Annotated in this window: 100 protein-coding genes, 1 tRNA gene, 2 pseudogenes and 1 riboswitch (1 of these 104 running past the window's edge); of the genes and pseudogenes, 69 read left to right on the top strand and 34 right to left on the bottom strand. The window is 41.9% G+C overall.

Annotated features, from left to right (window positions below):
* Positions 1 to 107 precede the first annotated feature (107 nt).
* Positions 108 to 1,439, bottom strand: a complete 1,332-nt coding sequence (locus ACG9ZB_RS03615; RefSeq protein WP_419324191.1) for a hypothetical protein — start codon at positions 1,437 to 1,439, stop codon at positions 108 to 110.
* Between the two features lie 240 nt (positions 1,440 to 1,679).
* Here ACG9ZB_RS03615 and ACG9ZB_RS03620 point away from each other — a divergent pair, with 240 nt between their 5' ends.
* From ACG9ZB_RS03620 to urtE, 7 genes are all read left to right on the top strand, one after another.
* Complete coding sequence (locus tag ACG9ZB_RS03620; RefSeq protein ID WP_078388343.1) at positions 1,680 to 2,255, top strand: YqiA/YcfP family alpha/beta fold hydrolase; 576 nt, start codon at positions 1,680 to 1,682, stop codon at positions 2,253 to 2,255.
* Positions 2,256 to 2,269: 14 nt separating this feature from the next.
* A complete protein-coding gene (parE, locus tag ACG9ZB_RS03625; protein WP_419324193.1) occupies positions 2,270 to 4,150 on the top strand; it encodes a DNA topoisomerase IV subunit B in 1,881 nt (626 codons plus the stop codon).
* A gap of 376 nt (positions 4,151 to 4,526) precedes the next feature.
* On the top strand, positions 4,527 to 5,810 hold the full coding sequence (gene urtA, locus ACG9ZB_RS03630) for an urea ABC transporter substrate-binding protein (RefSeq protein WP_419324195.1): 1,284 nt from the start codon (positions 4,527 to 4,529) through the stop codon (positions 5,808 to 5,810).
* A gap of 96 nt (positions 5,811 to 5,906) precedes the next feature.
* Positions 5,907 to 7,538: an urea ABC transporter permease subunit UrtB gene (gene urtB, locus ACG9ZB_RS03635; RefSeq protein ID WP_419324197.1), complete on the top strand. Its 1,632-nt coding sequence runs from the start codon at positions 5,907 to 5,909 to the stop codon at positions 7,536 to 7,538.
* Between the two features lie 4 nt (positions 7,539 to 7,542).
* On the top strand, positions 7,543 to 8,616 hold the full coding sequence (urtC, locus tag ACG9ZB_RS03640; RefSeq protein ID WP_419324199.1) for an urea ABC transporter permease subunit UrtC: 1,074 nt from the start codon (positions 7,543 to 7,545) through the stop codon (positions 8,614 to 8,616).
* Positions 8,613 to 9,431, top strand: coding sequence for an urea ABC transporter ATP-binding protein UrtD (urtD, locus tag ACG9ZB_RS03645; protein ID WP_419324201.1), 819 nt, complete (start codon positions 8,613 to 8,615; stop codon positions 9,429 to 9,431). The genes urtC and urtD overlap by 4 nt, the downstream gene beginning before the upstream one ends.
* A 10-nt stretch (positions 9,432 to 9,441) precedes the next feature.
* Entirely contained in the window at positions 9,442 to 10,140 is a 699-nt protein-coding gene (urtE, locus tag ACG9ZB_RS03650; protein WP_419324203.1) for an urea ABC transporter ATP-binding subunit UrtE, read from the top strand.
* A gap of 73 nt (positions 10,141 to 10,213) precedes the next feature.
* On the opposite strand, the gene ACG9ZB_RS03655 is transcribed toward urtE, so the two are convergent.
* Positions 10,214 to 10,936, bottom strand: a complete 723-nt coding sequence (locus tag ACG9ZB_RS03655) for a hypothetical protein (protein WP_419324205.1) — start codon at positions 10,934 to 10,936, stop codon at positions 10,214 to 10,216.
* Positions 10,937 to 11,132: 196 nt separating this feature from the next.
* On the opposite strand from ACG9ZB_RS03655, the gene ACG9ZB_RS03660 reads away from it, so the two are divergent.
* Positions 11,133 to 11,639, top strand: coding sequence for a DUF1877 family protein (locus ACG9ZB_RS03660; protein WP_419324207.1), 507 nt, complete (start codon positions 11,133 to 11,135; stop codon positions 11,637 to 11,639).
* Here the strand turns inward: ACG9ZB_RS03660 and ACG9ZB_RS03665 are convergent.
* Together ACG9ZB_RS03665 and ACG9ZB_RS03670 are read right to left on the bottom strand one after the other, a co-directional pair.
* The gene (locus ACG9ZB_RS03665; RefSeq protein ID WP_419324209.1) at positions 11,628 to 12,134 is read right to left on the bottom strand and encodes an N-acetyltransferase family protein; all 507 of its coding nucleotides are present in this window, start codon (positions 12,132 to 12,134) and stop codon (positions 11,628 to 11,630) included. The two genes, ACG9ZB_RS03660 and ACG9ZB_RS03665, sit on opposite strands and share 12 nt — an antisense overlap.
* Before the next feature lie 97 nt (positions 12,135 to 12,231).
* A complete protein-coding gene (locus tag ACG9ZB_RS03670; RefSeq protein ID WP_178904722.1) occupies positions 12,232 to 12,963 on the bottom strand; it encodes an outer membrane protein OmpK in 732 nt (243 codons plus the stop codon).
* 687 nt (positions 12,964 to 13,650) lie between these two features.
* Between ACG9ZB_RS03670 and ACG9ZB_RS03675 the strand changes: the two genes are divergently transcribed.
* The 5 genes from ACG9ZB_RS03675 (at position 13,651) to ACG9ZB_RS03695 (ending at position 17,713) form a co-directional block, all read left to right on the top strand.
* Entirely contained in the window at positions 13,651 to 14,025 is a 375-nt protein-coding gene (locus tag ACG9ZB_RS03675; protein ID WP_004691760.1) for an HPF/RaiA family ribosome-associated protein, read from the top strand.
* Positions 14,026 to 14,164: 139 nt separating this feature from the next.
* Positions 14,165 to 14,707: a hypothetical protein gene (locus ACG9ZB_RS03680; RefSeq protein ID WP_004978318.1), complete on the top strand. Its 543-nt coding sequence runs from the start codon at positions 14,165 to 14,167 to the stop codon at positions 14,705 to 14,707.
* Positions 14,708 to 14,721: 14 nt separating this feature from the next.
* Positions 14,722 to 15,492 (top strand): transporter, encoded by a 771-nt coding sequence (locus ACG9ZB_RS03685; protein WP_419324211.1) that lies wholly within the window; start codon positions 14,722 to 14,724, stop codon positions 15,490 to 15,492.
* A gap of 19 nt (positions 15,493 to 15,511) precedes the next feature.
* Positions 15,512 to 17,338: a protein-disulfide reductase DsbD gene (dsbD, locus tag ACG9ZB_RS03690; protein WP_419324212.1), complete on the top strand. Its 1,827-nt coding sequence runs from the start codon at positions 15,512 to 15,514 to the stop codon at positions 17,336 to 17,338.
* Positions 17,339 to 17,371: 33 nt separating this feature from the next.
* Positions 17,372 to 17,713: a glutathione S-transferase gene (locus tag ACG9ZB_RS03695; RefSeq protein WP_419324514.1), complete on the top strand. Its 342-nt coding sequence runs from the start codon at positions 17,372 to 17,374 to the stop codon at positions 17,711 to 17,713.
* Positions 17,714 to 17,940: 227 nt separating this feature from the next.
* On the opposite strand, the gene ACG9ZB_RS03700 is transcribed toward ACG9ZB_RS03695, so the two are convergent.
* Positions 17,941 to 19,173 (bottom strand): GGDEF domain-containing protein, encoded by a 1,233-nt coding sequence (locus ACG9ZB_RS03700; protein ID WP_419324214.1) that lies wholly within the window; start codon positions 19,171 to 19,173, stop codon positions 17,941 to 17,943.
* Positions 19,174 to 19,398: 225 nt separating this feature from the next.
* Between ACG9ZB_RS03700 and ACG9ZB_RS03705 the strand changes: the two genes are divergently transcribed.
* Positions 19,399 to 19,965 (top strand): FMN-dependent NADH-azoreductase, encoded by a 567-nt coding sequence (locus tag ACG9ZB_RS03705; RefSeq protein WP_419324216.1) that lies wholly within the window; start codon positions 19,399 to 19,401, stop codon positions 19,963 to 19,965.
* Between the two features lie 72 nt (positions 19,966 to 20,037).
* Here the strand turns inward: ACG9ZB_RS03705 and ACG9ZB_RS03710 are convergent, their stop codons facing one another.
* Complete coding sequence (locus ACG9ZB_RS03710; protein ID WP_419324218.1) at positions 20,038 to 20,949, bottom strand: alpha/beta hydrolase; 912 nt, start codon at positions 20,947 to 20,949, stop codon at positions 20,038 to 20,040.
* A gap of 155 nt (positions 20,950 to 21,104) precedes the next feature.
* On the opposite strand from ACG9ZB_RS03710, the gene ACG9ZB_RS03715 reads away from it, so the two are divergent.
* A complete protein-coding gene (locus ACG9ZB_RS03715) occupies positions 21,105 to 21,542 on the top strand; it encodes a DUF2147 domain-containing protein (RefSeq protein ID WP_058951520.1) in 438 nt (145 codons plus the stop codon).
* 50 nt (positions 21,543 to 21,592) lie between these two features.
* On the opposite strand, the gene ACG9ZB_RS03720 is transcribed toward ACG9ZB_RS03715, so the two are convergent.
* Positions 21,593 to 21,943: a Spx/MgsR family RNA polymerase-binding regulatory protein gene (locus ACG9ZB_RS03720; protein WP_419324220.1), complete on the bottom strand. Its 351-nt coding sequence runs from the start codon at positions 21,941 to 21,943 to the stop codon at positions 21,593 to 21,595.
* Between the two features lie 452 nt (positions 21,944 to 22,395).
* Positions 22,396 to 23,214 carry an exodeoxyribonuclease III gene (locus tag ACG9ZB_RS03725; protein ID WP_062031929.1) on the bottom strand — a complete coding sequence of 273 codons (819 nt, stop codon included), beginning with the start codon at positions 23,212 to 23,214 and terminating at the stop codon, positions 22,396 to 22,398.
* A 39-nt stretch (positions 23,215 to 23,253) separates the two neighbouring features.
* Between ACG9ZB_RS03725 and pyrE the strand changes: the two genes are divergently transcribed.
* Complete coding sequence (gene pyrE, locus ACG9ZB_RS03730; protein WP_004691742.1) at positions 23,254 to 23,904, top strand: orotate phosphoribosyltransferase; 651 nt, start codon at positions 23,254 to 23,256, stop codon at positions 23,902 to 23,904.
* A 37-nt stretch (positions 23,905 to 23,941) separates the two neighbouring features.
* On the opposite strand, the gene ACG9ZB_RS03735 is transcribed toward pyrE, so the two are convergent.
* From ACG9ZB_RS03735 to ACG9ZB_RS03750, 4 genes are all read right to left on the bottom strand, one after another.
* Positions 23,942 to 24,802: a bifunctional transcriptional activator/DNA repair enzyme AdaA gene (locus ACG9ZB_RS03735; RefSeq protein ID WP_419324223.1), complete on the bottom strand. Its 861-nt coding sequence runs from the start codon at positions 24,800 to 24,802 to the stop codon at positions 23,942 to 23,944.
* Positions 24,803 to 24,990: 188 nt separating this feature from the next.
* Complete coding sequence (locus ACG9ZB_RS03740) at positions 24,991 to 27,276, bottom strand: TonB-dependent receptor (RefSeq protein ID WP_419324225.1); 2,286 nt, start codon at positions 27,274 to 27,276, stop codon at positions 24,991 to 24,993.
* 199 nt (positions 27,277 to 27,475) lie between these two features.
* Positions 27,476 to 27,673 carry a DUF3565 domain-containing protein gene (locus ACG9ZB_RS03745; protein WP_130235468.1) on the bottom strand — a complete coding sequence of 66 codons (198 nt, stop codon included), beginning with the start codon at positions 27,671 to 27,673 and terminating at the stop codon, positions 27,476 to 27,478.
* A complete protein-coding gene (locus tag ACG9ZB_RS03750; RefSeq protein WP_419324227.1) occupies positions 27,674 to 28,126 on the bottom strand; it encodes a MarR family winged helix-turn-helix transcriptional regulator in 453 nt (150 codons plus the stop codon). It abuts the gene before it with no gap.
* A 178-nt stretch (positions 28,127 to 28,304) separates the two neighbouring features.
* On the opposite strand from ACG9ZB_RS03750, the gene ACG9ZB_RS03755 reads away from it, so the two are divergent.
* The 9 genes from ACG9ZB_RS03755 (at position 28,305) to lpxC (ending at position 38,542) form a co-directional block, all read left to right on the top strand.
* A complete protein-coding gene (locus tag ACG9ZB_RS03755; RefSeq protein ID WP_348922537.1) occupies positions 28,305 to 28,787 on the top strand; it encodes a glutathione peroxidase in 483 nt (160 codons plus the stop codon).
* 215 nt (positions 28,788 to 29,002) lie between these two features.
* Complete coding sequence (gene gshB / locus ACG9ZB_RS03760) at positions 29,003 to 29,947, top strand: glutathione synthase (protein ID WP_419324516.1); 945 nt, start codon at positions 29,003 to 29,005, stop codon at positions 29,945 to 29,947.
* Positions 29,948 to 30,427: 480 nt separating this feature from the next.
* Positions 30,428 to 31,525, top strand: coding sequence for an undecaprenyldiphospho-muramoylpentapeptide beta-N-acetylglucosaminyltransferase (gene murG, locus ACG9ZB_RS03765; RefSeq protein WP_419324230.1), 1,098 nt, complete (start codon positions 30,428 to 30,430; stop codon positions 31,523 to 31,525).
* 12 nt (positions 31,526 to 31,537) lie between these two features.
* A complete protein-coding gene (gene murC, locus ACG9ZB_RS03770) occupies positions 31,538 to 32,986 on the top strand; it encodes a UDP-N-acetylmuramate--L-alanine ligase (RefSeq protein WP_130235463.1) in 1,449 nt (482 codons plus the stop codon).
* Between the two features lie 56 nt (positions 32,987 to 33,042).
* Positions 33,043 to 33,972, top strand: coding sequence for a D-alanine--D-alanine ligase (locus tag ACG9ZB_RS03775; RefSeq protein WP_419324232.1), 930 nt, complete (start codon positions 33,043 to 33,045; stop codon positions 33,970 to 33,972).
* Positions 33,973 to 34,827 carry a cell division protein FtsQ/DivIB gene (locus tag ACG9ZB_RS03780; RefSeq protein WP_058870508.1) on the top strand — a complete coding sequence of 285 codons (855 nt, stop codon included), beginning with the start codon at positions 33,973 to 33,975 and terminating at the stop codon, positions 34,825 to 34,827.
* A gap of 66 nt (positions 34,828 to 34,893) precedes the next feature.
* Positions 34,894 to 36,156 carry a cell division protein FtsA gene (ftsA, locus tag ACG9ZB_RS03785; RefSeq protein ID WP_419324234.1) on the top strand — a complete coding sequence of 421 codons (1,263 nt, stop codon included), beginning with the start codon at positions 34,894 to 34,896 and terminating at the stop codon, positions 36,154 to 36,156.
* Positions 36,157 to 36,319: 163 nt separating this feature from the next.
* A complete protein-coding gene (gene ftsZ / locus ACG9ZB_RS03790) occupies positions 36,320 to 37,516 on the top strand; it encodes a cell division protein FtsZ (RefSeq protein ID WP_419324236.1) in 1,197 nt (398 codons plus the stop codon).
* A 123-nt stretch (positions 37,517 to 37,639) separates the two neighbouring features.
* Positions 37,640 to 38,542, top strand: coding sequence for a UDP-3-O-acyl-N-acetylglucosamine deacetylase (gene lpxC / locus ACG9ZB_RS03795; RefSeq protein ID WP_419324238.1), 903 nt, complete (start codon positions 37,640 to 37,642; stop codon positions 38,540 to 38,542).
* Between the two features lie 97 nt (positions 38,543 to 38,639).
* On the opposite strand, the gene ACG9ZB_RS03800 is transcribed toward lpxC, so the two are convergent.
* Positions 38,640 to 39,080 carry a hypothetical protein gene (locus tag ACG9ZB_RS03800; RefSeq protein WP_058951534.1) on the bottom strand — a complete coding sequence of 147 codons (441 nt, stop codon included), beginning with the start codon at positions 39,078 to 39,080 and terminating at the stop codon, positions 38,640 to 38,642.
* A 108-nt stretch (positions 39,081 to 39,188) separates the two neighbouring features.
* Here ACG9ZB_RS03800 and ACG9ZB_RS03805 point away from each other — a divergent pair, with 108 nt between their 5' ends.
* From ACG9ZB_RS03805 to recJ, 10 genes are all read left to right on the top strand, one after another.
* The gene (locus tag ACG9ZB_RS03805; protein ID WP_004691723.1) at positions 39,189 to 39,872 is read left to right on the top strand and encodes a M23 family metallopeptidase; all 684 of its coding nucleotides are present in this window, start codon (positions 39,189 to 39,191) and stop codon (positions 39,870 to 39,872) included.
* A 277-nt stretch (positions 39,873 to 40,149) separates the two neighbouring features.
* Positions 40,150 to 42,852 (top strand): pyruvate dehydrogenase (acetyl-transferring), homodimeric type, encoded by a 2,703-nt coding sequence (aceE, locus tag ACG9ZB_RS03810; RefSeq protein WP_419324240.1) that lies wholly within the window; start codon positions 40,150 to 40,152, stop codon positions 42,850 to 42,852.
* A gap of 2 nt (positions 42,853 to 42,854) precedes the next feature.
* A complete protein-coding gene (locus ACG9ZB_RS03815; protein WP_419324242.1) occupies positions 42,855 to 44,825 on the top strand; it encodes a 2-oxo acid dehydrogenase subunit E2 in 1,971 nt (656 codons plus the stop codon).
* Between the two features lie 149 nt (positions 44,826 to 44,974).
* Positions 44,975 to 45,113, top strand: a riboswitch (yybP-ykoY riboswitch).
* A 75-nt stretch (positions 45,114 to 45,188) separates the two neighbouring features.
* Positions 45,189 to 45,764 (top strand): TMEM165/GDT1 family protein, encoded by a 576-nt coding sequence (locus ACG9ZB_RS03820; protein ID WP_004691720.1) that lies wholly within the window; start codon positions 45,189 to 45,191, stop codon positions 45,762 to 45,764.
* A gap of 182 nt (positions 45,765 to 45,946) precedes the next feature.
* Entirely contained in the window at positions 45,947 to 46,744 is a 798-nt protein-coding gene (locus tag ACG9ZB_RS03825; protein WP_419324244.1) for an MBL fold metallo-hydrolase, read from the top strand.
* Positions 46,745 to 46,838: 94 nt separating this feature from the next.
* Positions 46,839 to 47,204, top strand: a complete 366-nt coding sequence (locus ACG9ZB_RS03830; RefSeq protein ID WP_004978263.1) for a YkgJ family cysteine cluster protein — start codon at positions 46,839 to 46,841, stop codon at positions 47,202 to 47,204.
* A 222-nt stretch (positions 47,205 to 47,426) separates the two neighbouring features.
* Positions 47,427 to 48,893, top strand: a complete 1,467-nt coding sequence (gene guaB, locus ACG9ZB_RS03835) for an IMP dehydrogenase (RefSeq protein WP_419324246.1) — start codon at positions 47,427 to 47,429, stop codon at positions 48,891 to 48,893.
* Positions 48,894 to 49,014: 121 nt separating this feature from the next.
* Complete coding sequence (gene glmM / locus ACG9ZB_RS03840) at positions 49,015 to 50,346, top strand: phosphoglucosamine mutase (RefSeq protein WP_201706901.1); 1,332 nt, start codon at positions 49,015 to 49,017, stop codon at positions 50,344 to 50,346.
* 14 nt (positions 50,347 to 50,360) lie between these two features.
* Positions 50,361 to 51,017 carry a pyridoxamine 5'-phosphate oxidase gene (gene pdxH / locus ACG9ZB_RS03845; protein ID WP_419324249.1) on the top strand — a complete coding sequence of 219 codons (657 nt, stop codon included), beginning with the start codon at positions 50,361 to 50,363 and terminating at the stop codon, positions 51,015 to 51,017.
* Positions 51,018 to 52,724, top strand: a complete 1,707-nt coding sequence (gene recJ / locus ACG9ZB_RS03850) for a single-stranded-DNA-specific exonuclease RecJ (RefSeq protein WP_419324251.1) — start codon at positions 51,018 to 51,020, stop codon at positions 52,722 to 52,724.
* A 45-nt stretch (positions 52,725 to 52,769) separates the two neighbouring features.
* Here recJ and ACG9ZB_RS03855 read toward each other — a convergent pair whose 3' ends face one another.
* Both ACG9ZB_RS03855 and ACG9ZB_RS03860 read right to left on the bottom strand, forming a co-directional pair.
* Positions 52,770 to 53,525, bottom strand: a complete 756-nt coding sequence (locus tag ACG9ZB_RS03855) for a putative porin (protein ID WP_419324253.1) — start codon at positions 53,523 to 53,525, stop codon at positions 52,770 to 52,772.
* Between the two features lie 169 nt (positions 53,526 to 53,694).
* A complete protein-coding gene (locus ACG9ZB_RS03860; RefSeq protein WP_419324255.1) occupies positions 53,695 to 54,477 on the bottom strand; it encodes a putative porin in 783 nt (260 codons plus the stop codon).
* Positions 54,478 to 54,960: 483 nt separating this feature from the next.
* Here ACG9ZB_RS03860 and prfB point away from each other — a divergent pair.
* From prfB to ACG9ZB_RS03885, 5 genes are all read left to right on the top strand, one after another.
* Positions 54,961 to 56,056 (top strand): peptide chain release factor 2 gene (prfB, locus tag ACG9ZB_RS03865; RefSeq protein ID WP_419324257.1). Its coding sequence is split into 2 segments (ribosomal slippage): positions 54,961 to 55,032 and positions 55,034 to 56,056, totalling 1,095 coding nucleotides; the frame shifts between segments, so codons are not numbered across the junction.
* A gap of 140 nt (positions 56,057 to 56,196) precedes the next feature.
* Positions 56,197 to 56,496, top strand: coding sequence for an ArsR/SmtB family transcription factor (locus tag ACG9ZB_RS03870; protein ID WP_004978252.1), 300 nt, complete (start codon positions 56,197 to 56,199; stop codon positions 56,494 to 56,496).
* A gap of 15 nt (positions 56,497 to 56,511) precedes the next feature.
* Positions 56,512 to 57,591 (top strand): alkene reductase, encoded by a 1,080-nt coding sequence (locus ACG9ZB_RS03875; RefSeq protein WP_184117924.1) that lies wholly within the window; start codon positions 56,512 to 56,514, stop codon positions 57,589 to 57,591.
* 99 nt (positions 57,592 to 57,690) lie between these two features.
* Positions 57,691 to 58,971 (top strand): 3-deoxy-D-manno-octulosonic acid transferase, encoded by a 1,281-nt coding sequence (locus tag ACG9ZB_RS03880; protein ID WP_419324259.1) that lies wholly within the window; start codon positions 57,691 to 57,693, stop codon positions 58,969 to 58,971.
* 214 nt (positions 58,972 to 59,185) lie between these two features.
* On the top strand, positions 59,186 to 59,896 hold the full coding sequence (locus ACG9ZB_RS03885; protein WP_419324261.1) for a 16S rRNA (uracil(1498)-N(3))-methyltransferase: 711 nt from the start codon (positions 59,186 to 59,188) through the stop codon (positions 59,894 to 59,896).
* On the opposite strand, the gene ACG9ZB_RS03890 is transcribed toward ACG9ZB_RS03885, so the two are convergent.
* On the bottom strand, positions 59,882 to 60,853 hold the full coding sequence (locus ACG9ZB_RS03890; RefSeq protein ID WP_419324262.1) for a mechanosensitive ion channel family protein: 972 nt from the start codon (positions 60,851 to 60,853) through the stop codon (positions 59,882 to 59,884). The genes ACG9ZB_RS03885 and ACG9ZB_RS03890 overlap by 15 nt on opposite strands.
* Positions 60,854 to 61,305: 452 nt before the next feature.
* On the opposite strand from ACG9ZB_RS03890, the gene acs reads away from it, so the two are divergent.
* Entirely contained in the window at positions 61,306 to 63,249 is a 1,944-nt protein-coding gene (gene acs / locus ACG9ZB_RS03895; protein WP_279733462.1) for an acetate--CoA ligase, read from the top strand.
* Between the two features lie 119 nt (positions 63,250 to 63,368).
* Here the strand turns inward: acs and ACG9ZB_RS03900 are convergent, their stop codons facing one another.
* From ACG9ZB_RS03900 to msuE, 5 genes are all read right to left on the bottom strand, one after another.
* Positions 63,369 to 63,983, bottom strand: a complete 615-nt coding sequence (locus tag ACG9ZB_RS03900) for a riboflavin synthase subunit alpha (RefSeq protein ID WP_419324518.1) — start codon at positions 63,981 to 63,983, stop codon at positions 63,369 to 63,371.
* Positions 63,984 to 64,044: 61 nt separating this feature from the next.
* Positions 64,045 to 64,878 (bottom strand): SDR family NAD(P)-dependent oxidoreductase, encoded by an 834-nt coding sequence (locus ACG9ZB_RS03905; protein ID WP_419324264.1) that lies wholly within the window; start codon positions 64,876 to 64,878, stop codon positions 64,045 to 64,047.
* Entirely contained in the window at positions 64,875 to 65,285 is a 411-nt protein-coding gene (locus tag ACG9ZB_RS03910) for a DoxX-like family protein (RefSeq protein WP_419324266.1), read from the bottom strand. The genes ACG9ZB_RS03905 and ACG9ZB_RS03910 overlap by 4 nt, the downstream gene beginning before the upstream one ends.
* A 127-nt stretch (positions 65,286 to 65,412) precedes the next feature.
* Positions 65,413 to 66,519 carry a dimethylsulfone monooxygenase SfnG gene (gene sfnG / locus ACG9ZB_RS03915; RefSeq protein WP_419324268.1) on the bottom strand — a complete coding sequence of 369 codons (1,107 nt, stop codon included), beginning with the start codon at positions 66,517 to 66,519 and terminating at the stop codon, positions 65,413 to 65,415.
* Between the two features lie 27 nt (positions 66,520 to 66,546).
* On the bottom strand, positions 66,547 to 67,275 hold the full coding sequence (msuE, locus tag ACG9ZB_RS03920; RefSeq protein WP_419324270.1) for an FMN reductase: 729 nt from the start codon (positions 67,273 to 67,275) through the stop codon (positions 66,547 to 66,549).
* Between the two features lie 377 nt (positions 67,276 to 67,652).
* Between msuE and ACG9ZB_RS03925 the strand changes: the two genes are divergently transcribed.
* Positions 67,653 to 68,303: a response regulator gene (locus ACG9ZB_RS03925; RefSeq protein ID WP_004691689.1), complete on the top strand. Its 651-nt coding sequence runs from the start codon at positions 67,653 to 67,655 to the stop codon at positions 68,301 to 68,303.
* Positions 68,304 to 68,363: 60 nt separating this feature from the next.
* Here the strand turns inward: ACG9ZB_RS03925 and ACG9ZB_RS03930 are convergent, their stop codons facing one another.
* Together ACG9ZB_RS03930 and ACG9ZB_RS03935 are read right to left on the bottom strand one after the other, a co-directional pair.
* Complete coding sequence (locus ACG9ZB_RS03930; protein WP_419324520.1) at positions 68,364 to 69,131, bottom strand: hypothetical protein; 768 nt, start codon at positions 69,129 to 69,131, stop codon at positions 68,364 to 68,366.
* 402 nt (positions 69,132 to 69,533) lie between these two features.
* Positions 69,534 to 73,031, bottom strand: a complete 3,498-nt coding sequence (locus ACG9ZB_RS03935) for a PAS-domain containing protein (RefSeq protein ID WP_419324522.1) — start codon at positions 73,029 to 73,031, stop codon at positions 69,534 to 69,536.
* Between the two features lie 186 nt (positions 73,032 to 73,217).
* Here ACG9ZB_RS03935 and ACG9ZB_RS03940 point away from each other — a divergent pair, with 186 nt between their 5' ends.
* The 4 genes from ACG9ZB_RS03940 (at position 73,218) to ACG9ZB_RS03955 (ending at position 78,330) form a co-directional block, all read left to right on the top strand.
* Positions 73,218 to 73,550, top strand: a complete 333-nt coding sequence (locus ACG9ZB_RS03940) for a DUF485 domain-containing protein (protein WP_333654201.1) — start codon at positions 73,218 to 73,220, stop codon at positions 73,548 to 73,550.
* Positions 73,550 to 75,265: a cation acetate symporter gene (locus ACG9ZB_RS03945; protein WP_419324272.1), complete on the top strand. Its 1,716-nt coding sequence runs from the start codon at positions 73,550 to 73,552 to the stop codon at positions 75,263 to 75,265. Before ACG9ZB_RS03940 ends, ACG9ZB_RS03945 begins: the two co-directional genes overlap by 1 nt.
* A gap of 250 nt (positions 75,266 to 75,515) precedes the next feature.
* Entirely contained in the window at positions 75,516 to 76,205 is a 690-nt protein-coding gene (locus ACG9ZB_RS03950; protein ID WP_419324274.1) for an ion channel, read from the top strand.
* Between the two features lie 157 nt (positions 76,206 to 76,362).
* Positions 76,363 to 78,330, top strand: a complete 1,968-nt coding sequence (locus ACG9ZB_RS03955; protein WP_419324276.1) for a BCCT family transporter — start codon at positions 76,363 to 76,365, stop codon at positions 78,328 to 78,330.
* A gap of 49 nt (positions 78,331 to 78,379) precedes the next feature.
* Here the strand turns inward: ACG9ZB_RS03955 and omp33-36 are convergent, their stop codons facing one another.
* Together omp33-36 and ACG9ZB_RS03965 are read right to left on the bottom strand one after the other, a co-directional pair.
* Positions 78,380 to 79,264 carry a porin Omp33-36 gene (omp33-36, locus tag ACG9ZB_RS03960; protein ID WP_094148465.1) on the bottom strand — a complete coding sequence of 295 codons (885 nt, stop codon included), beginning with the start codon at positions 79,262 to 79,264 and terminating at the stop codon, positions 78,380 to 78,382.
* Positions 79,265 to 79,794: 530 nt separating this feature from the next.
* Positions 79,795 to 79,947 carry a hypothetical protein gene (locus tag ACG9ZB_RS03965; RefSeq protein ID WP_419324278.1) on the bottom strand — a complete coding sequence of 51 codons (153 nt, stop codon included), beginning with the start codon at positions 79,945 to 79,947 and terminating at the stop codon, positions 79,795 to 79,797.
* A 400-nt stretch (positions 79,948 to 80,347) separates the two neighbouring features.
* Between ACG9ZB_RS03965 and ACG9ZB_RS03970 the strand changes: the two genes are divergently transcribed.
* Both ACG9ZB_RS03970 and ACG9ZB_RS03975 read left to right on the top strand, forming a co-directional pair.
* On the top strand, positions 80,348 to 82,057 hold the full coding sequence (locus ACG9ZB_RS03970) for a GGDEF domain-containing protein (protein WP_419324280.1): 1,710 nt from the start codon (positions 80,348 to 80,350) through the stop codon (positions 82,055 to 82,057).
* 110 nt (positions 82,058 to 82,167) lie between these two features.
* Complete coding sequence (locus ACG9ZB_RS03975) at positions 82,168 to 82,635, top strand: HIT family protein (RefSeq protein WP_419324282.1); 468 nt, start codon at positions 82,168 to 82,170, stop codon at positions 82,633 to 82,635.
* Positions 82,636 to 82,754: 119 nt separating this feature from the next.
* Here ACG9ZB_RS03975 and uvrA read toward each other — a convergent pair whose 3' ends face one another.
* The 3 genes from uvrA to tenA form a co-directional block, all read right to left on the bottom strand.
* Positions 82,755 to 85,586 carry an excinuclease ABC subunit UvrA gene (uvrA, locus tag ACG9ZB_RS03980; protein ID WP_419324284.1) on the bottom strand — a complete coding sequence of 944 codons (2,832 nt, stop codon included), beginning with the start codon at positions 85,584 to 85,586 and terminating at the stop codon, positions 82,755 to 82,757.
* A gap of 319 nt (positions 85,587 to 85,905) precedes the next feature.
* Positions 85,906 to 86,280 (bottom strand): hypothetical protein, encoded by a 375-nt coding sequence (locus ACG9ZB_RS03985; protein ID WP_058870673.1) that lies wholly within the window; start codon positions 86,278 to 86,280, stop codon positions 85,906 to 85,908.
* Between the two features lie 160 nt (positions 86,281 to 86,440).
* Positions 86,441 to 87,115 (bottom strand): thiaminase II, encoded by a 675-nt coding sequence (tenA, locus tag ACG9ZB_RS03990; protein ID WP_201701835.1) that lies wholly within the window; start codon positions 87,113 to 87,115, stop codon positions 86,441 to 86,443.
* A gap of 212 nt (positions 87,116 to 87,327) precedes the next feature.
* Here tenA and ACG9ZB_RS03995 point away from each other — a divergent pair, with 212 nt between their 5' ends.
* From ACG9ZB_RS03995 to ssb, 3 genes are all read left to right on the top strand, one after another.
* A complete protein-coding gene (locus ACG9ZB_RS03995; protein ID WP_058952492.1) occupies positions 87,328 to 88,407 on the top strand; it encodes a DUF475 domain-containing protein in 1,080 nt (359 codons plus the stop codon).
* A 159-nt stretch (positions 88,408 to 88,566) separates the two neighbouring features.
* Positions 88,567 to 89,931 (top strand): MFS transporter, encoded by a 1,365-nt coding sequence (locus ACG9ZB_RS04000; RefSeq protein ID WP_419324286.1) that lies wholly within the window; start codon positions 88,567 to 88,569, stop codon positions 89,929 to 89,931.
* Between the two features lie 51 nt (positions 89,932 to 89,982).
* Positions 89,983 to 90,561 (top strand): single-stranded DNA-binding protein, encoded by a 579-nt coding sequence (ssb, locus tag ACG9ZB_RS04005; protein ID WP_419324288.1) that lies wholly within the window; start codon positions 89,983 to 89,985, stop codon positions 90,559 to 90,561.
* 209 nt (positions 90,562 to 90,770) lie between these two features.
* Here the strand turns inward: ssb and ACG9ZB_RS04010 are convergent, their stop codons facing one another.
* Positions 90,771 to 92,189, bottom strand: coding sequence for an aspartate ammonia-lyase (locus ACG9ZB_RS04010; protein WP_419324290.1), 1,419 nt, complete (start codon positions 92,187 to 92,189; stop codon positions 90,771 to 90,773).
* Between the two features lie 134 nt (positions 92,190 to 92,323).
* Between ACG9ZB_RS04010 and ACG9ZB_RS04015 the strand changes: the two genes are divergently transcribed.
* Complete coding sequence (locus tag ACG9ZB_RS04015; RefSeq protein WP_419324291.1) at positions 92,324 to 93,214, top strand: LysR substrate-binding domain-containing protein; 891 nt, start codon at positions 92,324 to 92,326, stop codon at positions 93,212 to 93,214.
* A 134-nt stretch (positions 93,215 to 93,348) separates the two neighbouring features.
* Here the strand turns inward: ACG9ZB_RS04015 and ACG9ZB_RS04020 are convergent, their stop codons facing one another.
* Positions 93,349 to 94,647: a dicarboxylate/amino acid:cation symporter gene (locus ACG9ZB_RS04020; RefSeq protein WP_419324293.1), complete on the bottom strand. Its 1,299-nt coding sequence runs from the start codon at positions 94,645 to 94,647 to the stop codon at positions 93,349 to 93,351.
* 896 nt (positions 94,648 to 95,543) lie between these two features.
* Here ACG9ZB_RS04020 and ACG9ZB_RS04025 point away from each other — a divergent pair.
* The 4 genes from ACG9ZB_RS04025 (at position 95,544) to ahpC (ending at position 99,029) form a co-directional block, all read left to right on the top strand.
* Entirely contained in the window at positions 95,544 to 96,536 is a 993-nt protein-coding gene (locus ACG9ZB_RS04025) for a DUF1852 domain-containing protein (RefSeq protein WP_419324295.1), read from the top strand.
* Between the two features lie 30 nt (positions 96,537 to 96,566).
* Positions 96,567 to 97,613 (top strand): methionine synthase, encoded by a 1,047-nt coding sequence (locus ACG9ZB_RS04030; protein ID WP_419324297.1) that lies wholly within the window; start codon positions 96,567 to 96,569, stop codon positions 97,611 to 97,613.
* An 82-nt stretch (positions 97,614 to 97,695) separates the two neighbouring features.
* Positions 97,696 to 98,187 carry a flavin reductase gene (locus ACG9ZB_RS04035; RefSeq protein WP_419324299.1) on the top strand — a complete coding sequence of 164 codons (492 nt, stop codon included), beginning with the start codon at positions 97,696 to 97,698 and terminating at the stop codon, positions 98,185 to 98,187.
* Between the two features lie 278 nt (positions 98,188 to 98,465).
* The gene (ahpC, locus tag ACG9ZB_RS04040; protein WP_005401564.1) at positions 98,466 to 99,029 is read left to right on the top strand and encodes an alkyl hydroperoxide reductase subunit C; all 564 of its coding nucleotides are present in this window, start codon (positions 98,466 to 98,468) and stop codon (positions 99,027 to 99,029) included.
* A 98-nt stretch (positions 99,030 to 99,127) separates the two neighbouring features.
* Here ahpC and ACG9ZB_RS04045 read toward each other — a convergent pair whose 3' ends face one another.
* Complete coding sequence (locus ACG9ZB_RS04045) at positions 99,128 to 99,445, bottom strand: LysR substrate-binding domain-containing protein (protein ID WP_419324524.1); 318 nt, start codon at positions 99,443 to 99,445, stop codon at positions 99,128 to 99,130.
* A 67-nt stretch (positions 99,446 to 99,512) separates the two neighbouring features.
* Positions 99,513 to 99,716: pseudogene (locus ACG9ZB_RS04050) on the bottom strand (hydrolase); the annotation flags it as partial.
* Positions 99,717 to 99,817: 101 nt separating this feature from the next.
* On the opposite strand from ACG9ZB_RS04050, the gene ACG9ZB_RS04055 reads away from it, so the two are divergent.
* The 3 genes from ACG9ZB_RS04055 (at position 99,818) to ACG9ZB_RS04065 (ending at position 103,246) form a co-directional block, all read left to right on the top strand.
* The gene (locus ACG9ZB_RS04055; RefSeq protein WP_419324301.1) at positions 99,818 to 100,699 is read left to right on the top strand and encodes a pirin family protein; all 882 of its coding nucleotides are present in this window, start codon (positions 99,818 to 99,820) and stop codon (positions 100,697 to 100,699) included.
* Between the two features lie 414 nt (positions 100,700 to 101,113).
* The gene (locus ACG9ZB_RS04060) at positions 101,114 to 102,412 is read left to right on the top strand and encodes an FAD-dependent oxidoreductase (protein WP_419324302.1); all 1,299 of its coding nucleotides are present in this window, start codon (positions 101,114 to 101,116) and stop codon (positions 102,410 to 102,412) included.
* 3 nt (positions 102,413 to 102,415) lie between these two features.
* A complete protein-coding gene (locus ACG9ZB_RS04065) occupies positions 102,416 to 103,246 on the top strand; it encodes an SAM-dependent methyltransferase (protein WP_419324304.1) in 831 nt (276 codons plus the stop codon).
* Positions 103,247 to 103,313: 67 nt separating this feature from the next.
* On the opposite strand, the gene ACG9ZB_RS04070 is transcribed toward ACG9ZB_RS04065, so the two are convergent.
* Positions 103,314 to 103,389, bottom strand: a tRNA-Thr gene (locus ACG9ZB_RS04070).
* Positions 103,390 to 103,566: 177 nt separating this feature from the next.
* Positions 103,567 to 103,794: a hypothetical protein gene (locus ACG9ZB_RS04075; RefSeq protein ID WP_004691623.1), complete on the bottom strand. Its 228-nt coding sequence runs from the start codon at positions 103,792 to 103,794 to the stop codon at positions 103,567 to 103,569.
* A 558-nt stretch (positions 103,795 to 104,352) separates the two neighbouring features.
* Between ACG9ZB_RS04075 and ACG9ZB_RS04080 the strand changes: the two are divergent.
* The 10 genes and pseudogenes from ACG9ZB_RS04080 to ACG9ZB_RS04125 form a co-directional block, all read left to right on the top strand.
* Positions 104,353 to 104,802 (top strand): annotated as a pseudogene (locus tag ACG9ZB_RS04080) (tyrosine-type recombinase/integrase); the annotation flags it as partial.
* Between the two features lie 252 nt (positions 104,803 to 105,054).
* On the top strand, positions 105,055 to 107,511 hold the full coding sequence (locus tag ACG9ZB_RS04085) for a hypothetical protein (protein ID WP_419324305.1): 2,457 nt from the start codon (positions 105,055 to 105,057) through the stop codon (positions 107,509 to 107,511).
* Positions 107,512 to 107,954: 443 nt separating this feature from the next.
* On the top strand, positions 107,955 to 108,824 hold the full coding sequence (locus tag ACG9ZB_RS04090) for a YagK/YfjJ domain-containing protein (RefSeq protein ID WP_419324307.1): 870 nt from the start codon (positions 107,955 to 107,957) through the stop codon (positions 108,822 to 108,824).
* Between the two features lie 104 nt (positions 108,825 to 108,928).
* Positions 108,929 to 109,207: a hypothetical protein gene (locus ACG9ZB_RS04095; RefSeq protein ID WP_183173933.1), complete on the top strand. Its 279-nt coding sequence runs from the start codon at positions 108,929 to 108,931 to the stop codon at positions 109,205 to 109,207.
* Positions 109,208 to 109,227: 20 nt separating this feature from the next.
* Positions 109,228 to 110,259, top strand: a complete 1,032-nt coding sequence (locus ACG9ZB_RS04100; RefSeq protein ID WP_419324309.1) for a DUF932 domain-containing protein — start codon at positions 109,228 to 109,230, stop codon at positions 110,257 to 110,259.
* A gap of 172 nt (positions 110,260 to 110,431) precedes the next feature.
* The gene (locus tag ACG9ZB_RS04105) at positions 110,432 to 111,490 is read left to right on the top strand and encodes a YqaJ viral recombinase family protein (protein WP_419324311.1); all 1,059 of its coding nucleotides are present in this window, start codon (positions 110,432 to 110,434) and stop codon (positions 111,488 to 111,490) included.
* Positions 111,491 to 111,685: 195 nt separating this feature from the next.
* Entirely contained in the window at positions 111,686 to 112,570 is an 885-nt protein-coding gene (locus ACG9ZB_RS04110) for a hydrolase or metal-binding protein (RefSeq protein ID WP_419324312.1), read from the top strand.
* Positions 112,571 to 112,649: 79 nt separating this feature from the next.
* On the top strand, positions 112,650 to 112,880 hold the full coding sequence (locus tag ACG9ZB_RS04115; RefSeq protein ID WP_325776669.1) for a helix-turn-helix transcriptional regulator: 231 nt from the start codon (positions 112,650 to 112,652) through the stop codon (positions 112,878 to 112,880).
* A gap of 371 nt (positions 112,881 to 113,251) precedes the next feature.
* A complete protein-coding gene (locus tag ACG9ZB_RS04120) occupies positions 113,252 to 114,760 on the top strand; it encodes a hypothetical protein (protein ID WP_419324314.1) in 1,509 nt (502 codons plus the stop codon).
* A protein-coding gene (locus ACG9ZB_RS04125) for a hypothetical protein (RefSeq protein ID WP_419324316.1) crosses the window boundary here: on the top strand, positions 114,751 to 115,343 show its beginning. The gene runs 1,468 nt beyond the window's last position; only the first 593 of its 2,061 coding nucleotides appear in the window; the start codon lies at positions 114,751 to 114,753; the stop codon falls past the right edge of the window. The genes ACG9ZB_RS04120 and ACG9ZB_RS04125 overlap by 10 nt, the downstream gene beginning before the upstream one ends.

The following is a 115,343-nucleotide window of genomic DNA, read 5'->3' on the forward strand; positions in this document are numbered from 1 at the left end:
GAACACCCCGAATCAGATGTATGAGCAAACTAAAACCGAGCTAATTGCTTAACTCGGTTTGAAGTGGAATACTGTCAATCTATTTCAGGACAAGACATATCAATGGTTTAGGTGAGTGCAATGCCCTCCAAATCATCAAACCCGATCATGTATTCATGCACTTGACCATATTCCGTTTCGGTTGGATTTGGATAGAACCAATTGACGATTTGTTCGGCAACACTGGCATGGGTGTGTAGCTCAAAATGGTTTAAGCCGTAGAAAATGGCTTTATGTGAATCAGGGACTTTGAGTTGAAAGCGCGGATTCATATGCTCGCCTAAGGCACTTTTCACACTGACCAAGTAATCCCCAATCACATTGAGCGCACGATATTTGCGATGTTCAAACTCAATCGTACCTGCCACTAAGAAGGTATTGATATGGGAGGGTAAGGGGGCAGGTTTGCGGTTGTCATCAACATGACCAATACGCGCTTCATTATGCTCCCAGTCATCATCCCGTACACTGCCATGACGTAAGTCTAAAATACCGTTGCTGCGAATGTTGACGATATGTCCAATAATTTTGACAAAAGGGAAACGTCCCAATTTGTCCTGCAAATGAAAGCCAAAACGTTCTAAAGCCGCACCATGATGCGGAGAACCAATACAGACCATGTTTTCCACCACATGAATCCAACTTTGCATATTTTGTTTGCCGTAGAACAGCGCACTGCGCGAAACCAGTCCGCCCATACTGTGCCCAATCAGATCAATCGAGCTAATCCGTGGGTTACGGTTGAGTAAGTCTTGTAGTGAGTTAGCAAAGCTACGCCCATTGGCTGAAATACGACGACCCGTGTTGTAGTTGAGATATAGCATGGTATTTTGTGCACGTTGCGCCAGCAGTTTTTCCCCTATACCGCCATAACGCGCCGTACTCCAGTACAAATGGTTCATGCATAGACCATGAACCATAATCACCACGCGGCCAGATAACTCACCTTGTTGGACAGCGCCATAATGATCATATAGCACCATCGGTAGTGCCACAGGATTATGGTATTTGAGTAAATAGTCACCCAAAACACCATTCAGTGCCCCAACTAAATAATGCATGTTTGGGGTTAAGGGTTTGCGATGCAAATTTGGAAATTTTTCAATGATATGACGCAAACTTGGCGCCAATAAATAGCTACCGTAGTTTTGCAGGGTATTGAAGGAAAATTGGTAAATTTTTTCAATTGACCGTGTCGACAGAAACTTCTTGGAACTGGTTTCATTCATTCCAAATAAACTGATTAAAATTTCACGTTGAATGGCCTGAATTAAATCATGGACGACATCGCCTAAGCGGTTTGTCACCAACTGAGCAATCCCTTCAAGCAGGTCGGCTTGGCTGGGAGGAGTACGGTCCCATTTACAATAGGTCTCGTGCAGAGGCGTTAAACTTGGCATTTTTTCTACCCTTGAGTTTCTGTGTCGGCAGGGACTTTATTTTTTTCAACGATCACGGTATAAATTCTTAGCACTCTAGCTTATCTAATTCATCTCGAACAACTTTTACAATAGCGATGAATACACAGATGACCTTATTTTTTTGTCTGACAATTTTTATATCCATACAAAATAATACAGTCAGCAGATGCCATCTCTTTTGAGTTCAATAAAAATGATGTAGAAGAGTAAATGTACAGGATGAATATTATTTATTTACATGGCTTTCAAAGCAGTTCTTTATCGATTAAAGGTCAATTGCTGAAACGCTATTGCGAATCTCGTCCACAGTGGCACGTGCATTTGCCAGATTTGAACATGCCGCCACATTTGGCCTTAGAAAAATTGGCCGCCTTGATTCAGGAGTTGGATCAGGTGGTGTTGGTAGGCAGTAGCTTAGGTGGGTTTTATGCGACACAACTGGTCGCGAAGCTGGCAGTACCGGCTGTGCTGATCAATCCAGCTATGCAACCATGGCATTTGTTCCGAGATCTATTTGGTGCGACTCAACTGCCCTATAGAGTCAATGAACATTGGACGCTCGATGATGCACAATTAGACTATTTAGAGCAGATTGAACTGCCATTTGTGCAAGATGCAGACAAAATTTTAGTGTTATTGCAACAAGGCGATGAAGTTTTGGATTATCGTGAAGCACAGCGCTATTATAATGGCGCGGCGCTCGTGATCTCGGAAACGCAAGGCAATCATGCGATGGAAGATTTCGCAGACAAAATACCGATGGCATTACAGTTTTTATCGGACTGCTTAAAATAAGGAAACAGTACAACGTGTCTCAATATACGGCTCAATCGCTTGAAGTATTATCTGGTTTAGATCCGGTACGTCGTCGTCCCGGCATGTATACCGATACCACACGCCCAAACCATTTGGCGCAAGAGGTTATTGATAATGCAGTCGATGAGGCACTGGCTGGTCATGCCAACAAAATTACCGTCACCGTTTATAAAGATGGTTCGCTGTCGGTGGAAGACAATGGTCGTGGCATGCCTGTCGATATTCACCCTGAATACGGTCAAAGCGGGATCGAGATCATCCTGACCAAACTGCATGCAGGGGGTAAATTCAGTACCGACAACTACCAGTTCTCAGGTGGTTTGCATGGCGTAGGCATTTCCGTGGTAAATGCCTTATCTAGCCGAGTCGAAGTAGAGGTTCAACGTCAAGGTAACCTCTATCAAATGGCCTTTGAGCAGGGCGAACCGACTGCGCCCTTGACGGTGTTAGAAGGCAAAGCTCCGAAACGTGCGACAGGAACCACCGTTCACTTTTGGCCTGAAGCCAAATATTTTGATTCACCGAAATTCGCTCTGAAAGCGCTGAAGCACAACTTAAAAGCCAAAGCCGTTTTGGCGGCAGGTTTGCAAATCAATTACGTTGACCAAATCAATGATGAAAAAATCGTTTGGCAGTTTGAAAATGGCCTCGTCGATTATTTGATGGATGAAATTGAGAATCGTGAGATTCTGCCTCATCCAGCCTTTGTGGCAACAGGAGATGCCGAGCGTGCCAGTGCGGAATTTGCTATTTGTTGGAATGTCGATGGCGGCGAATTGGTCCAAGAAAGTTATGTGAACTTGATTCCAACGGCGCAGGGCGGAACCCATGTGAATGGTTTACGCGCAGGTGTGACTGATGCGATGCGCGAGTTTTGTGAACTGCGTAATTTGCTGCCACGCAATATGAAGCTGTCGGCTGAAGACGTTTGGGATGGTGTGAACTATATTTTGTCGTTGAAGTTCCAAGAGCCACAGTTTTCAGGCCAAACCAAAGAGCGTTTATCTAGCCGTGAAGCGTCAGGCATTGTTCAAAACATTGCTAAAGATGCTTTTGCACTTTGGTTGAACCAAAACTCCGATATTGCCATGCAGTTGGCGGAAATGGCGATCTCAAAAGCAGGTCGTCGTCTGAAAGCTGCGAAGAAGGTCGAACGTAAGAAAATTGTGGCAGGGCCAACGTTACCCGGAAAACTGTCAGACTGTGTTGGACATACCCTAGAAGAGTCTGAACTGTTCATTGTGGAAGGTGATTCTGCGGGTGGTTCAGCCAAGCAGGCGCGTGATAAAAACTTCCAAGCGATCATGCCTATTCGTGGAAAAATCTTAAATACGTGGGAAGTCTCTTCTGATGAAGTCTTGGCTTCGCAAGAAGTGCATAATATTGCCATTGCGATCGGGGTCGATCCGGGGTCGGATGATTTATCCGAATTACGTTATGGCAAGATCTGTATTTTGGCCGATGCTGACTCGGATGGTCTACACATTGCGACGCTGCTGTGTGCTTTGTTTGTGAAACATTTTCCGATCTTGGTTGAAGAGGGACATCTGTATGTGGCGATGCCACCGCTGTATCGAATTGATGATGCAAAAGATGTGCACTATGCCTTGGACGATGACGAGCTCGAAAGCATGCTGAAAAAATGCAAAACCAAGAACCCGCAAATTACTCGATTTAAAGGTTTGGGTGAAATGAACGCAAGCCAACTGCGTGAAACCACGTTGGATCCAAATACACGCCGTTTGGTGCAGTTAGATTTGGATGACAGTCATTTTACCGCAGGTTTATTGGACAAATTACTGGCAAAAAAACGCTCCAGTGACCGTAAAGAATGGTTAGAGCAGAAAGGTAACTTGGCCGAGTTAGTGGTTTAAGCACTGCTAAGGACAAAAGCAAAAAGCCCGCACATTGCGGGCTTTTTGCTGCGCAGATGGGCAATAAGATTGCGCTTAATCTGTGCAAAATTTTTCATTCAATCGATTGAATTAGGAGAAATGAATTGATTTGGAACACATGATGTATACAAGTTTGTATGCAGAAAAGTAGTCCTCTGAGCGAAAATCTACCTAAAATACAGTGCATTTTAAAATTAATAAATTATTGATAAATATTAAAATAATTAAAAATTTGATAATGATTTGTATATCCTAAAATCCTGCTTGGCATAGAAATTGAATTGGCACTCATAGCGCGAATAACAATCATGCATTGCAAAATGCACCCTAAGTTTCAAGTTTGGAGAAAATCAAGATGTTCCAACAAAAATTACTCACGAAAACATTCCTTGCAACTGCAATAATGGGGACTATTGCTTTGACAGGTTGTTCAAAACCTGCGGAGAAAGCGGAAACAGCAACGTCTGAGCCAGCAGCGGCAGTGAGCAGTGGTGACACTATCAAAGTCGGAATTTTGCACTCTCTGTCAGGCACCATGGCAATTTCTGAAACCTCACTCAAAGATACAGCCTTGATGACCATCAATGAAATTAATGCCAATGGTGGGGTGCTGGGTAAAAAATTAGAACCTGTAGTGGTGGATCCAGCATCTGATTGGCCTTTATTTGCTGAAAAAGCACGACAACTCATTACCCAAGATAAAGTGGCAGTAATTTTTGGCGCATGGACATCGGTATCGCGTAAGTCAGTGTTACCTGTGGTAGAAGAGTTGAATGGTTTATTGTTCTATCCCGTGCAGTATGAAGGGCAGGAACAGTCGAAAAATATTTTCTATACAGGCGCTGCACCGAACCAACAGGCGATTCCTGCGGTGGAATATTTGATGAGCGAAGAGGGCGGTAAAGCAGAGCGCTTTGTTCTACTCGGTACGGATTATGTCTACCCACGTACCACCAATAAAATCTTACGTGCGTTTTTGAAGTCCAAAGGTGTGGCCGATGCGGACATCATGGAAGAGTACACGCCCTTTGGTCATAGTAACTATCAAACCATTGTTGGTAATGTGAAGAAATTTGCTGCAGGTAAGAAAACCGCGGTCATTTCAACCATCAATGGTGATTCTAACGTGCCGTTCTATCGTGAGTTAGGTAACCAAGGCATTAAAGCTTCGGATATTCCAGTCATGGCTTTCTCTGTGGGTGAAGAAGAACTCCGTGGTATTGATACCAAACCATTGGTTGGACATTTGGCTGCTTGGAACTATTTCATGTCGGTGAAAAACCCGACCAATACTGAATTTGTCAATAAAATGAAGCAGTATGCGGTGCAGTATAAGCTGCCTAATGCTGACAAAATCGTGACCAATGATCCGATGGAAGCCACCTATGTGGGCATTAATATGTGGAAGCAAGCGGTTGAAAAGGCAGGTAGTACCGATGTTGATAAAGTTCGCGTTGCGATGGCTGGTCAAGAGTTCAAAGCACCTTCAGGCTATACCTTAAAAATGGATGCTGAAAATCATCATCTACAAAAACCAGTGATGATTGGTGAAATTCGAGGTGATGGTCAGTTTGACGTGGTCTATAAAACACCAAATGTGATTAAGGCGGAACCTTGGAGTCCGTACATTCCTAAATAATTTTCTTAAGCATTGAGCCTGCTGCGATCGCTGTGGGCTTTTCAGTAAGCACATCTCGATGTGGGGTGTTTTAAACAAGCTTAAGGACGTCATATTATGAATCTTAAATTTTTTTGTGCTGCACTGCTGTGCGCAATGGCACAGCTTGTGAGCAGCAGTGTTTGGGCTGAAGAGGTACAACTTTCTGCTCAGACCCAAAACGTATCAGTATCGAATGATACGATTCAACGTTTTGTCAAAGCTGAGTTTGCTGAGCGCCGTGCCATGCTTAACCAATGGCCGGGGACGATTGAAGAATTTGATCGATTGGTGGCACTGATCGACAATGATGAGCTGTATCGGGACAGTGTAGGCACGACGTATATTCTAAAAAATAATGAAAAATTATTACGTTATCCCGATGAGCAAGTGATTGAAACTTGGCCGGGGGATTTGTCTCAGGTCACTTTAGTCAACACCTTACGTAAAGCCTTAAACTTTGGACAGGCACAGGCCAAATTAAAATCTGAAGAATCTGCCCAACGTTTAGCAGCCATTGATATTTTAGAAAATAATCTGTCTGAACTGAATGTTGTGCAGATTAATCAGCTCTATTTGCATGAACAAAATAATAAAGTTAAACAGCGCTTGGCACAGCTTAAAGCGCGCCTCGACTTTGAAAGTCCAGATGTTTTAGTCCAAATTCAGGCTGCTAAAGTCCTTACCGATTCCAACCGTCCCGAGGTGCTGGCACTGGTTGAGCAGGCTTTAACTCAATCAAATTTGAACCCAGAACTCAAAGCTGTTTTGCTAGATGCTAAAAGTCAGATTAAAACCCGCATTCAAGCCAGTGAATGGACTGGACATGTATTTTCCGGTTTCAGTACAGCTAGTATTTTACTGCTAGCAGCACTCGGTTTAGCCATCACTTATGGCCTGCTGGGTGTGATTAATATGGCGCATGGTGAGTTGATTATGATTGGGGCCTATACTACTTATGTGGTGCAAAGCCTGTTTAAGACCTACTTGGGTAGCTATGTCGATTGGTATTTGATTGCTGGCATTCCTGCTGCCTTTTTGGTGAGCGCCTTAATTGGCATGTTGATTGAACGGACGGTAATTCGACCACTATATGGTCGTCAGCTTGAAACCTTGTTGGCCACTTTTGGGGTCAGTCTGATTTTGATGCAATTGGTGCGGATGATTTTTGGCGCGCAAAATGTCGAAGTCTCGAATATTTCATGGTTATCGGGTGGGATTGCCTTAAGCCCAAGTTTGATGCTGCCGTATAACCGGATTGCCATCATTGTGTTTACGGTTGCGGTGCTACTGCTGTTGGTTTACCTACTCAATAAAACTCGCTTTGGTCTGTTTGTTCGTGCCGTAACACAAAACCGTCAAATGGCACGTGCTGTCGGTATTCGCTCTAGCCGTATCGATATGTTTGCCTTTGGTCTGGGTTCTGGGCTGGCTGGTCTAGCAGGCTGTGCCTTAGCACAAGTGAGCAATGTTGGGCCTGATTTGGGTCAAAACTATATTATCGATGCTTTCTTGGTTGTTGTGGTAGGTGGTGTAGGACAAGTTTGGGGAGCTGTGCTGGCGGCGCTTGGTTTAGGGATCAGCGGTACGGTCCTTGAAATTGGGATGGGGGCTGTTCTTGCGAAAATTATTCTACTGGTTCTTGTGATTTTGTTTATTCAAAAACGTCCACAAGGTTTGTTTGCCATCAAAGGCCGTTTTGTGGAGTAAGCGCATGAAAATCACTTCTTTATTTTCCGATAAACCTTATAGTGCGTTCGCTATTGCGGTCTGCTTTGCGGTGATGCTGATCCTGCCTTGGTTACATTTGTTACCAGTAGATTCAGCCTTTCATCTCTCTGCGTATTGGGTCACCTTGATTGGCAAAATCATGTGCTTGGCTCTGGTGGCTTTGGCACTAGACTTGGTTTGGGGGTATGCAGGCATTTTAAGCCTAGGCCATGGCTTGTACTTTGCACTCGGTGGCTACGCGTTTGGTATGTATCTGATGCGCCAGACAGCGGGTGATAGTCTGCCTGACTTTATGCGTTTTTTAAGCTGGACTGAACTGCCGTGGTATTGGGTGGGCAGCAATCATTTCTTATGGGCTTTGGCTTTGGTGGTGTTGGTGCCTGGTGTGGTGGCCTTCATCTTTGGTTTCTTTGCCTTTCGTTCCAAAATTAAAGGCGTGTATTTCTCGATTATTACGCAGGCCATGACATTTGCTGCGGCACTGTTGTTCTTCCGCAATGAAACAGGTTTTGGCGGAAACAATGGATTTACAGGCTTTAAGACTATTTTAGGCATGGATATCACTTCTGCTCCCATGCGTGCCACCTTATGTTCCTTAACGGCTTTGGTGTTGATGTTGTGCTTTTTGGGGTTGCGTCATCTCATGAATAAACCCTACGGTCGTGTGCTGGGAGCGATTCGGGACAGTGAAAACCGCTTGCAGTATTTGGGCTACCGCACGCTGTGGTACAAGCTTTCTGCATGGGTGCTGTCCGCAGTGATTGCAGGTATTGCAGGAGCTTTGTATGTGCCTCAGGCTGGCATTATTAACCCGAGTGAAATGAACCCTGTCAATTCGATTGAAATGGCGGTATGGGTGGCTGCGGGTGGGCGTGGCACCTTGATTGGCCCAATTTTGGGTGCAGGGTTAATTAATGGCGTGAAAACCTATTTCACCGTGGCTTATCCAGAAGCATGGTTATTGATCTTGGGTGCTTTATTTATTGTGGTCACCATTTTTTTACCCAAAGGTGTCATTGGTCTGTTTGACCGTTTTAAAAAGGAGCGTAGCGAATGAGTGAGCTAATACAACCTCATGGTGGCCATGCTTCAGACGGCTATGGACGTCCCAAAGAACAAGGCGCCGACTTCAGTCATGGGATTGCACTGTACTTGGAAAAAGTTAGTGTTTGGTTTGATGCTTTTCGTGCCTTAAATGATTTATCACTATACATCCAAGAAGGGGAGCTACGCTGCATCATTGGGCCCAATGGGGCAGGTAAAACCACACTAATGGATGTGATTACGGGCAAAACCCGACCGACGGAAGGCTCCGCTTTTTTTGGGCAAAACTATAATTTGGCCAAGATGAGTACCGAGCAAATTGCGGAAGCAGGCATTGGGCGTAAATTTCAAAAACCAACGGTATTTGAAAACTTTAGCGTGATGGAAAACTTGCTACTCGCTGCACCCAAAGATAAGCGGGTGAAGAAAAGCTTCTTCAGCAAACTAGATCCAGACGCACAGCTGGCTTTAGATGAGTCATTGGCGCAAATTCGCCTAGAAGAGTGGGTACATAAACCTGCGGGACTGTTGTCACATGGACAAAAACAATGGTTGGAAATCGGCATGCTGCTTATGCAACGTCCTAAGCTGATCCTACTCGATGAACCCGTGGCCGGTATGACCGATGCCGAAACGGAACGAACAGCTGAGCTATGTTTAGAGTTAAAGAAAAATCACACTTTGGTGGTGGTTGAGCATGATATGAGCTTTATCGACACCATCAGTGAAAAAGTGACGGTACTGGCTCAAGGAGCGATATTAGCCGAAGGTACATTGGCTGAGGTACAGGCCAATGAAGATGTGATTGAGAAATATTTAGGACGTTAAGGAGCCGACCATGTTAGAAGTCAAAGACGTCAATCAGTTTTACGGTGGCAGCCATATTTTAAGAGATGTCTCCTTTCAAGCACTTGTAGGAGAGTGCTCCGTGGTGCTGGGGCGTAATGGCGTTGGAAAAACGACTTTACTGAAATGTTTAATGGGGATTTTACCGATTAAGTCTGGACAGATTTTACTTGATGGTCAGGACATCTCAAAAATGAGTCCCGAGCAACGCGTGCGTGCAGGTTTGGCTTATGTGCCGCAAGGGCGTGATATTTTTTCAACCTTAACAGTTGAAGAAAATATCCTGATTGGCATGGCCAAGTTTAAGGGAGCGAAAACTCGAAAAGTGCCTGAGCATTTGTATGAAATTTTCCCCATATTAAATGAAATGAAGCACCGCCGAGGCGGGGATTTATCAGGCGGGCAGCAGCAGCAGCTGGCGATTGCGCGTGCTTTAGCATCAGAGCCTAGAGTGTTAATTTTGGATGAGCCTACAGAAGGCATTCAACCTTCTATTATCAAAGACATTGGCCGAGTGATTCGTAAACTGGCGGATGGCGGCGACATGGCGGTGGTTTTGGTCGAGCAGTTTTATGATTTTGCCGAGGAGCTGGCCGATGCATATACCGTCATGGCCCGTGGGCAAGTGATTGCGCAAGGGGTAGGCTGTGAAATGCCTGCAAAAGGTATTCGAGAATTGGTAGCGATTTAAGCTTTTTTATTCTCCCCCTCTTCCAAAGGGAGAGGGGGAGAATGATGAAAATATTGAATATTGTATCGCGATCTTAGTCTACTTTTAGAAATATACCGTCTGCCGAAACATTGTGCCCAAAACCACAGCTCATGGTATTGGTTTCACTGACACGGATGGTGTGTCCCATTTTGGGATCGAAGGCGAACTTTAAATTAATTTTACAGTCGTCGACCTGATATTGCGCTTGAGTTCGATTGAGCGGCATTGTGGTTTCAAATTCGCCAATATTGGGGCCATAGATGAGACTGCGTAGTCCCATATAAAGACCATTAAATTCAATTTGATATACATTCTTAAGCGGTTTTATCTTAATCTGATTCCACTGCCCAAAACCTGCATACTGTACATATTTGCCTGCCAGTGTTGTTGATTGTTTAGGGGGTGGCAGTTGCTTTAAATTAAATTGACTGGATTTAGACTCAGCATCACGCAAAAACCATGCTCTGGCCCAAAGCGGTTTCCCCAACTTGCTATAACTTAAACCGACATTGTTGTTGGCAATTTCGACATCACGTTCACTGAGGGATACACCACTTTCAGGTTGATTCATTAAACAAAAAGAAGACCAGGTCGCCTGATACTGAAATTGCTCTAACGCTTTTTGATATTGTTTTTGATCATAAAATTTCTTACCAGTGCTGGCAGAGCTTTTGACTTTGGCACAACCTTGGCGAAGTTCTTGTTCAAAGGTATCGTCTGCTGAAGCGAGTGTGCTTACAGTCAAAAGTCCAATCAAGAATGGATACTTAAGCATGATTTGATTCCATTTTCGTTATGCTTTGAATAAAACATAGGGAGCTATTCGAAGTAAAGGGACAATCTTTAGAGGCTCGCAATTATTCAAAATAGTGGGATAATGGAAACTGAAAAATTACTCATACAAATTGTTTGAGCAGTGTGCTTTTAGACGCGCTAAGCTAATGCAAAGCAACAAAAATAAGAGCAGCCATATGGACACATTATTATTAAGTATTCCACCGAATGCTTTGGAAACGTTGATTTTAGAATCTATTTCTGTCGACGATGTGCTGAATTCGGAGCACATCGAATCACATCTGCTTTTAGGTAAAAACTGGAAAATCTTACAGACCCTATTGCAAGGCAGTTTTAAGTCTGGCATTTCTTTACTGGCTTTGAGTGTGCAAGCCGAGCATCACTTGGCAGAGCGCCAAAAACAACTTACAGAGGTACGTTATAACACCGCGGTGCGTGTGGTTGAAGTCCAAGAGGTTTTAGAAAAACTGGATATCGAAGACTTTAAAAAGCATATGCAAACCAATTGTTTGAAACGCTTAGAACAGGAACATGGCATCCAGAGCGAATCGATTGAATTGCAATTTGCTGAGTTGAGTTTAATCTTTGCTCAGCTCAGAAACTTTTATGAACATGCGGCCAAGCATACATATGCCGTGATCAGCGTCACCAGTGACAATCTAACGCCAATCTCACTGATTTAACAGCAGTTGCATCAACACCAGATCACGCCATTGCCCAAACTTCTGTCCGACTTGGGGCATATAGCCAGTTTGTACAAAGCCAAACTTTTCATGTAAAGCAATTGAAGCCAGATTGGCGTGGTCAATTCCTGCAACCATGACATGCATGTGCTGCAATTTTGCCTGTTCAATCAAATACGCTAAAAGCTGTTGACCTAAGCCCTTACGTGCATAGTTGGGTGAAATATAAATCGAGTGCTCAACGGTATAACGATAGCCTGAAAAATTGCGAAAAGTGGCATAGTCTGCAAAACCTGCAATGGCCTGCGTTTCTTGGTCTTCCACCACGCAAAATGGAAATTGGTTTTGTTGAAAGTGTAGTAGTTGTTTTTGGAAATGCGCTAAATCATAGGCATGTTCATTCCAAGTGGCCACGCCATGTAAGACTTCTGCATTATAAATATTTTGGATCTCGGGCAGATCGTGTTCAGTAGCCGGACGAATGAGAAAAGACATGAAGGCAAGGTTGTATGCGTTGGGAGGGTTATCATGCTGCTTTTACATAAAAAAAAGCAAGACAGAAGTCTTGCTTTTGGATATTCACAAAAGTGAATTAGAAGTGGTATTTAATTAACGCACTTACGTCATTTTGGTCAACGCCTTTATAGCCGTATTTGTTATTCCAAACTGAGTGCTCGATACCCACGTATAGGCGTGTATCTGGAGAAATGTGTTTACCTACATTCCATTTGTACTGACTAGTCCAGTTTAACTCGCTTGCATGGTCATCTTCAGCAGTTGACCAGTCAAGGAAGGCATCAACTAAAAAGTCTTCAGAACCAAGTTTGAACGGTACTGCATAGTTGATGGTCATTTGATAATCATCATCAGTCAGGTCGTTATCTGCTTTGTAGAAGTTGATGTTTGCATACTGTGTATATGGCACGTTTAAGGCAAAACCAATACCATAGAGGTAGTTATTGAAACCTTCACCGCCTTCCCATGTCGTTGCAACTAACACATCTTTAACTGGGCCAAGCTCAAGTTTAGTTCCTGTCATCGCACCTAAGCTGAAACGTGGTGCAACTTCAAAGTAAGTTTCATTGCCATCAGCATCGTTGTTGGTACGGTCAGCGAAAGCGAAGAAATCGCCATATTTGAAGCCAGCTGCATATTCTGCAGTAATGGTTGTTTGCTCAAGTTTCTCGTCTTGAGTCACAAATGGTGATTTGTAGTTTTCACCATATAAACCAGTGAAGCTAAAGTCTTGCCAAATCGGTGCAGCTTGAGAAATTGCCGCAGCAGAAGATAATGCTACGAAAGCAGCAATTTGAGTCAGTTTCATGAATATTTCCCCAAAAAAATCTGATACAGGATACCGATTATTAAGCAAAAATAAAGCCAAATTTGACGAACATCATGGAAGATAGATATCAAAATGAGCCATTTTTCATACTTTTTTTACCAAATGGTTTAATGTTGCCTTTCAGGCATGACACTTAATTTGATATGGACCTTCTTGGAAAAAATGTTAGGTGATTGAATAATAAATTTAGCAATATCGACATGATATAGCTCGGGAAAATCCTAGAATGGAACAGAGTTTGCACTTATTTGGGGATGTTTGCAAAGAATGATCGATGTTTGCAGTCATTCCTGCCGTAATTGAAGTTATCGTAATCATTAGATTTTTTTGTTCATTCTAGCCAATGAAGTCATGTAAATAGTTAGAAGATGGAATCAAATCCAGCTGTTTTTAGCCATGCAAGTAAGGGCTTGTCACAATAAGTATCCTTTTCATATTTTTTTAAAAATATCACTTGCATAATTTTCAGTTAGGCCCGATATTCAAAGGAGAAGGACACAGATCTGCAGACTCAAAAGTGTTCATCATTCAATCGATGGAGGTTACATTCCAAAGCAATTGAAGATGGTCGAATACTGTTAAAACAGTAAGTTACAAGTGTGCCAAGAGATACAAATCTTCGTACAAAAAAAGAGTCGAATAAAGAAAGAGAGAGGATGTTATTTTATGAACATAGAAATCCGTACAGATAAAAACATTCAAAATAGTGACCGCTTAATTAGTTATATACGCGAAGAGCTGAATCAAGAATTTCAACGTCACAGTGAGCGCATTACCCACTTTTCAGTGCATCTAAGTGATGCCAATAGCCATAAAGGCGGAGATGACGACATTCAATGTATGATTGAAGCGCGTCCAGCAGGTTTAAAACCCGTGGTTGTAAATCATAAAGGTCATAATGTCGATACTGCGATTCATGGCGCGATCGATCGCCTTAAACGTAGTTTAGAACATACCTTTGAAAAAAATGATAAACCACGTGCTGGCCAACCTGTATATGCAGATCAGGATGATGGCCTGGTTGATGATGAGGAAGATTAAACCTCACCGAATTTAAAAAAAGCCCCTCAATCAGGGGCTTTTTTAATGCTGAGTACTCACTTTTATCCAACATTACGGATAACAAATGTCCCGTTTATTCGGCATAATAGAATAAACTGAATTGAAGAGCATCATCTACATGTTAACCGCGCAACAACAAGCTTTCGTGCAAGCACTTGAAGAATTAGATCTTCAACAAGTTCAACGTCTATTGACCGATGGGTTAAGTCTCAATTTTATCGATCCTGAAAAAGGACCTGTGATTTCTGTCTGGTCAGACGGCTTATTCAAATGGTGGGAAGCGATTTGCGAAGCGTATGAAGCAGGTGCACCACTGTCAGAACAAGAAAAACAACAGACTCTAGCGGTACATTTAGATATTTTAGAACAACTGATTCATGGCAAAGCAAACTTGCATTTGTGGGATACAGAAGAAATTTATGGCCCACTTTGGGATGCGGCAAGTGCTGCATGTGCGCCAGCGGTCAAACGTTTATTGGACGAAAAAGTCGATCCAAACACCAAAGATGAAGATGGCTTAACTATTTTATCCTCCATTAGCGATTTATTCTTTGATTGTGAGTTTGACGAAATTAATTGGGCCGAAGCATTGGCTGAAGAAAAGCAAACCTTAGAGTTGCTTCGTCAGCATGGTGCAAAAATGACAAAAGAATTAGCTTAAACAGCGAGATCATCATGATGCAATTAAAACATTTAGGTTTATGTGTAGCCGCTGGGTTCAGTATGAATGCGATGGCTGCAGATTTTTCCTTTGACCGCCCAGGTTCGGGCATAGGGACAGGGATTACGCCTGTGGGGCAGTTGGCTTGGGAGCAGGGCTTGGCCAATGCGCACTATGCTGAATCGACCACGGCTGATGGTGAAAAAGTCAAAACCACCAGCTTAAATGCAGATATGTTATTGCGCACAGGTTTAGCTGAAAACATCGAATTGCAATTGGGTTGGGCTGGGCCCTCTTGGCAACAAATGAAAGTGGCAGGCAATAAGTCTGAAACAGATGGTTTGGGTGATGTCAGTGTGGGTGTGAAAGCGGCGATTCCTTTGGATGATGAACGCTTGACTATGGCGGTACTGGCTGAAGCGATTATTGCCACAGGTAATGATGGTTTCACCAATGAAGATGATATTTATAGTCTGTCATCTGTGGTGGCATACGATTATAGCGACCTCGTGTCGACATCCATCACCATGCGTTATGAAGTGCAAAATAGTGATTGGGCCATTTCTGCAATTCCGACTTTAGAATATCAATTTACCGATAAACTCAGCGGTTTTTCTGAATTGGTTTATCGTAAAGCAGAAAGTCAAGACAATGAATATGCGCTCGGTACAGGTGTCATGTATGCGGTGAATAATCGGATGCAGTTGGACGCAAGTGTTGGTATTGACTTAAATGGTCCAAATAAAAGTTATTATTCAGGACTTGGCGTTTCATACTTATTTTAATTAGAAAAAAGAACATATTATGAAAAAGCATCTTCATCTGAAACAGGGGATGAGCGGCAAAACGTGGTATCTGGGACTGTCAGTATTGATCATCAATCTGTGTATCTGGACCAGCATCCTAAACGTTCATGCAGAAACTCCACTCCTATCAGCTGAAGATGCTTTTCCATTTACAGTGGAATCCACGACTGAGCATACCGCTCAACTGCACTGGAATATCCCTGAACAGTATTATCTGTATCAGCACAAATTTGAAGTGCAGCAGGCGGGTCAGCCCCTTAAGCTTGAGCTACCGCCTGCGCATGATTTGTATGATGAAAACTATGGCCATACCCAAGTTTATTATCAACAAGTGCAATTTGACTTAGACACACAGGCTTCGCAAACTTATAAGGTGACTTGGCAAGGTTGTGCCAAAGATCGCATTTGCTATCCACCGCAAAGCATTGAGTTTAAAACGGATGTCAATGGTTTAGTCCGCCTACAAGACCAAGCAGGTGGATCAAAACGACTGTTAGATTTAGCCGCGCAATCGAATCCGCAATTTGAGCCGATCAACCCCACAGTCACTGCTGAACCCGTTGTAACAGCTTCTGATGCGATTGCTGCGCAAGATCAAATTTGGTCTGAAGAGTTAGCCAAAAGCTCATTGGCTTATGGTTTATTATTGTTCTTTGGCCTCGGGATATTACTCGCGTTTACGCCGTGTTCTTTACCGATGTTGCCGATTTTAACCTCTTTAATTATTCGCGATAGCAAAGGCCTGAAAGCATGGATGATTGCCTTGGTCTTTGTGTGCAGTATGGCCATGGTCTATGCCATTTTGGGTTTGGTGGCCTCATCTGCGGGTTTGAACTTCCAGCGTTGGTTACAACAGCCATCCACCCTGATTGCTTTTAGCATTCTTTTTGTTTTATTCGCGCTCAATCTATTTGGTTTGTTTGAACTTAAACTGCCGCAAGCCGTGGTGAATAAACTCGATCATATCCAGTCTATGCAAAAGGGTGGAAGTCTGATCAGTGCTGCGATTATGGGCATGATCTCTGCGCTGTTAGTTGGACCGTGTATGACGGCACCTTTGGCAGGTGCTTTACTGTTTATTTCGCAAACACAAAGCCAGTGGCAAGGGGCAATTTTGTTGTTCACCTTAGGCTTTGGTATGGGTACACCATTGTTATTGGCAAGCGTACTGGGTGCTAAGGTATTGCCTCGTGCTGGGCTGTGGATGAATCAGGTTCGGGTATTCTTTGCTTTCATCATGTTGGCTTTAGCGCTGTATTTTGTGCGTCCTTTGCTTTCTGAAACATGGATGCAAGCACTGAGTCTGCTGCTAGGCTTGAGCTTTATTATTTATGTGTTGTATCGTTTGATGTGGCATAAAACTCAGTTGCGTATGCTGTACATCGTGGCTCTAGTCATTGGCGGGACGTACATTACCTATAGCCAATATCAGCAGAGTCAGCGTTTTTTTGAAGCGCCAGTGGCTGCATCTGCGCGTTGGCATGTGGCAGCGACGGCAACGGAGTTTAAGCAGCTCTTGTCACAAGCACCAAAAGGTCAAAAGATCATTGTCGATGTCTATGCGGATTGGTGTGTTGCTTGTCAGCCGATTGAACACCGTATATTAAAGTCTGCAAAGGTACAGCAAGCGCTTGCGCCATATTATTTGATTAAATTGGATTTGAGTCATTACGATGCAACTCATCAAGTACTTTTAAACCAGTGGGATATTTTAGGACCACCGACCTATTTATTCTTAGATGCCTCACAACAAGAAATTCGTGGTTTACGTTTAACCGGTGCATTTACTGAGGCTGAACTTTTAGCTCAGTTACAACGTTTTTAACCTGAAGCAGAGCGAGGGATGTAACGTTTATATATTGCCAATAAAAATTACTCCAGTTGGTCGGTGCGAGCATGGTTGGTCTTGACTGCATTTGATCTAGATTTTGAAGAAATCCTGATTCGCTTTGATGTAGAAGACCCGACCTTTAAGCAGCAAATGTCTCAGATTCATGCCAATGCTAAAGTGCCCGTATTGGATGTGGGTGAATTTAAAATTTATGATTCTTTAGCCATCTGTGAATATTTGGCCCAGCAAAATCCAAATTTAGCCCTATGGCCCAAGCTTGACTATTTGAGAGCAGAAGCACAGAGTATCAGTGCTGAGATGCACAGTAGTTTTATGTCACTATGCCAATTGTGTCCAATGCATATTTAAGCGCAGTACAGCATAGCTGAGGGGCAAGCTCTATGGGCGCAGCGTGCGGATGAGCATACCTTTATATTTGGTGATTTTTCTATAGCCGACGCCTTCTATGCACCTTTGGTGATGCGTTTCAAGAGTTATGCACTAGCTGTATCTGAACGCAGCCAGCAGTATATGCAACACATTATGCAGCATCCGGCGGTCACACAATAGGTTGACGCAGCACGAGCAGAAGCAGTTTAGTTAGGTGAAACATGCTGTGTGTCTGCACATACGGCGCTATATTTGATCTCACCGGGATTGATTTCTAAATAGCATTTGATTTGATTACGTCCACTGGCTTTAGCGGCATAGAGTGCTTTGTCTGCTTGATCCAAAAGCTGTTGCGGTTTCCATTTATCCGTCGCTAGGGCAATGCCGAAACTGGCAGTAATGCGAATTACACGTCCATCTTCATTTTGAATCACTAAATCTTCAATGGCTGCACGGCAACGTTCCGCGATTTGAAGAGCTTTAAGGGCAGAGGACTGCTTTAAAATGAGTATAAATTCTTCACCCCCAAAACGGCCCACTACATCACTTTCACGCAAATGAAGGCCTAATTTTTGACTTACGGCAATCAGAACCATATCTCCCATACGATGTCCAAATTGATCATTGATATTTTTAAAGTGGTCGAGGTCTAAAAGCACGATGGCATAGGGGCAATTTTTATCATGATGCAACTCATCTAAGCTTTGGTTAATACTGCAGCGGTTCAACGCGTTGGTGAGTGGATCGGTCTGACTTAAACGTTGAATCAGTCGCTCACGATGCCGCCATTGACTGAGTAAGATTTCAAACAAAATCAGACAAGTGACAAGAATAGGGGCAATGAAATACAGCATTGAAAATAACCAAAATCCATTATAAAACAGCTTACCGTTAATGGTGAAAAGTGGAGAGTAGGGTATGACATCTATAAAACTGAGATAGCCTGAGAAGACCAAAAAACTGGTTGCGGGAATCAGCATGATATAAATGATTTTGCGTTTAAACAGGACTAAACCCACGGTCAGCAAGCACATGTAGGTAATCATAGTCATTGGGCTTAATACGCCGACGAAATAGCTGTCTTGGCAAAGAGAAATGACAAAAATCCCGATCGCGACATAGGGTAAAAAACGCTGCACCCAGACGTGATCATGTAAGACATAGCAGGGATAAATCAGTCCTGACAAGGTCAGTAAAAAGATAGAGTTCAGTACAAATTGGATGCGTACAATATCGAGATTGACCACCTGCCAATATTGCGGGTTCAATAGGATAAAGCTATCCCAACCGAGCCAAGCAACATGAATAATGCAAGCCAAAACCAACATCAGAATGCACTTTTTCAAGGTGCTCCAATTCATGATGACTTCCTCTTCCAGTAAATAGTGAGAAAGTTTATTTTTATTTAATTTTTTAGAGCTGGAGGCTAGTGAATTCATTCAATCTTTTTATCCTCTACTTTCATATTCTTTTAAATTTAAATAGTGTAATTAATTATTAAAATTGAATTTAAAGATAGCATCTAAAATCATAGAAAAAATATCCCTATAAAAAGGGAAAAGTGTTCTATTTTTAGAACATAGTGTTTTGAATAGGCCTATTATTCTAAGGATAATCTTATTTTAAAATGCATCTATTCAATAAAGATTATGTTGGAACATACCATGAAAGTTTTACACATCGATTCAAGTATTATGGCGGATACTTCTGTGTCTCGTCAGTTGAGCCAAGCCATTGTTTCGCGACTCAGCGAAAAGCATGCGCAAGTTGAGGTTGAATATTTGGATTTGGCAACGCAACCGATTCCACATTTAGATGCAGAAATTTTAATGGGTCAAAATGCAGAACAATCGGCTCTAGGCGAACGTATTATTCAACAGTACTTAGATGCGGACGTTGTGGTGATTGGTGCGGCGATGTATAACTTCGGGATTACGTCGACTTTAAAAGCATGGATTGACCGCATTAGTGTTGCAGGTCGTACTTTCAAATATACGGAAAATGGCCCTGTCGGTTTGGCTGGTGACAAGAAAGCCTATATTGCCAGTAGTCGCGGTGGTGTCTATGGTGAAAATAGTCCTGTTGACTTCCAAGAAAGCTTCTTAAAAACTGTCTTTAATTTTACTGGTGTGACCGATGTTGAAATCATTCGTGCTGAAGGCGTGAATATGGGCCCAGAGCTGAAAGACAAAGCCATTGCAGCAGCTTTAGCGCAGGTGCAAGCAATCTAATAACAATAACTGTAGTTCCATGATTCCTCATTTGGTCAGCGTTCAGCTGACCTTTTTTTATGTGGAATGTGTCTAGTCTTGGTCGAGCGCTTGAGCAAACGTTGCGATATCATCCAAAGCCATTTTAGCTTCTGGAAACCATGCATTAAACATTTGAAAGTTATGCCACATGCCTGTGTAAAGTTTAAATGTCACGTCTACGCCAGCCTTGGTCGCTTTATCTCTAAACCGCTGGGCATCGTCCAAGAGAATTTCTTTCGAACCGACTTGTACAAGGGTTGGCGGGAGGTCTGCTAAATCATCAAATAAAGGTGAAACGAGCGGGTCCGCTGGGTCAATTTGCTCTGGAACATAATAGTCGATGCCTGTTTCAAGGGCTTCGATCGATAACAGTGCATCGAGCTTGCTGTTATAGCGAATAGATTCACTGGTTAAGCTTAAATCCAAAAATGGCGAAAGTAGAATTAATCCACTGACTTGAGGGCGTTGCTCATCACGAATTCGCAGAGCCAAGGCTAGCGCTAAATTTGCACCACATGAATCCCCCGATAAAATAATATCTTTGGCTTGTATCCCTTGCTCCAATAACAGCAGATAAACATCAAACAGCGCATCAAGGGCTTCAGGATAGGGGTGTTCTGGTGACAACGGATAGTCAAGGTGAATGACTTGCATTTGTGTACTGGCTGCAAGGTCAGAGACAAACGCACGGTGGGTATTCATTGAACCTAAAAAGAAAACTCCACCATGAATATGCAAAATGAGCTGAGTGGCTTCAGTTTCAGGTTTTAACTCTTCCGCACGCAGGCCTGCAAGACGTAGAGGACGAATCTGGATCGACTTATTGAGCGGAAATGCACGACACATTTGTTCAAGAAGAAAACGCTGACTACTGGGGGGGAGACTAAAGCGACTTGGGGTTCGAATCGTGGTTTTTAACAAGTGTTCTGTAATGATTTGTTTCCATGGATCGGCAATCTTCATAGTTATTCCATTTTGTTATTTGTTTTACCTTGAGTTTGTGTATTTACCAACATAATTTACAAGGTTACACTAATTGGTCACATTGAAAAATTGAAAAATTGTTGTGACTTTTTAATAATGATAGTCGTCTATACTAGACTAGGGAAATGACAAAAATGAAAAAAATTGCACTTGCGTTAAGCGTACTAGGATTAACCGCTCTAGCTCATGCAGCAGATCCGCTGAATGGCACTGTTTGGAAAACGATTGATGACAAAACTAAACAAGCGAAAGCATTGGTTAAATTTACTGAGCAAAAAAATGGAACTTTAACTGCGAGTATTCAAGGTATTTTGACACCAGGTGAAGAAAATGCCTGTACCAAGTGTGAAGGCCCATACAAAAACAAATCGTTGAAAGGTTTAACGATTGTACATGGTCTGAAAAACGCAGGTGGTACAAGCTATGACGGTGGATCAATTTTAGATCCGCAAACGGGCAAAACTTATAAATTAAAAGGCAACATTGCTGCTGGTGGTAAAAAACTAGAGCTTCGTGGTTATATTGGCGTGGCTGCACTTGGCCGTAACCAAACTTGGATTCGCGCGAACTAATCTCATCCAACAAGAAAAGCCGAGCAATTGCTCGGCTTTTTTGTTTTTTGTTATGCCTTTAGGGCACGAATTGCATCTTCATTGAAACCTACAATAAAACCATCGGGCGTTGCAATCACGGGGCGCTTGATGAGGCTGTGATGGGTTGTGAGAGCATCAATCAGTCCTGGCTCTGAAGCTAAAGCAGTGTCTTGTTCTGTTTCAGTCAGCTTACGCCAAGTGGTACCTTTCTTATTTAGGACCACATCTGCCCCAATCTGATCGAGCCATGTTTTGACAGTCGCAGCATCAATGCCTTGTTTTTTATAATCATGAAAGTCATACGCTAAACCTAACTCATTCAGTAGGTCGAATGCTTTTTTCATTGAATTACAATTTTTAATGCCATACACGTTTAACATGGAAAAACCCTTCTGAATTTTAAGCTGGGTTTAGAGTAACGGAAAAAGCAGAGCAGCTCTAGTGTCGCGATTTAAGCCAATAGCGTCATCGTCTTGTCATAAAAGCGTTTTAGAATTAAATCAAAGAAAAATAGAATACAAAAGAAGAAATTTTAAAAAGGCAAAGAATAAAAAAGAGAAAACCCGCATTTAATCATCCTGATCATGCGGGTCTCATTACAACGTCCATTGTCACATCCTTGAAAACTAACTATATCCATAGTTCGTTTTAATTTCATCCTACGGCGTCCTGTCCTTGTGCTGTCATCCTGACATCGTCCCTTTGCCGTGGAAACATAATGCACTGATTGATTGATCAGAAAAAGACTCAAAAAACGGCAGATAATGTAGGTTAAAAACCCATATTCAGTAAACAAATGTTCACTGAATGTGAACTAAATACTTAAATTTTTCTAGATTTTGTAGTCAATAATGACAGGTGCATGGTCGCTAAACCATGTTTCTTTATAGACCCAAGCATTGACTGTACGGGCTTTCCAGTCAGGTGAGCATGCTTGATAGTCAATGCGCCAGCCCACGTTCTTCGCACGGGCCTGTCCACGGTTTGACCACCACGAATAAAGCTCAGCCTCTGGACGTACTTCACGGAAAGTATCGACATAGCCAAGTTCATCATAAATATGATCGAGCCAAGCGCGTTCATGCGGTAAGCAGCCTGATGCTTTTTGATTGCCCGACCAGTTTTTAATGTCGATGCGTTTATGTACGATGTTGTAATCACCACAGACAATCACGGATTTATTTTCATCGCGCCATTGTTTCAAAATTTGTTTGTATTCTTCTAAGAAGTGGTCCTTACGTACTTGTGCTTCTTCACCAGAAGAACCCGATGGTAAATACAGTGAACAAATATGCACGTTTTGGTCTAAGCCTAAGTCAAACTCAGCCGAAATAAAGCGGCCTTGAGAATCGGCCAATTCAAAACCAAGCCCATCCGTGACTGAAACAAACGGTAGACGGCTATAAATAGCAGTGCCAGCATACCCTGGACGTTCAGCAGGAAACAGGTGAGTATGCCAACCTTCAGGTTTAAATTTATCGGTCCATTGTTCGTGGGTGATGCGAGATTCTTGCATGCAAATCACATCAGCATCTGATGTGGCAATCCAATCAAAAATCCCTTTTTTTTCTGCAGAACGTAGACCATTTACGTTAATTGAAACCACACGTAAAATTTTTTGATCACTTGGATAGCTACTCTTTGGTATCATGCGCAAGTCTTACCTCAATTTGAAAATACGGAGCACCGCATGACAACGCAAGCGACATTTAACCCTCAAGCTTTTATCGAACTCGCATTATCACGTGGCGTGCTTAAATTTGGTGAGTTTACTTTAAAATCGGGTCGTGTGAGTCCTTATTTTTTTAATGCCGGTCTACTTAATGACGGTGAAGCCTTGTCATTACTCGCGTCTGGCTATGCAGCCAAACTGACTGAATGCAACAATGTTGAGGTGGTCTTTGGTCCTGCGTACAAAGGGATTCCTTTTGTTGCTGCAACAGCAGTGGCTTTGTCACAAAATCATGGGGTAAGTGTGCCTTGGGGTTTTAACCGTAAAGAAGCCAAAGATCATGGTGAAGGCGGGGTCTTGGTTGGTGCATCTGTTGCAGGCAAAAAAGTCTGGATTATTGATGACGTGATTACTGCGGGTACAGCGATCCGTGAAGTAGTCACCATTTTGAAAAATGCAGGTGCGCAGATTGCAGGTGTGTTGGTGGCATTAGACCGTCAAGAAAAAGGTCAAGGTGAACTTTCTGCGATTCAAGAAGTCCAAAAAGAATTGGAAATTCCTGTGCATGCACTGGTGACCATGAAAGATTTGATGAATTATTTAGAGGCTAAAGGTGAAACAGAAGCTTTAGCAAAAATGGAAGCCTACCGCGTGAAATATGGCGTCTAAACGTTGAAACAAAAAAAGGAAGCTTCGGCTTCCTTTTTTATTCGCTCTCTTTTTCGGCTAGTGTTTGGCTATGCGCCCCTTCCCAGCCAATCATCGCAGTTTTACGTGTTGTCCCCCACATATAGCCGCCACGTTGTCCTGAAGACTGAATGACTCGATGGCATGGAATTAAAAAGGCAACAGGATTGTTACCAATGGCTGTTCCGACCGCTCGTGAGGCACGCTCTTGCCCAATCTCTTGAGCAATATGTGCATAACTACTGAGCCGTCCCATGGGGATTTTAAGCAAACTTTGCCAAACCTTGAGCTGAAAGTCGGTGCCTTTCAGATGCAGTTTAATCTCCGATAAGCTGTTTTGATCTTGCTGAAAAATTGCGAGCGCTTTGCGTTGTAATTCATCCTGATCTTCAATAAATGTCGCGCGTGGGAACTGTTTTTTCAGATAGGTCAATGCATCCCGATCTGCTTCGGTAAAGGCCATATGACAAATCCCTTTAGGGGTCGAGGCAATAATGACGGAGCCAAAAATGGTTTCGGCAAAACTATAGTGAATGTGGAGTGCTTCACCGCCCTGTTTATATTCTGCGGGCGTCATCCCTTCGATTTGGACAAATAAATCATGCAATCGACTGGTACTAGAAAGGCCCGTGTCAAAGGTTGCTGCAAAAATATGATTTTCTGTATGATTTTTCAAAACCGACTTTGCATATTCCACACTAATATATTGTAGAAATTTCTTCGGGCTAATACCTGTCCATTCGCTAAAGATACGCTGAAAATGTGTAGGACTTAAATGAACGTGTTCTGCAATCTCAGCCAAACTGGGTTGCTGTTTGAAGTTTTGTTCAATGTATTCAATCGCCCTTGCCACACGTGTGTAGTTGGTATGTTCTGTCATGATTACTCGTGGAAATCACTTAACTTAAGAAAACACTAACAAATCCAGCGAGGCCTGAAAATCCGTTTCTTGCGTTTTATAATAAAAGGTTCGAAGCATGCATTGATTGGCATAGTCATCCATTGCTAAGCATAAAAAAACGGAACAGTGACCTGTTCCGCTTGAGATGGCGTTTTAACTGAAGGGGTTTAGAACTGGTAGTTCAAACGCATGAGGAAGCTACGTGGTGTACCTGGCATAGAGTCTGAACGCCAATATTCTTTATTGGTCAAGTTACTGACAGCTAAGGTCAGGTTCCATGGATCAGCACTATAACCAATCGCTGCATCGACACGATTGAAACCATCCATCTTGGTCAAGTTATTGATGTTTGGATAGTAAGAGCCCACATAAGTCACACCGACTTCACCATAAAGTTTTTCGGTAGGTAAGTAGCGGACAAATAAGTTACCCGTATGTTCAGGCGCATTATTTAGCACTTTATTCACATTACCTGGATTTTGCTTGTCTTTTTTAACTTCGGCTTTTAGATAACCATATCCACCACGGACAAATACATTATCCAATACGCGACCGATAAAACTAAACTCTAGACCTTTAGATTGATGTTCACCCGCAGTTGCCCATTCTTCAGGTTTAGTGTCATCAGGTACATAACGAATATTATTTTTGCGAATGTCAAAAATAGAGAGCTGTGTATTTAAACGGTCGTCAAACCAGTCACTTTTGACCCCAATTTCATATTGCTCATTATATTGAGGTTCTGAATCAAAGGTATTCAGATTGGTATTTGCGGATACAACACTGACACCTACACGCCCACCAAACGGTGCAAAGCTTTTATTGTATGAAGCATAGAAGCTGTGTTGATCTGTGGGTTGCCAAATGAAACCAATGTTGGGGCTAAAGCTTTCATCATTGATACTACGATGGTAATTGATGTCGGAAGAAGCTAATAATTTATTGGTGGTTGATGTATCGTAATAATCATAACGTGCACCAAGCATTACTTTGAAATATTCATTAAAACTAATTAAGTCTTGAATGAAAAAGCCGTAGCTTGTGCCTTCATTATAATTATGCTGAGTAATGGTTTTAGCACCGTTATCACGATTATTCTGTGTTAGTTGACCTGTAAGTGGGTCATAAAAACCATCAATTCGACTGCCATTGGCGTTTTTATTAGAAAGTTTCGGTTCTCTTTGTTCATAGGTCCAATCGGTACCCACTAAAAGATTATGTTTAATAGCGCCCGTATCAAACTCACCTGTAATATCCCACGTATTGGTGGTGGTTCGATTAGATGTTTGCTGCCAGTAATAGTTTTGCGAAATTTTTCCGACATTGTTATAGCAGCGACGTTGATCTACAGGAGTAAAACCGGCACCCGCTTTACTACTTTCACCATTACTGGTGGTTTCATTCGAAGCACAGTAGGTACCACCATAAAAATGATCAAAGTTTTGTTCGGCTTGTCTGTAGCTCGCAGCCCAATGGAAAGTCCAATTTGGCGCAAATTCATAACTTACATCTGAGCGAATGACCTGTAGCACGTCATTAACATAATCACCCTCTTGAGCAAAACCCGTTTTAATCGATGTGCCAGCAGGTAAAACACTATAACTTGGACCACGGTCAGGTACTCGACCTAATTTGTCATAAGTATATTGTGTGGTCCACGTGAGGGTTTCATCATCATTTTTATAAGTGAAACTTGGCGAGATCATTTCAATTTTACTGTCAATGCCTGAACGGAAACTATCCGCTTCACCGTATTCACCTGTTAAACGGACAGCCCAATTGTCATTCAACACTTGGTTAATATCTGCTGTTGCACCGTAGTTATCATATGAGCCTACGTAAGTACCGACTGAGCTTTTTGAGTCAAAGTTGGCGTATTTACTCACCATATTGACCACACCGCCGCCAGCACTACGACCATATAACACCGAGGCAGGGCCTTTTAAAATTTCGATCCGTTCAATGTTGGCTGTACTACGACGCACTTGGCCACTTTCACGAATACCATCACGGTAAATATCACCCGAGTCGGCAGAGAAACCACGGAGGGTAATGCCATCACCACGCGTATCATAGCTGGTGGATACCCCTGGTGTACCTTGTAACATTACACTGAGGTCGTTAGAGCCATAGATTTTATATTTCTGTACATCGATGGTGTCGATGGTTTGAGGAATGTCTTTTTTCTTTAAACCATTACGGGTGACATTTGCTTGATCGTAATCGACATAGCTTTTGATTGGATCAAGTTCACTCATTGCCTCAACTTTCAAAGTAGGCAAAACTGCTGCTGTGCTCGATTTTTTTGTCGTTGCTAGAGAAGAAGGGTTCTCATTATTTTGTAGCATCGTTTCATCAGCATAGGCTGCATGCGCATTTAAAATCATAAAGCTGAGAAGGCTATATTTGAATAGGTTAGAACCACAAAGCGGCTGTGGTGAAAATTTCATCATAATTTAAGGCTCGGAGAGATTGAATTGCCAATAAAAATGAGAAGTATAATCATTTACCAAAAATGAACAAGACTTCGTGGAAAATTCATTTTTCCTACATAATTGGATTGGGTTTAAAAGAATGGCTAAAGGTGCTGTTTAATTATCTTAAGTATTTGATAGGTAATAAATTTAAAATCATAAGGACATTGGAAAAGCGTTATTGAACAGGATTTTCCATGCATTTTTTACAGCTTAAAAGAACGCCTATTTTTTCTTGACGTCCTTGCTCAGTTTGTACCCAAGGGCGGTTTTGCCACGGTGGAGTATGGCGGACATGTTGTGTGTGGCCACAGGAAAGCTCCGCCACCCAATGATGTTCTGCATCGAGATGAAAACCGACAATCGCTTGTTGCACTTAAGTACCTCGACTGACGTGTTGAGGCTGTTCTAAGCCGTTTAAAAAACGCTGACACAGTTGATGGATGGCTACCAAATCATCGGGATCTAGACCTAAAGAACACGCCAGCTCAAATGGAATGGCTATAATTTTATCTTTGGCTAAGAGTGCTTTTTCCAGCAGAACGACTTTTTTCATACGTTCATCTTCTTTGACAGCAACACGCTTTAAAAACTGTTTTTCTTCTAGTTTTTTAATAATCGGGGTTAAGGTGCCTGAGTCAAAAAAGGTTTTTTGTCCAATCTCGTTCAGTGTCACATTGTCCTGCTCGTATAAAGCCAACAAAACAATAAATTGCGGATAGGTCAGATCGTAAATTTGTAAGCGTGGACGGTATTGACGAACCATGGCATTGGTTGCGGAATACATGGCAAAACACACGCGGTTTTCTAAAAGTGGGGTGTCAGCCATATTGCATGTCCTTAGTTGTTAATGTCTGTAAAGCAGTATAAATGAAATAGGGATGAAAGTATATTGCGCATAATAATCTTGTGTACAAGTTAATTGTGTGCGATATTTATTTAAGGCTGAGATCGATTCAGAACTTGAAGCGACTTTAAATGACATTTTGATGAATGGAAGAGATGTAATGACCACAATTTATGATTTTCAGGCTGAACTGTTGGAAGGCGAGCAAAAAAATCTGGCCGATTATCAGGGCAAGGTTTTATTGGTGGTGAATACCGCCAGCCAATGTGGTTTAACCCCGCAATTTGAAGGCCTGGAAAAGTTATATCAGGACTATCAACAGCAAGGCCTGCTGATTTTAGGTTTTCCTTGTAACCAATTTGCGCAGCAAGACCCTGCGAGTAATGAAGAGATCGGCAGCTTTTGCCAGCGTAACTATGGGGTCTCTTTCCCAATGTTTGCAAAAGTTAACGTGAATGGGCCTACAGCGCATCCGCTGTATCAGTATTTAACCACTGAAGCTAAAGGCATTTTAGGTAGCCAAAGCATCAAGTGGAATTTCACTAAGTTTCTCATTAACCAAAAAGGGCAGGTGGTGAAACGTTATGCGCCAATTGTTAAACCTGAAAAAATTGCCAAGGATATTCAACGTCTTTTGGCTTAATAGAGAAGGTGTGGAAAGGAGCTGCCGTGTGGTAATAGGCGCATACTTCCTTTGTTGAATTGAGCAGTTAGTATCTCATTTGTTACTGCAATGTGTTGTAGTTATTTGAATAAAATGGATTTTTTAATCTTTAATTATTACACAACTTGTTGCACCCAAACCTGAAAACTTCGCTATACTTTTTGCCAAGTTTAAAAAATATGAGCGTGAGAATTATGCGTGTACTGGTAGTAATGGACCCGATTGAAACGGTGAATCTGAAAAAAGATTCCACCATCGCTATGTTATGGGCCGCAAGCCGTCGTGGACACGAGCTGGGTTATGCATTACAACACGATTTATATATCGATCAAGGCAAAGCCTTTGGTTTGATTTCTCCCTTAAAAGTGTTTGAAGACTACGATCATTATTTTGAGTTGGGTGAACAGCAAAAAGAGTCCTTGGCCGATTACGATGTGATTTTGATGCGTAAAGATCCACCGTTCGACATGAACTTTGTCTACACCACCTATATCTTGGAACAAGCGGAACGTGAAGGTGCGTGGATTATCAATAAACCACAGTCCTTACGTGACTGTAATGAAAAACTGTTTGCCACGCAGTTCCCCGAACTCCAAGTCCCTACATTAGTGACTTCACAACAAAGCCTCATTCGTGAATTTATCAAAGAACATGGTGATGTGATTGTGAAGCCTCTCGATGGGATGGGTGGCATGGGAATTTTCCGTTTATATCAAGATGGTGTGAACATTGGCTCAACTTTGGAAATGTTGACGGAGATGGGCACACGTCCGATTATGGCGCAGCGTTATATTCCTGAAATTGTGGAAGGGGATAAGCGTATTTTGCTGGTCAATGGTGAACCTATTCCGTACTGTTTGGCGCGTATTCCACAAAACGGCGAAGTCCGTGGGAATTTGGCCGCAGGTGGTTTGGGTCAAGCACGTCCTTTGACTGAAAACGACAAGGCGATTGCTGCAAAAGTGGGCCCCTTCTTACGTGAAAAAGGTTTGGTTTTTGTCGGACTTGATGTAATTGGCAATTATGTGACCGAGATTAATGTCACCAGTCCAACCTGTATTCGTGAGATTGATGCGCAATTTGGTACCTCGATTGCCGATACTTTATTTGATATCTTAGAAGCAGGCAAAGCCAGCTAAAACGACAGAAAAGGAACCTGAAATGGTTCCTTTTTTCTTTCATGGTGGTGATCGGTTTTGAAATAGAGCTGTACTTTGCTGCAAAGTGTATCAATTTAGTTGAAAATAAAGCGGATTATGTTGCTAGACACTACAAATTTCCATCCTACTCAAATGTATGCACTCAGATTGTATTTCTAAGCGCTAAAATGACGTGAATTGGGCTTTAGAATGATGTTAAATAATTGATTCCAATTAGCTTCATAGTTTTATTTTTAAATATCACCAATTGCGCTGTCGAACCTGATTGTATGCTGTAGTTTGAGTTAAAATGCACATCTGATAACAAATCTAGTTTAAACTTGAAAATCAGTAGAAAAAAACAATCAAATGGCTGTTGAAAAAAAGTAAATAATCTTTCGCGACTATGCGTTTGTGATTACAATTGATCGCTTAAAATTGAGTTTTGTTTCCATATTTTTAGAATTGAAGAATTAGACTGTGACCGAAGCAACACAAACAAAGCCGAAACATGTAATGATGATGGCTGCCGGAACGGGCGGGCATGTTTTTCCAGCACTTGCTGTGGCTAAGGAATTACAGCAACAAGGTTGCCAAGTCTCGTGGCTTGCTACCCCAACAGGTATGGAAAATCGCCTGCTTAAAAATCATGATATTCCGATTTATCAAATTGATATTCAAGGTGTGCGCGGCAATGGCTTAGTCCGCAAAGTATTGGCACCCTTTAAAATTTTAAAAGCCACGCTAAGTGCAATGCGTTACATGAAGCAGCTCAAAGTCGATGCCGTCGCGGGCTTTGGGGGTTATGTCGCTGGGCCTGGTGGATTGGCTGCGTGCGCACTGGGTATTCCTGTGATTATTCATGAGCAGAATGCGATTGCTGGTTTTACCAATACCCAGTTATCACGTATTGCCAAAACAGTGTGTCAGGCTTTTCCAAACACCTTTGCTGCACAAGATAAAATTGTGACCACGGGTAATCCCGTCCGCAAAGAGATTACGGAAATTTTAAATCCGTCTTGGCGTTATCAAGAACGTGAAAAAGCTGGAGCCACGCTTCGAGTTTTAATTGTGGGCGGTTCGTTAGGTGCACAAGCGTTAAATGAGCGTGTTCCTGAAGCATTGAAGCAATTGAATGTGCCGTTAAGCGTTTATCATCAGTGTGGTCAAAACCATGCAGAGACGACCCAAGCGCGTTATGCCGATGCACCTGAACAGCTTCAGGTTGAAGTTCACCCTTTTATTGAAAATATGGCCCAAGCTTATAGTGATGCTGATTTAATTATTTGCCGTGCTGGGGCGTTAACCGTGACCGAGATTGCGACTGCTGGTGTGGCTGCGGTTTTTGTTCCGCTGCCAAGTGCAGTGGATGATCACCAAACGGCCAATGCAAAGTTTTTAGCCAATATTGGTGCAGCCAAAATTTGCCCACAAGCAAGCATGACGCCCGAGAGTTTAAAAGAATTATTATTACCCTTGATGAATCGTCAGTTATTGTCTGAAATGGCAGTGAAAGCACGTCAGCAAGCACAACCCGATGCAACCCAACATGTGGTTCGTTTAATTCAAGCATTGTAAACCGAGTATTTTATGTCGCCATCTACGCCTGCTGATCAAGCAAAAAAGTTAATTAAAGTGCCAGAAATGCGCCGTATTAAGCACATCCATTTTATTGGGATTGGTGGTGCAGGTATGTGTGGTATTGCTGAAGTGCTCAAGAACCAAGGCTACAAAGTCTCAGGTTCAGATATCAAAGCATCAAAAACCACGGCTCAGCTTGAAGAAAATGGCATCAAAGTCTATATCGGGCATACGGCTGAAAATATTCAAGGGGCAAACGTAATTGTGGTGTCGACTGCAATTGATGCAGAAAACCCAGAAATTAAAGCAGCCATTGAAACGCGTACACCTGTGGTGCGCCGTGCAGAAATGCTGGGTGAGCTGATGCGCTACCGTCATGGGATTGCTGTTGCGGGAACGCATGGTAAAACCACGACTACAAGCCTAGTGACGTGTATGTTGGCAGAAGAAAATCTAGATCCAACCTATGTGATTGGTGGTTTGTTGAACCGTACTGGTGTGAATGCTGCGCTGGGCGCGAGTCGTTTTATCGTGGCAGAAGCAGATGAATCAGATGCGTCATTCCTGCATCTGCAACCGATGGCCACCATTGTGACCAATATTGATGCAGACCACATGGACACCTATGGTGGTAGCTTCGATGTCCTAAAAGATACCTTTGTACAGTTCTTACAAAAACTACCGTTTTACGGCTTGGCTGTGGTGTGTGGCGATGATGCCAACATTCGTGAAATCATGCCGCGTATTGGTCGTCCATTGATCACGTATGGTTTTAACGAAGACAATGACATTCGTGCAGTCGATATTGAACAAGAAGGCATGCAGTCGCACTTTACCGTATTACGTAAAGATCGTGAGCCTTTGCGTTTAACCATCAATTTGCCGGGTTTGCATAATATTTTAAATGCACTTGCGGCGATTGGTATTGCAACCGATGAAGGTGTGTCTGATGCTGCGATTGCACGTGCGTTGGAAAGTTTCAGCGGTGTAGGTCGTCGTTTCCAAGTCCAAGGTGAATTTGACATCGACGGCGGTAACGTGAAATTGGTGGATGACTATGGTCACCATCCAAAAGAAGTTGAAGCGACCATTAAAGCGGCACGTGCAAGCCATCCAGACCGCCGTTTAGTGATGATGTTCCAGCCACACCGTTTTAGCCGTACCCGTGATTGTTTCGATGACTTTGTGGATGTACTGTCACATGTCGATCAGTTGTTGCTGCTTGAAGTCTATCCTGCGGGTGAAAAACCGATTGTGGGAGCAGATAGCCGTTCATTGGCGCGTAGTATTCGTTTACGTGGCGATGTAGAGCCGATTTTGATCGATCCGGTCGAAGGTAATTTGCAGCATGTGTTGAAAAAAGTGTTACAAGCAGATGACTTGTTATTGACGCAAGGCGCAGGTAATGTGGGAGCTATCTCGGTTGAGCTTGCAAGCAATCATTTATATTTAAAATAATCACGTTTTGTGATTACTCATTGAATAAAACAGTCATAAAGTTTAAGGATATCAACGTGTCAAATGCTTCAAAATTCGGCAAAGTAGCGGTGTTGCTTGGTGGTAAATCTGCTGAGCGTGAGGTTTCTCTAGATAGTGGTGCAGCTGTACTTGAAGCATTAGTTCGTTCTGGTGTAAATGCAGAAGCTTTTGACCCGAAAGAGCGTAGTGTGACCGAATTGGTCGGTTATGACCGTGCGTTTGTTGTGTTGCATGGTCGCGGTGGGGAAGACGGTCAAATCCAAGGTGTCTTAGAGTGGCTCAACATCCCGTATACCGGAACAGGCGTACAGGGTTCTGCCATTGGTATGGATAAAGTTAAAACCAAGCAAATTTGGCAGGGTTCAGACTTACCAACAGCGCCTTATCGCATCATTGGCCAAGAGTCAGATTTAGCTGAAGTGGTGGCGAATTTGGGTCTTCCACTGATTATCAAGCCAGTACATGAAGGTTCAAGTGTCGGCATGAGTAAAGTTGAAAAAGCAGAAGATTTGGCAGCGGCAATTGCCAAAGCGACCCAACACGATGCTGTGGTGATGGCTGAAAAATGGATTACGGGACGCGAGTTCACCATTTCATTTTTAAATGGTCAACCGCTACCTGTGATTCGTCTACAACCGCCTGCGGATGTGGCTTTTTATGATTATGAAGCGAAATATCAACGTAATGATGTGGAATACGGAATTCCGTGTGGCTTAAGTGCTGAAGAAGAGCAAAAGTTGCAAGCGCTTTGCCTCCGTGCATTCCAAGCGGTGGGTGCAAGTGGTTGGGGTCGTATTGATGCGATGCAAGATGAGCAAGGCAATTTCTGGTTACTAGAAGTGAATACAGTACCTGGGATGACCAGTCACTCTTTGGTACCGAAAGCAGCAAATGCAGTGGGTTATAGCTTTGATGCGCTTTGTATCCAAATTTTAGAGCAAACACTGACAGGTGCGACTCACTAAATGGCGCAATTACCCGCTTCTATGCGCCGTAAACGCGCAGCGATTACGTCGATACACGATAAACCGCCGACGCGTAAGGAAAAGCTTGCCAACTTCGGTGGTTGGGTGATGTTGGTCGTTGCTGTGGCGGTACTATTGGTTGGGATTTATGGCTTATATCAAGTCATGACAGATGCACGTGTGGCCGAACTTGATGTGGTAGGTGTACGTTCTGAGGCGGAAAAAAATCAGGTGATGGGACATGTTTCGCCCGCCATTACTCATAATTATTTCACCTCAGATTTAGAAGAGATTCGTGATCGCACTTTAGAGCTGGCTTGGGTCGATCGCGTGGTGGTTTCGCGGGCATGGCCGAATGCGATTCGCGTTCGCGTTATGCCGCGGCATGCAATTGCACGTTGGGGGACAGGGCGTCTCTTAAGTGACAGTGGTGACGTATTTAGCGAAGTGACACCGAAAAATAATCAGAATTTGCCTTTATTACACGGCCCAATCAGTCAGTCTAAAATGATGATGCGCCGTTATAATGAAATTAATCAATTATTCCAGCCAGTCAACCTTCGTTTAAAAGAACTATATTTAACGGAGCGTATGACTTGGTTTATGCAGTTCGATTCAGGTTTACGTGTTATCGTAGATCAGGATCAAACCATGAGTAAGCTGCAACGTTTGAGTTATTTAGCTCAAAGTGATTTGAAGCCAGTTTGGGCCAAAGTATCTGCCATTGATTTGCGTTATCGGAATGGCTTGGCCATCCAATGGAAAAATGCTGCCGCACCAAAGATAGCAAATGGTCATTTTGTTGTAACGATTGATGACACAAGCATTGCAGGTGGAGCAGCAGCAAAGCCATAATACTTGGCTTTAAAACAGAGGCATAAAGCCATAAATTAAACAAACATGTGATGGTAGTAGTAAATAATGAATGAAGCGGTTCCCTCAGTTGTTGCGATTGACATTGGGACGCACAAAGTTTCAGTTTTGATTGGTAAGGTACATGCGCCAGACAATATCCAAGTGATAGGAATGGCAACTGCTCGTAACCGAGGCATGAATAAAGGAAAAATTGTAAGTCTTGATAAAGTCATTACAGCGATAAAAAATGCCGTGCAAGAAGCAGAAGATATGGCTGAATGCCGTGTCCATTCCGCGTGGGTCTCAATCCCAAGTGCCGAGTTAAAAAGCTTTTATGCATCTGGACGAACGCCAGTTGAAAATACTGACCATACAATTACAACAAGTGAAGTGGTTCGTGCATTAGAGTTGGCCAAAGCCAGCCACATGACCTCGGATCATTATTTGGTTAGTGCTGTTCCACTGGGCTTTGAGCTGGATGACTCCACTGAGTGGGTACAAAACCCAATACGGATGTCTGCCCACAGCATGATTGGTCATTATCAGTTGATGATGTTACCAATTAGCACCATGCAAAACCTTGATCGGGCCTTAAAAGGCGCGAACATCGGGGTGGAGAAACTGGTGGTGTCTTGTCTGGCAACGGCAGAAGCGAGTCTACTCAAAGATGAAAAAGAGTATGGCGTTTGTTTAGTCGATATTGGTGCAGGTACCACCAACATTGCGGTGTATTTGGATGGTCGTTTGGCGTTGACACATACTTTGCAGCGTGGTGGCGAACATGTCACCCGTGATATTGCTGCTGTGTTACAAACCACCACTGAAGAAGCTGAGCGAATTAAATTACTCTATGGGTGTGTCGACATTAAGTCGGTTAAACCGGACCATATGATTCAGATCCAAGGGATTGATGGTCCGCAAACGATTAGTCGTATTGAGCTGACTGAAATCGTGATTGCGCGTTATGAAGAAATTTTAGGTCAAGTTCGCCAAGAGCTAGAGCGTAATGGTGCGATTCATGGTTTGTATCATGGTGTGGTGTTAACTGGTGATGCCAGTCAAATCGAAGGTATGGTGATGTTGACTCGTCGTATGTTGGGGGTGTCTGCGCATTTGGGTAATCCACCTGTGCAAGTGACAGCAGATGAGCAAAATATTGCCGCACTACGTCGCTCTCAATATGCCACTGCCGCAGGTTTGTTGATGTTTAGTCAGAGCGAAACACAAGAAACCATAGTGGAGCCAGAAGATAGAGAAAAACTGTCTCTGATTAAACGCGTTGGACGTGCTTGGTCTGGACTCAATGAAAAGCTGAAATCTGTTTTTTAAGTTGAATTTTTTTGGAATATTGTTAAGAAGTTCTACTACGCATCGCTTAAACTTGACAAGCTATGGCTTGCACAGCATGCTTAAAAGCAATTTTGTTTATTAAGATCAAGGCAGTATACGGGCTTAAGTGACTGCCAATAACGAATTAGGAAATCTATAGGTCATGGCCTCATTTGAATTTTTAGAAGATGATCAAACCGATAGCAACGGTCAAGCCCGTTTTACTGTGTTTGGTGTTGGTGGTGCAGGTGGTAACGCCGTACAACACATGCTTGAGTCAGATATTCAAGGTGTAAAATTTGTATGTGCCAATACGGACAAGCAAGCGCTAGACCGTATGAATGCACAATTCAAAATCCAGTTGGGTGAGCAAAGTACTCGTGGTTTAGGTGCGGGCGCCAATCCAAATGTAGGTCAAGCCGCGGCTGAAGAAAGTCGTGACTTGATTCGTCAACACCTTGAAGGCACTGACATGGTATTTGTCACTGCCGGCATGGGCGGTGGTACAGGTACAGGTGCTGCGCCAGTGGTTGCTGAAATTGCCAAAGAAATGGGTATTTTAACCGTAGGCGTGGTAACGACACCGTTTAACTTTGAAGGTAAGCGTCGTCTTCAGTCTGCTGAGCAAGGCATTGAAGCATTAGAAGCGCATGTAGATTCTTTAATCATCATTCCAAACCAACGTTTGTTAAAAGTTTTCCGTGACATTTCAATGAAAGATGCCTATAAAAAAGCGGATGATGTCTTATTAAATGCGGTCCGTAGTATCTTTGATTTAGTGGTACGCCCAGGTCATATTAACCTTGACTTTGCTGACTTGAAAACTGCGATGAGCACACGTGGTTATGCCATGATGGGTGCGGGTTTAGGTCGTGGTGAAAACCGTGCACGTCAAGCAGCTGAACAAGCGATCCGTAGTCCATTGCTAGATAATGTCACCATTATGAATGCCAAAGGGATTCTGATTAATGTAACGGGTGGTGATGACGTTACGTTTGGCGAAATTGAAGAAATTACTGATGTTGTGAACCAAATTGTCGATCTAGACGAAGGCCAAGTCTTCTATGGTACTGTATTTGATCCAGATGCGCGTGATGAAATTAGTGTCACTGTCATTGCAACAGGTCTAACTCGAAATTCAGCAGATTCTGCTGAGCCAGTGAAGCGTCCAAGTGCACATGTGCAGGTAGCACAACATGGGCATGCAACGCAAGCGGTTGTTGAAGATGATGATGTGCCTGCAATCCAGCGTCAGAACCAAGACGCGGCTCCTGCAGCGAGTTCTGCATCGACAGTGAGTGCTGCACGTCCAACACCAATGAGTATTCAAGATTACTTGAAAAATCAACAACGTAAGTAGTATTTGTCTATGTGGTTAGGCCACATGTGATGAAGAAAAGGTAGTCTCTGACTACCTTTTTGTTTTTTATCAATGGCTAAATATGCTAACGTATAGCGGTTTAGTGGTGAGATGATATGAAACATGTTGAAACAAAGAACTCTACAACGTGTCGTTAAAGCAAGCGGCATTGGTTTGCATAGTGGTCAAAAAGTCTTAATTAACTTTGTGCCACATCATGCGGACGGAGGAATTGTGTTTCGTCGTATCGATCTCAATCCACCCATCGACATTCGTGCAAATGCGATGTTGATCCAAGAAGCCTTCATGTGTTCAAACCTAGTTCAAGAAGATGCCAAAGTGGGTACGATTGAACATGTCATGAGTGCAATTGCAGGTCTGGGTATTGATAACCTGATCATTGAAGTGTCTGCATCTGAAGTCCCAATTATGGATGGCAGTGCAGGTCCGTTTATTTACTTGCTCATGCAAGGCGGTCTCAAAGAACTGGATGCCCCTAAAAAATTTATTAAAATACTCAAGCCCGTTGAAGCACTTATCGACGACAAGCGCGCTATTTTCCGCCCGCATGAGGGTTTTCAACTCAACTTCACCATTGACTTCGACCATCCTGCTTTTAAGAAAGAATATCAGTCTGCCACGATCGATTTTTCAACCGAAACTTTTGTTTATGAAGTCAGCGAAGCCCGTACTTTTGGTTTTATGAAAGATTTGGACTATCTCAAGGCCAATAATCTCGCTTTGGGGGCAAGTTTAGACAATGCCATTGGTGTTGATGAAACCGGTGTGGTGAATGAAGAAGGTTTGCGCTTCTCAGATGAATTTGTTCGTCACAAAATATTAGATGCGGTGGGGGATCTTTATTTGCTCGGCCACCAAATTATTGCCAAATTTGATGGATATAAGTCTGGGCATGCTTTAAATAATCAATTATTGCGCAATGTCCAAAGTGATCCAAGTAGTTATGAAATTGTAACATTTAATGACGAAGATCAGTGTCCAATTCCTTATGTGAGTGTGACTTAAGTCATTGTCTTTCTTGTGTGATGTTATATTGTAATAATGTTAAGTGTGATGAATCTATCATTTTAAAAAAGCAATTCTGAAGCTAGTCGCGACGAGGTTACTTTTTTTTGCTTGCCAAACGGCGCATTGCTTGGCTAAGCTTAGGGTCGCTCACAAAGTCAGCAGCACCTCGAATTAAGTCTTGAGTTTCTGTGCTTAGCGATCTTGAAATAGATTGTATCTTTGCGGGTGTTTGAGAGGGGATTCTCAAACGAACTTGGAGTTTTTGTAGGTCTTTAAACTCCTCAAGTTCCGACAGTTGTGCAATATATTGTTTTTGAAGGTAACCAAGTTGACTAATCATCGCTTGATTTTCGCCGGTAATCGTCAAAATACCATATTGATAACAAACAACCTGCCACTGCTCTGGTTGCGGTAGGAGAGGTTGAATCAGTTTTGTAAGTTTCTGCCATGCAGTTACTTGCTTTGAGAGAAACGTTAAGTTTCCTGTTTTTATGTGTTTTCTGGTTTGTTGAAAGAGATTCACTGGTTCGGACATACATATTTCCTTCATGTTAATGTCTTAATCTTATGCGCTTCTTTCGGTAGATATCAAGGACGAGATCACGCAAGAAACATTCGTAAAAACAGTTTTAAGAGGTTTTTTATGCATATGCGACGTATTTTGTTGGCTTTTTCTTTTGCAGCATCGGCTGCTTCAGTAGCCTTCGCTGATTTGGTAGAACTCAATACAAATAATGCATCTTCGGATCGAATTGAGCAATTGACACGCACTTTATCAGAAGGTGCTTATACTGAATCTAATGATATTGATGTTCCTGCCGAAACGAAAATGACCGTTCAGCTCCGTGAAAAAACGGTTGAACTTAACAACGCTTCACTGGCGAAAAAATACGGTTCAGAATTCTCTGCAAAAAGTTTTTCAAATAATGCATATTCGTGGTTAGTGACACACCCACTTCCAAGTGCACGTGTGAGCTCAAGTTACGGCGGCCGTACTATGAATGGTCGTGCTGAGCGCCACTCAGGTCTAGATCTTGCTGCGCCAAGCGGTACACCGATTTATGCGACAGGTCCAGGGATTGTGACCAAGTCAGGTTGGGGGACGGGCTATGGTCAATACGTTGAAATTAACCATGGCAATGGTTACATCACGCGCTATGCCCATGCATCACGTTTAATTGCTCGTGTTGGCGACCGTGTAGACGCGGGTGAACATATTGCTAATGTTGGTTGTACAGGTCGTTGTACTGGCCCACATTTACACTATGAAGTAGTTAAAGATGGTCAACGCAAAAACCCATCGACTTATCTAGCCATGTTGCCTTAATCCGATTTGATCGGATGATCCGAACTTACCATTGGTCCGATGCTTGAAAAAGGAATACAGCTCTGACGGAATCTAAGTTAGCATCAAAAAACAGCATTAAATGTATAAAAAACCGCCTAAATTGGCGGTTTTTTGTTATCTTGGGTAACGAATAGTCAATGACTATTTAGTTGCTAAATAGTAGAGCTCAGCCATATTCAGCTGTAGCGATACTCTTATAGGACGAAAGTATGATACATATTAGCGTATAAGATTAGGATATCGAAATAGGTGAATTATGGCGTTTTATGGTGATACTGACGCGCAAGAAACGCAAGAATGGCAAGATGCGTTTGACTCCGTTTTACAACACATGGGGACTGAGCGTGCAGCTTTTCTACTAGAAAAACTGTATCAACAAGCAATCGCTAAACATGTCCCTATTCAGCGTTTAAACACGCCTTATTTAAATACAATTTCAGTGGCTGAAGAACCTGCAATGCCAGGCGATCAAGACATGGAGCGTCGTATCCGTGCGTTGATTCGTTGGAACGCCTTAGCGATGGTACTCCGTGCCAATAAAACGGGTGATGACTTAGGTGGTCACTTGGCAAGTTTCGCATCTTCAGCAACTTTATATGATGTGGGTTTTAACCATTTCTTCCGTGCGAATAGTGATAGCTTTGGCGGTGACATGATCTATTATCAAGGTCACTGTGCGCCAGGAATCTATGCGCGTTCATTTCTTGAAGGTCGTTTGACTGAAGAGCATCTAAACAATTTCCGTCGCGAAGTGGACGGTGTTGGCTTACCTTCTTATCCGCATCCATACTTAATGCCTGATTATTGGCAGTTCCCAACTGTATCGATGGGTCTTGGCCCAATCATGTCGATTTACCAAGCACATATTCAAAAATATTTGATGAATCGTGGTTTGATTAAAGAAGAAAATCGCAAAGTTTGGGCATACCTTGGTGATGGCGAGATGGATGAGCCAGAAAGCACAGGTGCAATTTCACTTGCGGGTCGTGAAAAATTAGACAATCTCATTTGGGTTGTAAACTGTAACTTACAGCGTCTAGACGGTCCAGTACGTGGTAACGGTAAAATTATTCAAGAATTAGAATCTTTATTCCGTGGTGCGGGCTGGCGTGTCATTAAAGTGGTTTGGGGCCGTCATTGGGACCCACTACTGGCTAAAGACAGCACTGGTGCTTTAAAAGCGGTTATGGAAGAAACACTGGATGGCGAATACCAACGCTTACAAGTGAAGGGCGGTGCATATGCACGCGAAAAATTCTTTGGTAAATACCCAGAAGCGGCTGAGTTGATTAAAGATTTAAGCGATGAAGATATTGATAATCTAAATCGTGGTGGTCATGACCCGTACAAAGTTTTTGCAGCCTATGCAGAAGCATGTACAGCCAAAGGTCAACCAACTGTAATCTTAGCGAAAACTGTAAAAGGTTATGGTTTGTCTGATGAAATTGAAGCAGTAAACAAAACGCATCAAATCAAAAAGATGCAAATCGAATCTTTAAAATATGTACGTGATCGCTTCAATTTGCCATTTAACGATGAGCAATTAGAAGAAGTGCCTTTCTATCGTCCAAGCGAAAACTCGCCTGAATTGAAATATATGAAGGCACGTCGTGAAGCACTAGGTGGTTATTTGCCTGCACGTCGCAAAGAAAGTGAACAGTTGGCTATTCCACAACTTTCTGTCTTTGATGCAGTATTAAAAGGCTCCCAAGGCAAAGAACAATCAACCACCATGGTGATGGTTCGTTTAATTGCTGCATTGTTAAAAGAAAAAGCAATTAAAGACCGTGTTGTGCCAATCGTTCCTGATGAAGCACGTACTTTCGGTCTAGAAGGTATGTTCCGTCAGTTAGGTATTTATGCAGCCAATGGTCAGCATTACACGCCTGAAGACCAAGAACAGTTGATGCATTACCGTGAAGCAAAAGATGGTCATATGCTTCAAGAAGGCATTAACGAAGCAGGTGCAATGAGCGCTTGGGCAGCATTGGCAACCAGTTATTCAACCAATAACTTACCCATGATTCCAATGTACATGTACTACTCTATGTTTGGTTTTCAACGTATTGGCGACATTGCATGGGCTGCAGGTGATGCACAAGCACAAGGTTTCTTATTGGGTGCAACCGCAGGTCGTACCACGCTAAACGGTGAAGGTTTACAACACCAAGATGGTCACTCGCATATTTTAGCCAATACGATTCCGAACTGTGTGTCTTATGACCCATGCTTTGGTTATGAATTAGCAGTTATTGTGCATGATGGTTTACAACGCATGTATGTGAACCAAGAGCGTATTTTCTATTACTTAACGGTAATGAACGAAAACTACGAGCATCCTGAAATGCCACAAGGTGCTGAAGAAGGCATTAAACGTGGTATGTACTTACTTCAAAAAGATGAAAAAGCCACTGTTCAGTTGATGGGTTCAGGTGTGATTCTGCGTGAAGTCATTAAAGCTGCTCAAATCTTACGTGATGAATACCAAATCCATTCAAATGTATTTAGCGTAACAAGTTTCAATGAACTTGCACGTGATGGTATGGCATGTGAAGAATACAACCGCTTGCATCCAATGAGCGAGAATGTGAAAGAGGCTTGGGTGACTGAGCAATTGCGCGGTACAGAAGGTATCGTGGTTTCAGCAACAGATCATATGCGTGCTTATAGCGAACAAATTCGTGCATATCTTCCAGACAATCGTCCATTCGTAGCATTGGGTACAGATGGTTATGGTCGTTCAGATTCACGCGCTAAATTACGTAGTTACTTTGGTGTAGATGCAGCGCATATTGTTGTTGCCACACTGAAAAAATTGGCTGATGAAGGTGAAGTGGATGCACGCTTAGTGAAAGATGCCATCTCTACATTTGAATTAGATACGGATCGTCCAGTGGCATGGGCGCCACAAGCAACGCCATCTGTACACGCTGTAGCTGACTACAAAGAGGAGAAATAAGTATGCAAATTACAACTCCTGATATTGGTGTAGATAAAGCCGTTGTTGCTGAAATTTTGGTCAAAGTTGGCGACACCATTGCGGTTGATGACAGTGTCGTTCTATTAGAATCAGACAAAGCATCTGTTGAAGTGCCTAGCACTTCAGCAGGCGTTGTTAAAAGCATTTTAGTAAACTTAGGTGACTCGGTTGCTGAAGGTGCAGCGCTGATTGAGCTGGAAGCCGAGGGACAAACTGAAGCGCCAGCAGTACAAGCTCAGGCTGACGTTGTACAAGCTGAAGAAAAGCCTGCACCCGCTGCTGTTGCTGAAACGACTTCACCAGCTGCGACTACAGCATCACAAGTGATTGATGTGCAAGTACCAGACATTGGTGTGGAAAAAGCAACCGTTGGTGAAATTTTGGTGTCGATTGGCGATCAAATTGACGTTGATCAAAGCATCCTTGTGGTTGAGTCAGACAAAGCGACTGTGGAAGTCCCGAGTACGATTTCAGGCACAGTGGAATCAATTAGCGTTCAAGTTGGTGATAGTGTTAAAGAAGGTGTGGTGATTCTGACTGTAAAAACAGCAGCGTCAGTTGCACCAGTGACTGCTGAGCCTACGCCAGTTGCAGAACCTCAAACTTCTGAAGCTCAGTCTGCTGAAGCAGCGCCACAAGCTGCTGCTGCGCCTGCAGGTGCGGTTGAAATTGCAGTGCCTGACTTGGGTGTAGACAAAGCGACTGTTGCTGAAATTTTGGTGTCAGTAGGTGATACGGTTGAAAAAGACCAAAGTATCATCGTGGTTGAATCAGACAAAGCAACGGTTGAAGTACCAAGCACAACAGCGGGTGTGATTAAAGCCATTCATGTTGCATTGGGACAAAATGTATCGGAAGGTGTGGCTTTGGTGACCATTGAGGCTGAGGGTCAAGCTCCTGCACCAGTGGCTCAAGCGGTTACTCAGACACCAGCAAAACCTACAGCAGCTCCAGCTGCAACTACACAAGTGGTGGCATCTACTGTACAGGCTGCACCAGCAGCTCAAGGTGCAGATAAGCTGACCAAAGAACAAAATGCAGCCAATGCTAAAGTTTACGCGGGTCCTGCAGTACGTAAACTGGCGCGTGAATTGGGCGTGGTGCTGGCAGAAGTCAAAGCTTCTGGGCCGCATGCACGTTTAATGAAAGATGACCTTTTTGCTTATGTGAAAGGTCGTTTAACAGCACCACAAACTGCACCTGCTGTGACGGCTGTTGCTACTGCGGGCTTACCGAAACTGCCTGACTTTAGTGCATTTGGTGGTGTAGAAGAGAAAGTGCTGACACGTCTGCAACAAGTTTCTATTCCGCAGTTGTCTTTAAACAACTATATTCCGCAAGTAACTCAGTTTGATTTGGCAGATATTACTGAACTTGAAGCTTGGCGTAATGACCTTAAAGGTAACTTTAAGAAAGATGGTATTAGCTTGACTATTATGGCGTTCATTATTAAAGCTGTTGCGCATTTACTCAAAGAAGAACGTGATTTTGCTGGTCACTTGGCTGATGATGGCAAGTCTGTACTCTTGCGTAACGAAATCCATATGGGCATTGCTGTAGCAACACCAGATGGTTTAACCGTTCCTGTATTACGTAATCCAGACCAGAAATCGATTAAAGACATTGCGGTGGAGCTTGGTGTATTGGGTCAGAAAGCACGTGATAAGAAGCTTTCGCCGAAAGATCTACAAGGTGCAAACTTCACGATTTCAAGCTTAGGTGCAATTGGTGGTACAGCATTTACACCACTGGTGAACTGGCCGCAAGTCGCGATTTTGGGAATTTCTCCAGCGACGATGCAGCCGGTATGGAATGGTCAAGGTTTTGATCCGAAACTGATGTTGCCGTTATCTCTGTCTTATGATCACCGTGTGATCAATGGGGCGGATGCAGCGCGCTTTACCAATAAGCTGACCAAGTTGTTGAAAGACATCCGTACTTTGCTGATCTGATGATCTAGCTTTTAGCCCTGCTATTCTCTTTTCTCAAAAGAGAGAAAAGTTGCTGGAAGTCTTGAAAAAAATACCTCAATAAAGACCCTGCTTCGGCAGGGTCTTTTGTATTTATAGATTGCCAAAAAACATATTTTCGCCTAACATGGTGTTACTTCATTGGGGAGTAGCCGCTGTTCTTCAGAACAGGTGATGATCAACATATTTGCTCTAAAACGAGCATGGTCATCATAGCAAAGAACCAAATGAGCTTCTAAAGAGCTTTCTTTTGTTGGCAAGACCTTTGATTTACCACTCTGCAGATTTTGGCTAGCAGGAGCGGTGAGTCATTGGTATTTGTTATGCTAGCCAGAGAAAGACATCATGTATGAATTCCTCCTCTCCACAGCCATCGTGGCTTTAGCTGAAATGGGCGATAAGACCCAATTGCTTGCATTGTTACTTGCTGCACGTTTCCGTAAACCCGTCCCAATTCTATTGGCTATTTTGCTGGCGACCATTATTAACCATGGCGTCTCTGCTGTTTTAGGCCAATGGATCACCACAGTTTTAAGCCCTGATGCGCTGATCTGGATTCTCTCGATTGGTTTCATTGCTATGGCAGGTTGGATGTTGATTCCTGATCAGTTGGATGATGAGTCAGGCAGCATTAAGAAATGGCAGAAACTTGGGGTATTTGGCGCAACGTTTGTGTTGTTCTTCTTGGCCGAAATTGGCGATAAAACTCAAATTGCGACAGTTGCTTTAGCGGCACGTTTTGACAGTATAGTTTGGGTGATGTTGGGTACGACTTTAGGGATGATGTTGGCCAATGCGCCAGCGGTCTTTATTGGCGATAAGTTGGCGACCAAGTTGCCAATTGCCTTAATTCATAAAATTGGTGCGGCCATTTTCTTGGTCATTGGTGTTGCGACACTTGTACAGCATTATTTTTTCTAATTCACCTTAGAAAATAAGAATCCCGACTTAAAAAATCGGGATTTTTTGTTTAAAAATGATCTTCAATTTATTGATATATCAAATGATGTTGGTCGCAAATGCATTGTAAGTTTGTGTAAATCCATATATGTTGTAGGTATTAAAAAGTCTTTTAAGAAAAACAGCATTTTGAGGGGATGGACATGGCATTTGACCGCACAACGTCACAGGTTTTATATGATGATGGCACACATAAGTGTATTAGTTTTACCAGCTTGGTCAAAGGCGAGGGTGTACAGGCAAATCAGTTTTTAATTATTGACCATGAGCGTGCTGCGGTCTTAGATCCGGGTGGTGATTTAACCTATGTGCCGCTGACCATGGAGTTGAATAAATATACCCGTTTGACCAATCTTGATTTTGTGATGGCCTCACACCAAGACCCCGATATTATTACCTCAATGCCGCGTTGGTTGGTTTATACCGAAGCGAAAGTGGTGGCATCTAAACTTTGGGCACGCTTTTTACCCCACTTGAACTCAGCTTTTATGAGTGAGCGGATGAAAGGTAACTGGCTGGATCGTTTAGTGGAGCTGCCTGACCACGGTCAGGTGATTACGTTGGGGCAGTCTTCGATTATTGCTGTGCCTGCGCATTTTCTGCATTCGGTGGGTAATTTTCAGTTTTATGACCCGATTGCCAAGATTCTATTTTCAGGTGATATGGGAGCATCGATGGTGGATGATGCCTCAAAACCTTTGGAAAACTTTGCTGCGCATATTCCTAAAATGAAAGGGTTTCATCAGCGCTATATGTGCAATAACAAAGTGATTCGTTTATGGGTCAATATGGTCCGCACCATGGATGTCGAAATGATTGTACCGCAGCATGGGACACCGTTTATTGGGCACGACCAGATTCATCAATTTTTAGACTGGATTGAGACTTTGGAGTGTGGTACCGACTTGATGGATGAGAGTGTTTTTACCTGTCCAACTTAAGTGAAAAAATAGTCGTAAATTTTGCTTGTTTGGCAACCACAATTTTTTTAATATTTTCTTCTAAAAAAAGTTTTTGAAAATGTGAATATAAAGGATGTTGTCTCAAGTTCCAACGGAAGATGCCTGTTTAAGCTGCGGGGCATGTTGTGCCTTTTTTAGAGTCTCATTTTACTGGGCTGAAGGTATCTCCATGCCTGAACATTACACAGAGCCAGTGACGGCTGTGTATTCATGTATGGTTGGAACCAATCAAGCTAGCCCACGCTGTATCGCACTGCAAGGCACCATTGGTGAGCACGTCAGTTGTGGGATGTATGAACAGCGTAGCTCTTCATGTAAAGAAGTTCAAATCGCGGATGATCAATGCAACAAAGCGCGACGTGCGCACAATATGATTCCATTTGTGCAATTGGAAGCGAGCATTCCAGTCAACGATGAAGGTTTTGATCAAGTGTGTTAATCGATAAAAGCAGAGTGAAGGCTCTGCTTTTTTAGTTTTAGAAAATAAATCGAATTCATCTTAAAACAACAAATAAAAAATAAAGGTGGAAATGAGGGTCTCAAATAAAATATGGGTTTTATCACTTTATTTTCTAAGATAAAAAAATAAATTTTCAATTGAAATGAAATTTAAGTTCATATTTGTTTATAATAGCGCACGGAAATTACCAGTGAGACTGCCATGTTGACCATCGTTCAAGACGCGTTAACTTTTGATGATGTCCTATTACTCCCTGCCTATTCTACTGTTCTCCCAAAAGATGTCTCATTAAAGACACGAGTCACGCGCGGCATTAATTTAAATATCCCCCTTGTTTCAGCAGCAATGGATACGGTGACTGAATCCCGTATGGCGATTGCGATGGCGCAAAACGGTGGTATTGGTATTTTGCACAAGAACATGGATATTGCTGCACAAGCTGCAGAAGTCCGTCGTGTGAAAAAATTTGAAGCAGGAATGGTGAAAGATCCAATTACTGTGACACCTGAAACCACAGTGCGCGAATTGATCTCGATTACTCAAGCCAACAACATCAGCGGTGTGCCTGTTGTGAAAGATGGCAAAGTGGTCGGTATTGTCACAGGTCGCGATACACGCTTTGAAACGAACCTTGAGCAACCTGTAAGCAACATCATGACTGGTCAAGATCGCCTTGTGACGGTTCGTGAAGGTGAGTCGAAAGAAAATATTCAAGCTTTACTACAAAAGCACCGTATTGAAAAAGTATTGGTTGTTGGTGAACACAACGAACTCAAAGGTTTAATTACAGTCACTGACTTTCGTAAAGCGGAAAGCTATCCAAACAGCTGTAAAGATGACCTTGGTCGCTTACGTGTGGGCGCTGCCGTCGGTACAGGTGCAGAAACACCAAGCCGTGTTGAAGCACTGGTTGAGGCGGGTGTTGATGCGATTGTCGTGGATACGGCGCATGGTCACTCTGCGGGTGTGATCGAGCGTGTACGTTGGGTGAAAGCGAATTATCCACAAGTCCAAGTGATTGGCGGTAATATTGCAACAGGTGATGCTGCATTAGCACTCCTTGATGCAGGCGCAGATGCAGTCAAAGTCGGTATCGGCCCAGGTTCAATTTGTACCACGCGTATTGTGGCGGGTATTGGTATGCCGCAGATTTCTGCGATTGATAGCGTTGCCAATGCACTGAAAGATCAAATTCCATTGATCGCTGATGGTGGTATTCGTTTCTCTGGTGACATGGCGAAAGCGATTGGTGCGGGTGCGAGTACGATTATGGTTGGTTCACTCCTTGCTGGGACTGAAGAAGCGCCAGGTGAAGTGGAATTCTTCCAAGGTCGTTACTATAAAGCGTATCGTGGTATGGGTTCATTGGGCGCGATGGCAGGAGCAACAGGTTCTGCGGACCGTTATTTCCAAGACTCTAAAGCAGGCGCTGAGAAACTTGTTCCTGAAGGGATCGAAGGTCGTGTGCCATACAAAGGCCCAATGGGCAACATTGTGCACCAAATGATGGGCGGTTTACGTTCTTCTATGGGTTATACTGGTTCATCTGTGATTGAAGATCTTCGTCAAAATGCGAAGTTTGTGAAAATTACTTCGGCAGGTATGTCTGAGTCACATGTTCATGACGTAACGATTACCAAAGAAGCGCCGAACTATCGCGTGGGCTAATTCAGCTATACCAATTGTTCAAAGTAAAAGCCGTCATTTTTATGACGGCTTTTTCGTTTTGGTGTAAAGTGATGTCAGTAAAAAGTGATGATTTAGATCACCATTAAGAAGTGAGTAAAATATGAGTTATTTTGGTACCGATGGTATTCGCGGTAAGTTTGGCGTCCTCCCTATTACCCCTGAATTTGCCCTTAAGTTAGGCTTTGCCGCAGGGAAAGTTTTAAAACGCCACAGTAAAAAATCAAAACCATTGGTGGTACTCGGTAAAGACACACGTTTATCGGGTTATATTTTAGAGTCAGCATTACAAGCGGGTTTAAACGCAGCAGGGGTGTATGTACATTTACTAGGCCCATTGCCAACCCCAGCGATTGCACATTTGACCCGTGCTTTACATGCAAGTTTGGGCATTGTGATTTCAGCATCACATAATCCTTATTTTGATAATGGGATCAAGTTCTTTTCCAGTGAAGGTAAGAAATTACCAGATGCTATTCAAGAAGAAATTAATCAAGAACTTGAAAAAGAATTAGTGATTGAAGACACGGCAAACTTGGGTAAAAGTGTCCGCGTAAAAGATGCCAATGGGCGTTACATCGAGTTTTGTAAATCCACATTTCCATACCATTTAGACTTGAATGATTTAACCATTGTGGTGGATTGTGCAAATGGTGCTGCATATAACGTGGGTCCATCGGTCTTTCGTGAGCTCGGCGCCAAGGTCATTGCCATTCATAATGAGCCTAACGGTGTAAATATCAATGAGCAATGTGGTTCAACACACCCTGAAAGTTTGCAACAAGCTGTAGTTGAAAGTGGTGCAGATTTGGGTATCGCTTTTGATGGGGATGCAGACCGTGTTATTTTGGTGGATAAAGATGGCAAGCTAATTGATGGCGACCATATTCTATATATCTTGGCGACACAGAGCGCTAAAAAACCTGCTGGAATAGTGGGTACCTTAATGTCAAATATGGCTTTAGAGCTGGCTTTGGAAAAAGCCGGTGTAGGGCTATTACGTGCTAAAGTGGGGGATCGTTATGTCCTACAAGGTCTAGAAGAAAAAGGCTGGGTGATTGGCGGTGAGCCATCAGGGCATATCTTAACCTTGGATAAAAGTACCACTGGTGATGCCATTATTGCCGCCCTTCAAGTGCTTACGGTGATGGTCGAGCAGAAGAAAGCACTGCATGAATTGGTTGCTGACTTTAAGCTTCTACCGAATGTGCTGGTGAATGTACGTTTAGAGGCGATGTTTGACCCTTATGCGGTGCCTGCTTTGGTGGCTGAATTTGATAAAGCCGAGCAACAACTCAAAGGTCGTGGTCGTTTGTTGATTCGTAAGTCAGGTACTGAGCCTGTGATTCGTGTCATGGTGGAAGGGGATGACCTCGATGAAGTCAGCACTTTAGCCCATACATTGGCTGATGCTGTACGTGCGAATGCAGCTTAATAGGGAGTGAAGAAATGAGTGATTTAATTAAAGATCTCAGTGAGCTTCGTTTAAGTTATCAAAAAGGCGAGCTGCATGAAGATCGAGTAGAAACCCATCCACATGCTCAGTTCTTGCTTTGGTTTAATCATGCTTTAGAAGCACAACTGCACGAACCTTATGCTATGTCATTGGCGACAGCAAGTGTGCAGGGTCGCCCACATGTGCGAACGGTATTGCTACGTGGTGCAACTGAAGCAGGTTATGATTTTTATACCAATTATGACAGTCAAAAAGGCAAGGATCTGGCAGAAAACCCATATGCAGAGTTATTGTTTTATTGGCAAGAGCAGGAACGTCAGATTCGCATTGGCGGTAAAGTGGTCAAAATTTCTGAAGCAGAATCGACGGACTACTATCATAAGCGTCCACGAGATAGTCAAATTGCAGCACATATCAGTACACCACAAAGTGGTGTGATTGAAAGCCGTGAAGTCTTGCAACAACGTTTTGAGCAATTGCAAAGCCAAGTTGAAGGTAAATCAGAACTGAATAAACCTGTCTTTTGGGGTGGCTACCGCCTTGAGCCTGACTATTATGAGTTTTGGCAAGGGCGTCCGAACCGTTTACATGACCGTTTAAGTTATGAAAAACAGCAAGATGTCTGGATGCTGAAACGTTTGATGCCATAAATGTCAGCCATTCAAATTAAGCAAAGACCCTTTATGACCTGTCCTGAATTATTTCAGGACGTTCCTGCGTTTATTGCAGAAATTTTAGCTCGCCGTGGGGTGGCGTCAACGCAGGAGCTGGAGTTAAAGCTCAAGCATTTACTGGCCCCTAGCATGAAAGGCTTAAATGAAGCAATTCGGTTGATGGATGCTGCAATTGATCAGGAACACAAAATTGTCATTGTGGGTGATTATGATGCAGATGGTGCAACCAGCACCGCTTTAATGATTTTGGCTTTGCGAGAAATGGGGGCGCAGGTAGAGTATCTGGTTCCAGATCGCTTTAAATATGGTTATGGCTTAACGCCTGCGATTGCAGATTTAGTATTTACCAGCTTTACACCTGATTTATTGATTACTGTGGATAATGGTATTTCTAGTCATGACGGCGTGAAACAAGCGCAAGATCATGGCATGCAGGTGATTATTACCGATCACCATTTGACCACAAAACCGACTCCCAGTGCCCAAGCGGTAGTGAATCCGAACCAGTTGGGGTGTGATTTTCCAAGTAAAGCCTTAGCTGGGGTGGGTGTGGCCTTTTATGTCTTGGCTAACTTATCAACCTATCGTAAAAAACTGAATAAGCCTTCGGCAGTCATGAGTCAGTATTTGGATTTAGTGGCCTTAGGCACCTATGCCGATGTTGCGAGTCTTGACTATAACAATCGCATCTTGGTCGATGTTGGCCTGAAGCGCATTCAACAGCATTTATGTCGTCCGGGCATCAGCGCTCTACTGGAGATTGCAGGTCGAGAGGCTATAACTTTAAAAGCGCAAGATTTGGGGTTTGTACTGGGACCACGGATTAATGCGGCAGGTCGTATGGAAACCATGGATATCGGTATTGAATGTCTATTGGCACAGGACTTTGCTTCTGCCTATCCATTGGCAGAACAACTGAATCAGTTGAATGTGGAACGTCGTCAGGTTGAAGCGACGATGAAACGAGAGGCTTTAATAGCCTTGGATCAAATTCAACTGGACGATACGGTCTTACCTCCGGCTTTAATTATGTTCGAGCCGCATTGGCATCAAGGTGTGATTGGCATTGTTGCGGGACGCTTAAAAGAACAGTTTCATCGTCCGAGTATTGTGTTTGCTGCAGATGAAGATGGGATACATATCAAAGGTTCTGCCCGCTCGATTGAAGGAATCCATATTCGCGATGCCATTGAGTGCGTTGCTGAGCAATATCCACATTTGGTCAGCCACTTTGGTGGGCATGCTGCGGCAGCGGGTTTAACCATTCAAAAAGTTCATTTTGAAGAGTTTAAGCAGGCCTTTGAAGCACTGATGGCAGCTCAGGATGAAGGTTTATTTACGGCGACTTTATGGACCGATGGTGAGTTAGCAGCAGAAAATATTCAGGTTGAAACGGTTGATCTGCTGCAGCAGATTAGTCCATGGGGGCAAAAGTTTCCAGCGCCTATTTTTGAAGGAAATTTTCGAATTTTAGATTTCCGCTGGTTGAAAGAAGTGCATTTAAAATTACGTATAGCTTTAGACAATGGACAGGTCGTGGATGCCATCGCTTTTAATGCAGCAGACAAATACCAGTTCAATGAGATGAACCATCAAGTTCGTTTGGTCTATGAGCTGGATAAAAATGAATTTCGTGGCAATGTAAGTGTACAACTTCGCATTTTGCACTTAGAACAACACTAAAAAAACCGCTCTATAGAGCGGTTTTTTTAGTACATTTAGTTGCAATTAGAAGCGGTAAGCACCACGTAAGCCAAATACATTGCCATCATCAGCAAAGTCAATTTCACCTTCTAGGCTGACTTGTTGCGTGAAGAACTTTTTCGCGCGGATGGTAAATACATCAGCATCTTTTTCATCTGTATCAGAGAAACCAAGACCCACACTTAGGGTTTTATCTAAATATAGGTCAGCTCCAAAGCTGTAGGCATCAATATCACCAAAAGATGCACCACCTTCAAAGTTCATGTCATAAGCAGCCACTTGAGTGACATATTTGGCACGTAAGGTTGGATCGACATCGTCGCCATTATCATTATCGTAGCCAAATAAACCAGCTGCAACCAATAAGCCTGGGACAGGTAGGTAGCCTACTTCAGCAGAATAAATGGTAGTATCTAGATCTTCAACACTGTCCGCTTCATGTTTAGTTTGCCCAATATTACCGTTCAGGTAAAAATCAGAATTTGGAATAAAATACTCAAGTCCAATATTAAATGCAGTGACTTCGTATAAGTCATAATCAATATATGAAACTTCGCCATTGAGATTACTTGAGCGGTTTAAGAATGCAGCCTCATTCAGCGGATTATTTTTGATTTGAACAGGGTTGAAATAATATGTGCCATCTAAGGCAAAACCTGTTGAAGTATCCCCATGATCAGGATCAACGACAGCAATGGTGCCCCCAATTTCCGCTTGGTAAGCATTTGCAGTCCCGAAGCTTGCGATTAGTGCTGTAGTCAGCGCAATTTTTTTAAGCATTTTAGAGGTTCTCTCTTTGTTATAAAAATATGACTGTTCTATGACAGTTGTAACGAAGTGTACAAAAAAGTAGCAGGGAGTCAATCTTTATTTATAACAATGCTTTATGAGAGGGCAAAAAGCCCATTCGAAAATGGGCTTTTTGTATGTAAGGTTTTATTGACTGGTCTTAGAAACGGTATTTCGCAGCTACACCGAATTTGTTGTAGTCGTTGTTGCCAACTTCACCAAAGCCAACACGGCCTTCAAGGCTGACTTGTGGAGTAAAGAATTTACGCGCATTGATACCAAATTCGCTAGTATCACCATAGTCACGGTCTTTGCTGTAGTAATCTACACCTAGGCTTAAGGTTTTATCGATGAAGTAATCTGCTGCAAGATTATATTCGTCTAAATCACCAAAACCTGCGCCTGCTTCTAAGTTAATATCTTTACCATTGCTTAGAGAAGTGACATATTTAGCGCGAAGAGTAGGATCTACGCCATCGTCATAATCGTTGTCATAGCCTTTTAGACCCGCAGCAATTAATAAACCTGGTGCTGGTAAATAACCTACTTCAGCGCCATAAACGGTCTCATCAAAATCGCCACCGCGGTCAAATTTCCTATCATCGCGACCAACATTACCACTCACATAGAAATCTGAGTTAGGGACAAAGACTTCAGCACCGACGCCATAACGATGACGTTCATTATCACCTACTTCGTCGTATTGGTATTTTGCGTTAACGTTACTTGCACGGTCTAAGAATGCTGCTTCTGCAAGTGGCGCATTACGTGTTTGAACTGGGTTGAAATAGTATGTGCCATCTACGCCAAAAGAGCCGCTTGCACTACCGTTGTCTGGATCAATTAGGCCAGCTGAAGCACCCACTTCTGCTTGGTATGCATGTGCAGTACCTGTGATCGCTAGAGCTGAAAGTAATGCTGAAGCAATTGCTAATTTTTTCATGGTATGTACCCCTCGTAAGTGGAACTGTATTTCATTAATTTTTTGTTACAACTTCAGTCTAGGGCAAAATAAAAAAGCGTCAACCAAAGGAAAGTTAATGCTCTGTATCTAAGGTTACATCGTGTAATTTTTTAAATTTAAATGATTGATAATAAATTATAAATTTATAATGTTTTGTTTTATTAAAATTGTGTAGATTATGTGGATTTCATAATTTTTGACGATATTTTAATCAATTTTAACTCAAAATGTTTAGTCCGTTCGTCTGTTGAGAGCACTTCTCAGGTGTGTATTTTGTGGGATGGTTCGCATTTAAATGCAGCTTGATTGCGGTTCAAGTGAATACTTTTTCGGAGGCTAAACAGTTTTAAGCTCTAGAAAGAAGGGTGTGATTTTGTCGAATTTGAGATGAATAATCCCAGCCGTCGACTGTGATATAATCAGCGGCTATTTTTCGCTTTATATTGATTGAGAGTAATTCACGTGGAAATTAATCCGTATCTAAACCAATTAAAAGACTTAAACGACCGTGGTCTCACATTACGGGGGTATCTTTGACTACGATCTGAAAAAAGAGCGTTTAGAAGAAGTTCTCCGTGAATTAGAAGACCCAGCGATTTGGAATGATCAAAGCCGTGCACAAGCCATGGCCAAAGAAAAAGGCGAACTTGAAAACGTCTTAAATGTGTTAGATGGTTTGGCAACGCAGCTTGAAGATGCGCAAGCGATGCTTGATTTGGCAGTCGAAGCAGATGATGAAAGTCTGTTGGCTGATGTCCAAGCTGAATTGACTTCTGCAGAAGAAGAGTTAGCGAAGCTTGAATTCCGCCGTATGTTCAGTAACCCAATGGACCCAAATCCATGTTATGTGGAAATTCAAGCTGGTTCAGGTGGGACAGAAGCACAAGACTGGGCGTCAATGCTACTGCGTATGTATATGCGCTGGATTGAACGTCATGGTTTTAAGGCTGAATTGATGGAAGAATCAGACGGCGATGTGGCTGGGATTAAGTCAGCAACGATTCGTGTGGAAGGTGAGTATGCCTATGGCTGGTTGCGTACCGAATCGGGCGTGCATCGCTTAGTACGTAAATCGCCATTTGACTCGGGTAACCGCCGTCATACGTCGTTCTCTGCTGTGTTTGTCTCGCCAGAAGTCGATGACAACATTGAAATTGAGATCAACCCATCTGACGTGCGTACCGATACCTATCGTGCTTCTGGTGCAGGTGGTCAGCACATTAACAAAACAGACTCTGCGGTACGTTTAACCCACGCGCCAACAGGCATTGTGGTGGCGTGTCAGAACCAACGTTCACAACATGCCAACCGTGACCATGCGTGGAAACAGTTACGTGCGAAGTTGTATGAGTTGGAAATGAGCAAACGTAACGAAGCGGCTCAAGCACTTGAAGACTCGAAGTCGGATATTGGTTGGGGCAGTCAGATTCGTTCTTATGTATTGGATGACTCGCGTATTAAAGACTTACGTACGGGTGTTGAAAACTCCAACACCGGTGCAGTACTAGATGGTGACCTTGATAAGTTTATTGAAGCAAGCTTAAAACAAGGTTTGTAATTTAAATGATGAATGAAAGCAAAGGGTTATCAGTTATTTTACAATATATCTAAAAAAATCGATATTAAAATCGAAAAAATGCGATATATTAGGTAAAACAAGCTGACAACGCTTTGTTGCCCATTAAACGTGTCTTGAGTATGGATATAGATTTAATTTTTAAAGCCTTGGCTAATCCAACGCGTCGCCAAATTTTGGAATGGTTAAAAAAACCGGAACAATTTTTATCGAGTGACGAATGTGGTGACTTTAGACGCGGCGTATGTGCAGGTCATATCGAACGGTTGGGAAATGTATCGCAATCGACGATGTCGAACCATTTGTCCGTTTTACAGCAGGCCGGTTTAATTCAAGTGGAAAAATATGGACAATGGTCTTATTTTTCTCGCAATGAAGCGTTGATTCAGCAATTTATCGAACACCTACAACAACACCTTTAACAGGTGGGAGTAACGATGGCTGAATTAAATTCTCCTTTAACGCTCGGTGCGTTAGAGCTTAAAAACCGTGTCATCATGGCGCCGCTGACCCGTAACCGCGCAACTGCTGATCGCGTTCCAACCCCAATGATGGTTGAGTACTATGCGCAACGTGCAAGTGCTGGCCTGATCATTTCTGAAGCTACAGTGATTTCTGAAGAAGCCAATGGCTATTTGAATACTCCAGGATTGTTTACCGATGCTCAGGTCGAAGGCTGGAAAAAGGTCACTCAAGCGGTTCATGAGAAGGGCGGTCTGATTATTGCCCAGCTTTGGCATGTTGGTCGTGTATCGCATCCGGATCTGTTAAATGGTGAAACACCAGTCTCTGCAAGTGCAGTACAACAGGCGGGTCATGTCAGCTTACTACGTCCAAAACGTCCTTATGTATTGCCACGTCCTTTGGAGGTTTCTGAAATTCACGCGATTACCGAGCAATATAAGCAAGCCGCGATTCGTGCTAAAGAAGCCGGTTTTGATGGTGTGGAATTACATGCTGCCAATGGTTATCTGATTGACCAGTTCTTGCAAAGCAAAACCAATCAGCGTGAAGATGAATACGGCGGTTCAGTGGAAAATCGTACACGGTTCCTGCTAGAAGCAACTGATGCACTGATTGAAGTATGGGGCGCAGATCGTGTAGGGGTGCATTTTGCGCCGCGTTGTGATGACCATGACATGGGCGATGATAATCCACGTGAAACATTTGGCTATGCCATGGAGCAGCTGGGCAAACGCAAGATTGCCTTCTTCTTTACCCGTGAATATCTGGCTGAAGACAGTATTTCTGAATATATGAAAGAGCGTTCTGGTGGAGTGCCTTATATTGCCAATATGCAACTGAGTCGTGAAGATGCAATTCAGCTGTTGGCATCAGGCAAGGCTGATGCGGTGTCTTTTGGTAAGGCGTATATTGCCAATCCAGACTTGTATGAGCGTTTACTGCAAGATGCACCACTGAATGAACTGAAACTGGAAAATATGATTGGAACGGGTGTCGCTGAAGGCTATGTGGACTATCCGACTTTAGCTGAAATGGAAACTGCTGCGGTTTAAATTGCTTTTCCGTTCAATTCGCGACAAGATAACAGCGCAATTCATGGGATAATATGAGTTGCGCTGTTTTATTTTTGCATTAATTTTTGGAGCACGTATTTGGCTACTCCTTTTTGGTATAACGCAGCACTTGCGCTGATCAAACCGCTGTATAAGTCTAAAATAAAAAAACGTGCAGAGAGTACAGAACAATTTCAACAAGAATGTCTCGAACGTTTCGGGCCCTTTCAACCGGTTAAAAATCGCCAAGCGATTTGGTTCCATGTGGTGTCGGTGGGTGAAACCAATGCAGCGCAGCCTCTCATCGAACATTATTTAAAAGCCGGTCATCCAGTCTTGGTGACCAATACCACCAAAACGGGACAGGCACGGGCCAAATCCCTATTTTTAAAAGCACCTTATTTAGACCTGTTCCAAGCAGTATATTTACCTGCAGATCAAAAGCCTTTAGTTCGTCAGTTTTTTTCATTGTATCAGCCTAAGCTGTTGGCTTTGGTTGAAACCGAACTCTGGCCAAATTTAATTGCCCAAGCGGGGCAGAGTCAGGTGCCATGTATCTTGATTAATGCACGTCTTTCTGAAAAATCAGCCAAAGGCTACTCCAAAGTATCTAGCCTTACGCAGCCGATGTTACACGGACTAGATCAGCTTTTGGTACAAGATCAGGCAACTGCAGAGCGCTTTATTCAGCTCGGTGCAGCACCATCGCTAACACAGGTGGTGGGGAGTATTAAGTTTGATATTCATGCGCCAGAATCGTGTGTCAAACAGGCAGCACAGCTCAAGCAAGAATGGTCACTCGCTGGGCGTAAGATCATCACTATTGCCAGTACTCATGCACCCGAAGAACAAAAACTGTTAAGCGCATTTAAGCCATATTTGGATGCACAGCCTGAACTGTTGTGCATTGTTGTACCACGTCATCCAGAGCGTTTTGATGAGGTCTTTGCTGTTGCACAAAGTTTAAATTTAAATACCACTCGCAGAAGTACGGGACAAAGCATAGAGACGGACACCCAAGTTTATTTAGCCGATTCGATGGGGGAGATGTGGTTATGGTATGCCTTATCAAATGCTTGTTTTGTCGGAGGATCACTAAATGAACCGGGTGGCGGACATAATATTTTAGAGCCAATTGCGTTACATGTGCCGACGGTTTTGGGCAAAAACTATTTTAATTTCCAAACCATTGTCGATGAATTTGTACAAGCCGATGCAGTGAAAGTTGTTGAGGATGCTGAACAAGCTGCTGCGGTGTTGATGATACTGTTAGAGGATACTGAGCAGGCCAACACACTGAATGAATCTGCACAAAAGATTATGCAGTTAAATACGGGCTCTTTGAAAAAGCATATTCAAGTGATTGATGCTTATTTATAAAACTTGAGTGAGTTTGTCATTACTACAAATACTGTAGATTTTATGGATGGCTTTGCGGAGGTGGTTCTTACTTTTCAAAGTTGAAAAGTAAAAAAAATCTTTTGATGTGCTGAAGGTACATCCTATACCTCAGCACAGCTGGCGACATCCTTGTCGCCTTTCACGATAATATGTGCTGATGAGGCCTCCACTGTTTGGATTTTTTCTATTTATTATGAATATCGTTCTCTTAGATTCGCGCCAAACTGAATCGGAATTTTGGTCCATTAGCGCCAAGCGTCAGCTGGAACATTTACAGGCTCATTTACAGATTAAGGTTGGCGATACTTTAAAAGTTGGCATTCGAAACAAAAAGCGTTATGTGACAGAAGTTGTAGAGATCTCTGAAACAGTTGTACGTATAAAACCCTTATATAAAGAGCCTGTACCAGCCAAACTTCCAGTGACTTTAATTGTCGCGATGCCACGTCCTAAAGTTCTACGTCGTTTGATGATGGATGCGGTGACTTTAGGGGTTGAAAAAATCATTTTGCTGCACAGCTATCGGGTCGATAAAAGTTATTGGCAAAGCCCTTTTCTACAACAGCTGGATCACTACATAACTTTGGGTCTTGAGCAGGCAGGCGATACCGTTGCACCTCCCATTGAAATCTATAAGCGCTTTAAGCCTTTTGTGGAAGACATTTTACCCAGCATGATTTCAACAGATTGTCCTGCTTATGTGGCACATCCTTATAGCGTGATGCAAATGCCCAGTACTATTCAGCATCCGTGTACGGTGGTGATTGGGCCAGAAGGCGGATTTATTCCCTATGAAATTGAACTGCTTGTAAAAAACGGCTGCCAAGCGATGAGCTTAGGCAACCGTATTATTCGCACTGAAACCGTGATCCCTTATGTTTTAGGACGCTTATTTAGCGGCTGAGGTTTCTGTCGGGTAGCTTTCATTTTTTGCGACGCGAACCTCTTGGACTGGGTATGGAATAGAAATTCCTTGTTCAGCAAAGGCCTGAACCACATATTCTTGTACTGAACTGATCGAGCCAGATACCGTCGTTTCTGTGGTGTTGACCCACCATTGGACTTTGAGGTTCACTGAAAAATCTGCAAGTGCAGCGACGTTCACACTAAAACCCGGCTGACTTAAAATGGTCGTATCTCGGTCTAAAATGCCTAAAATAATATCTTTGGCTTTTTTGATGTCATCTTCATAACCAATACCAACCAAGAATTCACAGCGACGACGTGGATAGGCGGTATTAACTGTGACCGCACTGGTATACACAGTCGCATTGGGAATCACGATACGGCGACCATCTGGCGCACGTAAGTAAGTGGCACGAATTTGAATATCTTCAACGTTGCCTTCCATACCCGAGACAATAATGTCATCGCCAATCTTAAATGGTTCACCCAGCAAAATCAGGATTCCTGAAAGTAGGTTTTGGAAGATGTCTTTAAATGCAAAACCAATCGCAACCGAGCCAATCCCCAAAGCACTCATCAGTTGTCCGGGTGTGAAACCTGGAATCGCAATCACCATGGCAATCAGGAAGCCAATAAAGACGATGGCCGAACTCCCGACACGGTTCAGGACAAGGACAAGGTTTTGCTTGGTATAAGATCGATCAGACAGTGCTTTACGAACAAAAAGTTTAAACAGTTTGGAGAGAAAATAAAAAATGATGAAGGTAATCAGCGCAATACAAAAATAAGGCATACGCTCCCAAAAACTATCGACAAATTTGTCGATGGTGGAATAGGCATCATTATATTTTGCTGTATGTGCAATTACACTTTGGGTGGTTTTCGCTGTCGCGTCATGTAGCATCTCTGACGTACCTTGAGCAACCTCGCTCAAGGTATGGGTTTGTTCTGACACTGGTGCTCCAATCGCTGAAAATTTGGCATATTTTGCCTGAAAATTGTGTGTATTTAATAGAGAAAAGCGTATGAAATTATCGCATTCTGAGTGATTGATAAACGGATAAAAATCTATCTGTCTGTTTTTTAAATGCTTGATTTTTTGAATCAAGGTGCTGAGCAATGCTCCTATGTATGAAATAGCACAGCCTGAAGTGTAACAATATTCTTAAAAAGCCTAGCTGGAGCGACTTTACGGAGTTCGACGTTGTTCATGTTACGGATTAAACACAGGATCTCATTGAAAGATCACTATAAAATGTGTTTTAAATTGTAGAAATAATATACGACCAAAGCCGTGTTGATCTGTTTAAAAAACAATCGTCATACTGTGGTTATGCAGTCCAATAATAAACCAATAACTGTGGCATGAACTCTCGCGATGAGAGTCAGAATATAAGGAAGTATGATATGAAAGAAGTCTATCCTGTACCTGCAGAATTTGAAAAAACTGCGCGCACCAATGAACAAGAATATTTTGAACGCTATCAAAAATCGATAGAACAACCTGACGAGTATTGGGCTGAACAAGCGTTGAAGCTAGATTGGATCAAGCCTTTTAGCCAAGTTAAAAACACCAGTTATGATAAAGACAATTTTAAAATTGAATGGTTTGCAGATGGTCAACTGAACTTAAGCGCCAACTGTCTTGATCGACATTTAAAAGAGCATCCGTATAAACCTGCCATTATTTGGGAAGGTGACCATCCGTCGCGCCATAAAATCATTTCCTTTGCTGAACTGTATGACGAAGTGTGTCGTTTTGCCAATGTTTTGAAAAAGCATGGCGTGGTGAAGGGTGATCGTGTGGTGCTGTATATGCCAATGATTTCAGAAGCGGCCATTTCGATGTTGGCCTGTGCCCGAATCGGTGCCGTGCATTGTGTGGTGTTTGGTGGCTTTTCACCTGACTCATTGGCGAGTCGAATTGAGGACAGTCAAGCCAAAATTGTGATTACCGCAGACTCTGGAATGCGCGGGGGTAAACCGATTCCGCTGAAAGAAAATGTAGATGCGGCATTGAGTCTCCCCGGTACAGACTCGGTACAAAACGTGATTGTGGTACATCGGACAGGTAATCCGATCACGCTGAAAGAAGGGCGTGACTTGTGGTATCACATGGAAATCATGACCGTCAACGAGATTTGTCCACCTGAAGCGATGAATGCCGAAGATCCCCTATTTATTTTATATACCTCAGGTTCAACCGGTAAGCCTAAAGGCGTGCTGCATACCACCGGGGGTTATTTAACCTATGTGAATAGTACCTTCCGTGAAGTATTCGACTTAAAACAAGATGATGTATTTTGGTGTACCGCCGATGTGGGCTGGATTACGGGGCACTCGTATGTGCTGTATGGACCCTTGTCGAATGGAACCACAACAGTGATGTTTGAGGGGATTCCACAGTATCCAAGTTGGGCACGTACAGGCCATATTGTCGACAAACACAATGTGACGATTTTATATACGGCTCCGACAGCGATCCGCGCCATGATGCGAGAAGGGGATGCCTTTGTCCGTGAGAGTGACCGTAGCAGTTTACGTTTGATTGGTTCCGTTGGAGAGCCGATCAACCCAGAAGCATGGAATTGGTACTATACGGTAGTGGGAGAAAGCCGTTGCCCAGTGGTGGATACATGGTGGCAAACCGAAACAGGCGGAATTTTGATTTCTCCTCTTCCGGGTGCGACCCCACTCAAACCCGGGTCTGCAACGCGTCCTTTGTTTGGGATTCAACCTGCTTTGGTCGATGCTGAAGGCAACGAGTTAGAAGGTGAGGCTGAAGGCAATCTGGTGATTAAGGATTCATGGCCGGGACAAATGCGAACCATTTGGGGGGACCCTGAGCGGTTTATCGAAGCGTATTTTGCAACCTATCCAGGCACATATTTCACGGGGGATGGTGCTCGTCGTGATAAAGATGGTTACTACTGGATTACAGGACGGGTGGATGATGTACTGAATGTGTCAGGGCACCGCTTAGGCACGGCTGAAGTGGAAAGTGCTTTGGTGGCACATGAGGCGGTTGCTGAGGCTGCCGTAGTAGGAATGCCACATGAGATCAAAGGGCAGGGAATTTGTTCTTTTGTCACTTTACAAGCAGGCACAGCGCAAACGGAAGAGCTCCGTGCAGAGCTGATTCAGTGGGTAAGAAAGGTGTTAGGTCCTGTGGCAACACCAGATGCCTTACATTGGGCACCATCTTTACCGAAAACACGTTCAGGTAAAATTATGCGCCGTATTTTAAGAAAAATTGCGGCGAACGAGTTAGATAGTTTGGGTGATACATCGACGCTGGCTGAACCGCAAGTGGTCGAAGTGTTGATTAAAGAAGTATATCCAAACGGATAAAATCAACCTAAAAAATACCGTCTTAAGCAGACGGTATTTTTATTTTGACATATTGATGGAATACGTCGGATTGCTGTATACAAATTTGTAAGTACGAGACGTTTAGAAATTAAATAGTTCTAACGCTGATGGATGCTTTCTAAGGTATCCACCATCGTCCGTGTCATCTGATCAATTTCATAATTGACCGCATCGCCGACTTGTACCGATGCCCACGTGGTCAGACGCAAAGTTTCAGGAATCAAATCAACTGAAATTTCATGGCTGTTACGATCAACACGGTTGACGGTGAGGCTACAACCATTCAGACCAATAAAACCTTTTAAGAAAAAGTATTTGATATTGCCTTCTGGAATCTGAAGATCCACATGCAGAGTCTCGCCGTGACGGCTCAGTTGCTTTACTGTAGCCGTTCCTTCGATATGTCCATACAAGTTATGCCCCCCATTTTCCATTCCAATTTTGGCTGAACGTTCGATATTTACCTCATCCCCTGTCTGTAAAGTGCCTAAAGTAGTCAGGCGTCGAGTCAAATCTGAGACATCAAAATGGACTTGATTGGCGGTAAGATCAATATGCGTCGCAGTTAAGCAGGTGCCGTTAATAGCTACACTTGCACCGATGAAGACATCGTGAAAAAAGTTGTGAGTATTTGAAACCACAAGGGTGCTAAAACCGTCGCCTTGACGGACATCTAGAATTTTTTCTAAGCCTTGAACGATACCTGTGTACATCATAAGTCTTCCTAATTCGGGGTTTATGTTTAATGTAAATCATCTATCACTTGATGTGGCATTATTTTGAATCGAGATGCGCTAAAGCTGTATCTTTGATGGGATTCCGCCGCCAATAATAGGGCCGCAAAAATCGGAGCAACAGACGTAATGGCGTCATCCATACGATGCGACTATGGCGACGCTTATTCTCTAAAATGCGTTGAGCCAAATAGCGACAGACCACTTCGGGAGGATCGATAATAAACAAAAAAAGCCGTTTCATTTTGTTCCAGTGCTGAACATGGCCATTTTGCCATGCGGACACCAGTAGGTCGGTTGCTACCATTCCGGGACTGAGCGTTCCGACTTGAATGTGGGTCTGTTTGGTTTCTTTAAACAGGGCTTGATTAAAGTAACCTACGGCACGTTTGGTGGTAGCATAGGTCGTCATGCCTGCACTCCATTCACCGCGAGTACCCCAACCTTCCATATTGAAAATTTGACCATAGCCTTGTGCCAGCATGCCGTTTAAGGCCACTTGTGAGCCGAACATACTGCCTAGAATATTGGTTTGAACCACAGTTTGTATGTCTGCTGCTGCGAGATCTTTAAAGTCTAGTGTCGCTGTACAACTGCCTGCATTATTAATCCAAATCTGAACAGAACCAAAGTGCTGAATGGCTTCATCCCAAAGCGTTTGTAATTCATGGATCTGCGTGACATCACACGTGACGGCATGAATCAGCACAGCGGGAAAACGATGCCGTAGCTGTTGCAGGGTGTGCTGCAAATCTGTGCTATTTCGACTAGATATTACTACGGCTTGTTGCTGTTCCAAGAAGGCTTGAGCTAAACCCAAGCCGATACCTTTAGAACTGCCTGTAATGACGATGCAACCTGATTTTGAATTCATATGGCTCTTTTACTTTGTACACTAAAGGAAGTCGCTTTTTGACTGTGAAGCATACAATAACAAATGGATAGACTGATCATTGCAAGGTTCATAACCACAGGATTAAAAGCACGAATGAGACTGTCGGGTATTAGGAAAGTGACCAGTGCGAATAAAAACACTAGGCTGAAAATACTGAGATAATGCAGATATTTACTGGAATTAAAGAGGAACAATAAAGCAAAAACACACTCAAGCACACCTGAGCCCTGACCTGCCAGTTGGGCCTGTGTGTAGGAAAATCCAAAAGTTTGCCAAATGGCAATCTCATCGGGATTGATAAAAAGAATTTTAGGAATTAGGCCTTGATAGCCCCATAAAAAGGCCAAAGAGAGATTGATGAATTTCAAGAGTGGGTTGTTGTTCATATCAAGGGGGTATTTTTTACTTTGTACGGATTATACACCAATAAAAAAACCCTCAAGCCGAGCCTCGAGGGAAGAATAGAGTCACCTATCATTATTATTTTTTAGTTCGTGTCTGCTGCTTACCGAGCTAAGCAGATTTGGCAGTCTCAACGGATTGCTGCTGAGCTTCCAACTCACGAACCAATGGCAACACTTTGGCACCGAAGTATTCAACCTCTTCGATAAAATGTAAAAAACCTGAAAGGATTAAATCCACACCAACAGCTTTTAATTCCACAATACGTTCGGCAATTTGGTGTGGTGTACCAATCAAATTGGTTTTAAAGCCATCATTGTATTGAACCAAATCTTCAAAGGTCGATTTGGCCCAGTTGCCTTCACCTTCAAGTGTTGCTGCTCCCGCTTCACGGGTAGCCTCACCAAAGGCATGTACCGCTTGAATATTGGCTTTATCAATAATTTCTTGCAGAACCGTTTTCGCTTCTTCCTCGGTATCTCGTGCAATAATGAAAGCATTCATCCCAATTTTGACCTGATGGCCATTCTGTTGTGCTTTTGCACGAATATCATCAATCTGTTTTTTGAGTTCATCCGGTGTATTGCCATTGGTAAAATACCAGTCTGAAACCCGTGCAGCCATATCCCTTGCAGCGCGTGAACTGCCGCCTTGGAAAATTTCAATATGCGGATTTTGCACAGGTTTGGGTGACAAGGTGTAGTCTTTGAACTGGTAATATTTTCCATCGAAATTATAGTTGTCTTGGGTCCAAACGCCTTTTAATGCACGAATAAATTCTTCCGAGCGGGCATAGCGTTGGTCATGTTCAGGCCATGCTTCACCAATGGCATCAAATTCTCCTCGAAACCAACCACTAACCACATTAATCGCAATACGTCCTTGGGTTAAGTGATCGATGGTTGCAAGCTGTTTTGCGGCAAGCACGGGTTTCCACGGGCCAGGTAGAATAGCAGCAATGACTTTGAGTTTGCTGGTTTTGGCTAAGATACCGTGACTAAAGCTGACCGACTCATGTTGGTTTTCTGCGTTATAACCCGCAGTAAAACGAATCTGAGTCAGGGCATAGTCAAAGCCATTCTTTTCCGCAGTCTGTGCTAAACGGACGTTATAGTCATAGCTCCAATCTGTGCGTTGCTCAATATTACTTACCACTAAGCCACCGCTGACATTGGGAACCCAATAAGCAAACGTAATATTTTTATTCTGTTGTGACATGTGAAAACCCTCTCCATGCTTCTTGCGTTAAGCGACCTGTGGTTTGGCTTTTTTCTGATGCAAGCGAGACTCGGCTGCATCTAAATTTGGGACCGCTGCTGAAGGCAGTACATCGTCTTGTTCGATTTGCGTGTTGATACCCAAGTTCTGATTGGCAAGTTGGGTCTTTTCTTTCACCACTTCTGCACGCTGACCTTTGGCAGGTGCCCATTCTAAGATGGGTAAAGCACGAGCTACGGCAAGAGTAATGCGATCTCGTAATAATTCACTGTGGATGGTATACGCGGGTGTAAAGTCTTTGTCTGTTGCATAGACGCCAATGGGTAACGTTTGCGCTTGGAAGAAACTAAATAGTGGGCGAAGTTGATGCTCCAGTACCAACGCATGACGCTCACTGCCGCCTGAGGCTGCAAGTAGTACCGGTACATCGACCAGCGCCGTTTGCTCAACAAAGTCGAAAAAGTGTTTGAATAAACCAGTAAATGAAGCACGGTAAACTGGCGTTCCAACAATCAAGGCATCGGCAGCTTCGACCGCGGCTAAGTCATCTTGCACACGTTGTGGCAGTTGGTTGCGGTAAATCGCACCACCGAGTAGATGTCCAATTTCGCTGAATTTAATGAAATGTACATGGATTGGGGTTGCTTCCCCCAGTTCATTTAATATTCCTTGTACTAGCGCCTCAGTTTTAGACGGGGCATTTAAACCGCCTGACACAGCGACAATATTGAGTGGTTTTTGCAGTAAAGTAGACATAAGGACAGCCCTAAAGTGTTCTATCTCGGAATGGGCTTATTTATCTAATATCTACATTTGGTCTGTAAAATAAAGAAATAGCGTTAGGTTATCTGATTTTAAGATATATCTGCTGAGCCTGAAAAAGGTTGCTGAAATTTTTATTAAGTGGTTGTATTTTTTATATATATTTAAAATAAATAACCTTTTTCGATGTGCTGATAAATTTTATATCAAAATGTGATTAGTTATTTATATTTCAATATCGACTTGGAATTGAGGCTATTTTTCTGAATAAAGCGTGATAAAGTGAAAAAAAGTTAGACTTTGCATATCCTTATCGGCACTTGTATGGTTAGAATAGTCAAGACTAGTGCACTCGAAATCTCTCGTTGCTTATGAATATATTAATCGTTGATGACCATCCGCTGTTTCGCCATGCGTTAATCCAAGCTGTTCGTTATAGCTTACCGCAAGCTCAAATTCATGAAACAGCCGCAGTAAACGAGTTTTATGAACGCCTTGAAAAAGGTCCTGAACCTGATTTGGTGCTATTGGACTTAAACTTACCAGGTGCTTCAGGTTTTTCTGCATTGGTACACGTTCGTGCCCAGTATCCATCATTACCGATTATTGTCGTTTCAGCGCATGAAGAGACGTCGATCATTCAGCGTTCAATTGCGCATGGTGCGATGGGGTATATTCCAAAGTCGGCACATCCAAGTCATATTGGCGAAGCAATTCGCGAAGTCTTAGATGGTGAAATTTGGTTGCCGCCAAATTTACCCGCTAACATGAATTTTGACCCCCGTGCTGCCGATGAAACTGCACTGGCTGAGCGAATTCAATCCTTAACACCGCAGCAGTTCCGTGTTTTGATGATGGTGGCAGAAGGTTTGCTGAATAAGCAGATTGCCTATGAACTCGATGTTTCAGAAGCGACGATTAAAGCGCACGTGACTGCGATTTTCCGTAAGCTCGGGGTACAAAACCGAACTCAAGCGGTCCTTGCGATCAATGCTTTAAATATTGAAGAAAAACGCATGTAAGCTGATTTATTGAATTAAAAAAAGCGCTGAATCATCAGCGCTTTTTTTTTGGTTTTGAGTTTAAGCCAAGCAGTTTTGTTTACTGGTGACATCGGTACAAAATAAAGGATTTAAAGCACATTGCAAGTCATCAATTTGCTCTTCAGACACATAGCCCTGTTGTTTCAAATAAGCGGCAACACGGTCATCACGCAGACTTAAAAAGGCCGCATCATACACGCCAAGATCGACAAATAAAGCCGCTGTTTCCAAGCTGTTGAAACGGTCTAAGTAGATTTCGTTGTCATACATCAGGAAAATATGGTCTTGTGCCCGTTGCGTATCAATACTTAAACGATCCGCCAAGACTTGTGGTGGTGTTTTAATAAAGAGCAAATCTGACAGTTGGTCAAACTGGGTGGTATCGAGTTGATCCTGATCGGTTTTGACTTTACCGAGCCATGCTTTAAACACCAATACTGCGCCGCCGCGAAGGAGCATACTCCAAATTTGATGGCGTACATCTTCACTGAGTGCACTGGATTCGGTTTCCAATGCCAGCAAGAAAGGGGCTTCTTGTTGCTGAAGTTTTTCAAATAGACCTAAGCCGTGCGGTTGGTAAGCCGCAGGTCGAAACACATCAAAGTCGAGTTGTTCAAACACTTGTAATGCGAGGGGAATGGCGGTGTGATACAGCGTATCTAAGGCCTGAACATGAGTTTCGCTGAGTTTACTTTGCTTAAAGAGTTCGACCCAGTCAATACTGGGTAAAAAGGCATTGGCACTATACTGACGCAGAAATTGTTGCGATTGATCTGAGCCATGTGGCATTGCTTTAGAAATGTTCATCATAAAACTCCAAGAGAAGGATGATCAGTTTCTTCAGCGAAGGAAGGGATATATAGGTATAAAAACTGATCTTTTCTTAGTCCTAGTTATCTGCCAATCCCCGTTGGAGATGAATACGACTAAAGTCGTATTTTGTGTTTTTATTTATATTTAGTTTAAATAAAACAAATGCTTGAAAAATTGTAACTAAGTATACAAGTGTTCACTAATGTAACTGGTGTATTTTGCCATAGTAAAAATAGATGTGTAATTTTTAGTCAATATTATTGGGCTTCAAAGAGCTGCAAATGAGCACTTTGGTCGAAACCTTTAAAACTTTAGTCACTTTGCCATGTATACAGAGCCTAAAAAAGACAAAACCCAAGTCAAGTGACTTGAGTTTTGTGAGTAAATGTAGTGAATTTATTCAGGATTTGAAATTTTTAAACCTGATAACCATGCTCGTAAAGAAGCGGGTTTTAATGGTTTTTTCAACAGCACGATATTCATATCTTTGACGCGTTGTGGCAGTTCAGGATCTGAGTCTGCGGTAATCAAAGCGACGGGGACATTTTCTTGACGATTGGCCAAAATAAAGTCCAAGCCAATTTTGTCATGGTTTAAGTGCTGATCGACCAACCAGACCTGAATGTTTTCTTGCTGAATCATCTCAAAAGCCTGTTCAGGTTCAGTTGCCTTAAACACTTGATAGCCCCATTTGGTCAGTAAAGTCGACATCCCTTCTAAAATGGTTTCGTCATTGTCCAAGCATAAAATCTTATAGGCTTTGGTTTTGAGTGGTACCGCTTGTACAGGCGCTGCTACGACTTTTGGTGGGTCAATGATTGGTACTTCAATCATAAAGCATGACCCTTTGCCATACTCTGAATAGACATGCACTGGGTAGTCGAGCAGGCTGGTCATCCGTTGTACGATGGCTAAGCCCAAGCCAAGCCCTTGCTCACCCCACGGTGAGGTATGGCCACAGCGCTCGAACTCTTGGAATAGTTTGATTCGTTGTTCTTCTGCAATCCCGGGTCCTGTATCCCAAACTCCAATTCGAATATGGCGTGGTTTATGCGTGGAGCGGAGTACACCCACTACCACTTTGCCTTTGGCAGTATAGCGTAGGGCATTACTGACAAAGTTCTGAATAATTCGGCGAATCCACTGTGGGTCGGTATCTATCCAGAACTGAGCATCATGTACGCTGAAACGAATACCACGCTGTGCGGCAATGGATTTAAACTGCAATTCGAGGTCATTGAGTAAATCATGCAGCGGATAAGCCTGACGGTTCGGTTGAATGGTGCCACCTTCAAGACGGGCAATATCCAACAGGGCAGATAACATACTTTCTGCACCGTGTAAGGCTCGATCAAGCTGTTGTAGCGTTTTACGGTCTTCTTCGCTTTGTACGCTTTGTTCTAAAGCCGTACTGAACAGACGCGCAGCATGCATCGGTTGCAATAAGTCATGACTGGCCGCGGCAATAAAGCGGCTTTTCGACATATTGGCTTTGTCGGCTTGTTCACGCGCCAGTTGTTGTTCAGTCAATGCATCTGCTAGCTGTTGAGTTCGATCTTGGACACGCGCCTCCAGCATGGCTTCATTTTCACGGAAGGCGGTAATGTCGGCAAAGGTGGTGACAAAGCCACCACCTTCAATCGGGTTACCGCGCATTTGAATGACACGACCATCTTTACGAATGCGTTCAAATTCATGTGCGCTACCGACTTGCATCCAGTGCATCCGTTTACGCACATGTTCTTCGACTGAACCTGGGCCACATTCGCCGCGCTCTGCGTTATACCGAATCAAATCGGAAATCGGACAACCGACATAGACAATGTCTTTTGGATAATCAAACAGTTTTAAATATTGGTTATTCCATGCCACCAAACACATATTTTCATCGACCACACTCACCCCTTGGGTCATGTGGTCAATCATGGTCATGATCAGGTTTTGATTAAAACGTTGCCACTGTGAGGCTTGGTCTAGAATGTTTGCTACTTGCCCCAAAGCGAGGCCATTGTTGACCATTGCGGTGGTGAGCAGGGTACGTGCCGATGCAGCGCCAATAGTGCCTGCCAAATATTGTTCGGTAAAGCGCCACCACATACCGTTGGCATTGCTGTTTTCATTCAGCACCACATTGTTTTGGTCACAGAACTGTTGGAAAGCGCGCATGGTTGCGCCATCGCCTGTAATCCGTTTGGCTAAGGTAATTAAATCACCAACTTTTAAACGTGCAACATCGTGATGAATGTAATTGATGTCTGTAGACGTGCTCTGTGTCGGCAGTGGCTTAGTTTCATAATAGAAAAAGCTTTCTGCTTGAATTTGTTCGGCCACGCTGGGGCGGAAAATTCGGGAAATCCAAATGTATAAAATAATATTCAGACCGAGCGCCCATACCACCCCATGAGTGAGTGCGGCAAAGGATTCAAAACCGAGCAGGGCTTCAGGGCGTAACCAGTTAATCCCCATTGGCCCGACATTAAGAAAACTTTCGGTAAAGTGTGAATATTCAGCAGGTAAACTACGCAGTACAGTGGGTAACAGCAGGGTGTAGGCCCACATACCAAAACCAGCCAATAAACCTGCATAGACACCTTGTTTACTACCGCCACGCCAGTACAGACCACCAATAAGGGCTGGTGAGAACTGAGCCACCGCACTAAAGGCCAACAAGCCAAAAACTGAAAGTTGGTCAATATCATTGAAAAAATGGAAGAACAAAAAGCCCAATAACATGACGGCTAAAATACAGACCCGACGGGTAAATTTAAGCACCAAGGGTAAGCGTTTATCGTGGCGGGACAGTAAATTGGTACGCCACAAGGCAGGCATGATTAAGTCATTACTGAGCATGATCGACAGGGCCACTGAAGACACCAACAGCATACCCGTAGAGGCAGAAAAGCCACCTAAAAAGGCCAATAGGGTTAACCAATCTTGGCCATAACTTAAGGGTAAAGACAAAACCGCGACATCGGGGATCGCTAAGTAACCTGGCGTTGCATGCAGTGCCCAACTGGCAATCGGGATAATAGCAATGATAGTTAAAACTAAATAAACTGCGAACCAGCGACGTGCCCCACGAATATGTTTTTCATCACGTAATTCGACCACAGCGACGTGAAACTGACGCGGTAAGCAAATGATCGCGAGTCCAGCCAACAAGGTTTGAATCCAAAATGTATCAGGTACACCAATCAGTTGTACCTGATGGAAAGTTTCAGCAACATCCTTAGAGATTTGATGGATATTTTCAGGTGCAGCAAACACGAAAAAGAGCGCGACACACAGCAAAGCAAACAGTTTGACAAAAGACTCGAAGGCAACCGCCAACATCAGACCACCATGTTGTTCTGTATTGGCAATCTGTCTAGTCCCGAAAATCATGGCTAAAATGGCCAAAATACCGGTGAGGAATAGCACACCGTTGGTGGTCGAGGCGATGCTGCCTGCGGTAGGTTCTAAAATCACCGCGGCACTGAGTGCAATGGCACGTAGCTGTAGGGCAAGGTAAGGGATAATCGCAATGACGGCGAGGATGGTCACCATTGAGGCCAAAGGCCCACTTTTACCATAGCGTGCAGCGACAAAATCGGCAATTGATGAAATAGCATGATGCTGACGAACGCGGCCTAAACGACGCCAAATGTCATAGCCCAGTGCGACGAAAAGTAGTGGGCCAAGGTAGATCGGCAGAAAGATAATGCCTTCACGAACTGCTGCACCTGTTGCGCCATAAAAGGTCCAAGATGAACAGTAGACCCCTAAAGTTAAACTAAACAATAGCATGCGCCCACGCGTGCTCAGGCGGCTGGCGTGTTTCTCACCAAAAAAGGCGCAGATAAAGAGTAAGACGATATAGAGGGCCAATACCCCAATAATGAGCCAGCTGTTCATTTTACCTAAAGTTTTTCCATCATCTCGGCCATCATAGCGCATCTCGGATAGAGGCTGATGAGCTTGTTTAAAATTTACAGACCAAAGTCTAAATTACAACCAATACAGAAGCTTGCTACTTTAGCAAATGTAATAATTCGAATTAAAAAATTGTATCTACGGTTGGATACAGACAGGAGTATGGTTATGGATGAGAGACAAGTAGAACAGATTCTACAAAATCCCAAATTCAAGGAAATGGTTAGTCGTAAAAGTAAACTGAGCTGGACACTGACAACCATTATGTTGGTTGTATACGTTGGTTTCATGTTGTTGGTCGGCTACAACAAAGAATTTTTGATGACTTCAGTTAGTGGTGGCGTGACCACGATTGGCATGCCATTGGGTCTAAGCATTATTGTATTGTCTTTCCTTTTATGTGGTGTGTATTCGTATATTTCGAATAACAAACTCGACACATTAAATGAAGAAGCAATGCGTGAAGTTGAAGCCATTGCGCAAGAGAAAGGACAGCACTAATGAAATGGAATTCATTGAAAGCGCTTGCAGTCGCTGCTACAGCACTGTTGGCTTCAAGCCTCGCACTTGCAGGCCCAGATTTGGGTGAGGCTCAACAACAAGCGACAAACTGGCATGCCATTATCATGTTCGGTATCTTTGTCGGATTTACTTTGCTCATCACCAAATGGGCAGCAAAACAAACCACCAACACGGCTGACTTCTACACAGCGGGTGGCGGGATCTCAGGTTTCCAAAATGGTTTAGCGATTGCGGGTGACTATATGTCCGCAGCATCATTCTTGGGTATTTCCGCAATGGTTTTCAGTTCAGGCTTCGACGGCTTGCTGTATTCATTGGGTTTCATGGTCGGCTGGCCAATCGTATTGTTCTTGGTGGCTGAACGTCTACGTAACTTAGGTAAGTTCAACTTATCTGACGTAGTGTCATTCCGTTTAGCAGAAAAACCAGTACGTACGCTTGCAGCAGTGAGTTCATTGGTGGTTGTTGCATTCTATCTGATCGCTCAGATGGTGGGTGCAGGTCAGCTGATCAAACTGTTATTTGGTTTGAACTACAACATTGCTGTTGTGATCGTTGGCCTCCTGATGATGGCTTATGTAATCTTCGGTGGAATGTTGGCAACAACTTGGGTACAGATTATTAAAGCTGTGATGCTTTTGTCTGGCGCGACATTCATGGCTTTCATGGTGATGAAAGGCGTGGGCTTCAGCTTCTCTGAAATGTTCTCACAATCAATTGCGGTATTCTCTAAAGTACATGACGTATCTTTAACTGAAGCAGCAAACATCATGGGCCCTGGTAAACTGGCGGCAAACCCGATTGATGCGATCTCTCTAGGTCTTGCATTGATGTTCGGTACAGCAGGTCTGCCACACATCTTGATGCGTTTCTTCACTGTAAAAGATGCAAAAGAAGCACGTAAATCAGTGGTTGTTGCAACAGGTTTCATTGGTTACTTCTACTTATTAACCTTCATCATCGGTTTTGGTGCGATCCTTTATGTATCGAACAACCCACAATTCCTTGATGTAGCGAAAATGGCAGTAACTGGCAAGCTAGAGCTTGTTGGTGGTAACAACATGGCAGCGGTTCACTTGTCTGATGCATTGGGCGGTGACTTGTTCATGGGCTTCATTTCAGCGGTTGCATTCGCAACAATTCTTGCGGTAGTTGCTGGTTTGACCTTGTCTGGTGCTTCAGCAATTTCACATGACTTGTATGCAAACGTATTCAAGAAAGGTCAAACAACACCTGAATCTGAACTTCGTATGTCTAAAATCGCGACTTTAGGTCTTGCTATTTTTGCGATGATTTTAGGAATTCTGTTCGAGAAACAAAACGTTGCCTTTATGGTGGGTCTAGCATTCTCTGTAGCTGCATGTGCAAACTTCCCAGTGCTTGTACTGTCAATGTTCTGGAAAGGTTTAACCACGCGTGGTGCGGTGATTGGTGGTGTAGTGGGTCTAGCGACTGCAGTAGTACTCATTGTCTTGTCTAAAGCCGTTTGGGTAGATACATTCGCAATCTCTGAAACGCCAGTAAATCCATTCAATGGCCCAGCGATCTTTGCAATGCCATTGGCGTTCTTCTGCTGCTGGTTGTTCTCTGTGACTGATAACTCAGCACGTGCACAAGCAGAACGTAAGGCATTTGATGCGCAGTATGTACGCTCACAAACAGGTATTGGTATCTCAGGTGCTTCAGATCACTAATCTGAACCTGAACTAAAAAAAGCCCCATTGATTGGGGCTTTTTTTATGGTGTTGAATATCCTAATTGTGTTCGTTTTGAATACTGAAAGACCTAGATTGTGGCATTCACTGCTCAAGCAGTACTCAAATTGTTGGGCAAAATGAATCGACCGACACGAATAAAAAGCATCGGCTTCAGTGTCTATTCGTGCTAAGTTAAAACAGCGAGAACAAGAACCAATCAAACTGGCTTTAAAAAAACAGGCTGCATATGCAAGTATTTGTCGAATTTTGGAAAGGCTTACGTCTACTGCCATCAGCATGGTTACTGCTGTTGCAATTTATTATGCTAATTTTGGCGCTTTTGAGCGGCCATAGCCTGTCCTTACGTGTATTGGTTTGGGGCTTAGGTGTTTTGGTCCTGTTACTCATTGCCAAGGTCATCCGCCAAACTCCCGTGTTTACCATCCTCGGCTTGAGTTTTGTTGGTGGGGCATTGTTCTTTTCCTTACTGATTTTGCTGGGTGCGCGAGATCCAATACTGTTAGTGATTAGTCATGCTTTTGAGGCGATGGCCTATTTTATTGCGGCCTATGGATTGCTGCGCTATATGTTTGCAGACCGTTATTTGACCAAAGATGAGCTATTTGCTGCCGGGGCAGTGTTTACCCTTATCGCATGGGGTTTTGCCTTTTTATATAGCATTTGCCAGATTTTAGAACCCAATAGCTTTTTAAATCCTAATGTGGCGGGCGCACAGTCATGGCTCGATTTATTATTTTTAAGCTTTAGTTTGCAGTCGGCGACAGGTTTGTCCGATCTAATGCCACTAACACCGCTGGCTCGTATGATCGCGATGTTACAAATGTTTTGTGGGGTGATGTATTTGGCTTTAGTCGTCTCACGCTTGATTGCCTTGCAGTATATTCAGCATCGACCCAATGATCATAAAGAAAATTAAACTGTTACAGGATTCGCACTGCCTTATTTTTAAACATAAACTATGATAAAACAGAATTGTTAAATTTTAAGCTATTCATTCTTCAGGTTTTATTAGACTCGTCTAGTTAACCATTTTGGTTATATCTTTGTACTAAAAATAATTTTCTGGGGGAATTATGCCTTCCATAAAGCCATCGCTGTTTGCAAACATCAAACGGAATGTATTTCTCAGCACTGTCCTGATTCTAGTGCTTTTTCTGGCCTTAATTCTTTTTGACCCAAGTGGTTTTGAGGCTTTAACCAAACATTTAAATCAATGGATTATTGATTCATTTAGCTGGTTTTATGTTTTAGCCGTCGCGTTATTTCTGATCCTGCTGATCTTTATTGCGCTCTCCGATATGGGGAAAATCAAACTCGGTCCTGATCATAGTCTGCCTGAATATAGCAGTGGTTCTTGGTTTGCTATGCTGTTTACCGCAGGGATGGGAATTGGTTTGATGTTCTTCGGAGTCGCTGAACCCGTGATGCACTATGTCAACCCGCCCACGGGAGACGGGCAAACCGTGGATGCCGCACAACAAGCCATGCGAATCACCTTTTTCCACTGGGGATTACATGCATGGGCTATTTATGCACTTGTGGGCTTGTCACTGGCCTATTTTTCTTTCCGACATAATTTGCCTTTAAAAGTTCGCTCTGCTTTATATCCTTTGGTGGGCAAAAAAATCTATGGTGCAACGGGAGATGCGGTTGATACCTTTGCAACCTTAGGCACCATTTTCGGGGTTGCTACCACACTTGGTTTTGGGGTGACCCAAATTAATTCGGGACTGAATTATCTTTTTGGCATTCAGCAAAGTATTGGCATTCAGGTCGGGCTAATCATTTTTGTCACTTTTTTAGCTTCGCTCTCAGTCGGTTTTGGTTTGGACAAAGGCATTAAACGGCTGTCTGAATTGAACTTGGTGCTGGCAGTGGTTTTACTGTTATTTGTGTTTTTTGCCAGTTCTTCTATTTATATCTTACAAACCAGCATTCAAAACGCAGGGCAATATGTATCTAATCTGTTCACGATGACCTTCAACCTCTATGCCTACCAACCTAATGGTTGGATTGGTGGTTGGACCATTATGTATTGGGCGTGGTGGATTTCGTGGTCGCCTTTTGTGGGAATGTTCATTGCCCGAGTGTCTAAAGGTCGAACCATTCGCGAGTTCATTGTCGGAGTGTTGTTCATTCCTACAGGCTTTACCCTAATTTGGATGGGCTTCATGGGGAATGCAGCGCTGTTCAGTATTATTCAAGATGGGCACACTTCGTTAATCTCAGCGGTACAACAAGATTCATCCGTCGCACTGTTTGAATTTTTAACTCATTTACCTTTCTCTGAAATATCGAGCCTGATTGCGACTGTTCTGGTGGTGCTATTCTTTGTGACTTCAGCCGACTCAGGCTCATTGGTAATTGATTACTTAACCGCAGAAACAGAAAATTCACCCTTATGGCAAAGGCTATTTTGGACCATTTTGATTGCGTTACTGTCGATTATCTTACTGATGGCAGGCGGACTTTCGGCCTTACAATCGGCCACAATTATGAGTGCCTTGCCCTTTACTTTGATTATGTTACTGGTCTGTTGGGGCTTAGTGAAAGCACTGCGTTTGGATGTCACCAAAATGCGTGCACTACAAGATGCGCGAATCACGCCACGTGCGATTCAAAATCCACGCAGTTGGCAACAGCGTCTAGGTCTGATTATGCATTATCCGCATACTCAGTCTGAGGTTGAAGAATTCATTGGTCAGCAAGTACAACATGCATTTTCAGCGGTGCAAAAGGAATTTCAGCGCCGTCAGCTAGATGTAACCATTCAACCGATTGAGCATGGCTTGCAGTTACGCGTAGACCACCATAATGAAATTAACTTCATCTATCAGGTGGTTGCACGTGAAACCCAGCCTCCTAGTTTTATGGCGGATAGACTGGAGGAACAGCAGTTTTATCAAGCTGAAGTTTTCTTAAGAGAAGGTGGGCAGAATTATGATGTGATGGATTGGACTTTAGAAGATCTACTGCAAGATATTATTGACCAGTACGAACGTCATTTACATTTCTTAAATTTAGTCAGAGCCACAAACTAAAAAAAGGACGCTTAAAGCGTCCTTTTTTCAATTCAGTTTCTAAATTGAATTAGAAGCGGAATTTAGCGTTTACGCCAACAGTTTGTGTATCAAGATTCTCAGTATTGTCTTTAGCGTTAGCATTTACATAGCTTGCGCCTACAGCAACTGCTGGAGTGATGAAGTAGTTAACGTTTGCACCCCAAGCTGAATCTGGAGTACCAGCAAAGCTTGATTCAACATAAGAAGCACCAACACTTAACGCAGGTGTTAAGTAAAGGTCAGTTTTTAATTGGTAAGCAGTGTCATCACCATAAACAAGGCCAGCTTCTAAGCCAAGCGCCATGTTAGTACCGTCGATGTTACCTACGTATTTAGTACGTGCAGTAATCGCGTCTTGGTCATCACCGATTGTTACAGTTTCACCAACAGCTTTAACCGCGCCATTGCTCATTACGTTGAACGCATCAAGAGCAAATTGGTCAGCAACGCTAGTATAACCTACAGCAACCAAGAAGTTTGGAGCAGCTAAAGCACCCACTTCAAGTGCATAACGGTCGCCATTGCCATCAGGCGTTTCGCTGTTTTTACCATCGAAGTGTGTGTGGCTATAAGACGCACTTGCATATGCTGGAACGAATTTAGTAGGAATATACGCTTCTGCTTTAGCGCCATAGTTGTGTGCGATGAAATCAGTACCGTCAGTGCCTAATTCAGCATAGTTATATGCCAAAGAAACATTTGAAGCTTGGTTTAAAAAAGCAGCTTCAGCTAAAGGACCTTTAGATGAATCAACATCTTTAAAGTAGAAAGTACCTTGTAAACCGCCAGTAAAATCTTTGTCATTTGCATCAGATGCATCGATGTATTCAGATTGACCTTGTACTTCGAATTGGTATGCTTGAGCACCGGTCATGGCTAATAATAAAGCAGTGGCTAAACCGAGTTTTTTCATGATATTTACCAGATTGTTAACATTGGATTAAACTAAGGCTATTCTATTGTAACAATTTATTAAGTCAATGAGCTCTAATGGTATTATATTATTGAGTAATTACTCTAGCTGTGTTATAGGTTAAAAATTACTCAATTGAGTGTATCCATGTCAACAAAAAAAAACTTACAGCAGAACAATAGGGTATACCTATTTAGAAAACAGAGAATGCAGGAAAATGAATTGTACTGAACTTGATTTTTAATTGGTAAATTAGATTGAATATATAGATATAAACGGTAAAAAAGTTAAATAAAGCACCTTAAATATAGGCGTTTTTGTGTCCTAAATCTAAAAAACGCCTAAAATTAGCGCAAAAAGCTCGTTTTTTGCTTGCATAATGTACATATCCTCTGAGTATTTGTGATAATTTTCACGATAATTGTAGTGTTGTGTTAATCCATAGTGCTTTAGTTAGCTTTACAAGTGAACGGATTTATTTCATAATGATTTTAGCGAATCATTTAACAATATTGTTGTTTTGTGAGAAGCTAATTCTCCTCAAACAGTTTTTGTTTATCTGCCCAACTTTCCCCAAGGTTGGGCTTTTTTTTATTTAAATTTTCGAGATTTTCTTTTTCTAATAAAAATTTATTGGAATTTAATGCACAATAGTGGTGCAAATGTGAGGCTGTATTTTTCATTGAAAACTTTTATTCGAGCAAAAAAAAACCAACTTCTAAGAGAAGTTGGTTTTTTCCGCCAAAATTTGTGGGAAAATTAGAATATTTGCTGAGGATATACTCTAATTCGCCCCAATACTGTGCATTATGCACTTAAATGTTGCATGTGTAAATATAGGAACTTTAAAAAATGGGAACTAAAAATATTGAATGAAATTCACACTAAACATGAATATTATTAAGCATGGATTGACTCAGCTTTCATAGGTGAGTGAAAGTTTGGCTGTGATCATTTGGGGATGATGAAATCTTAAAACGATGCAAAACAAAGAATTAATCACTTAAATACACGATATACTGTTCGTATAATAAACAGTTAATTTAGTTTTCTTTTATTTGGGAATGAGGGCGTGGTTGAAGTATGCGAGAAATACGCTCTGAGTATTTGAGTCAAAAGCTGTATATTGCAATGAGCATTATTATTTTGTCATTGTGCAGCTTATCCATTCCTTTGATAGTTAAAAGTTATCGTGATTACAACAAAACCAACCAAGCTTTAACTGAAATACAAGCCTTACAGGCTGTTGCAGACTTGGCCAATAAGATTGCACGAGAGCGTGCGCCCGCCAATAAACTCATGTCGAGTAATCAACAAGACTTTGCCAAACACGTGCTTGAGTTAAAACTATATCGGCTCACGGTGGATGAGCAGATGAAAAAGACTTTAGAAGTTTTAAAGCACTCGAACCTCCCAAATTTAGATTTAAGTTTAGTTGACCGTTTAGATGAAGCTTTAACGCAAGGCAGACAACAGGTAGATGCCTATGCAGCTCTACCACGTGAGCAACGTAATGCCGAGACCATGGATCAAGCCATCCTAAAAATGTTCAATGCTTGGGATCGTAGTCATGATGTTTTAAAAGACGTAATCGCTGTATCTGAAGGCAAAGACACCGCTGTTTCAAACTTCTATGTCCAAATTTTATTATTAGCGGACTTACGTGATCAGGCCGGTCGTGCTGCATCCAATGTGATGGCGCATGTAGCTTTTAAACAACCGATTCCTGAAACCAATTTAGCGCGTTCTTTACAGACTCGGAGGCAAGTGATGTATTTGTGGGAACTCATTGATACCTTACAGCCCGAGCGTGATAAAACCGAAGAATTTAAAGTGCTGCATCAAGCGGTTTATAACGAGTTTTTAGCCAAAGGGCTATTGATTGTTGAGCGCTTGATGAATGAAAGTATTTACCATCGACCATATTACTTAACTGGCACACAGTTAACTGAAGCAATCGTTGATAAATTTTCGACCGTGGTGGAATTGCAAAATTATTTACTTAAATATAGCGTTGAAAAAGCCATCATTGAAAAGCATAAAGCACAAAATATTTTGCTCACAACGGTGGGTATTTCACTGATTTCAATTTTTGCGGCACTGTTTACCATGATATATGCACGCAAAAGAGTGTTTGGTCCACTTATTCAAGCGCGTGAAATTTTATTTGATTTATCTCATTCCAGTCTTCGCCCTAACCCGATGGATACCAAAGACCAACCCGCCAATGTGTATTCTTTATTTACAGCAATTCAGCAGTTAAAACAGACGCTTCAGCAGCGAGATGCGTTGGAGTTTCGACTCAAAAATATTGCACATTTGGATTCATTAACGGGGGTTGCAAACCGTTATGCATTGAATGAATACATTAAACTTTTGGAAAATCAGCCGACTCAGTTTTCGGAGACTTGTTTAATGGTGATCGACATCGATCACTTTAAACAGGTCAACGATGTATATGGACATCTGATGGGGGATCAGGTGATTCAGTTTGTGGCTGAGAAATTAAAAGAAAATATTCGGACATCTGACTTGCTGGTACGTTACGGTGGCGATGAATTTATTGTGCTGATTGAAAATGTTGGAATGGAGCGCGCTTTAAAAATTGCGGAAAAGATTCGTTCTGAGATTTATGAAGCGAAGCCAGTTGATAATGTACGCTGCCCTGATTTGAAAGTCAGTATTAGTATTGGGGTCGCAATTGGTGCGACCAATTGGATGGCATTGTTAGAAAAAGCCGATCGTGCTTTGTTTCAAGCCAAAGAGCAGGGTAAAAATAAGGTGGCGAGTTGAGTTTATTTGTGAAATTCTTAGCTACTGGAAATATCAAAAAAACCAGGGTGATATAACTCAATAGAAGTCTGTGTTTAAATTAAATTTGATAATAATAGAAGGAGCTAAACGTGAGCGAAGGCTGTATTTTTTGTCAGATGATTCAAAAAAAAATACCTTGTCACGTCATTGATAGCAATGATGACTATATGGCTTTTTTGACTATCTTTCCAAATACATTAGGCGCAACGGTTGTGATCCCGAAAAAGCATTATGCAAGTTATGCTTTTGATTTAGATGATGATGTTTTAACTGGGTTAATACTCTATACCAAGAAAATTGCGAAAAAGTTAGATGGATTCTTTGAAGACGTTGGACGTACCGCAATGGTATTCGAAGGTTTTGGTGTCGATCATATACATGCAAAATTGTTCCCTATGCATGGAACTATGCAAGTGCATGAAAACTGGAAAGCTGTAAATTCTAATGTTGATAAATACTTTGAGCAGTACGAAGGCTATATTTCATCACATGATTTTCAGCGAGCAAATGATGACGAGTTGGCGAAATTGGCGGAGAAGATTCTAGCATTTGAATAATATAAGTAAACTGTTGGTATGGTAATCCCCCCCTAACCCCTCTTTGATAAAGAGGGGAACACCATTTGATTAGTAATGGGAACTCCCTCCTTTTCAAAAGGAGGGTTGGGGAGGATTTACTACTTCAACAACGGCTTCAAAAACTTCGCAGTATGCGAAACTTTATTCTTCACCACATGCTCAGGTGTACCTTCCGCAATAATCATCCCGCCACCTGCACCACCTTCAGGGCCCAAATCAATCACCCAGTCAGCAGTTTTGATCACATCCAAATTATGCTCAATCACCACAATGGTATTGCCCTTATTACGTAGCTCATGCAAGATATCTAGCAGTTTAGCAATGTCATGGAAATGTAGACCAGTAGTGGGTTCATCCAAGATATATAACGTTTTACCTGTATCACGTTTTGCCAATTCACGTGCTAATTTCACACGTTGCGCTTCACCACCTGACAGTGTCGTTGCAGACTGACCTAAGCGAATATAGCCTAAACCGACTTGATTTAACGTTTCCAAACGACGGTGAATGACAGGAATCGCGTCGAAGAAATGCATGGCATCTTCCACTGTCATTTCCAATACATCCGAAATATTCTTGCCTTTATAACCGACTTCTAAGGTTTCACGGTTATAGCGTTTACCATGACAGTTATCACAAGGCACATACATATCAGGTAGAAAGTGCATTGCGACTTTGATCATGCCATCACCCTCACAGGCTTCACAGCGACCACCTTTCACGTTAAATGAGAAACGCCCTGCGGCATAGCCACGTGCTTTGGCTTCTTGGGTCTGTGCAAAGAGTTCACGAATTGGAGTGAATAAACCGGTATAGGTTGCAGGGTTGGAGCGAGGTGTACGACCAATTGGGCTTTGGTCAATATCAACAACTTTATCAAGAAATTGCAAACCATCAATCGAGTCAAATTTCTCAGCGGTTAAAGTGGTTGCACCATTCAGCTGTGTCGCTGCTAAAGGCAATAAAGTACGGTTAATCAGCGTTGATTTACCTGAACCAGACACACCAGTCACGCAGGTCATCACACCCAAAGGAATGGTTAAATCCACATTCTGTAGGTTATGACCCGCAGCACCCATCAATTTAATTTGTTCTTCAGGCTTTGGTGGTGCAGTACGTTTTTTCGGTACTTCAATTTTCAGTTTGCCTGATAAATATTGACCCGTGAGAGATTCACTATTCGCAAGGATTTCATCATAAGTCCCTTCAGCAATCACATGACCGCCATGAATACCAGCACCAGGACCAATATCGATAATATGATCTGCTGCACGAATCGCATCTTCATCATGCTCAACGACTAAAACGGTATTCCCTAAATCACGTAAGCGAACTAAGGTTTCCAATAGGCGATCATTATCACGTTGATGCAGACCAATGGATGGCTCATCGAGGACATACATCACACCCATCAAACCTGCACCGATTTGCGAAGCCAAACGAATACGTTGCGCTTCACCACCAGACAATGTTTCTGCTGAACGAGAAAGACTTAAATAATTCAAACCCACTGAAACTAAGAAATGTAAACGCTCACGAATTTCTTTAAAGATTTTATCGGCAATTTCACCTTTTGCACCATCAAGATTTAAATCTTGATAATAACTTTCCGCATCACCAATCGACATTTTGGTAATTTGGGCAATGGTTTTGTCTTTTACTCGAACATGACGTGAAATTTCATTTAGACGTGATCCGCCGCAGGCATCACATGCAGCATTAGACAGATACTGTGCTAAATCATCACGAACATAGTTACTTTCAGTTTCGCGGTAACGACGTTCTAAATGTGGCAAAACTCCTTCAAAAGGTTGCACACGATTATGCTTACGACCACGTTCGTCGATATAACTTAAATCAACTTTTTCTTTACCTGTACCGTATAGGAATTTCTTTTTGGTGTCGGCATCCAGTTCATTCCAAGGTGTATCCAAAGAAAAACCAAAATGCGCTGCGACTTTTTCAATCATGCTGTAGTAGTACGGGCGTTGACGATCCCAACCACGAATAGCACCTTGGCTAATCGACACATCAGGGCTTGGAATGAGTTTTTCAGCACTAAAATGGCTACGGGTCCCTAAACCATCACAGGTTGGGCAGGCACCAAAGGGATTGTTAAATGAAAATAAACGTGGTTCAAGTTCTGCAACGGCACGGTCACATTCAGGACATGAGTGTTTAGCCGAAAAAACCCGATCAGGATGTTCGCCGTTCATCCACGATAGAATGGCAATATCACCACCGAGACGTAGAGCCGTTTCAAAAGATTCTGCAATACGGTTGCCGAGGTCATCACGGACTTTAAAACGATCCACCACCACTTCAATGGTGTGTTTTTTCTTTTTATCGAGTTCTGGAATTGGGTCGAGATCTACAATTTCACCATCGACGCGCGCTCGTACAAAACCTTGACTTTGTAGCTGTTCAAACAGGTTGGAATATTCACCTTTACGCTCACGCACCACAGGTGCAAGCAGCATCAGCGCTGTCCCTTCATCCAATCCTTTTACTGCATCGACCATTTCCGATACGGTCTGTGCCACCATTGGTAAATCATGCTCTGGGCAAAATGGCGTGCCGACACGTGCGTAGAGTAGTCGTAAATAGTCATAAATTTCGGTAATGGTTCCCACCGTAGAACGTGGGTTATGGCTGGTCGATTTCTGTTCAATCGCAATGGCAGGGCTTAAGCCTTCAATTGAATCAACTTCAGGTTTTTCCATTTGTGACAAGAACTGGCGCGCATAGGCCGAGAGTGATTCGACATAACGACGCTGGCCTTCGGCGTACAGCGTATCAAATGCAAGCGATGACTTACCTGAACCAGAAAGTCCCGTGATCACCACGAACTTATCGCGGGGAATATCAAGGTTCACATTTTTTAAGTTATGGGTACGTGCGCCTCGAATACGGATATGACTTTGGCTCATAAAACTATCTCGAAATTTTGCAGATGAAGGAAGTATATGATAACGACTTATGCTTTATTCAAGTGTTAAACATGATTTTATAGCGACAAATCATGTCGGCCAAAAGAAAAGTGATGCTGCTAGACTGTAGCTAGATTTCAGTGTTGAAACAAGTCTCAGCGTATAGATATTGGCTGCGACTGAAAACTGGAAGGTATTTATAAGTTCCCTAAAAAGAGAGGATCACCCATTTGGCGCAGAGCAAAAGTTGAATCATGACTGTGTTATTTTTGGTTTACCGTACGCCTTCAGGGATAGAGCATTGTTATGGTTGCAGTATTTAACATGCTAGCGCATAAGGACGTTCAAAGATTGAATCGACCGTCTCAAAAGCAAAGGGACGGATAATGTCATGATGGAGACGGGCATAGAAATTGACTTCGTGCTCAAGAGTTTGTAAGAAGGCGTCGTAGTCATCTTCAAAGTCTGGTAGGTCGAGTAAGTCTTGTTCTCGACTCAAAACGCAATGATATTTTTTAATAAACGCCAACATCAATTTTTGAATATGTGGATTGGTATAATAAATGAGATAGGTCGCGGCAGAACCGCAGTGTAAACAGCCTTTTTCAAGGTAAATTTCTTCGTTATTCAGCCAGCAACATTGTACGGTAAAAAATGCACGAATGGCTTCAGTACCTAAAGTATCAGGATGCATGAGAATGGCCCTCGAAAGTTAATTATGCAAATGATAATTATTATCATTATTAAAGTTTAGTTTTAAATGCCTAAAATAGCAATCGCGCCATCTAAAAAATATGATGTTCGGTAAATAAAAAGCCCTGAAGGGTTCAGGACTTTTTGGATCATTTGAGCTTTTAAGCGTGGTCTAAACCGAGCCATTGCTGTTGTTTGTAAGCACTGTCCCAGAATAACCATTCCAGTTCAGCCCCTTTACGGTAGGCTTTATGCATTTTCTCAATAGTGTCTGCATCACAGCGTGCAGCCACTTTATCGATGGTTGCAATTACATTACGTACTGCTTGGTTGAATTCTTCACCTGCGTAAGTATCAATCCACGCTTGGTACGGGTTGTTGGCGATAGAGTTGCCTACAATATCTTTACCGACTTCAGCATAAATCCAAAAACAAGGTAAGAGTGCTGCTAACACCACAGGGTAGCTTTCAGACCATGCTGTTGCCGTTAGAAATGAAGTGTAATGGTGACATGCCAAAGTCAGTGGGGTTTCTTCAAACTGCTGTTTTGAAATATCAAAATTTTTCATAAAGCCATCATGTAAACTGCGTTCCACCACAATCGCTTCTTTGGCCCCTTGGCTAAACTGAATAATGTCGTCAGCCTCATACGCTTTGGCACCACACACTGCTAAAGCCCGACCATAAGCCACCAAGTAGTGCGCATCTTGAATCACATAATGACAAAATGCTTCTTTATTAAGTGTGCCAGAGGCCAATTCTTGGTTAAAAGGTAAAGCCAGTGTTTTTTGATATAAGTCGATATTACGTTGCCAAACGTCTTGAGAAAAAGCCATGATTAGATCCTAAGGGAAGCCAAAATATGGGCAAGACTATAACAACAGTTTGCGCGGAACAACAATCCATCTCCGTACATCGGTGAGATAAGTAAAAATTAACGAAGATGTTTTGGTTTCAGGCGCAAAAAGCGTCATAATTGCGGCCATAAAACTCAACCTGTTTTTTTAGTTTTCGTTCATCTCCAAATTTTTTTATAGGTCGATCTGTCATGATGAAACATTTTGGTTTCTCTATCATTTTTACGATCGTGTGTCTTGCGTTGTCTGCGTACTGGGGTTTTACCCATGGACCAGAAGCGGGCTTAAAGACCATGTTTACTGCTTTGACCATCACTGCAATTTTAGCAGTGATGGAAGTCTCTTTATCTTTTGATAATGCTGTGGTCAATGCGTCCGTGTTACGTGGTTGGGATCATTTTTGGAAAATGTTATTCCTTACCGTGGGTATTTTAGTCGCTGTATTTGGTATGCGTTTAATCTTCCCTGTCGCAATTGTGGCGGTAACTGCAGATATGGGCTTCGTTGAAGTCGTTCAATTGGCTTTAAATGATCCAAAAACCTACTCACAACGTCTGATGGATCACCACCCTGAAATAGCTGCATTTGGTGGCGCGTTCTTATTGTTAGTGTTTCTTAACTTCTTTTTGGATGAAGGTAAAGATACGCACTGGTTCCGTTGGTTGGAGCGTCGTTTGGCAAACTTGGCCAATGTCCCTGCAATGTCTGTATTCTTGGCCTTGATTGCACTCTTGGTGATGGCGGCGAATGTTGATGAAGCTAAACGTCTCGTGGTGACCATGGCTGGAATTTGGGGCATCGTGGTTTATATTGGTGTACAAGTTTTGAGCCATTTACTTGGTGGTGAACCTGAAGTTGATGAAGACGGCAATGCAGTTACACATGATGCCAATGGCGCAACCACAGGTGTGGTTAAAGCGGGTATTGGTGGTTTCTTATACTTAGAAGTACTCGATGCATCGTTCAGTTTTGATGGCGTAATTGGCGCGTTTGCCATTACTTCGGATGTCGTGATTATTATGCTGGGTCTCGCGATTGGGGCGATCTTCGTGCGTTCGATGACGATTTACTTGGTCGAAAAAGGTACTTTGGATGCCTATGTCTTCCTTGAGCATGGTGCACACTACGCGATTGGTGCTTTAGCATTTATTATGCTGGCAAGTGGTACAGGTCTACATGTACCAGAAGTCGTCACAGGTTTAATTGGTGTGGCTTTTATTGTTTGGGCTGTGATTGCTTCCATTCAATACAAAAAACATCAAGCGGCTTAAAGCAGATTGCTTTAAACCGCGGAAAAGCGCAGCTCAGGTTGCGCTTTTTGTTTTTCAGATCAGGAAGGATTTTATTAAACATAAAATTCATGTCGCTAGTCGGATTGAATAGCCTATAATCTTGATCCAAGATTAATTCAATACAGTCTGTCCTCGTTTATGATGAATGCTTTAGAACGTCGTTCAACTTTTGCCTTAAGCAGTATTTTTGCCTTACGCATGTTGGGTTTGTTCATGATCATCCCTGTATTTTCTGTGGCAGGGCAGACCTATGAATATGCAACGCCTGCGTTGCTTGGTTTGGCTGTGGGGATTTATGGTTTAACACAGGCCATTTTACAGATTCCTTTTAGCTTGATTGCTGACCGTTATAGCCGCAAGCCTTTGGTGGTTTTTGGACTACTCCTGTTTGCTTTGGGCGGTGCAATTGCAGCGATGTCCGACACCATTTATGGGGTGATTATTGGTCGTGCCATTGCGGGTGGGGGTGCAGTGTCTGCAGTGGTGATGGCACTACTGGCGGATGTGACCCGTGAAGAAAACCGCATGAAAGCCATGGCAACCATGGGCATGAGTATCGGCGTTTCTTTTGCTGTGGCTTTTAGTTTGGGGCCGTGGCTTACCGGTTTAGTAGGGATTTCAGGATTATTCTGGGTAACGACCATCATGGGTTTGGCGGCTATTTCGATGCTGTTTTTGGTGCCAAAAGTCACCCGCCATCATCGTAATTATCAGCAAGGTTATTTGGCTCAGCTCAAACAAGTCCTAAAAATGGGTGATCTAAACCGTCTGCATGTGTCGGTGTTTAGCTTACATTTATTGCTGACAGCAATGTTTATTTATGTTCCCTCACAGCTCATCGATTTTGCAAAAATTCCACTAAATTCGCATGGCTGGGTGTATTTACCACTGTTGGTGATTAGCCTATTTTTTGCCTTTCCAAGTATTGTGTTGGCTGAAAAATATCGCAAGATGCGAGGCATCTTTTTAACGGCCATTGGCGGCATTATTTTAGGCTTAGGCATTCTAATTTTTGGCTTTGAGTCGAAGTATATTTTGCTGACAGGTTTGGCTTTATTCTTTATTGCTTTTAACGTCATGGAAGCGCTGTTGCCGTCATGGTTATCGAAAGCTGCACCGATTCAGTCCAAAGCGACTGCGATGGGCGTAAATGCCAGCAGCCAGTTTTTAGGCGCATTCTTTGGTGGTGTCACAGGCGGGCAGTTGCTGCTGTTAAACAATACAGCCTTGGGCTGGAGCATCCTGACCGGACTTGCCATTATTTGGTTATTGATTAGTTTTGGCTTGGCGCAACCGCGTTATTTGTCTTCGATGGTGCTACGTTTACCTGAACATAAACAAACAGATGAATGGACTTCCCAACTTTTAGCGATTCGTGGTATTGAAGAAGTCGTGGTGATGTCTGATCAACAAGTAGCGTATGTAAAAGTCGATAAGCAACAAATAGATGATGCTACGCGACAAGATTTAACGCAGTTGTTGGGGAAAGAGGTAGCCATTTAAGCATAACTCTTATAAAGTAAATAATAGAAATAGATAGGAAGTAAACATCAGATGCGCGGTGTAAATAAAGTTATTTTAGTGGGCACATTAGGCCGAGATCCAGAGACGAAAACTTTTCCAAACGGTGGTTCGTTGACCCAGTTTTCAATTGCAACGAGCGACTCTTGGACAGACAAAAGCACAGGTGAGCGTAAAGAGCAAACCGAATGGCACCGTATTGTGTTACACAACCGTCTAGGTGAAATTGCGCAACAATACCTACGTAAAGGTTCGAAAGTTTATATTGAAGGTTCACTGCGTACTCGTCAGTGGACAGATCAAAATGGTCAAGAACGCTACACCACAGAAATTCGTGGTGAGCAAATGCAGATGCTCGACAATAATCGTCAGCAAGGTGAGCAAATGCAAGGCGGAAATGATGGTTATGCACAACCACGTTTCAACAATAACCAAGGTGGTGGTTATAACAACAACCAAGGTGGTTATGGTAGCAATCCTGCAGCGGGTAATAGCAATAACCAACAAAGTGGTTATGCGAACAATAACCCAAGCGGTTTTGCACCAAAGGCGGCTCCTCAGTCAGCGCCTGCGGCAGCACCAGCAGATATGGATGATGATCTTCCGTTCTGATTTGTATAATATCTAAATATTGTATGAAGTGAAAAAGAACTTGATTTATATCAAGTTCTTTTTTTATGGCTAGGCAAATTTGGTATTTAAAAAAGAGCTTTATAGAATAAAGATGTTCAGCTAATACGAGTGACAGAGCATACTTCTCCTTTCTATAAAAAAAGGACCTCTGATGAGATCCCTTTTTAAAAAGACTAAATGCTAATAAATCATGATAAAGATTGCTGAGGATGAACCATATTTTTGATCGATAGCACATCAGCTAAAAGTTGATCAGACAATAGGTTTTCAGCTTTAATTAAAGCCAATACACTTTGACCAGTTTCATTCGCTTGTTTTGCAATACGAGTCGTTGTTTCATAACCCAAATATGGGTTGAGTGCAGTAATAATGCCAATTGAATTATCTACATTGGCCTGACAGTGTTCAGCATTGGCACGGATGTTTTCAATACATTTGTATTGGAACATTTGCATCGCTTTACCTAACAAATCGATCGATTCGAACAGTTTAAAAGCAATTAACGGCTCCATCGCATTGAGCTGTAGCTGACCTGCTTCGGCCGCCAAAGTAATGGCCAAATCATTTGCAATCACTTGAAAACACACTAAATTCATTGCTTCTGGAATAACTGGGTTCACTTTGCCAGGCATGATTGAGCTGCCTGGTTGACGCGGTTCTAAATGGATTTCATTCAGACCAGTACGAGGGCCACTAGAAAGCAAGCGCAGGTCATTGGCAATTTTTGAGAGTTTAGTCGCGGTACGTTTTAAGAAGCTCGATAATAAAACGAAATCGCCCATATCTGAGGTTGCTTCAATTAAATCAGGTGAACTGCTGATCTGCTTTTGGGTAATTTCAGACAATGCTGCGATGGCATATTCACGATACTTAACTTCGGTATTGATCCCTGTTCCAATTGCCGTTCCGCCCAAATTTACAACACTTAAAGCAGACGGCATGATGTCATTGAGCTTGTTTAAATCATTTTGTAAGGTATTTGCAAATGCGCCAAATTCTTGACCCAAGGTCATTGGAACAGCATCTTGCAATTGGGTACGACCCATTTTTAAGATATGCGAAAACTCATCGGACTTGTTCTTAAAACTTTGAATTAAATTTTGAAACGGGCTGTTCAATTGCTCAATTGCCAAGATTAAACCCACTTTAATGGCTGTTGGATAAACATCATTGGTTGACTGAGACATATTAATATCATTATTTGGATGTAAATATTGATATTCGCCTTTTAAATGCTCTAAATGTTCTAATCCAATATTAGCCAGTACTTCATTGATATTCATATTGGTGGATGTTCCCGCACCACCTTGAATCATATCAATTGGAAATTGGTCATGATATTTATAATTAATAATTTGTTCACATGCATACTGAATAGCATTATATTTATTTTCTTCAAGTTTATTGAGTTTAAAGTTGGCTTCTGCGCATGCAGCTTTAACCATTGCAAGGGCATTAATAAAAACAGGGAATTGATTGAGTTTATTTGGACTTAAATTAAAGTTCTCTAAAGCTCTTAAAGTTTGTACACCATAATAGCAATGAGCAGGAATTTCTTTATGTCCTAATAAATCCTTTTCAACGCGTGTGTTAATCTTAATGTTCATTTAAATAGACTCTAATCTCGAATAAATCGATATTAAAGTGCGCACGGTTTTTTTTCTAATGTAAAAATATATTACTACATGCATTTTTTGCATAATAGATTATAATTGATCAAAGGATGAGTGAAGAATGAGTTATGACTTTAGAAATTCGATGGATTGAAGATTTACTTGCATTAGAGCAAGAAAAATCGATATCTCAAGCAGCAGCTCTACGACATGTCACGCAGTCTGCCTTTACGCGCAGAATTCAGAATATTGAAAACTCATTGGGTTTCCAAATTTTGAAAAGATATAGTAAAAATATTGATTTCACAGAAGCGGGGCAAGTTTTACTGGCTTCGGCAAAAAATATACAAAATCAACTCACTACAACAATAAAATATTTAGAAAAGAATGTGAAACATAATGAGTTAACCGTCAAGTTTGCAGTGTCACACTCGCTTATTACCCAGTTTTTCCCCCGCTTTATTCATGAGTTATCTATGGATATGACGGACTTAAAATTGGAAATTATTGCCTCAAATTTCAAACAGGGGATGCGCTTATTAAAAGATGGCTCGTGTGATTTTTTAATCAGTTATTGTGATCAAAAAACATTAGAACAATTCGATCGTTCTTTGTTCGAATTTCATAAAATTGTTGAAATGGAAATACTCCCAGTGACGGCCTTAGATCATGATGGGACTGCCAAATATTCACTCGATCAGTCTTTTCCTTTGTTGTCTTATAGTAAACAAGCATATTTAAGAAACTGTGTGGATGAAGCAATTGAAAATAAGTTGGATTATAGAACTTTATATGAGACGGATAATGCAGGCGATTTAAAAGAGTTGGTGTTGCAAGGTTTGGGTGTGGCATGGTTGCCTAAATTATTGGTTGAAAGAGAGATTCAAGAAAATAAATTAAAAGTACTGGATGGTAATCAGTACTATTTATTTCAAGATGTCTATCTGGTTAAACGAGAAATGTCATTTTCAAATCGAATTAATTATATTTGGAATATTTTAATTCAGAAAAATAAATAATTCGAATTTATGGATTATTTTTTTTAATCGTTTTGAGGTATATTTAAATAATAAATAAGGTGATTTTATGAATAGTAAATAAAGGACTTTCCTTACTATTTAAAAATCACCATTTATTTTATCTATAAATAATTCTAAGTGTTATCAGCTAATTGGTTTGCGGGAGAAATGTTGTTCACCATGATGCCTTCTTGCTGCGTAAGCTCATCTTTATTGCCCTCAGTACGTGCAATCACGGCAGTTGCAATACTATTTCCAATCACATTGGTTGCCGTACGGCCCATATCTAAAAACTGATCAATCGCTAAAATTAATAGAATACCGGCTTCAGGAAGTTTGAACATAGCCAGAGTGGAGGCAATCACCACAATAGATGCTCGTGAAACACCTGCAATCCCTTTACTCGTAATCATGAGGGTAAAGAGTATGAGTGCTTGCTGGGAAAAACTTAAATCAATGTTGTAGGCTTGTGCAATAAATAACACAGCAAATGCCATATACATCATCGAGCCGTCGAGGTTGAAAGAATAACCTAAAGGGAGCACGAAACTGGTAATGCGTTTAGGCACACCGAAGTTCTCCAAAGCTTCCATGGTTTTTGGATAAGCCGATTCGCTACTTGCGGTCGCAAATGCCAACATGGTGGGTTCACGCACGATTCGCATCAATTTAAAAATATCTTTTTTCAAGAAGATATAGCCGAAAGCAATCAGGAGAGTCCAAAGCACCAGTAATCCTACATAGAACTGTCCAATGAAAATACTATAATCAATAATCAGCTTAGGGCCTTGAATGGTAATCGCGGAAGCAATCGCTGCAAAAACGGCAATAGGTGCAAATGCCATGACATAATCTGTAATTCGGAACATCACCTTACAGAGTTCATCAATTATTTTACCAATGACGGTCGCTTCACTATGATGTTGAACATAGGCAAGTGCAGAACCAAAGAAAATTGAGAAAACCAAAATCTGTAATATCTCATTATTGGCCATGGCTTCAGCAAAACTACGCGGGAAAATATGGGTAATGAAGCTTTCTAAGCTCAGACTTGTCGCACTGACACCGATATCAACCGCTGTTTGAGGAACGGTGAGATTCATCCCAGCGCCAGGTTGGAATAAATTGGCTAAGCCCATGCCCAGTAAAAGTGAAATAAATGATGCACCAATAAACCAACTCATGGCCTTTAAGGTAATTGATCCCAGAGAAGAGGATTTTCCCATCGAGACAAGACCGGAAACGATTGTTGCAAACACTAAGGGTGCAATAATCATTTTAATTAATCTTAAGAATACATCAGTCACAATTTTAAAATAGGCGGCAAGTTCTGTGGTTTGTGCAGTTGTTAAAGTACTATGAAAAGCCCAACCAATCAGTATTCCTGAGATCATGGCAATCAGAATATATTTCAGTAATTTCTTCTGCTTCATACTTATCGTTCCTTCTTTAATCTTCTTTTCATCAACTTTTCACCTGATGTAGCAAGGCATTGATGACATTCCATGTTGATCAATTTATAGAGGCATTGCTTTAGGTGTTGAGTGCTAAATCGTCGATTGGGGATTTAGCTATGGCAAGTGTTACTTTTTTTTAAAAAAAACGACAATGCAATTTTTAATTCAGTTATGCAAAAAATGCATGAGATGATTCTTTAGTTTTACTTGATATAAATGAGCTACTCTTCATATAAAGACCGAATGTTTGTTTTTTTAATTCTGATTGGTGATAGGAAAGATATTAAATTTCCTGATTCTGTGAGGAAGAGCCAAGGTCAGAAAGCGGAGCCAAAGTTAATAAATACAAAAACTCAAAACCAAGCTTGCACTCATCATTTTCCCACAGACAAAACCATTGAATTGCCTGTTTTATCTAATATTTTAATAATCAGCTTATGACTTTAAGTTCCTGATTTAAACAGATAATTAAAATAAAAATGTAGCGTGTTGATGACGTTGATCGAGCAATATCATGACTTTTCACAGCTCACGCACAAGGACTTGATGTTTTCATTCTTTCCTTTCGAACATCCACAAAAAATTATCCACGCATAATTTATTGTTAAAGTGACAGAATTTACAAACATGAATTTAGTTCACTTTGGGTTGAGATTAAATCATTTTTATTCATGTGATCATTCAGGTATAAATTAAACCACGCTCTTAACGATAGATCATATTCATCTTTGCTTCTTAGCCTGATACTCAGAAAAAACTGAAAAGGCTGGAAAGATGATTCACTAGAAAGATCCAAAAAGAAAATTGGACAGTCTAGAAAGAGCATGAAAGAAATTCAGTTTTATCGCAGAAGTATAGGGTAACAGATCGCCATGAGTACAGAGTTTGCATGTTCAATTAAACGTATTCGTTTTGATGAAAACTATCAACCAGCGGATAGCACACGTCTAACGACTAATTTTGCCAATTTAGCACGCGGTGAAAGTCGAGAGCAGAATCTTCGTAATACACTTCGAATGATTAATAATCGTTTCAATGCTTTAGCACAAACTGATAATCCGAATGGTGACCGTTATTCACTTGAAATTGATATTATTTCTGCAGATTTAGATATTGAAGGCAATGGTAAAACTTTTCCAATCATTGAAATGTTGAAAAGCACCATTACCGATCACCATACCAATCAACGTATTGAAGGCATGATTGGCAATAGTTTCTCGTCTTATGTACGTGATTATGATTTTAGTGTGGTACTGAAAGAACATAATAAAGAGAACTCAACTTCGTATGCACCAGAAGGTTTCGGTGATTTACACGGTAAGCTTTATCAATATTTAGTAAATTCAGATACTTTTAAGGCTGAATTTAATCAACAACCTGTCATTTGTTTAAGTGTTTCAACAGCGAGGACTTATCAGCGTACTGTTAATGAGCATCCAGTTTTAGGTGTTGAATATAAGCAAGATCAATATTCACGTACAGATGAATATTTCCATAAAATGGGCTTACAGGTTCGCTTCTTTATGCCGAAAGGAAGTGTTGCACCTTTAGCATTCTATTTTGCGGGTGATTTATTACGTGATTACACCGATTTTGAACTGATTAGCGCAATTAGTACGATGGAAACTTTCCAAAAGATCTATCGTCCTGAAATTTACAACGCAAATTCTTCAGCAGCACAAGTGTATCAAGCAAGTTTAGAGTACCCAGATTACTCATTAACACGAATTGTTTACGACCGTGTAGAGCGTGGTCAATTGGCAGTAAAACAAGGTAAATGGACGGAAGAAAACTTTATCAAGCCTTATCAAAACATCCTTGAACAATGGGCTGCCAATTACACTGTAGAAAGTAACGCTGCTTAATTTACCTGAAATAGAGATAGAAGATTTAAAATGGCAATTTTATTACCAACATCAACGGCTGGCAGCTTACCGAAACCTTCATGGCTTGCAGAACCTGAAAAACTTTGGTCACCTTGGAAATTAGAGGGTGACGCATTAATCGAAGCGAAGCAAGATGCTCTGCGTTTATCCCTGCAAGAACAGATCCATGCGGGAATTGATATTGTGAGCGATGGTGAGCAAACTCGCCAACATTTTGTCACGACATTTATCGAGCATCTTGATGGCGTGGATTTTGAGAAGCGTGAAACAGTTCGTATCCGTAATCGTTATGATGCAAGCGTTCCATCTGTAGTCGGTGCAGTAAGCCGTCAAAAGCCTGTTTTTGTTGAAGATGCTAAGTTTTTACGTAACCAAACTACACAGCCGATCAAGTGGGCATTACCTGGCCCGATGACCATGATTGATACGCTGTATGATGATCACTATAAAAGCCGTGAAAAACTGGCTTGGGAATTTGCTAAGATCCTGAATCAAGAAGCACGTGAGTTAGAAGCTGCGGGTGTGGATATTATCCAGTTCGATGAACCTGCATTTAATGTGTTCTTTGATGAAGTGAATGACTGGGGTGTTGCAACGCTTGAACGAGCACTTGAAGGTCTGAAATGTGAAACTGCGGTTCATATTTGCTATGGCTATGGCATCAAAGCCAATACCGATTGGAAAAAGACCTTGGGTTCAGAGTGGCGTCAATACGAAGAAGCATTCCCTAAACTGCAACAATCTAAAGTTGATATCATCTCACTCGAATGTCAAAACTCGCGTGTACCAATGGATCTGATTGAGCTGATTCGCGGTAAAAAAGTCATGGTCGGTGCGATTGATGTCGCAACCAACACCATTGAAACACCAGAAGAAGTTGCGAATACACTACGTAAGGCGCTTCAGTTTGTCGATGCAGATAAGCTTTATCCATCGACCAACTGTGGCATGGCGCCTTTAGCACGTGAAGTCGCACGTGGTAAGCTGAATGCGTTAAGCGCAGGTGCAGAAATTATTCGTAAAGAACTTTCGGCTTCATACGCAGCAAGCGCGTGATGTGAGAGGGCTACCTGTTTGATAAAATAGGTAGCTTTTATCTGAGTCAAAGCATGTGTCCGTTCTACTGAGGAATAAAATGATGATTGAAGCAACAGACTTTAGAGATGCAATGTCTTTGTTAACCAGTGCAGTGAGTGTCGTAACTACGGCAGGCATGGCTGATCGTCATGGATTCACAGCATCTGCCGTATGCAGTGTGACGGATACACCACCGACATTATTGGTCTGTATGAATAAAGCATCGCGTTCACATGCACATTTTGTCGACAATAAAATTTTATCGGTGAATGTGTTAGGCGCACAACATCAGCATATTTCGAATGTCTTTGCATCTAAAATGACGTCTGAAGAGCGTTTTGAACATGGTGTTTGGACAGAGCTAGAAACGGGCGCGCCTGTTTTAAAGGATGCTTTGGTCAATTTTGACTGTGAAATTGATGATATTCAAGAAGTGGGAACACATACGGTTTTTATGTGCCGTATTGTCGCGATTCAACAAAGCCAACATGAGCAAAGTTTGGTTTATTTTAATCGTGCTTATCATCAGGTGGGGCTGACCGAAACGGCTTAAATTCACTTTTTATTGAACATCAAAGCTTTGAAAGGCCCTTCCAAATCATAGATTTTCCACTGCTTGACTCTAGATTTGACTGTATTAGCTCGATTTGAAAAATGGAAAGGTTTTCATTTAGGTCACAAGATGGTAAAAATCGGGCAACAGTGTCGGGAAATAATAAATCTAAAAATCCGATAAAAATAATAAAAACTTACTGTTTTACCAATTTTTGGTTTGTGCGTATTCTTGCTTCATCACTTAAGCACTCTCACAAATCTTTTGAGGACGAATACATGAGTTTAATCAATACTGAAGTTAAGGCGTTTAATGCAACAGCTTACCAAAATGGTGAATTCATTGAGTTGTCTGAGCAAAACTTGAAAGGCAAATGGTCTGTCGTATTTTTCTATCCTGCTGATTTCACCTTTGTGTGTCCAACAGAATTGGGCGACTTAGCCGATCACTATGCTGAATTTCAAAAACTCGGTGTGGAAATTTACGGCGTATCGACCGATACCCACTTTACCCATAAAGCATGGCACGATACTTCAGATGTGATCGGTAAAATTCAGTATCCATTGATTGGTGATCCAACTTGGACTTTGTCTAAAAACTTTGATGTGCTGATTGAAACAGAAGGTCTTGCAGACCGTGGTACTTTTGTGATTGATCCTGAAGGTAAAATCCAAATTATTGAAATTAATGCTGGCGGTATTGGTCGTGATGCATCTGAACTATTACGCAAAGTGAAAGCAGCACAATATGTGCATGCGCACCCAGGCGAAGTATGCCCTGCAAAATGGAAAGAAGGTGAAGCAACGCTTGCACCGTCAATCGACTTGGTTGGAAAAATCTAAGTCAACTTCGATGGTTGCATTGTGCTGAGTCATGAGCATGATACCTGTAAAAAATCAGCCCAAGTGGCTGATTTTTTTATGCAGGGTTCTTTTAGCTTTTACAGATGGTAACCCCTGCAGGTGCTGGCAAAGTCTCTTAAACCTTGGATCAAATGCTCAATCCGTTTCTCCATGACCAAACGTTGTCTTTTACGTGAAGCATAGACCAACTGTACGGTTCCAATATTGAAACACCAGTCGGGCAAAATGTGAACTAGGCGACCTGAAGCAATATCTGTCCCTACCTTTAAGTAAGGCATGTTGGTAATGCCGAGTCCATCCACAGTCAAAATAATAATAGTCGTCAAATGAATGCATGATGGATTCAAGTCTGTATTGATTTGTGACAGAAAGCAGTCTTCGATGGATGATCTGATACTGTCTGATTCCTAACGATTGCACACGACAAAAAGCGATCCGAAGATCGCTTTTACTGAGGTCTGATTATTTTTGAGCCGTATTTTTGCTATAGCTTTGAATCAGGTTTTTATAGTCTGGAATATGCGCTGCAAAGAGTGAACCGAGGCCTTCAATATGATTAAGCCAGTCGCGGTGTAATTCACATGTTGCACTAAACCATGACATCAGCTGCGCGTCTGCCTGATATATGCGATCCCATACTGCATCACGTGTGATGGGATTAATTGTCCTATTTTTGTGATTCTGTGTACTAGTGCAGCGCTATAAGAGGGTTGAGGAAAAGGCTAGTATAGATTGCATATTCATCCTCTCGAGATAGGAGCTCCAAGATGAAAAAAGTAATTGGTGTTTATCGTAATCAAGACATGCATTGGGTTGGTGATGGTTTTCTTGTCAAAAACCTCTTTTCATATGACCGCTTAGGACAAGCGATTAGTCCGTTTCTACTTTTGGACTATGCTGCACCTTACAAATTTGATCCAACCACATCGCAACGTGGTGTGGGTTCACACCCGCATCGTGGCTTTGAAACAGTCACCATCGCCTATAGCGGTGAAGTGACACACAAAGACTCTAGCGGCGGTGGTGGTACCATCAATACTGGCGATGTACAGTGGATGACTGCGGGTTCAGGTGTGGTGCATGAAGAGTTTCATTCTCCAGCCTTTGCTGAGCATGGTGGTCTGTTTGAAATGGTACAACTTTGGGTGAATTTGCCAGCCAAAGACAAAATGACCACACCGCGTTATCAAGCCTTGACCGTGGCGGATATCCCGCGCATCGAAATGGATGATAATGCTGGACACATACGCGTGATTGCGGGGGAGTTTGGTGGTCATCATGGCCCCGCTCAAACGTATAGTCCCGTCAATGTTTGGGATGGTGAATTAAAAGCAGAGTATGAAACTTTTATCCATGTGCCCGTCACGCATAACACGATTGTGGTGGTGCTCAGTGGTGAAGTGCTGATTAATGGCACGCAAAAAGTGGTGGATAGTTCCATTGTGATGTTTGCTCAAGATGGCGAAGCTGCAATTCAACTACAAGCGCTGCAAGACACTAAGTTCTTGGTGTTGACTGGTGAACCACTAAATGAGCCAATTCAAGGTTATGGTCCATTTGTGATGAATAGCAAAGCGGAAATTGTGCAAGCTTTTGATGATTTTAATCGTGGCAAGTTTGGTGAAATACCTGTTGCTATGGTGGACTAAAATCTTGTCGCTAAAAAGAAGAAATCCCTACTCGGTCAAGGGTAGGGATTTTTTAGGCGCTGTAGTCTTCGTGTTTTGCATAGTTGGTCATGAATTATTATGTGATGTAATTATCTTTTTTATGCGAGGCGCATATTAGCGCTTTTTCGCTGGTTTGTAAAACAGATGTTATAAAAATAGTTAATTTATATACTTTGTTTTTAAAGGGTTTATATTTTTATTTAAAATAAAATGCATAAAAAACCTGTGTTTATTTAAGTGGCTTTTTAGTGTAATGAAATGTAATTTAAGCAAATATCGTCCTACCAGTGCGGCACATGAAAAAATGTGATTCTGGTATTTTTTAATAGCCCTATTTTTTCGACATTGGGTCATAATTTCAGGCAATATAAGTCAGACTGACGGATCATAATTTTGGATATTGCAGTTATTGGTAGCGGCATGGCCGGTCTTGCTACCGCAAGAATTCTAAAGGATGCTGGGCATAATATTACTATTTTCGAAGCACTGACTGGGCGAGGGATGGATAGCCACAGTACAGAGTTTGAAGGTGGTCTGATTGATGCTCCGTTACGTGTCATGAACCCACATTTATGGAAAAACACCTTAAGTCTTGCGACTTATTTAGGCATCAAAACGTATCCAGTACGCACCTACATGGCATGTAGTTGGTTGTTTGAAGACCGTACAGAAACATGGCTAACCACTACCCGTAGTCGCATTGGAAATTTCCCAATTATCAATAACCGTAAAGGCCTGCAGCAGTATGGATGGCGCTTGGTTAAAGGTATGTTGCAGCTTAAAACCGCGATTGCTAAATTCTTCAAATCTAAAGATCAAGACATTACCTTAGCTGAATTTATCAACCAGCATGACATTGAAGAAGTATTTTGGCATGGCGCAGTCATGCCTGTGCTCTACACCATCTGTACCTGTAATCCAAAAACCATTGGCGAATGGCCAGCGAAACCGCTGTTGATCTTTTTACGTCAGTTGACGGATGGCGATGCTTTATTGCGTATACAAGGGGGAACACCTGCCTTCGTCGATAAATTGATTGAAAACATCAATATCCAAAGCGGAGCGGCTATTAGCAAAGTCACTCAACAAGGTGACAAGGTTTTGGTTGAAAATAATAAGGGTGAACAGCAACTGTTTGACCGTGTGGTGGTGGCAACGCCAACCACAAAAATTGAAGAGTTTTTAGATCCTGTTCAGTTTGCAGATGATATTGCGCTGTTAAAGCAGTTCCGTTTTGAGCAAGGTCAGCTGGTGATCCATACTGATCCTTCTGTGATGCCGCCTAAGCGTAAAGACTGGTCGGTGCTGAGCTATATGATGGACCGTAAGTTTACCCGTCAACAGTTCACGGTTTGGCTCAATTCAGTCGAACCGAGTTTGGTTGGTAAAAATGCCGTGTTCCAAACGTGGCAGCCTGTGACCGAGATTGACCCGAAAAAAGTAATTTCAACTGTAACTTTGACCCGTGCGGTGGTGGACTCGCAAACGGTGGCTTTGAATAAAGAGTTACAACAACGCCATAAGAGTGTCAACCGAAAAATCTTCTTCTGTGGTTCATGGTCGTGCGATGGTCTGCCTATTTTAGAGTCTGCCGTCACTTCAGCAATGCATATTGCAGAAATTTTCGATGCACCATTGCCGTTTGTTGGATTAAAACCTAAAGTTGAGGTTGCCCCACAACTCGGCTACTAAAGCATGAAATGGCTCCAAACCTTACAGTTACATCTGCCCAAACATAAATATGCAATTGATGCAAAACAATTGGGAGATCACGCTGTATTGGCTTGGAGCAATCTTGGCTATTGGGAAAATAGCCAATCTTCCTATCCTGAGGCTTGCCAAACACTAGCCATACATCTTGCTGATCGATTAAAGCTAAAGTCAAATGACCGTGTTTTAGACTTGGGTTGTGGGCAGGGTGCGAGTCTATTGCTGTGGCAGCAGCATTACCATGTTCAGCAACTTTGTGCGGTTGAGTTACAAACCGCATGTGTCCAGCGCATACAACACACTTTAAATTCAAAGATACACATCATTCAAACGTCATTTTTAAATTTAAATTCAAAGCTATTTTCAGCACCTTTTGATGTGGTGTTTTGCCTCGATGCCGCTTATCACAGTGATTTAAATTCATTTCTAAGATCAACCCATTCTGTTTTAAATTCAAAAGGGCGCATAGGTTTTCATTATTTGATGTTGAGTAATGCATTTTTGAATTTAAACCGTTTTGAGAAGCTTCAACTGAAAATGCTGTTAAAAGCAGCCGATGTGAATTTGGAACATCTTCAGTTAGAAGCGAATTTGCAGCATTCGATAGAAGTACAAGGTTATCAGCAGGTTGCTATTGAAGATTTATCAGGTGCAGTTTTGGCGGGTTTTTCTCGTTATTATCATGTGCATTTAGTCCAACAGGCGGCTCAAAATTTGGATCATTTCAAAATTAAAATGACCGCTAAGCTCTGCCAGAAATTGTTTGAACAGGGCATCGTGCGCTATGTTCAAATTACAGCAGTTAAAGACACTTAAAATGAAATAAAAAACCAAAGGGCCAGAAACAACAAAGCCTCACTAAAAAGCGAGGCTAAGTATAAAATGGTGCCGGCACACGGATTCGAACTGTGGACCTACTGATTACAAGTCAGTTGCTCTACCAACTGAGCTATGCCGGCAACGTTGTGAGAATAATAGCGGATTTTCTTGAAAACGCAAGCCAAAAAGTGAGCGATTGAAATGCGCAAAATTTTTTGTGCAAATTTCACCCACCAAAGGGTGGGTGAAAGCTGAGAATAAAATTCGGGGGCTGTGATGAAACTGTTTTTAAATAGGGTTAAGTGAAAACATGGAACTTATTTGCTCCTTAAAATTTGATCGAGGTCTTGGGCACATTCTTCCAATGTAAAAGCCATGTCGAGTTGCATTTGAGGTTTGAGTTCATTGGCCAGCGTTCTCCATTGTTCAATCAGACGAATTGCTTTTTGAATTTTATGTTTGTTGACATCCTTTGCAAGGGTTGGGGTATAACCGCCTCGTTTAGCGTTTTTAATTTGTTTGACATAATTGGTGCTGTTATTCATTCTGACTCCCGAATAGCAGTTTTATTGGTCAATTTTGTGTTTCGCTAGTTATATACCGCAAATGAATTGTGCTTCATAAACATTGCATATAGATGATCATTGATGATTTATTTTAACCTCCCTTAGAAATTGTTTTAGCTCAAGTTTGAATCAGGTTCAAGCGTTTATTTTTGAATAAATATTTCACTTTGTGGTGCAAATTATCCTATTGGTTGAAGAGTCGTTTTTTATGAAGCAGACTTTGTGCCAAGTCTAAATAAGAATATTCAGCATAAAAAAAGACCTTAATCTTTCGATTAAGGTCTTTAAAATTTTGGCGAAAGAGGGAGTCATCTTTTTATATTAAGCATATGATAATTAATTAAAATAGAAAATTATATTTTTATTTTACCCCCAATTTTACCCCCAGTTAGATCGAGGTGGTGGTGTTCTTTTAAGTCCATGGAACCATAGAACAATTATAAGGTTATTTTCACATACATTTTTCAAAATGACATGTTAATAGTAGTCCACTAAATGATTCTCAGATGTACTGTGTCGTTATACTGATAGGTGTTTAGTGAGTTACTACAAACACACTGGGAAAAAATGATCTGGAGGGACGTAAGTAGGATATTCGCTGAAAAATGGATGAAGAACCCTCTTCCGCATCGTGTACCGTTGACGGACATGATGATTACTGAGTTAAAGGCTTTGAGACTTACTCATAATCAGGAACTGCTATTTCCACATCGTTTAAACAATAGAGAACCGATGCGTAGCGAGTCTATTTTGGCTGTGATCAAACGTTCGGGCTATGTCGGTCGGATGACCACACATGGTTTTAGATCTCTATTCAGTACAGTTGTAAATAAATCGGATCTGTTTAGTCCAGATGCCATTGAGCGCCAACTTGATCATGTGCCTCAAAATAGGATTTGCTCGGCATATAATCGAGCGCAATATTGGGAAGAGCGGGTGAGATTGATGGAGTGGTATGAGGGGGAAGTGAAGGATTGGCTGAATTAAATAATTAAAAAATCACAAAAACCACGCTTTTTAGCGTGGTTTTTTTTCATCGTTATAGCTGTAACCTGAGTACATATACTGTCTTAATAGTTTGTAATTAGGGGTTTAAATTTTTCAATATAGGGTTTAAGAGTAGATAAATGGGGTATAATAGTTATTATTTTTTATTGATAGAAGACGGAAAGATTGAAATATAAGGCTTAGAAGTGTTAATTTTTAACTATTATCTAAAAATACTAGAAGATTCCAATCATGAATGAATCAAACTTTCAATTTTTTAGGGAGCTTCCTGAAATCGGGCAATTAGAAAAACTAACCGATAAAGAAATTTTTGGATTTTTGAAACGTTACTATACTGATAGTTATCAGCTTTCAATTACTCAAAATAGGAAAATTCAAAAAGGCATATTTCGGGAAACTATCGAAACTTTAGAAAGACTGTATGAGCGTTTGGAGCTAGTTGAAGAATTTATTGGTTATCACAAAGTAGATTGGGATGATGCTTGCTCTTCAAAAAATGAGGCGAAAAAAAAGCAAATAGTTGAGTTTTATAATGGTCTAGTAGTTGATGTTGCACTTATGAAACTAGCAACTACATATTATAGATTGCCAGAAAAAATTCATGCTTTTATTGATTTTCTAGATAAAGAGATATCGTGTATCTTTAGAAGTGATATTCAATCTGACAGATGGAAAGTTGAAGACTTTCCTTATGAGGAAGTATTTGAGACGATTGATCAATATAGGCAGTATTTAGGCAAGCAAAAGAACTACAAATTTAATTTTGATAAGAATGAAGCTGAGAAGATTGCTCGTGAAATTTTGGATGTGCTACAAGACACTAAGAAAATTACACAAGCGCTTGTGGTAGTAAAATTTCAGGTACTGGATTTTTCTGATGAAGAGATTGAAAAATTAATTCATACAGGGCAAGTAGATCACATATTAGCTGAAACTCCGATTGGAAGAAAAATACGATTGCTAGTAGAGGAGTTGAATACCCTTGAACTAGGAAGAACTCATTTACCTTGGTTATCTATCCTTACAAAAGGTGAAATAGAACTGAATGGTGAAGTTCGATTAATGCTTGGATTTATTCTAGACAGTTCAACATACACAATAGATACCAATCAAATCAAGGAGTCATTACATCGTGAGTTAGATATATTTTTTCATGGTAGTAAGATTGCTAATTTTACTCGATCGGAAATTATTGCGATTGATCAAATTTTTGATCACTTAGGTGTAAAAGAAATAAAAGAATTCAAACTCCCTAATCGCAAAAAATTAGCTCTCATGTTGAAGTGGTTTGTAGGATTGTTTTATGGAATGGGAAAGATTATTAGTCCTGATAATCACACTGCCGAGAGTCAATTAGTTGATACGCCTATACGTCTAATTACAAGAAAAGCTGATGGTCGTTTAAAAGATCGAAATGATAAGAGAAAGTCAAAAAGACAAGAAAAGGATGATCTAGAGAAAAAACCATATGATTTTAATTCAATCTGGGATGATGCCAGTTTAGTTAAACGTGCTCCAGAATATGCGAAGTCTATCCACAAATTTTACGAGATGCTGAAATATTTTGATGAGTTAGATGCACAGCAAATAAAACTATTGCAAAGGGTTAATTTGTTCCTGGCTTATTTGGAGCATACATATATTGACAGTTTATCAACTTCTCTATCGATCAACCAAGATCCCTCTAAATGGCCCTGTGCAGCTAGGATGTATTTAGCCTTATTAGATGGAATTGATATTAATTTTTCTGTATGGGCATCTAATTGGACTCTCTACAATACTTTTTCGCTTCCGGTAAGTTTAAATAATTCATCATTAACGTATGACTTACACGATATAAATCTGGCGGAAGTAACAAATCTAATAGCACCAGAGCTAAAGCTAATCAAACAACACAATATCTCTATTCCCCGAAGCAGATTAGCTTATATGGAAATGCTAGTGCAAAAAAACACGAGATCAGCACAGTGTTATTTAGAGACAAGTTTCAAAGAGAACACGATATTATTACGCTTTAAAATTGATAATAGCCAGAGTCGATTAGATATCAGCACCTTAAAGACAATTGTTACTCAATTCTTTAAGAAAGCGAAGCGTGCACCAAAGAGTATAGGAGCATATTTAGACGCTTATATCGGATATTTTGTTTTTAAAGATGGCTGCTATTCTATTGACTGTACAGCTATTTGTTACCTTCGTTCGGACGTTGTTGCTGATGAGGTAAAATTAAAATTTAAGGATTATTGGGGAAAATTTACTAAGAGGTACAATGCCAAACAGATAATTGATAGAAATTTGCCGGACTTGAAAATAATCCCTACATTATGGTTTAAAGAAGGTGAATCGGACTATTTAGTTGTGAATAAAGAAGATAAACGGCTTATTCCCCAGCTGAAAAATGATCTAGTGAACTTTTATACTACGTATGAATATTTCAATAAATATAAAAGTACAAGCCATCGCAATCAAAAAAGACCAGAGCTATTTTTGAGGGGTAGAATAAAAGAAGCTATACCTAAAAAAGAGGATGAAAAAAATACTCCACAAGATGAAGGGAGTACGCCTGAAAATGAAAAAAACGTAAATAAAATCAATGAAAATTCATCTCAAGAGGGGGCGAATAAGCAGGCTGATTTTTATAAGAGTAGGGCAGAAAGATTAGCACGGTTAATACTACCTCTATCGTAATTTAATCTGATAAATTCCTGATATCACGCCTGCTTTTAGGCAAAAAAGTCATCGTTTCACAGTCTGATGAGAAAACCTGTATACGAACTAGGAATATCTCTGCGAAATACTATTCAATTAAATTCCCGCATTTGTCTTCCTAAATACTCACCGCATAACTTTTTTTTATCCAAAGATATAAGTAGTGGATTAATAATTAATAGATTTAGCAAATTTGATCATTGGAGACTACTCAATTAGATGAGTATCAGAAGGGAAATCTAGAGGCTAGAGCTCAATGTTTGCAGGTAAGTAATATAATTAAATACAACTAAATATATCTATATGGAGACTAATCATTAGACTATTCATAGAGTTGTATACCTAATTAGATTCAACCTAAAAATTATATTCATACAGTTTAACCCTCTCATATGGAGCTATTTCCAGAGTGAGTATTGAACATGAGTAAGTCAATTAATGAATCTAAATTAACCATCCAACTTGAAGTTGTCACTGAGCTATGGATTAGAGCTCATCGTAGACCGCATGATTTCTATTTAGAATTTGCTGAGCTTCTGACGGAATTAGATCAAGTGTACATACGGTCTTACGACTACTTCGGATATATCAATGCATGGTGTAATTGGTTGGAACAGAATGATATTTGTGGTCTAAAGTTAAATGAACTTATTGAAGAACTTAAAAGAAAATCATTTGTTGAGTATCAGCGATATTTTAAGAGTTATCAATCTGAACATCGAAGAGCTTTAAGACGTCATCGTGAAAATGAGATAAGGAATATTCGATCACTAGAAAGGAAAGCTAGGAGTGCTGTAGAGCGTTATTCAAAGACCGAGGTTGTTCGTATTGATTTGGGATACATTAAAAAATATCAACACTTGATCAATATTACTGATTTTTATGAGGATATGAAAGAGCTAAGAGTACAGATGAGCAAGCGGGAAAAGCCATTTAACGCTCTGATAGATTTTGGTTGGGCCTTAGAGCAAGGAGTGGATAAGGGCTATCACTGTCATTTGGTACTGTTTTTTAATGGGCACGTTAAGCAGGATGGATGGGGTATAGCTCATCAAGTCGGAAAGGAATGGCAGAAAATCACAGGCAAGCTAGGATACTTTTTTAACTGTCATGATCCTGAACAGATCCAAGAGTACACGGAGTTGGGTATTTTAGGTATTGGTCGAATTCACAGAAGTAATCCTACTGAAGTAGAAAAGATGATTAATGCGGTACGCTATCTAGTACGACCTGAAAAAGATGCACAACATCTGCGTGTGAAATGCAAAGCAAAGATGCGGACATTTCAATGATTTGAAAATAATCTCAGATATACATTATCTAGATGAAAACGAGTTTTTTAACTTTTCAAGGCTTACCCATCGGTGAGCCTTTGTCATTTCTAGAGGTATATATTATGAGTTTAAATTGTCCTTATTGTTTTTCCGATCAGGTTATTCAAGTGGTTAATCAGCAGGTGAATGGTTCTGATTCTACGGGTCTAGCAGCATCAGCTTCGTTTGCTACCATCGGTGCATCCATTTCAAAGGGTTTGCCACTGCCTGTATCTCCATTCATTGGTGGTATTGCAGGTGCAGTCATTGGTGGCCTATTTAGTAGCATGTTTGATGAGCCGAAAAAGCCGATCACCCTGACCTATTACCATTGCAACCACTGTCAGCAGAACTTCCGCTAATAACTCAGGAGATAAGAACGATGGCACATCAAATCGAACAAATCGCCTATGTGGGCGAAACCCCTTGGCATGGTCTGGGTAATCAGCTGAGTCCGAATCAACCACTCGAAGTTTGGGCACAGCAAGCCGGGATGGACTGGCGGATTGAATCCTCGAACGTCAGCTATATGGCACAGAATGAGCGTGGTCAGAGCATCATCATGCCGTATGAAGAACAACGGGTACTGTATCGTTCTGATACCCATGCACCTTTATCTGTAGTAAGTCAGCGTTATCAGGAAGTTCAGCCTAAAGAGATTCTGGAATTCTACCGGGATTTGACAGAGCAATCTGGCTTTGAGTTAGAAACCGCAGGGGTTTTGAAAGGTGGGAAGAAGTTCTGGGCTTTGGCACGTACCGGGCAAAGTACCGCGTTAAAGTCTAAGGATGTCAGTAATGGTTATATCTTGCTGGCTACTGCATGTGATGGCACGTTGGCAACGACAGCACAGTTCACCAGTATCCGAGTAGTCTGTAACAACACTTTGGCGATTGCCTTACGTGGACAGAGTAGTAGTGCAGGTGTAGTGAAAGTTCCACATAGCACCAAGTTTGATGCCGAGAAAGTGAAACAGCAATTAGGTATTTCAGTGCATGCATGGGATGAGCACATGTATGAGATGAAACAGCTCACACAGCGTAAGGTGAGTCAGCAGGAAGCCAAGGCTTACTTTGATGCCGTATTCAATAATAGCACCATGTCAATTTCCGATCCTGAAGAAAACATCATTCAGTTCTATCGTAATGTCGCGCAGCAAGCTCAGGAGAAAAAGCCTGAACCGAATGGTCGTGCTATGAATAAAGCTTTAGAGATGTTTAATGGGCAAGGACGCGGTGCTGACCTGTCATCCGCCAAAGACACTGCTTATGGCTTACTGTGTTCGATCACGGAATTTGTGGATCATGAACGACGTGCCATGAGTACAGATCACCGTCTTGACTCAGCTTGGTTCGGTGCAGGTGCGGGTGTGAAACAACGAGGATTAGAGCAAGCACTTGCTTTGATCGCCTGAAATTAACTGGCTCACTCATGTTGATCAAGTCACCCCAAACAAATGCTCATCAGAGCACTCATGTAACCCTCTCAATTAAAACAGCAAACAAATCGCCATACCCGACCTCGTGTCGGGTATGGCTTTTTTATGCATTTCTTTTACAGAGATCAGAATTTATAAGGATAATTCCATGAATCAAATTGTATCTATTTCCCATCAGCCTACGACTGTAGGATCAAAGATTGTAGTCACACCAACCATCCCCACCAAACGCTCAACAGCAGCCAAGCGATTGGTTAATACCAAAGGGATGGAATATCAGGACTGGCTTGAAGTGCGTAAGCAAGGCATTGGTAGTAGTGATGCTGCGACTGCCTGTGGTCTCAATCCCTACATGTCGATGTTGGAACTCTGGTTAATCAAAACCGGACGGCAGGCTCAATTCATAGAAGATGAAAGCTCAGGTGTCGCACCGTTGTATTGGGGCAAGCAACTGGAACCTTTGGTGGCAGAGTTCTATAGCATGCGCACCTATAACAAGGTGCGACGGATCAATGCGGTACTTCAGCATCCTGATCCCGATAAACACTTTATGCTAGCCAATCTGGATTACAGCGTAGTCGGCAGCGATGAAGTCCAAATTTTGGAATGCAAAACAGCAGGTGAGCATGGAGCAAAATTGTGGCGTGATGGTGTACCTTTATATGTGCTGTGTCAGGTGCAACATCAACTGGCGGTGACTGGTAAACAGGCAGCGCATGTTTGTGTCTTGATCTGTGGGCATGAAACCAAGATCTTCAAAGTGACACGATCAGAATCCGTGATTGAACATATTGTTCAAGCAGAACGATATTTCTGGGAATGCGTGGAAAAGGATACACCACCATCCGTGGATGCAAGTGAATCCGCAGCTAAAGCGATTCAACAACTTTATCCAGCGCATGTACCTTTAACGGTAGAGGATCTTTCGCAAAATGAAAATGCCAATTTGATGTTCGACCAGCTCATCAAAATGAAAGAAGAGATTCAGCATAAGCAGGAACGCTTTGACCAGCTTAAACATGAAATTCAAATGATGATGCAAGACAAGGAAAGGGCGGTCTTTGCTCATGGCTCAGTAGTCTGGAAGAAAGCCAAGGACTCTATCAGCCTCAATACCAAAGCATTGCTTCAGCACCAGCCTGAACTCATCGAGCTTTATCCACTTCAAAAGCAAGGCAGTCGTCGATTTAACATCTATACCGACTAAGCCCTATCTACAGCACCAAATCAAAAATTCACAAAAATCGCTCCCCGCTCTCTACCCTTCGGTAGAGAGCAAATCGGTCGCGATCTCTGTAGCACTTTATCTGGCTCTACATTCTTTGGGTAACTTATTTGGTCCTTGTTCCGACCTACATACATAGACCCAAATTTGTAAGGTAATACATTAAGGAATATCAACATGATTAAAGGTTTAGCAATTACTCCTCCAATCCTAGGGCGTATCAGTATCGGTCGGATGATCGAGAAGAATGGCAAACGCCTACCGGAAAAGGATGACCAGTTCACCATTACTTCCCAGATTCAAAGCAAAGAAGGCTGGGTTAAACATCCACTGGATGATCAGCTTCGAGCCAATACGCCTAATCAAAAGTTGCGCTCAATCCCCGTCAGAATGATCTTTAATGATCCTGATCTGAACTTACGCGCTGAATACACCTTATTTGACCGACAGACTGGAAGACCTGTCTGTGTTGGTAATGGTGAAACCTGCCAACGTTTAACCAACCAAGGCATCGAGCAACTTCCCTGTCCATCACCTGATCTATGTCCTCTGGCTCAAGGTGGCAATTGCAAACCTTATGGGCGTTTGCATGTCAATTTGGATGGCTCGGATGAATTTGGCACATTTATCTTTAGAACCACGGGCTTTAACAGTATTCGAACTTTGGCTGCACGGCTGAGTTATTACCATGCGGCCTCAAATGGTTTGTTGTCATGCCTCCCATTGCAGCTGACATTGCGGGGCAAGAGTACGACACAGAGTTATCGTCAGCCCGTGTATTACGTGGATTTAACTTTAAGAGAAGGGATCAGTTTAAATGAAGCGATTATTCAGGCGAAGCAGATTGATGAGCAGAGTAAGCAGGCTGGGTTTTATCAGGAGGCTTTAGACTTCACCGCAAGGAAGGGTTTTGGGAATGGAAGGATGGACGTAGACATGGAGGAAGGCTTGGAGGTAATTGAGGAGTTTTATCAGCCTGTCGGAGGCCAGCAGATCGAAGAGACTCAGACTGCATTTGATATTCAACAGGGATTGAAAGGATCAGTGACGGCTTTGAATTAAATCAGACAAGGTAAAACCTTACGAGATTGCCGTATCTCATGAGCGAGTTGCTCGAAATCATGAGATAGGAGTAGACATCATGAATGCATTTGTTGGTCAAACTTTCCCGATGAATCAAATCGTTAATATTAAAGAGGTGGTTCAATTTACAAGTATTAGTCGAGCTAAAATCTATGAAATGATCAATGAGAAATCAAAATACTACGATCCTACTTTTCCAAAGCCTGTGCGACTAAGTGAATCTCGTATTGGCTGGTCAGCTTGGGAAATAAATCAATGGATTGAAGATAAGTTGGAGAGTCGTGAATAAAAAGCTTATTGAATTCTACTAAAAGTTGGATTTGTTATTAAACTTGATATTGAGAGGAGTAGCTATTCTGAATGTAGTTACTCCTTTTTTCTTATTAAACAGTTTGTTAGGTCGAGCCCCACGAAAATATGATTTGCTTAGTGTAAGCCATTTTGCATTGTATCTAGCTTAAACGTTAGGTCATTAATATGTTCTATTAGATTTCTTATGAATAATTTTTTTGTGAAAAATCAATAAAAAAGTAAAATTGTGTGATGGAGTTAAAGTTAAATTTTGTTTATTATCTGTATGTTTTATGTGTGAATAAAAGATCACTTTAAAATCTAATAAAGAAATTATAGATGTAACTAGAAACTTTAATGAAGAGGGAAATGATGAAAAAGGCTTTATTGACACTATTGTGTTTGGGCGTTGTTCAAATGAGTAATGCTGAAATCATTAAAGTGAATGGGGAAGGGGTTGCACCTGTTATAAAAAAAGATTTAAACAGTACACGAAATCAAGCATTTAATAATGCAAAAAAAGATGCTGTGATTACTCTGATTAAACGTATTAATGGCCCTCAAGCCATGAACGAAGCGAATCAATATTTAGATGATATTGTAAAACAAATCGATAGCAGCTACGTGTTAAACCGAGGCAGCAATACCAATAGTAACAATGAGCTAGTTACCCAAGTTAGTCTAGAAATGGATGATCAAGAATTTCGTTCAATTCTCAATGATTTAGGGCTGGCGAAGAAAAGTAGCCGAACAAGTCCAATTATGATTGTAATGGATGAATATTTTGGCGTACCAAAAGATAACTCAAAACCTGTTAAAGAGTTTACATCATATTTTTCTGATCGTAGCTATAGCTATGATGAAGATGCGAGTTATAAAGCCAGCGAAAGTGCCAAAGCCAGTGCTTCAAATTCTTATTCTTCAAAAGGACGTTCAGCTGCTGCATCAGGTTATGCTTATGATAATTACTATGGGGCGGGTGTTGGTGTTTCCGCTCGTTCAGCAAGCCATAATAATTCAGGTAAATCAGCTTCTTCAAGTAGCTACAACGCTAGTGAATCAGCTAAATACAGTCAATCCGAACGACAAAATGATATCCAAAGCTTTGTGAAATATGTGGAATATCAGACTCCAAGTACTAAAGCTGAGCGTGATAATCAAACCTTAAATTCAATTGCGAGTTCTGCTTCACGTTATGATTTACGGCTGCTCGATTCTGACCGTTTTAGAAGTCAGTATTTGAATGGTCGGAGTATGTCGATTCAGCAACTGATGAGTGATACAGAGCTGAATAAACTCGTAATCGCTGCACGAAAAGAAAAAGCCGATTGGTTTATGGCGGGTAGCTCTTATATTTATGATCGTGGTCGTTCGAGTGCTACTGGGCAATTTGTCTGTGATGGTGCCGTTAGCTTCAAAATTTATTCAGTCGATGATTCAACTTTGATGGGTGGTGAGACTCGTACAGAATCTTCGACAGGTGCGACTACAGATTCTTGTCGTACGAATGTTGCTAAGAAACTTGGCGAATTGGCCGTTAGCCAAGTAGGGCCACAGATTCTGGGTTATGCAAAAAATCGCACTATGTATGGTAAAGAAATTACCATTTTTGTGAAAAGTGTTTCTGGCAATGTTTCTTCTCGTTTAGGGGATGATTTATACATTGCCTTAGATGAAATGGATGGTGCAGAAAATATCGATATTCGCACTCAGGATGGAAAATTGGTCGAAATGACCATGACTTATAAGAGTGAGAAACCTGTTAGTGCAGAATTGGCTAAAGCACTACGTAAAGTAAATCCAACTCTATCAAGTGCTGAGCGTTTACAAGCTGGCAATACGATTACGCTTTGTATTGGTGGTACACAATGCAAATAAAGTTAAAAGCTTTATGTTTAGCTATGCCGATGCTTGTTTCGGCATGGGCAAACGCAAATATTCAAATCTACCCATCGAAAGGAATTTTTGGGCTAGAGCAACCTTGTCGTAATGATCCTAGCAAATACGAAGCGAATGGGTCTTCGATTGTATGTGACTTCAGTCAAGCGATTGACAATGAAAGCATTCGTAAACAAGTTGAGCAACTTTTTGTACAAAGTTTAAAGCAAGGTTTTAATGAACAGATAGTCGATACTATTTCACAAAAAACGAAAAACCGCACTTATATTGCATCACTAGAAGTTTTACGCGCAAGTGAATACATTGTGAAAAAGGATTCGACCGCCGAGATTTTTCTTCCAGTGACCTTAAGTCTCAAACTCACCAATGTGTTATCTGGAGAGGTTATATATAGTGACAGTAAGACCTTGTCACAACCAGTTCAGGTACTTGCTACAGAGATTGATTCCAGCGCAACCAAAACAGCAATTAAACAGAAATTTCAAAGTACTTTGTTGATGCTAACGCAACAAGTGACTCAAGATTTAAAATCAAAACTTAAAGTTTCTGAAACAGAAACTAA

This window comes from Acinetobacter johnsonii, assembly GCF_048551975.1.
Taxonomy (GTDB): Bacteria; Pseudomonadota; Gammaproteobacteria; order Pseudomonadales; family Moraxellaceae; genus Acinetobacter; species Acinetobacter johnsonii_A.

Coding starts and splice junctions, on each gene's coding strand:
- ACG9ZB_RS03615 (WP_419324191.1), bottom strand. CDS start 1,439: ATGCCAAGTTTAACGCCTCTGCACGAGACCTATTGTAAATGGGACCGT.
- ACG9ZB_RS03620 (WP_078388343.1), top strand. CDS start 1,680: ATGAATATTATTTATTTACATGGCTTTCAAAGCAGTTCTTTATCGATT.
- urtA (WP_419324195.1), top strand. CDS start 4,527: ATGTTCCAACAAAAATTACTCACGAAAACATTCCTTGCAACTGCAATA.
- urtB (WP_419324197.1), top strand. CDS start 5,907: ATGAATCTTAAATTTTTTTGTGCTGCACTGCTGTGCGCAATGGCACAG.
- urtC (WP_419324199.1), top strand. CDS start 7,543: ATGAAAATCACTTCTTTATTTTCCGATAAACCTTATAGTGCGTTCGCT.
- urtD (WP_419324201.1), top strand. CDS start 8,613: ATGAGTGAGCTAATACAACCTCATGGTGGCCATGCTTCAGACGGCTAT.
- urtE (WP_419324203.1), top strand. CDS start 9,442: ATGTTAGAAGTCAAAGACGTCAATCAGTTTTACGGTGGCAGCCATATT.
- ACG9ZB_RS03655 (WP_419324205.1), bottom strand. CDS start 10,936: ATGCTTAAGTATCCATTCTTGATTGGACTTTTGACTGTAAGCACACTC.
- ACG9ZB_RS03660 (WP_419324207.1), top strand. CDS start 11,133: ATGGACACATTATTATTAAGTATTCCACCGAATGCTTTGGAAACGTTG.
- ACG9ZB_RS03665 (WP_419324209.1), bottom strand. CDS start 12,134: ATGTCTTTTCTCATTCGTCCGGCTACTGAACACGATCTGCCCGAGATC.
- ACG9ZB_RS03670 (WP_178904722.1), bottom strand. CDS start 12,963: ATGAAACTGACTCAAATTGCTGCTTTCGTAGCATTATCTTCTGCTGCG.
- ACG9ZB_RS03675 (WP_004691760.1), top strand. CDS start 13,651: ATGAACATAGAAATCCGTACAGATAAAAACATTCAAAATAGTGACCGC.
- ACG9ZB_RS03680 (WP_004978318.1), top strand. CDS start 14,165: ATGTTAACCGCGCAACAACAAGCTTTCGTGCAAGCACTTGAAGAATTA.
- ACG9ZB_RS03685 (WP_419324211.1), top strand. CDS start 14,722: ATGATGCAATTAAAACATTTAGGTTTATGTGTAGCCGCTGGGTTCAGT.
- dsbD (WP_419324212.1), top strand. CDS start 15,512: ATGAAAAAGCATCTTCATCTGAAACAGGGGATGAGCGGCAAAACGTGG.
- ACG9ZB_RS03700 (WP_419324214.1), bottom strand. CDS start 19,173: ATGAATTCACTAGCCTCCAGCTCTAAAAAATTAAATAAAAATAAACTT.
- ACG9ZB_RS03705 (WP_419324216.1), top strand. CDS start 19,399: ATGAAAGTTTTACACATCGATTCAAGTATTATGGCGGATACTTCTGTG.
- ACG9ZB_RS03710 (WP_419324218.1), bottom strand. CDS start 20,949: ATGAAGATTGCCGATCCATGGAAACAAATCATTACAGAACACTTGTTA.
- ACG9ZB_RS03715 (WP_058951520.1), top strand. CDS start 21,105: ATGAAAAAAATTGCACTTGCGTTAAGCGTACTAGGATTAACCGCTCTA.
- ACG9ZB_RS03720 (WP_419324220.1), bottom strand. CDS start 21,943: ATGTTAAACGTGTATGGCATTAAAAATTGTAATTCAATGAAAAAAGCA.
- ACG9ZB_RS03725 (WP_062031929.1), bottom strand. CDS start 23,214: ATGATACCAAAGAGTAGCTATCCAAGTGATCAAAAAATTTTACGTGTG.
- pyrE (WP_004691742.1), top strand. CDS start 23,254: ATGACAACGCAAGCGACATTTAACCCTCAAGCTTTTATCGAACTCGCA.
- ACG9ZB_RS03735 (WP_419324223.1), bottom strand. CDS start 24,802: ATGACAGAACATACCAACTACACACGTGTGGCAAGGGCGATTGAATAC.
- ACG9ZB_RS03740 (WP_419324225.1), bottom strand. CDS start 27,276: ATGATGAAATTTTCACCACAGCCGCTTTGTGGTTCTAACCTATTCAAA.
- ACG9ZB_RS03750 (WP_419324227.1), bottom strand. CDS start 28,126: ATGGCTGACACCCCACTTTTAGAAAACCGCGTGTGTTTTGCCATGTAT.
- ACG9ZB_RS03755 (WP_348922537.1), top strand. CDS start 28,305: ATGACCACAATTTATGATTTTCAGGCTGAACTGTTGGAAGGCGAGCAA.
- gshB (WP_419324516.1), top strand. CDS start 29,003: ATGCGTGTACTGGTAGTAATGGACCCGATTGAAACGGTGAATCTGAAA.
- murC (WP_130235463.1), top strand. CDS start 31,538: ATGTCGCCATCTACGCCTGCTGATCAAGCAAAAAAGTTAATTAAAGTG.
- ACG9ZB_RS03780 (WP_058870508.1), top strand. CDS start 33,973: ATGGCGCAATTACCCGCTTCTATGCGCCGTAAACGCGCAGCGATTACG.
- ftsA (WP_419324234.1), top strand. CDS start 34,894: ATGAATGAAGCGGTTCCCTCAGTTGTTGCGATTGACATTGGGACGCAC.
- ftsZ (WP_419324236.1), top strand. CDS start 36,320: ATGGCCTCATTTGAATTTTTAGAAGATGATCAAACCGATAGCAACGGT.
- lpxC (WP_419324238.1), top strand. CDS start 37,640: ATGTTGAAACAAAGAACTCTACAACGTGTCGTTAAAGCAAGCGGCATT.
- ACG9ZB_RS03800 (WP_058951534.1), bottom strand. CDS start 39,080: ATGTCCGAACCAGTGAATCTCTTTCAACAAACCAGAAAACACATAAAA.
- ACG9ZB_RS03805 (WP_004691723.1), top strand. CDS start 39,189: ATGCATATGCGACGTATTTTGTTGGCTTTTTCTTTTGCAGCATCGGCT.
- aceE (WP_419324240.1), top strand. CDS start 40,150: ATGGCGTTTTATGGTGATACTGACGCGCAAGAAACGCAAGAATGGCAA.
- ACG9ZB_RS03815 (WP_419324242.1), top strand. CDS start 42,855: ATGCAAATTACAACTCCTGATATTGGTGTAGATAAAGCCGTTGTTGCT.
- ACG9ZB_RS03820 (WP_004691720.1), top strand. CDS start 45,189: ATGTATGAATTCCTCCTCTCCACAGCCATCGTGGCTTTAGCTGAAATG.
- ACG9ZB_RS03825 (WP_419324244.1), top strand. CDS start 45,947: ATGGCATTTGACCGCACAACGTCACAGGTTTTATATGATGATGGCACA.
- ACG9ZB_RS03830 (WP_004978263.1), top strand. CDS start 46,839: ATGTTGTCTCAAGTTCCAACGGAAGATGCCTGTTTAAGCTGCGGGGCA.
- guaB (WP_419324246.1), top strand. CDS start 47,427: ATGTTGACCATCGTTCAAGACGCGTTAACTTTTGATGATGTCCTATTA.
- glmM (WP_201706901.1), top strand. CDS start 49,015: ATGAGTTATTTTGGTACCGATGGTATTCGCGGTAAGTTTGGCGTCCTC.
- pdxH (WP_419324249.1), top strand. CDS start 50,361: ATGAGTGATTTAATTAAAGATCTCAGTGAGCTTCGTTTAAGTTATCAA.
- recJ (WP_419324251.1), top strand. CDS start 51,018: ATGTCAGCCATTCAAATTAAGCAAAGACCCTTTATGACCTGTCCTGAA.
- ACG9ZB_RS03855 (WP_419324253.1), bottom strand. CDS start 53,525: ATGCTTAAAAAAATTGCGCTGACTACAGCACTAATCGCAAGCTTCGGG.
- ACG9ZB_RS03860 (WP_419324255.1), bottom strand. CDS start 54,477: ATGAAAAAATTAGCAATTGCTTCAGCATTACTTTCAGCTCTAGCGATC.
- ACG9ZB_RS03870 (WP_004978252.1), top strand. CDS start 56,197: ATGGATATAGATTTAATTTTTAAAGCCTTGGCTAATCCAACGCGTCGC.
- ACG9ZB_RS03875 (WP_184117924.1), top strand. CDS start 56,512: ATGGCTGAATTAAATTCTCCTTTAACGCTCGGTGCGTTAGAGCTTAAA.
- ACG9ZB_RS03885 (WP_419324261.1), top strand. CDS start 59,186: ATGAATATCGTTCTCTTAGATTCGCGCCAAACTGAATCGGAATTTTGG.
- acs (WP_279733462.1), top strand. CDS start 61,306: ATGAAAGAAGTCTATCCTGTACCTGCAGAATTTGAAAAAACTGCGCGC.
- ACG9ZB_RS03900 (WP_419324518.1), bottom strand. CDS start 63,983: ATGTACACAGGTATCGTTCAAGGCTTAGAAAAAATTCTAGATGTCCGT.
- ACG9ZB_RS03905 (WP_419324264.1), bottom strand. CDS start 64,878: ATGAATTCAAAATCAGGTTGCATCGTCATTACAGGCAGTTCTAAAGGT.
- ACG9ZB_RS03910 (WP_419324266.1), bottom strand. CDS start 65,285: ATGAACAACAACCCACTCTTGAAATTCATCAATCTCTCTTTGGCCTTT.
- sfnG (WP_419324268.1), bottom strand. CDS start 66,519: ATGTCACAACAGAATAAAAATATTACGTTTGCTTATTGGGTTCCCAAT.
- msuE (WP_419324270.1), bottom strand. CDS start 67,275: ATGTCTACTTTACTGCAAAAACCACTCAATATTGTCGCTGTGTCAGGC.
- ACG9ZB_RS03925 (WP_004691689.1), top strand. CDS start 67,653: ATGAATATATTAATCGTTGATGACCATCCGCTGTTTCGCCATGCGTTA.
- ACG9ZB_RS03930 (WP_419324520.1), bottom strand. CDS start 69,131: ATGAACATTTCTAAAGCAATGCCACATGGCTCAGATCAATCGCAACAA.
- ACG9ZB_RS03935 (WP_419324522.1), bottom strand. CDS start 73,031: ATGAACAGCTGGCTCATTATTGGGGTATTGGCCCTCTATATCGTCTTA.
- ACG9ZB_RS03940 (WP_333654201.1), top strand. CDS start 73,218: ATGGATGAGAGACAAGTAGAACAGATTCTACAAAATCCCAAATTCAAG.
- ACG9ZB_RS03945 (WP_419324272.1), top strand. CDS start 73,550: ATGAAATGGAATTCATTGAAAGCGCTTGCAGTCGCTGCTACAGCACTG.
- ACG9ZB_RS03950 (WP_419324274.1), top strand. CDS start 75,516: ATGCAAGTATTTGTCGAATTTTGGAAAGGCTTACGTCTACTGCCATCA.
- ACG9ZB_RS03955 (WP_419324276.1), top strand. CDS start 76,363: ATGCCTTCCATAAAGCCATCGCTGTTTGCAAACATCAAACGGAATGTA.
- omp33-36 (WP_094148465.1), bottom strand. CDS start 79,264: ATGAAAAAACTCGGTTTAGCCACTGCTTTATTATTAGCCATGACCGGT.
- ACG9ZB_RS03965 (WP_419324278.1), bottom strand. CDS start 79,947: ATGAAAAATACAGCCTCACATTTGCACCACTATTGTGCATTAAATTCC.
- ACG9ZB_RS03970 (WP_419324280.1), top strand. CDS start 80,348: ATGCGAGAAATACGCTCTGAGTATTTGAGTCAAAAGCTGTATATTGCA.
- uvrA (WP_419324284.1), bottom strand. CDS start 85,586: ATGAGCCAAAGTCATATCCGTATTCGAGGCGCACGTACCCATAACTTA.
- ACG9ZB_RS03985 (WP_058870673.1), bottom strand. CDS start 86,280: ATGCATCCTGATACTTTAGGTACTGAAGCCATTCGTGCATTTTTTACC.
- tenA (WP_201701835.1), bottom strand. CDS start 87,115: ATGGCTTTTTCTCAAGACGTTTGGCAACGTAATATCGACTTATATCAA.
- ACG9ZB_RS03995 (WP_058952492.1), top strand. CDS start 87,328: ATGATGAAACATTTTGGTTTCTCTATCATTTTTACGATCGTGTGTCTT.
- ACG9ZB_RS04000 (WP_419324286.1), top strand. CDS start 88,567: ATGATGAATGCTTTAGAACGTCGTTCAACTTTTGCCTTAAGCAGTATT.
- ssb (WP_419324288.1), top strand. CDS start 89,983: ATGCGCGGTGTAAATAAAGTTATTTTAGTGGGCACATTAGGCCGAGAT.
- ACG9ZB_RS04010 (WP_419324290.1), bottom strand. CDS start 92,189: ATGAACATTAAGATTAACACACGCGTTGAAAAGGATTTATTAGGACAT.
- ACG9ZB_RS04015 (WP_419324291.1), top strand. CDS start 92,324: ATGACTTTAGAAATTCGATGGATTGAAGATTTACTTGCATTAGAGCAA.
- ACG9ZB_RS04020 (WP_419324293.1), bottom strand. CDS start 94,647: ATGAAGCAGAAGAAATTACTGAAATATATTCTGATTGCCATGATCTCA.
- ACG9ZB_RS04025 (WP_419324295.1), top strand. CDS start 95,544: ATGAGTACAGAGTTTGCATGTTCAATTAAACGTATTCGTTTTGATGAA.
- ACG9ZB_RS04030 (WP_419324297.1), top strand. CDS start 96,567: ATGGCAATTTTATTACCAACATCAACGGCTGGCAGCTTACCGAAACCT.
- ACG9ZB_RS04035 (WP_419324299.1), top strand. CDS start 97,696: ATGATTGAAGCAACAGACTTTAGAGATGCAATGTCTTTGTTAACCAGT.
- ahpC (WP_005401564.1), top strand. CDS start 98,466: ATGAGTTTAATCAATACTGAAGTTAAGGCGTTTAATGCAACAGCTTAC.
- ACG9ZB_RS04055 (WP_419324301.1), top strand. CDS start 99,818: ATGAAAAAAGTAATTGGTGTTTATCGTAATCAAGACATGCATTGGGTT.
- ACG9ZB_RS04065 (WP_419324304.1), top strand. CDS start 102,416: ATGAAATGGCTCCAAACCTTACAGTTACATCTGCCCAAACATAAATAT.
- ACG9ZB_RS04075 (WP_004691623.1), bottom strand. CDS start 103,794: ATGAATAACAGCACCAATTATGTCAAACAAATTAAAAACGCTAAACGA.
- ACG9ZB_RS04085 (WP_419324305.1), top strand. CDS start 105,055: ATGAATGAATCAAACTTTCAATTTTTTAGGGAGCTTCCTGAAATCGGG.
- ACG9ZB_RS04090 (WP_419324307.1), top strand. CDS start 107,955: ATGAGTAAGTCAATTAATGAATCTAAATTAACCATCCAACTTGAAGTT.
- ACG9ZB_RS04095 (WP_183173933.1), top strand. CDS start 108,929: ATGAGTTTAAATTGTCCTTATTGTTTTTCCGATCAGGTTATTCAAGTG.
- ACG9ZB_RS04100 (WP_419324309.1), top strand. CDS start 109,228: ATGGCACATCAAATCGAACAAATCGCCTATGTGGGCGAAACCCCTTGG.
- ACG9ZB_RS04105 (WP_419324311.1), top strand. CDS start 110,432: ATGAATCAAATTGTATCTATTTCCCATCAGCCTACGACTGTAGGATCA.
- ACG9ZB_RS04110 (WP_419324312.1), top strand. CDS start 111,686: ATGATTAAAGGTTTAGCAATTACTCCTCCAATCCTAGGGCGTATCAGT.
- ACG9ZB_RS04115 (WP_325776669.1), top strand. CDS start 112,650: ATGAATGCATTTGTTGGTCAAACTTTCCCGATGAATCAAATCGTTAAT.
- ACG9ZB_RS04120 (WP_419324314.1), top strand. CDS start 113,252: ATGATGAAAAAGGCTTTATTGACACTATTGTGTTTGGGCGTTGTTCAA.